Here is a 110,391-nt window from a genome sequence, read left to right on the forward strand (position 1 = left end):
GCAATCAGGGGTCCCGTGACCACCAGGACGCAACAAGTCCAACCCACGCCGACGTGTTGCCGGCAGATCGTCACCGACCCCCGATCCCAGGCCTCCCGTGACCACCAGGACGCAACAAGTCCAACCCACGCCGACGTGTTGCCGGCAGATCGTCACCGACCCCCGATCCCAGGCCTCCCGTGACCACCAGGACGCAACAAGTCGCAGCAGCGGTCAGCGGGTTGGCGCGGCGCCGGTGGAGGCGCGCACCACGAGCTCGGGCCGGAAGACGTACTCGGCTCGCGGAGAGGGCTCCCCGGCGATCTCGTCGAGCAGGGCTCCGACGGCGGCCTCGGCCATCGCCTGGACGCTCTGGCGCACGGTCGTCAGCGGCGGGTCGGTGAACGCGATGAGGGGCGAGTCGTCGTACCCCACCACCGAGAAGTCCGCCGGCACCTGCTTGCCAACCCGCCGTGCCGCCCTGATCGCGCCCAGGGCCATCAGGTCCGAGCCGCAGACGACGGCCGTGCAGCCCTTCTCGATCAGCCGCGCCCCGGCAGTGTCGCCACCTTCGACCGAGAACATGGTCCGCTCGATGAGCTCGTCGACGTCGTCGCGACCGAGCAGGTTCCTCATCGACGCGCGGAACCCGTCGATCTTGCGGATGACCGGGACGAAGCGCTCCGGCCCGACGGCCAGCCCGATCTGGGTGTGGCCGAGCTGGACGAGATGGGTCAGCGCGAGCTCCATCGAGGCGACGTCGTCGTTGGAAATGAAGGGCGCGTCGATGCCCTCGCAGTAGCCGTTGACCAGCACGATCGGCAGTTCCCGCTCGCGCAGGGTGATGTAACGCTCGGGATCGGTTGTGACGTCGGCGTGCTGGCCCGAGACGTAGATGATCCCGGCGACGCCACGGTCCAGCAGCATCTGCACGTACTCGTCCTCGTGCACCCCGCCCGGGGTCTGTGTGCACAGCACCGGCGTGAACTGGTGCCGGGCGAGCGCCGTCTCGATGATCTGGGCGAACGCGGGGAAGATCGGGTTGGTCAGCTCCGGGACGATCAGCCCGACGAGGTCGGCGGTCTTGCGCCGCAGCCGCGACGGGCGGTCGTAACCCAGGATGTCCAGCGAGGTGAGCACGGCCTCGCGGGTGGACTCGGCGACCCCGGGCTTGCCGTTGAGCACCCTGCTGACGGTCGCCTCGCTGACGTCGGCATGCGCCGCGATGTCAGCCAGTCTCGCCTTCATGGCCGCGACGGTAGCAAGAACTTGCAGGCTTGACCGCCGACACCCTGCAAGAACTTTCAGGTATGCCGCGTGCGCGCCGCGGCTCCGCGGCATACCTGCCGCTTGCGCAAACGTTTTCATGCCCCTGCCCGCCGGCCGGACCACCACTGGCGCAACGCCCCCTGCTGGGCCAGACTGAGGCCACCGCGGACACCGACGTCAGCGGCGGCAGCACCCTTTACAACGGATCGTCCGGCACGTTCCTGCCGGTGAAGGAAAGGCAACGAAGCCATGGCAACAGTCAAGTTCGACGAGGCAACCCGGCTCTACCCGGGCAACGACAAGCCCTCGGTTGACAAGCTCAACATCGACATCGAGGACGGCGAGTTCCTCGTCCTGGTCGGTCCCTCCGGATGTGGCAAGTCCACCTCCCTGCGAATGCTCGCGGGCCTCGAAGAGGTCAACGCCGGCAAGATCTGGATCGGTGACCGAGACGTCACCAACCTGTCCCCCAAGGACCGCGACGTCGCGATGGTGTTCCAGAACTACGCGCTCTACCCCCACATGACGGTGGCCGACAACATGGGCTTCGCGCTCAAGATCGCCGGCGTCGACAAGGGTCAGATCCGCAAGCGCGTCGAAGAGGCCGCCAAGATCCTCGACCTCGAGCAGTACCTCGAGCGCAAGCCGAAGGCCCTCTCCGGTGGCCAGCGCCAGCGCGTCGCGATGGGTCGCGCCATCGTGCGCTCCCCCCAGGTGTTCCTGATGGACGAGCCGCTGTCGAACCTCGACGCCAAGCTCCGCGTCCAGACGCGCACCCAGATCGCCTCGCTGCAGCGTCGACTCGGTGTCACCACCGTCTACGTCACCCACGACCAGGTCGAGGCCATGACGATGGGTGACCGCGTCGCGGTCCTCAAGGACGGCCTCCTCATGCAGTGCGACACCCCGCGCCGCATGTACGACCACCCGAACAACGTCTTCGTCGCCGGCTTCATCGGCTCGCCGGCCATGAACCTGCTCGACGTCGATGTCGCTGACGGCGGCGTCAAGGTCAGTGGCAGCGTGATGCCGGTCGACCGCGAGGTCCTGGCGAAGGCGCACGGCAAGTCGATCACGATGGGCGTGCGACCCGAGGACCTCGAGCTGACCACCGAGTCCGGCGGCGGCATTCCCGTCACCGTCGACGTGGTCGAGGAGCTCGGCGCGGACGCCTACATCTACGGGTCCGCCAAGGTGCACCAGCACATCGAGGCCGACGAGGACAGCGACGCACCGGAGAAGCCGTTCATCGCCCGTGTCGACGGCCGCAAGCCCCCCAAGAAGGGCGAGACGGTCTACCTGGCCCCCAAGCAGGGGCACCTGCACCTGTTCGACGCGGAGAACGGCCAGCGCCTCAGCTAGGCCCCACCGCGGCTCGTATGCCGGGTGGCCGGTTCCCGTGCGCGGGGGCCGGCCACCTCGGTTTCTGGCCCGACGATTCATGGCCCGACGATTCATGGCCCCAGGCGTGGATCTCACCTGTGTGGAACGATGTTGACGCTGCCCACGACACCAGAGCGAGGCTGAGGACGTGGCACTACAGATCACCGCGGCACGACCTGACCCGGCCCTGCTGGACCTCCCCTGGGAGCTCCCCCTCGAGACCTGGCCGGAGGAGCACCTCGCTGCCCTTCCCCGCGGCATCTCGCGGCACGTGGTGCGGTTCGTCAAGCTCTCGGGACGGGTCCTGGCCGTCAAGGAGATCAAGGCCGACATCGCGGCGCGCGAGTACCAGATGCTGCGGATGCTGGGGAAGCTCGACCTGCCGTGTGTCGTGCCGTTCGGCGTCGTCAGCGGACGGGAGGACACCGACGGCGAACCCCTCGACGCCTGCCTCATCACCCGGCACCTCCAGTTCTCGCTGCCCTACCGCGCCCTGTTCAGCCAGTCGCTGCGCCCAGATACCTCGACCCGACTGATCGACGCGTTGGCCGTGCTGCTGGTCCGGCTGCACCTCGTCGGCTTCTGGTGGGGCGACGTGTCGTTGTCCAACACGCTGTTCCGCCGCGATGCCGGCGCGTTCGCGGCATACCTCGTCGACGCGGAGACCGGTGAGCTGCACCAGACGCTGACCTCAGGGCAGCGCGAGCACGACCTCGACATCGCTCGCGTCAACATCGCCGGCGAGCTGATGGACCTCGAGGCCGGCGGCTTCCTCGAGGCCGGCGTCGACCCGGTCGACACGTCGAACCGCATCGTCACCCGCTACGGCGACCTGTGGGCCGAGCTCACCGGACTCGAGCGGTTCGAGAGCGGTGACCGGTGGCGCGTGGACGAGCGGATCCGTCGCCTCAACGAGCTCGGCTTCGACGTCGACGAGCTCTCGATCTCGACCGACATCGGGGGGACGACGATCCAGATCCAGCCCAAGGTCGTCGACGCCGGCCACCACTCGCGGCGCCTGCTGCGGCTCACCGGCCTCGACGTCGAGGAGAACCAGGCTCGTCGGCTGCTCAACGACCTCGACTCCTACCGCGCGGACACCGACCGCCAGAACGACGACGAGGAGATCGTCGCGCACGACTGGCTGGCCAAGATCTATGAACCCATCACGCGCACCGTCCCGCGCGACCTGGCCGGCAAGCTCGAACCCGCTGAGCTGTTCCACGAGGTCCTCGAGCACCGCTGGTACCTCTCCGAGCGGGCCGGGCGCGACATGCCGATCGAGGACGCGATCCGCGACTACGTGTCGACGGTGCTTCCGAGCAAGCCCGACGAGGCGACCGTGGTGGGCGTCGACACCGTCGAGATGCCGGTGGTGGCGATGTTCGACGACACCGTCGACGACGACCCGCGCCCTTCGCCTCGGCACCAGGCCTAGCACCGCTAGGGTGACGGCGCCCGCACGACCAACGACGTGCGCCGACCGCAGGGGGAACAGTGCCCGACCAGCCCGACCAGCCAACCGCACCGCTCCCGCCCCAGCCGGCGCAGCCATGGACTCAGGCGCCCGCCTACGGCGCACCCCACGGGTATGCCGGCCAGACGGCATACGGGGTCGGCTCGCCCTGGGGGCCGCTCGCCGGCTGGGGCACCCGGGTGGCGGCCATGCTCCTCGACAGCCTGCTCCAGCTGCTCGGCCTGGTGCCCTACGTCGTGGGGCTCATCCTGTTCGTCGTCGGCGCGCCGGACTCAGGCGGGTCCGACAGCAGGTACTCGGACTACGCGCCGACCACGGAGGGCAACCCGGGCCTGATGGTCGGCGGAGGCCTGCTCGTGCTGGCGGGCATGCTCCTGATGCTCGGCATCCAGATCTGGAACCGCGCCTTCAAGCAGGGCCGCACGGGACAGAGCGTGGGCAAGAAGGTGATGGGCATCAGGCTGGTCGACGAGGGCACGGGACAGCCGATCGGCGCCGGGATGGCGTTCGTGCGGGACCTGGCGCACACGCTGGACGGGTTCGCCTACGTCGGCTACCTCTGGCCGCTCTGGGACGACAAGCGACAGACGTTCGCGGACAAGATCCTCAGCACCGTCGTGGTCGAGACGCCCAAGGGCTGACTGACCAGGTCCACCGGCACCTATGACCAGGTGGCTCCTGGCTGAGGGTCAGGAACCGTTGCTCATGGCGGCGACCACGACGACGAAGAAGAGCCACACCAGGGCGCCCGCCACGCCAGCGATCGCCGACCACATCGCGAACTTCCTGGCCTTTTCCGAGGCGTCGGCTGCGCCGGCGACATCGCCCGCCTGCCACTTGCTGTTGACCTGGGCCGCGTAGACGATGGACGCGACCCCGAGCGGCAGGCAGCACAGGATGGTCGACAGGATCGCCCAGACCAGGTAGTTCGGCGGCGGGGCGCCAGCCACTCCAGCGGGGTTGTAGCCGGTCGCGGCAGGCGGAGGCGGCGGGTTGCCGTAGTCAGACATTGCGATTGCGTCCCTTCGGGTGTGCGGGCGCCGCTCCCCCCAATGGGCGCGACAGGGCGAAACGCTAGCGGACGCAACCCGACTCGCGCCGGGAGTCAGGTAGGGAAGGGCCAAACGGACGGATCGGCGGGCGCGCTCAGACGGGCGACAGCCAGGTCCAGCCGGGCACGTTGCGCAGCACCCAGAACGCCAGCACCAGCGTCAGCAACGCGTACAGGAGCCGGGGAGGCGCCACCCAGGTCCGCGGCAGTCCGCGCCACAGCCGCCGGGCCCAGAGGACGAAGGCCACGAGGAGGCCGCCCGCGGCGAGCACCATCAGGGGGTTGCGGGCCAAGGCGCCCGCGACGTCACCGTGGGCGAGGTCGTGCAGGGCGCGCAGCGAGCCGCACCCCGGGCAGTAGTAGCCGGTCACCGCCAGGAAGGGGCACGTCGGGTAGTGACCCGGCTCGTGGGGGTCGACCACCGCAACGAGGGTGGTCACGGCCGCGGCCGCGGCCAGGACCAGGCCGGGCACACGCAGCGCCCCGAGCCCCCGTGCGGCGACGGGTGGTGCGGGGCGCTGCGGTACCACGGCGGTCATGGCTGCCTCGGAGACCGAGACCTACTTGTTCAGGTTCGGCAGGACGAAGGCGAAGTAGAGGCCGTTGACGACGACGCCGACGACAGCCGCGATCATGGCGAAACGCTTCGCCTTCTCGGACGAGGCGCGGGCGCCGGCGGCGTCGCCCGCCTGCCACTTGCCGTTGACCTGGGCCGCGAAGACGATCGAGGCGATGCCCAGCGGGAGGCAGCAGAAGATCGTGGACAGAATCGCCCACACGAGGTAGTTCGGCGGCGGCGTGCCTCCGGCGGTCGCCTGGCTGAAGCCGGGCGCGGGCGGAGGAGGCGGCGGGGTGCCGTAGTCAGACATGCGGTTGGTCCCTTCGAGTGTTCGAGCGCCGCTCCCCCATGGGCGCGACAGGGCGAAACGCTAGCGGATTCGTCCCGTTTCGTGTGGTCAGATCGCCCGACGTCGTGCGACTTCGTACAGCGCGACTCCCGTGGCGATGCCTGCGTTGAGGGACTCGACGGCCGAGGACATGGGGATGGACACGATCTGGTCGCAGTTCTCCCTGACCAGGCGGGACAGCCCCTTGCCCTCCGACCCGGTCACGATGACGATGGGCTCGGTCGCGAGCTCGAGGTCGGGCAGCTGGACGTCGCCCTCCATGTCGAGCCCGAGGATGAAGAAGCCCGCCTTGCGGTACTCCTCCAGCGCGCGCGTCAGGTTGGCGGCCAGCGCCACGGGGACTCGGGCTGCGGCACCCGCCGACGTCTTCCAGGCGCTGGCGGTCATGCCGACCGAGCGACGCTCGGGCACGACCACGCCGTGGCCGCCGAACGCCGCCACCGAGCGGATGATGGCGCCGAGGTTGCGGGGGTCGGTGATGCCGTCGAGGGCAACCACGAGGGGTATGCCGGGTGCTTCCGGGTCGATGAAGTCGTGGGGGTGCGCGTACTCGTACGGCGGGACCTGCAGGGCCAGGCCCTGGTGGACCGCACCGTCGGTGAGCCGGTCCAGCTCGCCGCGCGGGGTCTCCAGGATCGCGATGCCCCTGGCGGTGGCGATCTTGAGGGCTTCCCGGACCCGGTCGTCGGAGTCGATCCGGCCGGCGACGTACATCGTGGTCACGGGCACCTCGGCACGCAACGCCTCGACGACCGAGTTGCGCCCGGCGACGATCTCGCTCGAGACCTTGCCCCGGCGGGATCCACCGCGGCTGGCGCTGGGTCGAGCGCCCGGCTTGGACCCGCCGGACCTGGATCCGCCGGCTCGCTTCTCGGCGGCGGTGGCCATCCGGTTGGCCTTGTGCTTGGGACGTTCCTCGGCCTTGGGCGTCGGGCCCCTGCCCTCGAGGCCGCGACGACGTTGACCGCCGGAACCGACCTGGGGCCCCTTCTTCGACGCGCCCTTGCGAACGGCGCCACGTCGCTGGGAGTTGCCAGCCATGGGTGTTCCTCTCAGCTCTCGCGGCGGGCGAGCGACCAGTTCGCTCCCGACGCCGTGTCTTCGATGACGATGCCGGCCGCGCCCAGCTGGTCGCGGATCGCGTCCGCCGTGGCGAAGTCGCGCGCCGCCCGGGCCGCCGCGCGGGCGTCCAGCTGCACGCGGACCAGTGCGTCGAGCGCATCGTGGGCGTCGCCGGCACCGGCATCGCTGCCGCCGCCCCAGTGCGGGTCGAGCGGGTTGATGCCGAGCAGGTCGGTCATGGCCACGACGGCGCCGAACGCGGTTGCCAACGCCTCGTCGTCACCGTCGTCGATGGCGGTGTTGCCCGCCCGGACGGTGTCGTGGACGACGGCGAGCGCGCCCGAGACGTTCAGGTCGTCGTCCATCGCCGCGGCATACGCCTCAGGCACGGTGGTGTGGTCCGGCGCGGTGGACGTTCCCTCGGGGAGGGCGCGCAAGGCGCGGGCGAGGAAGCCCTCGATGCGCTCGACGGCCGCCTCGGCCTCGCGCAGCGAGCCCTCGTGGTACTCGATCGTGGACCGGTAGTGGGCCGCCGTGAGGTAGTAGCGCAGCGCCAGCGGGCGGGCGACCTTGGTGACCTCGGAGACGATCAGGCTGTTGCCGAGCGACTTGCTCATCTTCTCGCCACCCACGGTGACCCAGGCGTTGTGCAGCCAGTAGGTCGCGAACCCGAGGCCGGCGGCGTGCGACTGGGCCTGCTCGTTCTCGTGGTGCGGGAAGCGGAGGTCGACGCCACCACCGTGGATGTCGAAGGAGTCGCCGAGGTACTTCCGTGCCATGGCCGAGCACTCGAGGTGCCAGCCCGGGCGACCGGTGCCGAACGGAGTGGCCCAGGACGCGGTGACCGGCTCGGACTCCTTGCGTCCCTTCCAGAGGGCGAAGTCACGGGGGTCACGCTTGCCCCGGGGGTCGGCGTCCTCCGCGGCCTCCATGTCGTCGATCTTCTGGTGCGTCAGGGAGCCGTACTCGGGGAAGCTCTTGACGTCGAAGTAGACGTCGCCGCTGTCGTCCGTCGCGGCGTAGGCGTGGCCCTTGTCCACGAGGGTCTCCATCAGGGCGACCATCTCGGGAATGTGGCCGGTGGCGCGCGGCTCGTAGGTCGGGGCCAGCACCCCGAGCGAGTCGAGCGCAGCGGCCGTCGCCACCTCGTTGCGGTAGGACAGCGCGAACCACTGCTCCCCCGCGTCGGCGGACTTGGCGAGGATCTTGTCGTCGATGTCCGTGACGTTGCGGACGAGCGTCACGTCGTAGCCGTGGCGACCCTCGAGCCACCGGCGCAGCACGTCGAACGCCACGGCGAACCGCACGTGACCGATGTGGGGTGCGCCCTGGGTCGTGAGCCCGCAGATGTAGATGCCCACCCGCCCGGGAACCAGGGGGGTGAAGTCGCGCAGCTCGCGCGCGGCGGTGTCGTACAGGCGAAGACTCACGCGCGCAAGGCTACCTGCGCGGGCACCACCCACCGAAACGCTAGGTTGAGCCCCCACATCGAGCACCAGGGGGTTTGGTCGTGCTGTTGGGACTGTTCGGCATCGAGGGGGTGAGTGTCCTGACGGAGCTCACCATCGTCGGCCTGCTCGGCGCGGCCTACGTCGTGCGCAAGCGCGGGGGCGGCGAGCGCTGGGCCCGGTGGGGCGGGCGCGGCTTCGGGCTCCTCGCCATCGAGAGGGTCTGCTCGATCGTCACCACGCAGTGGCTGCTACACAGCTCCCTCCCGATGTACTACCGAGTTCGACGGATGGAGATCTTCACCCTCGCGGAGTGGCTCATCTCGGTGGCCGGCCTGGCACTGCTCGTGGCCGCCGTCCTGGTCGGGCGAGGGGCACCCGGGCTGGCACCCGTCGTCAGTGACCGCGGTCGAGCCACTCCTGCAGGTGCGGAGCCTCCGCCCCGATGACGGTCGAGTCGCCGTGTCCGGTCAGCACCACCGTCTCGTCAGGCAGCGTGAGCAGCCGGTCGCGGATCGACTCGATGATGGTCGGGAAGTCGCTGTAGGACCGCCCTGTCGCGCCGGGTCCACCATTGAAGAGGGTGTCGCCGGTGAAGACCACGTCGAGCGCCGGCGCGTAGAGCGAGCACGACCCCGGAGTGTGGCCCGGCGTGTGGATCACGTGCAGGTCGACGTCGCCGACCGTGATCACCTGGCCGTCAGCCAGCTCGCGGTCGGGGGTGACGGGATAGACCTGGTCCCAGAGCATCCGGTCCGCAGGATGCAGGTATGCCGGGGCGCGTGTGCCGTCGCACACCTCGGCGACGGCGTTGATGTGGTCGTTGTGGGCGTGGGTGGAGATGACGGCGGTGACCCTGCGCTGGAGGTCGATCGACTTCACGATCTTCCTGCCGTCGTGGGCCGCGTCGATGATGACGCACTCCTTGTCGTCACCGACCACCCAGACGTTGTTGTCCACCTCCCAGCTGCCTCCGTCCAGCTCGAACGTCCCGGAGGTGACGATCCGATCGACGCGGACGCCACCCGCGGAGGGCGAGATGACCGGCATACCCGGGTCCTGGTCGTCAGCCGCGGCCATCAGAGGACCACCACCGAGCGGAGGACCTCGCCGCGTTCCATCTTGTCGAAGGCACCCTCTACGTCGCCGAGGGCGATGCGCTCCGACACGAACGCGTCGAGGTCGAACCGGCCCTGCCGGTAGAGGTCCACCAGCATCGGGAAGTCACGGCTGGGCAGGCAGTCGCCGTACCAGCTGGACTTGAGCGCACCACCGCGGCCGAAGATCTCGATCATGGGCAGGGTGACCTGCTTGTCGGGGGTGGGGACGCCGACGAGCACCACCGTGCCGGCCAGGTCGCGGGCATAGAAGGCCTGCTCGTAGGTCTCCGGGCGGCCGATCGCCTCGACGACCACGTCCGCGCCGAACCCGCCCGTCAGCTCACGGATCCGCTCGACGACGTCCTCGTCCTTGCCATTGACGGTGTGGGTGGCGCCGAAGGTCCTGGCAGTCGCGAGCTTTCGGTCGTCGACGTCCACGGCGATGATCGTCGTCGCACCGACAACGGAGGCCCCGGCGATGGCGGCGTTGCCGACGCCACCGCACCCGATGACGGCGATCGAGTCGCCGCGACCCACGCCACCGGTGTTGACGGCGGCACCGAATCCGGCCATCACCCCGCACCCGAGCAGGCCCACGGCCGCCGCGTCGGCCTCGGCGTCGACCTTGGTGCACTGCCCCGCGGCGACCAGGGTCTTCTCGATGAAGGCGCCGATGCCGAGCGCAGGGCTGAGCTCGGTGCCGTCCTCGAGGGTCATCTTCTGCGTGGCGTTGTGGGTGTTGAAGCAGTACCAGGGCTTGCCCTTGGCGCAGGCCCGGCACTGCCCACACACCGCGCGCCAGTTGAGGATCACGAAGTCACCGGGCGCGACCTCGGTGACGCCCTCGCCGACGGACTCCACGACGCCCGCCGCCTCGTGCCCGAGCAGGAACGGGAACTCGTCGTTGATGCCGCCCTCGCGGTAGTGCAGGTCGGTGTGGCAGACCCCGCAGGAGTGGACCTGGACCACGGCCTCGCCGGGTCCGGGGTCGGGGACGACGATGTCGACGAGCTCGACGTCGGCGCCCTTGCTGCGGGCGATGACGCCCTTGACGGTCTGCGGCATGCGGGGCTCCTCAGTTGGTGGGGCGGACGAGGGCAGTCGCGATCGCGGCGATTCCCTCGTCGCGACCGGTGAGCCCCAGGCCATCGGTGGTCGTCCCGCTCAGCGACACCGGTGCCAGTGCGCACCCTGTCATGGCTTCCTGCGCCTCCGCACGGCGCGTCCCGATCTTGGGACGGTTGCCGATCACCTGGACGGCGACGTTGCCGATCTCGAAACCCGCCTCGCGCACGAGCCGGGCCGCCTCGCCCAACAGGGTCAACCCCGAAGCCCCCGCGAGCTCAGGGCGGTCGGTGCCGAAGTGCACCCCGAGGTCACCGAGGCCGGCGGCCGAGAACAGCGCGTCGCACGCCGCGTGACAGGCGACGTCCGCGTCGGAGTGCCCCTCGAGCCCGGTGACGCCCGGCCACAGCAGGCCGCCCAGCCACAGCTCGCGACCCGAGCCCTCCGGCGCGAAGGCGTGCACGTCCACGCCCACGCCCGTGCGCGGCATACCGGTGGTCCCCATGGCGTCCATCCAACCACCCGGGACTCCCGGGACCCGGATAACGAGGTGAGCCGGGCACGCCCGAGCCGTTAGCGTTGCCGCGCATGAGCACCCCGACGCAGGCGCTGGCCGTCCCCGTCCTCGCCGGCGACCTGGTGACCCTTCGGCCGCACTCGTCGGACGACCTCGACGCGATCTACGAACGGTGCATCGACCCGCTGACCAAGCGCTTCACGACGATCCCGCTGGAGTACACCCGCGAGATGGCGCAGGACTACCTCTCGGGCCTGCTCGAACCCTCACCCGTCCTCATCTCGTGGGGCATCGAGGTCGAGGGCCGCTATGCCGGGACGATCGACCTCCGGGTGCTGCCCGTGGACGACGGTGCAGGCGATCTCGGCTACGTCACCCACCCGGCGTTCCGCGGACGGGGCGTGATGTCCGAGGCGGTCCGGCTCGTGGTCGCCCACGCCTTCGCAACCCTCGGCTGGCAGACCGTCCGCTGGGAGGCGCACGCCGGCAACTGGGGCAGCGCCAAGGCGGTCTGGCGCGCGGGGTTCCCGGTGCCGGCCTTCGTGCCCGATCTGTTGATCGAGCGCGGCCGGCTCGTCGACGGCTGGATCAGCACGCTCCACACCCCTGCCCCTGCCGGGCCGATGACCCCGTGGGACGAGTTCGTCGCGGCCCTGACGCCCTAGTCCGCGACGTGGCGTTCTGCCAGGGCCAAGTCGTCCGGCGTCGTGATCTTGAAGGCGAGCCGGTCTCCGTCGACCACGCGCACGTGGCCGCCCATCCGCTCGACCAGGGCTGCGTCGTCGGTGGCCTGCCCACCCGAGGAGTGGGCGTGCACCAGCACCTCACGCAGGAACGCCTGCGGTGTCTGGATCGCCCGCAGCTGGGTGCGGTCAGGCGTTGCGGTGACGCGACCAGCCGCGTCGACCACCTTGACGGTGTCCGTGACGGGTATGCCGGGGACGACGGCCGGGTGCCCCGACCGCACCTCGTGCACCAGGCGGGAGAACAAGCTGGCCGGCGCGAGGGCGCGGGCCGCGTCGTGGACCAGCACGATGCCGTCGTCGGGGCGCAGCGCCGCGAGACCTGCTGCCACGGAGTCCGTGCGCTCGGCGCCACCGGCGACCACGTCCACGTCGTCGGGCCGGCTGCTCCGGGACGCGATCGCGCCCGCCTCCCTCAGGTGGGAAGCGGGCGCGACCACGACTACGTGTGAAACCTCAGGCGCCGTCAGGGCGCGCTGGACGGCGTGCTCGAGCAACGGCATACCCGCCACGACCACGAAGGCCTTGGGCTGGGTGGCGCCGAGCCGGGTGCCTTGCCCTCCAGCGACGAGGACGACGGCAACGCTCAGGAGGCGAGCACCTCGTCGAGGATTGCCTCGGCCTTGTCCTCGTTGGTCTTCTCGGCGAGCGCGAGCTCGGAGACGAGGATCTGACGAGCCTTGGCGAGCATGCGCTTCTCGCCGGCCGACAGGCCACGGTCCTTGTCACGACGCCACAGGTCGCGAACGACCTCGGCCACCTTGATGACATCGCCGGAGGCGAGCTTCTCGAGGTTGGCCTTGTAGCGGCGCGACCAGTTGGTCGGCTCTTCGGTGTGGGGAGCGCGGAGGACTGCGAAGACCTTGTCGAGCCCTTCCTGTCCGACGACGTCCCGGACGCCGATGTCCTCGCAGTTGTCTGCGGGAACCTCGATCGTCAGGTCGCCCTGGGCCACCTTGAGCTTGAGGTAGATCTTCTCCTCGCCCTTGATCGTGCGGGTATTGATTTCTTCGATGAGTGCAGCCCCGTGGTGGGGGTACACGACCGTCTCGCCGACCTTGAAAACCATGTGCTGTTTTCCCCTTTCGCGACTCTCAGAATATCACGCCACGCCGACGTCGGGAAAGCCAGCCAGAATGCGTTTGCGCAGGTCAGGGGCGCGCAAAGGCCTTGCGGGGCAACGAATTCGGTCTTGACAGAATGGTCACTTCCGTGCAACGCGCACGGGTGCGCACTCGGGTGCAGAGGGTCGGCGCGCGGCCGGCACCCGGCCGGTAGGCTGTCTCCCGTGACCCGCCGAACCCCGCTGGCCCGCCGTTCCGGAGGCCGTTCCACCAGTCCGCGCCCTTTGCTGCGACGCCTGCTCCCGGTCGCGGTGGCCGGTGCCGCCCTCGCGCTCTCGGCCTGCCAGACGCAGTCGCCGATGCAGACCGACGTCCCCTACGTCGCGGCCGACGGTGTCCCCGTTGACCTCGGCGCCGTGCAGCTGCGCGACCTCGTCGTCGTCAGCGGCGGCAAGGACAAGGCCGGCGTGCTGTCGGCGTCGGTCAGCAACAACAGCAGCGAGGCGCAGCGCATCGCGTTCGCCCTGCCGCAGGGCCAGCCCGTGTATGCCGAGGCGCCGGCCCACTCCGAACGTCGCCTCTCCGACGCGACCCAGGTGCAGCTGCCGGGCGTGCCGGTCAGCCCCGGCGACGTCGTCACGCTCAGCGTGCAGTCGCCGAGCGCACCCGCCGTCGTCGTGGTGGTGCCGGTGCTGTCGGCCAGCGGGTACTACGCCTCGCTCGCCCCGACCAACCCACCCGTCGCGGCCACCCCCACGGCGACGGCGACTCCCTGACTCAGTCGGACTCGAACTTGTAGCCCAGTCCGCGCACCGTCACGATGTGCCGGGGGTCGGCCGGGTCGGGTTCGATCTTGGCGCGCAAGCGCTTCACGTGGACGTCGAGCGTCTTGGTGTCGCCGACGTAGTCACTGCCCCAGACGCGGTCGATGAGCTGCATGCGCGTGAGCACGCGGCCGGTGTTGCGCAGCAGCATCTCGAGCAGCTCGAACTCCTTCAGCGGGAGCTGGGTCGGCTCCCCCGAGACGGTGACGATGTGCCGCTCGACGTCCATGCGCACCGGACCGGCCTCGATCGTGGCGGGCAGCAGGTCCTCGGGCTCGGACAGCCTGCGCAGCACTGCCTTGATCCGGGCCAGCAGCTCGCGGGACGAGTAGGGCTTGGTCACGTAGTCGTCCGCACCGATCTCGAGACCCACGACCTTGTCGATCTCACTGTCCTTGGCGGTGAGCATGATGACGGGGACGTTCGAGCGCGACCGGATCGCGCGGCATACCTCGGTGCCGGACAGGCCCGGGAGCATCAGGTCCAGGAGCACGAGGTCGGCACCGGCCCGGTCGAAGTCGGCGAGCGCCTCGGGTCCGGTCTCGGCGACGGCGACCTCGTAGCCCTCCTTGCGGAGCAGGTAGGACAGGGGGTCCGAGAACGAGATCTCGTCCTCGACGACCAGGATGCGCGTCATGCCGGGGTGTCTCCTCGGGTCGGGTGCGGCTGCTCTGCTGAAGGGCTGGGCGATGGGCGCGAGGACCCGGTCCGGTCGACCGCGGCGGGTAGGCGGATGGTGAAGGTCGACCCGCGCCCTTCCTCGCTCCACACGTCGACGTCGCCGCCGTGGTTGGCGCAGATGTGCTTGACGATGGCCAGGCCGAGACCCGTCCCGCCGGTGGCGCGGGAGCGCGCGTCGTCGACGCGGTAGAAGCGCTCGAAGATGCGCGTCTGCTCGCTCGCCGGAATGCCCTGCCCCTGGTCGGTGACGGTGATCTCGACCATCTCGCCCGCGAGGCGACCGGCGACGGCGACCCGGGTTCCGGGCTCGGAGTAGGCGACGGCGTTGCCGATGAGGTTGCGGACAGCGGTGACGAGCAGGGCCTCGTCGCCGAAGACCTTGAGGTCGGCAGCGCAGGCCTCCGCGATGTCGATCTGCTTGGCGTCGGCGCCGACGCGCGAGTAGTCGATCGCCTCGTGCACGGCTGCCGTCACGTCGACGAGCCGGGGTTCGTGGAGGGTGTCGGCCACCTGCAGGCGCGACAGGTCGACGATCTCCTTGACGAGCTGGGCCAGCCGATGGCTCTCGACCTGCATCCGCGAGGCAAACCGCTCGACCGCCTCGGGGTCGTCCTTGGCGTCCTGGATCGCCTCGGCCAGCAGGCCCAGCCCGCCCACCGGGGTCTTGAGCTCGTGGCTCACGTTGGCCACGAAGTCGCGCCTGACCTCCTCGACGCGCTGGGCCTGGGTGTGGTCCTCGACCAGCAGCAGCACGTGGCTGCTGCCCAGCGGGGCCACCCGGGCGTGCATGATCGAGCGGGCCTGGCCGAGCGGGCCGCGGGCCAGCTCGAGCTGGGACTCACGGATGACGCCGTCGCGGCGGACCTGCCTGGCCAGGTGGCGCAGCTCGCGGTGGACCAGCTCCTTGCCCTTGACCAGGCCGTAGGCCGCGGCGGACGGTGAGTTGTTGATGACCTCGTCGGCCGAGTCGACGACGATGGCGCTGGAGCGCAGCACCGCGAGGACGTCGGCCACCCCCGACGGCAACGGCGTGACCGGAACCGTCGGCGGCACACTGGTCTGCTGTCGCTCGGAGTAGCGCACGGCGATGACGGCAAGGGCGCCGGTCAGCAGCCCGGCGAACCCGGCCAAGACGGCAGCGCTGGTCGCATCCACCCCATCAATGTACGGTGCGGAACATCCCCTTCCGAGCACGAAACGACACCCCAACGCACGGCCGTACCCAGATGTTCACCTGAGGTCACCCGATCGTTCACTGCCCCGTGGGAGCCTCGGCTCGCACACCTCACCACGCCCACCCGTGCCCAACACCCCTAGGGAAGCAATGCGCAACGCCTTTCACGAGGACCTGGACACCATCTCCGACCAGCTGGTCGAGATGACGCGTCTGGCCGGGTCCGCCATGGCCCGGGCCACGACGGCCCTGCTCGACGCCGACATCCAGCTGGCCGAATCGGTCATCAAGGCCGACAAGGAGCTGGATCGCATGCGCGAGGACCTCGACGCGCTCTCGATCGACCTCCTGGCCCGACAGCAGCCGGTCGCCACAGACCTGCGCATGGTCGTCACCAGCATGCGGATGAGCGCCGACCTCGAGCGAATGGGAGACCTCGCCCGGCACGTGGCCAAGGTCGCGCGGCTGCGCTACCCCGACTCCGCCGTGCCGGCCGACATCCGAGCGACGATCCTGCAGATGGGCCAGGTGGCCGAGCGCATCGTCGCCAAGTGCGGGCAGGTCATCGCTGCCAAGGACGTCGAGGACGCCAAGACGCTCGAGCGCGACGACGACGCGATGGACGAGCTGCACCGCACGCTGTTCAGCCACCTCATCGACGGGACGTGGAAGCACGGCACCGAGGCGGCCGTCGACATGACCCTCGTGGGTCGCTACTACGAGCGCTTCGCCGACCACGCCGTGTCGGTCGCCCACCGCGTCGTCTACCTCGTCACCGGTGAGTGGGACGTCGCCGAGGACCACGAGGAGCAGGAAGACCGCGCGACCGGTCCGCAGTAACCACCTGGCGCGGCACTCACCTCGCGCGCCACTCACCTCGCGCGGCAAAACGGCCGCGCGCTAGCGGCCCTGGTTGGCGACGGCTGCGGCGGCCTCGGCGGCGGCCTCGGGGTCGAGGTACTCCCCCGGCTTGGTCGGCATGAAGTCCTCACCCAGGGTGTAGACGAGCGGCTGGCCGGTCGGGATGTTCAGGGCGGCGATGTCCTCGTCACTGATGCCGTCGAGGTGCTTGACCAGTCCGCGCAGGCTGTTGCCGTGGGCCGTGACCAATACCGTCTCACCGGCCCGCAGGTCGTCCTGGATCGGCCCCTCCCAGTAGGGCATGAACCGCTCGATGACGTCCTTGAGGCACTCGGTCCGCGGCACGTCGATGCCGGCGTAGCGCGGGTCGCCGCTCTGGTCGAACTCGGACCCGGCCTCGATCGGCGGCGGCGGCGTGTCGAACGACCGCCGCCACAGCATGAACTGCTCGTCGCCGTACTTGTCGCGCGTGGCCGCCTTGTCGAGCCCCTGGAGCGCGCCGTAGTGGCGCTCGTTGAGCCGCCAGTCGCGCCGGACCGGGATCCAGTGCCGGTCCGCTGCGTCGAGTGCGAGGTTGGCCGTGTTGATGGCGCGCCGAAGCACCGACGTGTGCACGACGGTGGGCAGAACTCCCTTGTCCTTCAACAGGTTTCCACCGTTGACGGCCTCCTCGCGACCCTGGTCGTTCAGGTCGACGTCGACCCAGCCGGTAAAGAGGTTCTTGGCGTTCCAGTCGGAGTGCCCGTGGCGCAGCAGGATGAGGGTGTATGCCATGCGGGCCAGCCTAGCGAGGCAACGCGCCACCGCTCAGTCGTGCTCCAGCAGGTGGCGGAACGCCTCGAGGTTGCGCAGCGACTCCCCCCGTGACACCCGCCAGTCCCACTCCTTCTGCATGCTCGTCAGGAAGCCGATCGCGAGCAGCTCGTTGAAGTGCGCGTCCGCGGCTTCCAGCACGACTCCCAGGACCTGGTCGAGGTATGCCGCGTCGACCCCGCCCGCGGGGACGCGTCCGGTCACGTAGACGTCGCCGGACTTGTCGACCGAGTAGGCGAGCCCCGGAAGGCGCAGGTTCTTGCGCAACAGGTAGCGGTAGAAGGTCTCGTGGTTCTCGTCCGGGTTGCGAATGACGAAGGCCGACAAGGAGAGGGCGTCAGCCCCCACCACCAGTGAGACGACGGTCTTGAGCTTCTGCTCGCCCGGGAGGGTGAGGACGAACTCACCCTCGCGGGCACCCTGCTCCCACTCGATCTCGGCCCCAGCGAGGTATCCCTCGATCGCGGACACCAGCTGGCTCACGGGACCACCGCCGCAGGCACCCCGGCCAGTGAGCCGTTGGGCGAGGGAGTGTCGTTGGAGTAGCTCTTGGCCCGACACGCTTCGACGTAGACCTCGTAGAGCCGCTCGGTCGTGCGGTCCCAGCCGAACAGCGCCGCGTGCTGCACCGCCTTGCGGCTCAGGGCTTCTCTTCGCTGCGGGTCCAGCAGCAGGGACTCGAGGGCCAGGGACCACGTGTGGGGGTCGTGGCCGCCGACCAGGATCCCGGCATCCCCGACCGCAGTGGGCAGACCGCCGACATCGGCAGCGACGACCGGGGTCCCGCACGCCTCCGCCTCGACGGCGACCAGCCCGAAGGACTCCGAGTGCGACGGCACCGCCACGAGGTCCGCGGCGCGGTACCAGTCAGCCAGGTCGGTCCTGGGCACCGGCGGCACGAACCGCACCTGCGCGCTGATGCCGAGTCCCTCGGCCAGCTCCTGCAGCCCTCGCGGGTGCGCCAGGCCGGAACCGGACGGACCGCCGAGCACGGCGACGACCAGCTCGCCGGACCAGTGCGGGTGCCGCGCCAGGAGCTCGGCCGCCGCCTTGATGAGCACCTCGGGCGCCTTGAGGGGCTGGATCCGTCCGACGAAGAGCAGCACCTTGGCGTCCTGCGGCAGGCCCACGGCGGCGCGCGCCGCGCGAGGGTCACCCGGCGAGAACAGCGACAGGTCCACGCCCGGAGGCACCACGACCACCTTGTCGGGCTCCGCGGCATACAGGTCGATCAGCTCGTGACGCTCGCCGAGGGTGTTGGCGATGAGGCGGTCCGCCGCCTCCACGACCTGGACCTCACCGATCTCGCGACCAGGGGGCTCGGGCGTGTCACCGTCGGCGAGGTGGAGGTTCTTGACCCGCGCCATGGTGTGCATGGTGTGGACGAGCGGCACCTGCCAGCGGTCGGCGGCCAGCCACCCCACCTGGCCGGACAGCCAGTAGTGCGAGTGGACCAGGCTGTAGTGACCCTCGGCCTCGTGGGCTCCGGTGCGCATCACGCCGGCGGCGAAAGCACACAGCTGCCCGGGGAGGTCGTCCTTGCCGAGCCCCTCGTAGGGACCCGCGGTGACGTGACGGACGGTGACGCCCGGCTCCATCTCGACCGTGGGGGGCAGGTCAGCCGTCGTGGTCCTGGTGAAGATCTCGACCTCGACGCCGCGCCTGGCCAGCTGGTGCGCCACCTCGACGACGTAGACGTTCATCCCGCCCGCGTCACCGGTGCCCGGTTGCTCCAGCGGGGAGGTGTGGACGCTCAGCATCGCGACGCGGTCGATGCGTTCGCAGCAGCCCATGTTGCGAGTCTGCCACGCAGCCGCTGGGGCCCACGACGCCGGTGGTCAGCCCGGCGCCGTGCTCAGCCGCGCGATCGAGACGGCTGCGGCGCCGGACGGGCCTGGGACGACACCGACAACGAGCACGAGTCGGACCAGACATGGATGTCGGTGCGCCCGGCCGCGCGGATGTCGACGCCTCGAGCCACCCGCTGCGGGCCGACCCCGATGTCGGTCCGCAGCAGGGTCGTGAAGACCGCCCGCCCCTCGACCGCTCCCGGGTCGATCCAGGCCGCCGAGTCGCGAAGGTTCACGGCGGGGAGGCCGGGACGGATGCCGACCGTCAGGGGTTCGCGGTCGAGGTGCCAGACGACTCCGTCGGCACCGTTGACCGAGGCGCCGACCCTGATCAGCCCGCCGGCCGACTCGATCCGCAGCGTCACGGGCAGGGAGCGCGACCCGTCGCTGAGCCTGCCGAAGTACGTCGCCCGGCCCGGCAGGAAGACCAGCTCGGTGATGGTCAGGTTGTCGTAGCTGCGGGTGACCCGCTCCTTCGTCCCGGCTGCGTCGGTCGTGGCACTCCCCTCGACGGCCGACAGCATCGCCCCCCCGATCACGGTCTGGAGCAGCAGGTCGTTCTCGCGGTTGATCCGCAGTCCGTCGGAGTAGAGCGACACGGTCACGCCGCCACCCAGGGTCGCCACCCCCTTGGCCTCGGCGTCGACCGTCAGCAGGCCCGGCGCGACGTCGACGAAGCCTTCGCCGTGGCCCAGCCAGCCGGGCACGTTGGTGACGAGGCCGAGCAGCGCGAGGGCGGCGAGCGAAGCCACCAGCGCGACCATGCTGCGGCTGATGTCACGCTCCCGGCCTCGCACCTGCCCAGCCTAGGGTGCGTCGCCGCGTAGGCTGCGCGCGTGGCTGTGCAGCGACCGGTGGGCACCATCACCCGCGGCACCACCAACCCCAACCGGTTGCGTCGGGTCGACCGCTGGTTGGCCGGCCCCCAGGCCTGGCGCCTGCGGCGGGCCGTCGGTATGCCGGTCGTGGTGGACCTCGGGTACGGCGCCTCCCCGGTGACGGCTGTCGAGCTGCACGACCGCCTCCAGCGGGTGCGTCCTGATGTCCAGGTCGTGGGGATCGAGATCGAGCCTGAGCGGGTGGCGCTGGGCCGGCCCCTCGAGCGTGAGGGGCTCTCGTTCCGACACGGTGGTTTCGAGGTACCGATCGACGGGCGTCAAGCGACCATCGTCCGCGCGTTCAACGTGCTGCGGCAGTACGACGAGACAGAGGTGGCCGAGGCGTGGGCGACCGTCCAGCAACGGCTCTCCCCCGACGGCCTGCTCGTCGACGGCACGTGTGACGAGCTCGGTCGACGCAGTGCGTGGATCGCCGTCGATCGGACCGGCCCAGTGTCGTTGAGCCTGTCGTGGCGACTGCGGGGGCTCGACCGCCCCTCCGACATCGCCGAGCGGCTGCCCAAGTCGCTCATCCACCGCAACGTCGAAGGGGAGCCGGTCCACGGGTGGCTCCAGGCGCTGGACAGGGCGTGGAGCCACGCGGCCCACCACGCGAGCTTCGGCGTTCGGCAACGCTTCCTGGCGACGGTGGACGCCGTGAGCGAGGACGGCTGGCCGGTCCAGGACGGGCCGGCGAGGTGGCGCCTCGGCGAGGTCACCGTCGACTGGTCGGCCGTCGCCCCCGCGGGTCAGGCGTCGCGGGCGTAGTCGTCCTCGAGGCGGATGATGTCGGCCTCGTCGAAGTCACCGAAGGCGATCTCGAGCAGACGGCCCGGCTGGTCGCCCTTGTTGGCCATCCGGTGCACCGCGTTGCACGGCACCCAGACCGGCTCGCCGGGCGCGGCAGTCCACGTGCGGTCCCCGACGGTGACCTCGATCGGGACGTCCAGGACCTGCCAGAACTCCCCCCGGTGGTCGTGGGTCTGCAGCGACAGCCGGTGGCCCGGGTCGACCGTGATGATCTTGACGGTGACGGGCTCGTTGGCGACGAACTGCTGGAAGTTCCCCCATGGCCGCTCCACCGTGAAGATGCCGTCGCGCGGGTCGGGCAGGGCCGACATGTCTCGGGTCACCACGGTCCGTACGGCCCCATGTGCTGCCCTCCGCGGCCGCTGCCGCTGACCTGCTGCAGCGCTGGACGCACGTCGGCGAGGTAGATGCCCGCCCCGACGATGGCGATGAGCCCGACCGAGAACAGGGTGATCGAGTTCGCCACCGAGATGAACCCGAGCAGGACCGCGACACCCGTGACGATGGTCCAGAACTTCTTGGTGCGCTTGCCTGCCGCGATGAACGCGTCCGGGCGGTGGCGCAGGGCGTCGACCAACGCGAAGACTTCGGCCGCGAAGGCCGCGAGACTGAGCAGCAGGATCACGATGCCCTGTGCGGAACCGAGCGCGGAGAACATGTGCACAGCCTAAGGGTCAGACGTCCACGACCAGGGTGACTGGACCGTCATTGACGAGGGTGACCTCCATCATGGCCCCAAACCGGCCGGTGGCAACCTCCACCCCTCGAGCACGGAGGGCCGCGACGACAGCGTCCACGAGCGGCTCCGCGACCGGGCCCGGCGCCGCGTTGTTCCACGACGGCCGCCGCCCCTTTCGCATGTCGGCGTACAGCGTGAACTGGCTGACGACCAGCACCGGCGCTCCCTCGTCGAGCACCGAACGCTCGTCGCGCAGGATCCGCAGCTCGCTGATCTTGCGGGCCAGCGCCTCGACCTGGTCGGGCCCGTCGTCGTGGGTCACACCGACCAGCGCCACCAGCCCCGGCCGGTCGACTGCTCCCACGACCTCGCCCTCGACCGAGACGGAGGCGCTCGTCACCCGCTGCAGGACGGCGCGCACGTCGCCTCAGATGTTGACGGCGACGATGCCGCCGACGACCTCGCCGTGCCCGAGCACGGGAGAGTTCTCGAGCTGGGCCAGGGCGAGCGACTCGACGCCGAGCCGCCGCAGCGCGGCGGCCAGGATGACCGGCTTCGCCCGGGGGTAGCCGTCGGCGACCTTGACGGCCACGCCGCGCCCGTCAGCCAGCCCCACGGCATACACGGACTCGGCACCGTCCTTGGCGATCAGGCCGGGGGTGGCCTCGATGAGGGCGGTCACGTCACGGTCACTGCCCCCGAGGTATGCCGGGTTGGCGCGGATGGCGTCGGCGACCTCGCCCTCGTGCGTCGCCGGGTCGGCAGCGGCCATCCGGCCGAAGGCCCGGGCGAGCCCCGCAAGCGTCACGGCCATCACCGGCGCGCCACAGCCGTCGACGGCCACTGCCGTGATCTCGTCACCCGTCAGCTCGGCGAGTGTCCGCGAAATCGCTTGCTGCAGTGGGTGATTCGGGTCGCGGTATGTCTTGGTGTCCCAGCCGTTGACGACACACGTGGCCAGCATCGCCGCATGCTTGCCCGAGCAGTTCTGCATGATGGGCGTCTTGGCCCCGCCTGAACGGATCACCGCCTCGCGCGCCGCCTCGTTGACCGGGTAGTCCGGCGTGTTCTGGAGGGCGGCCTCGGTCAGTCCCGCAGCGGCGAGCATCTCGCGCACGGCCTCCACGTGGAACTCCTCGCCGGAGTGGCTGGCGGACGCGAGGGCGAGGTGCTCGGGCGGCACACGCAGACCTGCACGCACCATGGCCAGGGTCTGGATCGGCTTGTTCGACGACCTCGGGAAGATCGGGTCGTCGACGGCACCGAGTGCCAGCAGGTGGCTGCCGTCCGGGGCGGTGGCGACCACGGAGGCGCGGTGCGCGGACTCGACGAAACCTCCGCGCACGTAGTGGGCAAGGACCGGCGCGTCGTCGAGGGCGGGTGGGGTGGCTGTCTGCGGCGTGCTCACCCGGCGAGCCTAGCCACCGCCCACCCCACCTCCCCCGCCCCACCTTTATCGGGTCAAGGGACAAGGGCGTGCTTCACCCCGGAACGGTTCCGGGGTGAAGGTCACCGTTCCGGGGTGGAGCGCCTCAGCCGGGACAGGCAAACGGCCCCCTCCCGGATCACGGGAGAGGGCCGATTGGCTTGGGGTTGGTCAGTCGCCGACCTTCGTGGCGGCCGTGGTGGCAGCCTTCTTGGTGGCGGTGGCCGTCTTCTTCGCGCTGGTGGTCGCGCCCTTGGTGGCGGACGTGCTCTTGGCGGCGGCCTTCTTCGTGGTGGTCGCGGTGCGCTTGGCGGCGGTGCGCGTGCGGGTGGCGGACTGCTTCACCGCGGTGCCGGCCTCCGTGGCCTCGACGACGATCGAGTCGGCGATGGCGTCGGCGGCGACAGCGGCCTCCTTGCGACCGGTGGTCAGCGTGGCCTTGGCCGAGCGCTGGATGTCCGTGGCGGACTTGCGCACGGTCGTGACGGCACCCTTGCCCAGGGCGAAGGTTGCCTCGGCCTGCGCGAGCAGGTCCTTGGTCGACTTCTGGGTGCGGACGCGCTTGACGAGCTTCTCGCCACGGGCAGCGACGGTCTCGTAGGTCTCCTGCGCCTTGCCGGCCAGCTCGAGGCTGCGGTTGAGGGCGAGGGCCGGGAGCTCCTGGGCCTGCTCGGCAACCTCGGTCACGCGGACCTGGGCCTTGGTCTGCAGCGCGGCGGGGTCGAGGTCGACACGGACGCCGGTGGCCTTGACGGTGGCCTTGACGCGGGCGTCGCGCACCTTCTCGACGGCGAGGTCGGCCAGGCCGACCGCGGCGAAGACGGGAGTGGTGTCGGTGACGGTCTTGCGGATGTCGGCAACGAATGCCATGTCATGCTCCTTTGTTACGAGGGGTCTTGGTACGGGTGGTGCCGGGCTTGCTGCCGACGCCCACGAACGAGTCGTAGATGTCGAGCAGCGCGGCCTTCTGACGGTCGGTGAGCTGCGGGTCGGCGCCGATGACGGCCCTGGTGTCGAACTCGGCGCCGGGCGTCGCATGGGCGTCGCCGTGGCGCTCGTCGAGGATCCCGGCCCGGACGTAGAGCGACTCCGCCGACACCTCGAGGCCCTTGGCGAGCTGCTGGAGGATCTCGGCGCTGGGCTTCTTCAGGCCCCGCTCGATCTGCGAGAGGTAGGGGTTGGACACACCGGCGAGCTCGGAGAGCTGGCGCAGCGAGAGCCGGGCGGACTGACGCTGCTCGCGCAGGTAGTCACCCAGGTTGTTGCCGGGGAGCGGCAACGGGATTCGGCTCATGCCCCCAGTGTGCTTGCTCCAGTTAGCAGAATGCAAACTGGAGGCAGCGTGTTCCCCATCACAGGGTGACTTCCTGCGCGGAGATCGTCACCAACCAGTGCCTGCGGCGGCTCCGTGACGACCGGCTGGCAACAAGTCGGGGACTCGGGTGCCGGTCTCAGCGGCGGTCCTTCACGCCCAGCATGAGGCGCGCGTCCTCGGTCGACAGCGCGGGGCGCTGCATCACCTCTGCGAGGTGCGCGGCCCGCTCCACGAGCTGGGAGTTGTGCTCGACGGGTATGCCGCGGGCGAAGACCACGTTGTCCTCCATCCCCACCCGCAGGTGGCCGCCGGCCGCGAGGGCCGCTGCCGCGACGGGCAGGTGGCTGCGACCGATCCCCGTCGCGGACCAGGAGGTGACCTCGGGCGGGAGCATCGCCACGCCGGCCAACAGCGCAGCAGGTGTACCCGGCATACCTCCGGGCACACCGGTCACGAAGTCCACGTGCACCTTGCCGCCGAACGGGAGGCCGTGGGTGTCGATGAGGCGGGCCAGCGACGCGACGTGGCCCAGGTCGAACAGCTCGAACTCCGGGACCACCTCGCGCTCCTGGGCCTGCACGTAGAGGTCGGACATGAAGCCGTAGGGGTTGAGGAAGACGTCGTCGCCGAAGTTCGTGGTGCCGCAGGTGAGCGAGCAGGAGTCGGGCTCTGCGTCCAGGACCGTGAGCCGCTGGTCGAGCGGGTCGTGCACGCTGCCCCCGGTCGACAGCTGGATGACCAGCGAGGTCCGCTCCCGGAGTGCCTCCACGGCGGCCTTCAGGTGACCTGGGTCCAGCGTCGGTCGGTGCTCGCCGTCACGGATGTGCAGGTGGATCATCGAGGCACCCGCCCGCTCACACGCCACGGCCGTCTCGACGAGCTCGTCGAGCGTCGTGGGCAGCTGTGGGAAGTCGGCCTTGGCGAGTTCCGCACCGGTGGGCGCGACGGTGATCAGGGTGCCGGTCGTGGGAGCCATGGGCGCCATCATGGCAGCCACGCCCAGCGCCATCACCACGGCCGCTCCAGCAGCGGAAACCCGGCTCCTCAGGCGTTGTGTGGGAGACTGTCGGCGCTCACAGCCGAAACCAACCGGGGCCCATCGACCGCGCCCCGACAGTGAAAGCAGGACCGTGGACCTTCACGACTACTACCGGGTCGTGCGCAAGCGCTGGCGTGCCATCGCTGCCGTGACTCTCCTGATGGTGGGCCTGGCTGCGTTGCTCACCCTGTGGAGCCCCAAGACGTACCAGGCGCGCACCCAGCTGTTCGTGTCCACCTCGGGCGGTCAGGACTCCACCCAGCTGCTGCAGGGCAACACGTTCACCCAGCAGCGCGTCAAGTCCTACTCAGACCTGATCACGACGCCGACCGTGCTCGATCCGGTCATCAAGAGCCTCGGACTTTCCGGCACTGCCGACCAGCTCGGCTCCCGCATCACGGCCAGCGTCCCCCTCGACACCGTCCTGATCGACGTGCTCGTGTCGGACGGCAACCCCGAGCAGGCCGCGCGAATCGCCAGCGCCGTGGGGAAGCAGTTCTCGACCAGCATCCTTGAGCTCGAGCGCGTCAACGACGACTCCGTGAGCCCGGTCAAGGTGTCGGTCGTCCGGCCGCCGTCGGTGCCCGTGAGCCCGATCAGCCCGAACCCGGTGCGCAACATCGGCCTCGGCGTGGTCCTGGGTCTGCTCGTCGGACTCGGCGTCGCCCTGCTCCGCGACACCTTCGACACCTCCATCAAGAGCGAACGCGACGTGACTGACGCGGTCGACGAGACGATCATCGGCGGGATCACCTACGATCCGGAGGGCCCCAAGAACCCGCTCATCGTGCAGTCCGACCCGCACGGACCCCGCGCCGAGGCCTTCCGGGCCCTGCGCACGAACCTGCAGTTCGTCGACGCCGCCAACCACCCTCGCTCGATCGTGTTCACCTCCTCGCTCCCCGCCGAGGGCAAGACGACGACGACGGCCAACCTCGCCATCAGCATGGCTGCCGCAGGCGCCCGGGTCTGCATCATCGAGGCGGACCTGCGTCGACCGCGGCTGCTGAACTACATGGGTTTGGAGGGTTCCGTCGGCCTGACCAACGTCCTCATCGGCCAGGCCGACCTGGTGGACGTGCTCCAGCCGTTCGGCGACACGGGTGTCCAGGTCCTCGGCGCCGGTCAGATCCCGCCCAACCCCAGTGAGCTGCTCGGGTCGGAGACGATGTCGCGCACCATCAGCCGGCTCGAGGAGATGTTCGACTACGTCATCATCGACGCCCCGCCGGTCCTGCCCGTCACTGACGCCACCGTGCTGAGCACCCTCACCGGGGGGGTCGTGCTCGTGGTCGGCTGCGGAGTCGTCAACAGTGAGCAGCTGACCCGGGCCCTGATGTCCGTCCACGCGGTCAACGGCAACGTCCTGGGCCTCGTGGTCAACAGGATCCCGACCCGTGGCGCGAACGCCGAGAGCTACTACTACGGCGAGGGCTACGCACCACTCACCCAGGCGCGCAGTCGCAAGGAACGCACCCGCGACCGCCACGCCCACGCCGTCAAGGTCTGATCCTTCACCGTCGCCTGCTCGGGCGCCTACCGCACGACCAGCGCGCGGCCAAGCGACTAGGGCGCGACGACCACGACCTGGCTGGCGCTGACGCCGTCGATGTCGAGGACGTCGTCCACCGGGGTGTTCCGCTTCACCAGCGCCAGTCCGACCGGGCCGTCCTCGAAGTGCCTGGCCACCGAGGTCAGCTGACCCACCTGACGGTCACCGGCCATCACCGCTGCGCCGCGATCGGGCAGCGTGTGCCCCGACCCGTCGAGGTGCAGGAAGACCAGTCGCCGCGGTGGGCGACCGAGGTTGTGCACGCGAGCCACCGTCTCCTGGCCTCGGTAGCAGCCCTTGTGCAGGTGCACCGCCGTGCGGAGCCAGTCCACCTCGTGGGCGATGGTGCGGTGGTCGGTCTCGAAGCCCAGGCGCGGACGCCAGGCCGCGACGCGCAGCGCCTCGCATGCCCACGTGCCGGCGAGGTCGCGGTCGGCGACCGCCTCTGCCAGTCCCGGCCGCTCGACCAGGACCTCACGCCAGGTGCGCCCGAGTGCCGGGTGCCCCTCGACCGGTCCGTATGCCGCGGTGTCACCCACGAGGTCGGGCCAGGGGTCTCGCCAGGCCAGGCGCTCCCCGGGCTGGGACTCCAGCCCTGACGGCTCGCCGAGGACGGCCCACTCGGACGTCACGTCGGCCACCTCGACCCTGAGCATGAAGCGCATCGAGTCCAGCCAGCCGACCAGGGCCGCCGACCGACCGGGCTCGGTGGTGATCCACGTCGTCTCACCGTCGTCGACGAGGTGGAGGTTGTGCTCTACGTGGCCCTTGGGTGTCAGCACCAGCGCCTCGCGTGACTGCCGCGGCCCCAGGCCCGTCAGCTGCTGGCTGGTGATCGAGTGGAGCCAGGACAACCGGTCGGGTCCGGTCACGGTGACGACCCCCCTGTGGGACAGGTCGACGACGGCCAGCCCCTCGGACAGGAGGCGCTGCTCTCGGAGGGGATCGCCGTAGTGGGCGGCGACCCCTGCATCGGGACCGTCACCCTCCACGGCACCGCCGTGGCCGAGCAGCACGGAGGGCGTCACCGCCGGCATACCGGGCTCGGTGGTCGTCCCTAGCGCGTCGCGCATGTGCCGCACTCTCCGTGGATCGCCATGTGTGTCACGTCAGCAACAAAGCCGGAACCGGCCAGAACATTCCCCGCGAAGCCCTCGGCGTACTCCTTGGGGCACTCCTGCACGCGGCCGCAGGTGCGGCAGACGAGGTGGATGTGGTCGGCGTGGTCTGCGAGGTGGTAGCTCGGCGCCCGGTGGTCGAGGTGGGTGTGTCCCACGACCCGCAGCGACTCGAGGGCGTCCAGGGCGCGGTAGACGGTCGACGGCGCCAGGGCCGGACCCCCGTCGCGGGCCACCTGGGCGACGACGTCCTCGGGCGTGGCGTGCCCCAGCTGGGCGACGGCGTCGAGCACCCGCTGCCGCTGCGGCGTCATCCGCCGCCCCTGGGCCCGCAACCGCTCGCCGACGTCCTGCACCATCCCACTCTACGGTTCTGTGACGGGCCCCTCGGGCGAGTTCTGTCACGAGTGCGCTCGGGCGCTACCTACACTGTGCGGGTGCTCGACCAATTCGAAGAGACCCAGTCCACGCCCCCGAAGGCGCCCCAGAAGCGATCGCGCCTTCGGCGGACCCTGGCCGTCATCCTGGCGCTCGTGGTCCTGATCGTGGTCGGGGGCATCGCGGCGTACCTGCTCTTCCTCAACCACACGGTGACCGCAAACGTCCAGCACGAGTCCCTGCTCCCGACACCGGGAGTCAGCGGTGCCGCGCCCGCCCCGACGAAGAAGCCCGCGGCGAAGCAGGCGCAGAACATCCTGTTCATCGGGTCCGACGCCCGCGCAGGGCTGGCCGGCGCCCGTTCCGACGTCATCGTGCTCATGCACGTCGCGAGTGACCGCAAGACCGTCACGCTGGTGCACTTCCCGCGCGACCTCTACGTCAGCGTCCCCGGCCACGGCAAGGACAAGATCAACGCGGCCTTCGCCTACGGGGGTGCGCCGCTGCTGGTCCAGACGCTCCAGGGCCTCGTCGGGGTGCCGATCGACCACGTCACCCTGGTGGGCTTCGAGGGCTTCAAGAACATGACCGATGCCGTGGGCGGCGTCAACGTGTACGTCGAGGAGTCGAGCAGCTCGGACGGCTACACGTTCACCAAGGGCTACCAGCAGATGACTGGTGCGGAGGCGCTCGCCTTCGTCCGCGAGCGCAAGGATCTCAGCGAGGGCGACATCTCGCGCGGCCGACGCCAGCAGGCCTTCATCAAGGCCCTGATGCTCAAGTCCCTGAGCAAGAGCGTCCTGACCAACCCGGTCAGGTTGGCGCAGTTCGTGGAAGCGGGCACGGCGAACCTCACGGTCGACGACGCCTTCACGGTGAGCAAGATGCGCAGCGAGGCCTTGTCCCTGCGCAACCTGCGTGGTTCGGACATCGCGTTCGTGACGGCGCCGTTCACCGGTTTCGGCACCTCACCCGCCGGTGCGTCCATCGACATCGTCGACGAGCCGGGGATGCAGGCCCTCGGCGAGGCGCTGCAGAACGACGCGATGGGCACCTACCAGGACGTCACCCACACGCCGTAGCGGCGTCAGCGGTCGTCAGCTCTTCTTCCAGGTCGCGAGGTCGCCGCCGGCGAGGTAGACGGCGTCTCCCACGAGGAGCCAGCCGGAGCCGGACGTCACCGACAGCGCGACGGTTCCCGGCTCGACCTTGGTGAGGTCTGCCTCAGCACAGCCCAGGGCCGAGGTGGGCTTGGCGGCGTCGACGACCGCGACGCCGCTGCACGAGTCCGCACCGGGGAGCGCGACGAACGCGCGGCCCTTGGCGTTGAGCGCCAGGGCGAGCGCACCGGCAACGGTGGCCGACGTGTCCCAGCGCCCGCCGGAGGTGCTCACCCTCACCCGTCCGTCCGGGCACAGGGCTGCGGCGCCGCTGTCCACCACCGCAAGGTCGATCACGGGGCCGGAGCCACACGGTTTGCCCGTGCCGCCCGTGGGCAGACCGATCGAGGCGACCGCCCTGGGGTCTCGGAACCACGCATCCTTCACGACCACCGAGTCCCCGAAGTCCGCGTCGAGGGCACCTGCGTGGCGAATGGCCGGGGTGCAGTCGGTGGCGGAGTCGGCGCCGACGACGAAGGCCGAACCGTCGGGTCGCACGCGGACGCGGACGATGGCGTCATAGGGGACCGACCGGGGGCCCCAGGTCGCTCCGGCGTTGCGGGTCAGCTCGAGCTTGGAGCCGCCCGACTTGCAGGTGCCCGTCGTGAAGCGGAAGGCGCTGTTCTTGTCGAACGCCACGACCCCCTGCGTCAACGGGGCGACCTCGACGCTGGGCGTGCTCGGGTCCGACGTGGTCGTGCCGCCCGTGGACGTACTCGTCTTGGAGGATGACGCCGAGCCGACCACGCCGGCGTTGATGGTGGAGCCACCCTGGTCGACCGGCTGACGCGTGCTGTTGATCGCGAAGGCCACCAGCAGCACGTCCACGACCAGGAAGGCGCCCAACCCGACGATGCCGGCTCGTTCACCCAGGCGGGGCATCACGGCCTCCCGAGGGCTCGGGCCACCGCGGGCAGCGAGCCCATGATCTGGCCGGTCATGTCCTCGAAGACCTGCGGGGGGCGGCGGTACGGGTCGACGATGTCGGCCTCGGCGTCACGCAGCGGCGCCCGCATCCCCCGCTGGCCTGCTGCCAGGGCGACGACACGGACGATGTGCTCCCTGGCCGAGTCGGACGGGATCTGCACGACCGAGTCCTCCAGCCCCGAGACCAGGTCGGCGAACTCACGGAAGGCGAAGACGTAGCGCAGCGCCTTGGGGTGCAGCATGGCCACCTTGCCCCGGTGAGCGCGGGTGGCGGTGAGCACGATGTCGGCCTCCGCGACCATCGACTGCGTGAGGTCGCGAGCGAGGAAACCGTTCGCGGCATACCCCTGGCTCTCCAGGTGCGCCCGCGCCTGGTCCTCCATCGCGTGGCCGGGCAGCGCGCCGGTGCCACCGCTGGACACCTCGACGGCGCCGGGGCCCCACGATCGGTCCAGCTCCGCCTGCAGCGCGCGTTCGAGGAACGGTGACCGGCAGATGTTGCCGGTGCAGACCGTGAGGATCCGCGCTGGTGTCGACGACATCGGTGGGCCCTAGCCGACGCGCTTGAGCTCGGCGGACAGGTGGCTCTGGAGCGGCTGACCGACGGCGGCCATGTCCATCGCCCACATGAGGTTGGAGTTGACGAGGCCGTACAGCCGGGTGGCGGCGTTGTACTCCTTGGCCTGGGGGCTGCGCAGCACTCCATCGGTGCGCAGCTCGATCTTGGCCGGCTCGGCCTTGCCGTAGTAGAGCTCGACGATGCCCGTCGGGTGGGTCAGGAGGAACTCGACCTCGCCGTCGGGGAAGGGCCGCCAGAAGCCGAGCTCGGTCGCCAGCGGTCGCACCTTGTCGCCCGCCTCGTTGAGCAGCCAGGTGCGGCTGTGCCACTCCAGGAACGGGCGGCCGTCGTGCTTCACCTCGATCTCCTGCCCGAAGTTGGCCGACTCGATCGTGGGGTAGCCGACGACGCCGGCGCCCTCCCAGCGGCCGATCAGCCAGGCCAGGGGCGCGAGCTCGCGCGGGAGGTCGGGGTCGAGGGTGAACTGCATCAGCGCGGCGTCTTGACCAGGCGGTAGACGACGAATCCCGCAAACCAGGTGATCACCACGGCCGTGAGGGCGAGCAGGGAGATGTAGAACGTGTGCACGCGCCAGATCGTAGCCTGTGGACCATGACAGACCCGCGCACGCTCGTCATCAAGGTCACCTGTGGCACCGAGTCGCTCGAACGCCTCAACCAGGCATTCACCGTCGCCGCCACCGCCGTGGCCAGCGGGGTGGACGTCAGTCTGTGGCTCACGGGGGACGCGTCGTGGATGGGCGTGCCCGGTCGGGCGGAGGCGGTCGAGCTGGCCCACGCCGCCCCTCTGGCGGACCTCCGCGACGCCGTGGTGGCAGCCGGGACGGTCACCGTGTGCGGCCAGTGCGCGGCGCGGCGCGACCTCAGCGACGCCGACCTCGTGCCCGGCGTGCTCATCCGTGGGGCGGCGGCGTTCGTCGAGGAGGTCACCGCGCCCGGGGCCCAGGCCCTCGTCTACTGACCGCAGCGAGCGCCCGACGCCAGACCCACGGCCTGGGTATGCCGCGTGCCCACCTCCCAGCGCGGGAAGGGTCGCCACGCCCTGCGACTTGTTGCTCCCCGGCGGTCACCAGACCCCCGATCCGGGCCCTGGGTGACCACCAGGCGGCAACAAGTCGCGGCGCCCGCGCCCGCCGTGGGGCACCCTCGCCGGAAGTGCGGTGCTCAGGCGACGAAGTAGCGGACCACGAGGTAGGCGACCACGCCGACGAGCAGGGATGACGCGGCAGCCACGGCGAGCTGGGCCCGTGGCATGGCCGTCGCCGGCAGTGGAGCCAGCACCCGCCGCGCCGCGTGAGAGATGGCGGCCGCGAGCAGGCCGAGCAGTGCTGCCGGCCCCGGCATCGGGTCACCCGCCACGAGGGAGACGACGACCGCTGCGCCACCCCCGAGCAGCATCGCGATGAAGAGCGCCCACTGCCGCAGTCGGGCGATAGAGACGCAGGGATCGGCGAGGGCACCGACTCCCAGTCCGGCCATCGCCGCCGCGAGGGCCGGCTCTCCCGCCAGGACGTGCGGAATGGGGGCGAGCGTGGTGCCCGCCGAGATGATCGCCAGTCCCGAGATCGTGGCGGCCACCGACTCGGTCAGGCGCGGGCGGCCGTCACGGCGCATCAGCTGGTGCAGGAAGGCGACGATGACCGCGACAGCGAGCGCGGCCGGCATCCACTCGAGGTACGGGTCGTGGCGCGTCAGCAGGGCGGTCCCCGTCATGAGCAGCGTGCCGATGGCCAGGACGGCGCTGGTGCCGCGGGGACTCGGCAGGCTGAGCAGCAGCGGCCATCCCCAGGCGAGCACCAACCCGGCCAACGCCACGGCGAGCGCCACGAACTGGGGGCTCGCATAGCCGGTGAGGGCCACCAGGGCCGCAAAGGCCACCGTCGCCGCGATCGACAGCGGTCGCGGGAGCAGGGCTCGTCGCGGCAGCGCAGGCGGGGCGGTCTGGGCATGCGCTCGACGCTCGCGCCGGGTCAGCGGGACGGCAGGGTTGTTGGGCGCCTGCTCGGGGACGTCGGACACAAGGGGCATCTTCGCATCACCCCCCGGCGAAGGGAGGCAGTACCTCCAGCACCGAACCGTCCGGGAGGGGGTCGTCGCGGTGCGCCGCCCGGCCGTCGAGGAGCAGCGTGCTGACTGCCGTCACCGGCGCCAGCCCGGGGTGGAGCGCGTCGACCGCCGCCACGGCCTCGGCGATCGTTGCGCAGTCACGCACGAGGTCGGTCTCCACGCCGGCCGCAGCCCGGGCACCGGCCCAGTAGCGGACCGTGGCACTGCCGACCGTGGCACTGCGGACCGTGGCACTGCCAACCTCGGTCGAGCCGACGGTGACCGTCGGCGCATCGTCGTCACGCGGCATACCCACGCTCCTCTCAGGCGACTCCGTCGAGCTCTTCTCGTGAGCTCTTTCCGTGAGACAAGGGTCTCACCATGTGTGCACAGGCCCGCCGGGGGGCCCTCGCCCGTATCCTTTCAAGGCATGGCCCGTCTGTTGCTGCTGACGAACGCCTTGGCGCCCAGCGCCGAGGTGCTTCCGGCACTGGGTCTGCTCACCCACCACGTGCGCATCATCCCGGCCGAGCCGACCGCGCTGGTCGACGCCCCACCCTGCGATGCCGTCCTGCTGGACGCCCGCCGCGACCTGGCGGTGGCCCGCTCCCTGTGCCGCGTCCTCCGTGCCACGGGGATGTCCGTGCCCCTCATCGCCATCCTCACCGAGGGCGGCCTGGCGGGCATCACGGCCGAGTGGGGGGTCGACGAGGTCCTGCTCGAGTCCGCCGGCCCCGCCGAGGTCGAGGCGCGGCTTCGGCTGGCGGCAGGCCGACTCGTGGACACCCAGGAGCCCGAGGACGTCCAGATCACCTCGGGCGACGTCACGATCGACGAGGCGACCTACTCCGCCCGTGTCCGTGGACGGCTGCTCGACCTGACCTACAAGGAGTTCGAGCTCCTCAAGTACCTCGCCCAGCACCCGGGTCGCGTGTTCAGCCGGGCCCAGCTGCTCCAGGAGGTCTGGGGCTACGACTACTACGGGGGCACCCGCACCGTCGACGTCCACATCCGCCGGCTGCGGGCCAAGCTCGGCTCCGAGCACGAGGTGCTCATCGGCACGGTGCGCAACGTGGGCTACCGGTTCGTCCCCGCCGAGGACCTCCCCCGCGAAGACGCACACGCCGACGCCTGAACCCGTTGCGCTGCAACGCTCCGCGACCCTCAGCCCCTGAAGCCAGCTCCACACCGAAGGCGCCCCTCCCGTTCCCGGGAGGGGCGCCTTCGTCGTTGCCGTATGCCGCGTTGCCGCGTCAGTGCGTATGCCGCGTTGCCGCGTCAGTACGTCGTGCTCAGTTCTTCGTGATCCGGGCGTCCGCGACCGGGCTGTACGGCGAGTGCGCCTGCAGGTAGTTCGCGAAGGCGTCGATGTCGAGGCCGCCGAAGAACCTGCCGGTGCCGACCCGGAAGCCGGGAAGGCCGTCTCCACCGTCCGCGACGAAGTTGTTCGTCACGACGCGGTAGCTGGCCGTGTCACTGATCTCGGCACCACCCAGGGTCACCGGCCCGAGAACTCGGCCCGTGGGGGTGTCGCTGTAGCTGTAGGCGAAGCCCGCCGACACCTGCAGGATGACCGGCCTGGCAACGGTGTTGGGCGAGGTCGTCGCACCACCACCCCACTGCTCGCGCAGGATCTCCTTGATCTGTGCGCCCGTGAGCGACACCGAGACGAGGTAGTTGTTGAACGGCTGCACCTGGAAGGCCTCGTCGTAGGTCACCTCACCGGGGGCCTCGTTCCACGACTTGTTCGCGTAGGTGAGGTTGGTGCGGATGCCACCCGGGTTCATGAAGGCGATCACCGGGGTCTGGCCACCGGTGATGGTCGACGGGTCGGCCAGCTGGGCGTCGGCGATGAGGTCCCCGAGCTTGGACTCGCCCGCGGAGCTCGCCGACGTCGTGATGTCCGTGCTGATCGAACCGAGAACCTTGCTCGCGATGGGGGCGATGAGGGTCTTGTAGTCGGCGATGATCTTGGTCTCCGCCGCGTCCTTGAGGGCCGGATCGCGGGTGACGATGACGTTGCTGCCGGCCACCGAGCTGCGCACGATGTCCTGGGTGCGACGGTCGAAGGTCAGCGTCGTCTCGGTCACGAGACGGCCGAACGAGGACGCCGACGTCACCAGGCGCGGCTGCCCTGCCGGGTCGGGGATGCTGCAGACGTACGGCGTGTGGGTGTGGCCGCTGACGATCATGTCGATCTGCGGGGACAGCGCCCTCGCGATCGGGATGATCGGGCTCGCGCTGGTGTTGGGGTTCAGGCCCGTGCTGGTGCCCGTGGGGCAGGCCGAGTCGAACCGGTTCTCCAGACCGCTGGCCGGGTTGGTGTGGGGCCCACCGGGATAGGTCGCGGTCCGCAGGGGGACGCCACCCTGGTGGATGAGGACGACGATCGCCTTGACGCCCTGCGCCTCGAGCTGGGGGACCAACGCGTTAGCGGTGTCCACCTCGTCGGTGAACTCCAGTCCCTCGATGCCCGACGCGGTCACGATGTTCGGCGTGTCCTTGAGGGTCATGCCGATGAAGCCGATCTTGGCTCCCTTGAAGTTCTTGACCCACGTGGCCGGCAGGATCGTCTGGCCGGTCGCCTTGTAGCGGACGTTGGCCGCGAGGATCGGGAAGGACGCACCCGCGAAGCTCTTGCCACCGGGGCAGGAGTCCTGGTTGGCCGCGCCGGCGCCGTCGTCGAGGCAGCCACCGTTGGCCAGTCGCTGCAGCTCCTTGTACCCCTCGTCGAACTCGTGGTTGCCCACGGCGGTGACGTCGAGGCCCAGGCTGTTCATTGCCTCGATGCTCGGCTCGTCGTGGAACGCGGCCGACAGGAGCGGCGAGGCTCCGACGATGTCGCCCGCTGCGACGGTCGCGGTGTACGGGTGTCCCTGACGCATGGCCTTGAGGTGTCCCGCGAGGTACTCGACTCCACCGGCGTTCACCGTCGTGGGGGTCACCGCGTAGGTGGTCACGCCGGTGTTCGGGTTGGTGCTCGACGTCTCGGTGTAGGTGTCCGAGGTGATGGTCCGGCCGCCGGAGCCCGACGGGGGCTCGAGGTTCCCGTGGAAGTCGTTGAACGACAGCAGCTGGATGTCGATGGTCGGCCCGTTGGGGGCAGCGGACGTGCTGCCTCCCGTGAAGGCCGCACCGGTGGCCGCGAGGGCGGCCACGGCCACGACGCTGGATAGGCGTCGGGTGCGGGATGAGGTCATGTGTGCGTCCTTGTGCGGGAGGAAAACCGGCGGTAGCCGGACCTGTGCACGCTAACCGCGGATCTTTGGCGAGGGAAGATGCATGGTGCAATGTTTTACGTGCCCTTGACTCCCGTCCGCCTCGCCGACACCTTGACCCCCAGCCAAGTCGCCCAGGTTCATGACCTGCAGCGACGTGCCGCCGCTCTTGACGGCGTCGCTCCCCTGTCGGAGCAGTCGCTCCTGTCCCTCGCCACACCGAGTGGCCGGGTCCGCCACCTGCTCGGGGATGCCGGTCGGCAGCTTGCGGGGTACGCCCAGCTCGACTCCGCCGCCGGGGACGACGGCTCGGGTGAGCTCGTCGTCGACCCCGACTTCCGGCGTCAGGGCATCGGTCGCGCCCTCGTGGACGCGGTCCTCGAGACTGCACCCGGGGCCCGGCTGTGGGCCCACGGCCAGCTGCCGGCCGCTCGGGCCCTTGCTGCCAGCGCGCAGCTCACGGCGGTCCGTGAGCTGCACAAGATGGCCCGACCGCTCACGGAGGCAGACCTCGAGCCCGCGGCGAGCGCGCTGCCGCCCGGTTTCACGGCACGGTCCTTCGAGGCCGGCCGCGACGAGGAGGACTGGCTGGCCACCAACGCCGCGGCCTTCGCGCACCACCCCGAGCAGGGGCGCCTGACGCTGGCCGACCTCCGGGAACGGATGGCGCTCCCGTGGTTCGACGCGGCCGGGTTCATCCTCGTCGAGGCCGACGCCGCCACCAGGGATCCGTCCGCCGGGGCGGTCGCAGCCTTCCACTGGACCAAGGTCGACCCGGACGAGCGGTCGTCGGTCGACCCGGCCCGACCGGCAGGTGAGGTGTACGTGGTCGGCGTGCACCCGGCATACCAGGGACGAGGTCTCGGGGGGCCGGTGACGGCGCTGGGGCTGGCCCACCTCGCGGGGCTGGGACTTCCCGAGGTGGTCCTCTACGTCGACGGTGACAACCAGGCCGCGATACGCACCTACACGGGGCTCGGTTTTCGCAGCATCATGGTCGACGTGATGTATTCGCGCGCTGTTCAGCCGGCGCGTTCACCCGGCACTGTCAGGATGACGCCATGAGTGTGACGACCCGCCCCGCGGACGAGCCCGAGATCTTCGACGGCGATGAGTCCGGCCACGAGGTGTCGATCGCCAGCGCGCAGCCGCGGGCGTCCAACGGGCGCTTCATGCGGGTCGTCCACGCCGCGGGGGGCCAGGACGACAGCGGCCTGCCTGCCGACCGGTTCCTCGACCGCGAGATCTCGTGGCTTCAGTTCAACGAACGCGTCCTCCAGCTGGCCGCCGACGAGTCGGTGCCGCTGCTCGAGCGCGCGCGGTTCCTGGCGATCTTCACGTCGAACCTCGACGAGTTCTTCATGGTCCGGGTGGCCGGGCTCAAGCGTCGCATCGCCACCGGCCTGGCCGTGCGCTCAGCCTCAGGTCTCGAGCCCCGTGAGGTCCTCGAGCAGATCTCGCTCGTCGCGCACGAGCTGCAGGCTATGCAGACCCTCGTCTACAAGGAAAAGGTGCAACCCGCCCTCGAGGAGGAGGGCATCTCGATCGTCCGGTGGGACGAGCTGAGCGAGACCGAGCAGACACTCCACTCGGGCCTGTTCACGGACCGCGTCTTCCCGGTCCTCACCCCCTTGGCGGTCGACCCGGCCCACCCGTTCCCCTACATCTCGGGGCTGTCGCTCAACCTCGCGGTGGTGCTGATCAACCCCAAGACGGGCAAGGAGCACTTCGCCCGCGTGAAGGTCCCACCCCTGCTGCCCCGGCTGCTGCACATCGAGCCCGAGGCCGGCGAACCGTCGACGTCGGACCTGTTCAGCACTCGGTTCGTGCCGCTCGAGGACGTCATCGCCTCCCACCTCGACATGCTCTTCCCCGGCATGGAGGTGCGGGAGCACTTCACCTTCCGGGTGACCCGCAACGAGGACCTCGAGGTCGAGGAGGACGACGCCGAGAACCTCCTCACCGCCCTGGAGAAGGAGCTCACCCGTCGCCGGTTCGGGCCACCGGTCCGTCTGGAGGTGGACGAGACCATCGACGACCACGTGCTCGACATGCTGGTCCGTGAGCTCGGTGTCACGGACAGCGAGGTCTACCGGCTCCCGGCTCCCCTCGACCTGCGCGGGCTCAACCTCGTCGCGGACCTCGAGCGCTCGGACCTGCGCTACCCGCCGTTCCGTGGGCAGATGCACCCCGACCTCGCGCCCGCCGAGAGCTCCAAGCCGTCGGAGATCCTGCCGATCGTCCGCGACAAGGACGTGCTGCTTCAACACCCCTATGACTCCTTCTCGACCTCGGTCCAGGCCTTCATCGAGCAGGCGGCAAACGACCCCAACGTGCTCGCCATCAAGCAGACCCTCTATCGCACGAGCGGCGACTCCCCCATCATCGACGCCCTCATCGACGCCGCCGAGTCCGGCAAGCAGGTGCTGGCCATCGTCGAGATCAAGGCGCGCTTCGACGAGAAGAACAACATCTCCTGGGCCCGCAAGCTCGAGCACGCGGGCGTCCACGTCGTCTACGGCATGGTCGGGCTCAAGACCCACGCCAAGCTCTGCATGGTGGTGCGCCAGGAGCAGGACGGCAGCCTGCGCCGCTACTGCCACATCGGCACCGGCAACTACAACGGCAAGACCGCCCGCCTCTACGAGGACTTCGGCCTGCTGACCTCCGACCCGCAGGTGGGCGACGACCTGGCGCGCCTGTTCAACCAGCTGTCCGGCTTCGCCCCCCGCAGCAAGTTCAAGCGGCTGCTGGTGGCACCGAGGTCCGTCCGGTCCGGGCTGCTCGAACGCATCGACGCCGAGATCGACCACGTGGAGGCAGGGCGCGGGGGCCTGGTCCAGCTGAAGCTCAACTCGATCGTCGACGAGCAGCTCATCGACGCGCTCTACCGCGCCTCGCAGGCCGGGGTGGTCGTCGACATCTGGGTGCGCGGCATCTGCTCGCTGCGCCCGGGCGTGCCGGGGCTCTCCGAGACCATCAGGGTGCACTCCGTCCTCGGGCGCTTCCTCGAGCACTCACGGGTGTTCCTGTTCGGCGGTGGTGGGGAACCCGAGGTCTACATCGGCAGCGCCGACATGATGCACCGCAACCTCGACCGCAGGGTCGAGGCGCTGGTGCGCCTCGCGGACCCCCAGCACATCGCCGACCTCCAGTCGCTGATGGCCCGCGGCATGAGCGACACCTACGCACACTGGCGGCTGACCGGCGACGGCCGGTGGACGCGGGTGAACTTCGACGAGGACGGCGAGCCACTCGCCGACCTGCAGAGCGCCATGATCGAGATGCACGCCAAGCGTCGCCGCAAGGCCCGCCGGCGTTGACCGCCCCGATCCCTGCCGCGGGCACCGTCCCGTGGCGCCGCCGACGCGGTCAGCTCGAGGTCGCGCTGGTGCACCGACCGAAGTACGACGACTGGTCGTGGGCCAAGGGCAAGCTCGACCCGGGCGAGGAGTGGCCGGTCGCCGCCGTGCGAGAGACCCTCGAGGAGACGTCGCTGGCCGTCGGGCTGGGTCGGCCGCTGCCCGGCGCGGAGTACACCGTGCTCGACGCGACCGGCCAGCCGGCGACCAAGGAGGTCCGCTACTGGGCAGCCGAGGCCACCAGCGCCGCCGGGCCGTTGGTGAACGAGATCGACGAGGTGCGCTGGCTGGACGTGGTCGCCGCGTCTGACCGCCTCGACTACGCCCGCGACCGTGACCAGCTGCGCGCGGTGGTGCGGGCCGACAACGTCGGGACCCTGACCACCTGGCCGTTGGCCCTCGTGCGTCACGCCCATGCGGTGGGACGCGGCTCGTGGGCGCAGGACGACCAGCTGCGTCCCCTCGACGCCACCGGGCAGGAACGCGCGGCGGGCATCGCACCGCTGCTCGCGGCATACGGCGTCAAGCGGTTGGTCAGCTCGCCCTCGGTGCGCTGCGCCGACACCCTGCGCCCCTTCGCGGCGCGGCTCGGGGCGCCGATGCGCACCAAGGACGGCCTCAGCGAGGAGGGGTATGCCGCGGAGCCGGCTCGCGCCCTCCGGCACCTCGAGCGGCTGGTCGAGCGGGGTGCCCCCGCAGCGCTGTGCAGCCACGGACCGGTGCTCCCGGCGCTGCTCGGTCTGCTGCTCGCCCAGGTTGCTCCCGACGAGCCGGAGGCCGACCTGGTCCAGGCGGCGCTGAGGGCTGCGGCCCGCGACAAGATGGCCAAGGGAGAGGTGCTCGTCGCCCACCTCGTAGGAACCGGAGCGGCCGCGCGCGTGGTGGCAGTCGAGCGCCACCTTCCGCCGCACCACGCCCGCGGCTGAGCCCGTGCTGACGCACTCCTGACCTCTCGTTCACCCACTGCATCCCGGGGTGTCGGTGGGGCGACCTCGAATGTCTGACTGGTGTTCACCGTCCGTTCACCCTCCACGGGCCGCTGCGTCACTCTCCCTGCCTACCTTCGGGGCGTCGGGTACGAATGCCCGCCCCTGATTTTCCCCTGTGGAAAGGTTTGAACACCGTGAAGATTCAGCGTCTTGGCCTGGTGGCCAGCGTCGCCTTGGTCAGCTCGATCGCGCTGACCGCGTGCGGCTCCGATAACAACGCCGGCAGCTCCGGCGGTTCGTCGGACTCGAGCTCCACCACCACGTCGGCCTGCCCCAAGAGCGGCACCCTGAACGGCGAGGGCTCCTCGGCTCAGAAGAACGCCATCGAAGAGGCCATCGCGTCGTTCCAGGACGAGTGTGCCGGCACCACCGTCAACTACAACCCGACCGGTTCCGGCGCGGGCATCAAGCAGTTCATCGCGGGCCAGGTCGACTTCGCCGGCTCCGACTCCGCGCTCAAGACCGTTGAGAAGGACGGGGTCATCGAGGCCGACGCCGCGGCGAAGTTCTGCGGCTCCCCCGCCTGGAACCTGCCGATGGTCACCGGCCCCATCGCGGTCTCCTACAACGTCAAGGGCGTCGACAAGCTCGTCCTGACCCCCGAGGTCGCCGCCAACATCTTCAGCGGCAAGGTCACGACGTGGAACGACGCGTCGATCGCCAAGCTCAACGCCGGCGTGACCCTGCCGAGCGAGCCGATCAAGGTGTTCTTCCGCTCTGACGAGTCGGGCACGACCGAGAACTTCACCAAGTACCTCAAGGCCGCAGCCCCGGCTGCCTGGACCTCCGAGCCCGGCAAGAAGTGGCTGGGCAAGGGTGAGGGCAAGGAGAAGTCCGCCGGTGTCGCCGGTGCCGTCAAGGCCACCGAGGGTGGCATCACCTACGCCGAGTGGTCCTACGCCAAGGACAACAAGCTGGGCATCGCCCAGATCGACAACGGCGCCGGCCCGGTCGAGCTCAGCGGTGCCTCCGTGGGCAAGGCCGTGTCCGCCGCGAAGGCCGACGGCGAAGGCAACGACCTGCGCCTCAAGCTGGACTACGCCACCAAGGAGGCCGGGGCCTACCCGATCCTGCTGGTGACCTACGAGATCGTCTGCTCCAAGGGCAAGGACGCCGCCAAGACGGCCCTCACCAAGGCCTTCCTGACGCACTTCGCCTCTGCCGACACACAGAAGTCCCTCGAGGAGATCGGCTACGCGCCGCTCCCCGACGAGGTCCGCACCAAGGTCGACACCGCGATCGCAGCGCTGTCCTGACCCACACCGGGTATGCCGGGGGGCTGGCTGGTTGCCAGCTCCCCGGCATACCCGTTCTGATGGATGGACGAACGTCTGGTGGACTGTGCGAAGGCACGCACCACCACGACCGCACGCACCACGACCACGACCACACGCACCGAGAGGCGCAACGTGAGCTCCGTAACCGGCGTTTCGATCGCTGACGAGCTGCCCGGACCCGACGGCCGACCCACCCTGAGCGGCGATGGCGCCGGCACCGGACGGCTCGGCGACCGTCTCTTCGGGGGTGCGGCCAAGGGCGCCGGGATCCTCGTCATCGGCCTGGTGTCACTGGTCGGGGTGTTCCTGCTCTGGCAGGCCATCCCGGCGATCGCCGACGACAAGGTCAACTTCCTCACCTCGCGCGAGTGGTCGGTCGACAACGCGTCGAACCTGAAGTTCGGGATCGTCGAGCTGCTGTGGACCACCATCGCCGTCTCGACCATCGGCATGCTCATCGCGGTGCCGGTCGGGGTGGCGGTGGCGCTGTTCATCACGCAGTACGCGCCGAGGTGGCTCTCGCGGCCGGCGGCGAACCTCGTGGACCTGCTCGCCGCGGTGCCCTCGATCGTCTACGGCATCTGGGGCCTGAAGACCTTCGGCCCGGTGTTCGAGCCGGTCCAGAACTTCCTCAAGGACACGCTGGGCTGGTTCCCTCTCTTCTCCGACGCGGGCATCAGCGGCGGGAGCACGATCCTGTTCGTCGGCATCGTCCTGGCGATCATGGTGCTCCCGATCGTCACGGCGCTGTCGCGCGAGGTGTTCGCCCAGACGCCCGTGACCCACACGGAAGGCGCGCTGGCCCTCGGCGCGACCAAGTGGGAGATGATCCGCGTCGCCGTGCTGCCGTTCGGCAAGGCCGGCGTCATCTCGGCCGCCATGCTGGCCCTCGGCCGCGCCCTCGGCGAGACCATCGCCGTCACGATCATCCTCTCGACCCTGGCCGCCGGAACTGGCTGGACCTGGTCGCTGTTCAACGGCGGCGAGACCTTCGCGTCGCGCATCGCCAACAACGCCGGGGAGTTCGACTCCCCCGCCAAGACCGGCGCGTTCATCGCGGCCGGGCTGGTGCTGTTCGTGCTGACCTTCATCGTCAACGCGATCGCCCGCATCGTGATCGAGCGCAGGAAGGCGTTCATCGAATGAGCACCGTCGACACCGTGCGGCCCGACCAGGCGTCCAACGGCTCCACGATCCCGGCCCTCGGCCACCCGGCCCGCGGGCGCGAGATCCGGGACCAGCTGGCGCGGGTGGTGATGTGGGGCGCGTTCCTGCTCGCCCTCGTGCCGCTGCTGTGGATCCTGTGGACCGTCGTCAGCAAGGGCGCCCACCTGCTCCTGGACGCACAGTGGTGGACGAACTCCCAGAAGGGCATCACGGCCCGCCGCGAAGGTGGCGGCGCCATCCACGCCATCCAGGGCACCCTGATCCAGGGCCTCACGACCGCGGCCATCTCCGTGCCGATCGGCGTGATGACCGCGATCTACCTCGTCGAGTACGGCCGAGGCCGGCTGGCGAAGGCCGTGTCCTTCATGGTCGACATCCTGACCGGTGTGCCCTCGATCGTCGCCGGCCTGTTCGTCTATGCGCTCTGGGTGACGACGTTCGGATTCCAGCGGGTCGGCTTCGCGGTCTGCCTGGCTCTCGTGCTGCTGATGGTGCCGGTCGTGGTGCGCTCCACCGAGGAGATGCTCAAGCTCGTGCCGAACGAGCTGCGTGAGGCGGCGTACGCCCTGGGAGTGCCCAAGTGGAAGACGATCGTGCGGGTCGTCCTGCCCACCGCCTTCTCGGGCATCATCACCGGCGTGCTGCTGGGACTGGCCCGGGTCATGGGTGAGACCGCACCGCTGCTGATCCTCGGGCCCTACTCCAAGTCCATCGCCACGGACCTGTTCAGCGGCCTCATGCCGACGCTCCCCACGATGATCAACCAGGACCGCACCGAGAGCCTGCAGCCCGCGGTCGACCGCGTCTGGGCTGCCGCGCTCACCCTGATCCTGCTGATCCTGATCCTCAACCTGGCCGGCCGTGTCATCGCCCGGCTCGGCTCCGTCAAGAAGTAAGCCACCCGCGAAACCCCGCTCCGCGACCGTGCCGGCCACCCGGCATACTCGATCCGAAGGACGAAAGAACAGACCATGGCCAAGCGAATCGACGTCAGTGACCTGAACGTCTACTACGGCGCGTTCAAGGCCGTCGAGGGCGTCACGATGACCGTGGAGCCACGCTCGGTGACCGCGTTCATCGGGCCGTCGGGCTGCGGGAAGTCCACGTTCCTGCGCACCCTCAACCGGATGCACGAGGTGATCCCCGGCGGTCGCGTCGAGGGCAAGGTCATGCTCGACGACCAGGACCTGTACGCATCGGGCGTCGACCCCGTGGCGGTGCGCCGGACGGTCGGGATGGTGTTCCAGCGACCCAACCCGTTCCCCACGATGTCGATCTACGACAACGTCGCGGCCGGGCTCCGGCTGAACGGCGTCCGCGGGAAGGCCAAGCTCGACGAGGTCGTGGAGAAGTCGCTCAACGGGGCCAACCTGTGGAACGAGGTCAAGGACCGGCTGGCCAAGCCCGGCGCCGGACTGTCCGGTGGCCAGCAGCAGCGGCTGTGCATCGCCCGGGCCATCGCGGTCGAGCCGCAGGTGCTGCTGATGGACGAGCCCTGCTCGGCGCTCGATCCGATCTCGACCCTGGCCATCGAGGACCTGATCTCGGAGCTGAAGAGCCAGTACACGATCGTGATCGTCACCCACAACATGCAGCAGGCAGCACGGGTCTCCGACCAGACCGCCTTCTTCAACCTCGCGGCCACTGGCAAGCCCGGCAAGCTGGTCGAGGTCGCCGACACCCAGAAGATCTTCAACAACCCCGGGGTGAAGGCCACGGAGGACTACATCAGCGGTCGCTTCGGCTGACCCCTGCGCCTGCCGCGCTGCGACCTGTTGCGCGCTAATCGTCACCAACGCCGCAATCGGCCCCCTCGTGACCACCGGTCGGCAACAAGTCCCCCGGCGCTGCGACTTGTTGCGCGCAGATCGTCACCAACGCCGCAATCGGCCCCCTCGTGACCACGCCGGCAACAAGTCTCCTAGCGCTGCGACCTGTTGCGCGCTAATCGTCACCAACGCCGCAATCGGCCCCCTCGTGACCACCGGCGCGCAACAAGTCCCCCGGCGCTGCGACTTGTTGCGCGCAGATCGTCACCAGCCCCGCAATCGGCCCCCTCGTGACCACCGGTCGGCAACAAGTCCCCCGGAGTTAGGCGGCGTAGGGGCCCTCATCTCCGCCCATCCGCATGGTCTCCGCACTCCAGAGACGCAGGTCGTCCTCAGGGTCCTGCCTCCAAAGACAGCGGATCCGGCTCGGATCTGCCCGACGACGAGCAGATCGCAAGACCTCAGCCAAGCCAGAACCGCCACCCAGGACGTCGCTTGTGTCCCACCTCGCCACCGCGAAACCCACTGACTCGAGCTCGCGTTCGCGTTCCCGCTCGGCGAGCATGTGGGTCGCGGCTTCGTCGGCGTCCCAGGTGTCTGAGCCGTAGGCACCCAGGTACTTGCCGCGGCCGTCCGCCTCGCCGATCACGCCAGCCAGTGCCCACAGGAAGTCCACCCTGCCTATGAGTCGTCCATCCAGGTGGTGGATCCATACCTGGCTCATCGGCACCGAGAAGCCCAACTGGTGCGCTGTGGCGACGGAGGCTGACTCGAGCCAGCTCTCGCGACGCGCATCCGCCATGGCAATCCCGGCGTCGGCCTTCGTGACGCCCGGCCACCTCGTCTGGAAGGCCCGCATCGCCCGCAGTGCGTCAGGACTGGTCGTCCCGTTGCGCAGCGCTCCATCGGCGATCGCCAAGGCGTCGCGGAGCCGCAGCTGGCGAAGGCAGTCGATGACAGTGCGGTCGACCGTCGTCACGGGAAGGCCCGAAACCTCGGTGACGTGATCGGAAGGGAGGTCGCCATCCAGCAGGCGCCTCCAGTCATCTCGGGCGGCAGTGCGCTCGGACTCGGGCACTGTCAGGCTCACGGCACCAAGTGGGCCCAAGGGCTGTGGGAGCCCGTGCACAAGCGCAGCGCTCTGGTGGCTCAGCACCCCATCTTTGACGGACGCGCTCGCAGCACGGGACATGGCCCGATGAAGCTCTTGGGGGTCGAGTTCGAGCCACGGCTCGCGGACGGCGTACAGGCTGGGCGCGACAGGAATGATGTGACGCCGTCTGACTGCCCCGGCGATGCTGGTGCTGCTCAGGCCGGCGGCTAACGCCTCCCTGGCCAGGAAGGGTTGGGGCAGGGACTGCCACGCTGCTTCAGGGGTTGTCCTCATCCTGCGATCGTGGGTGGCGAGGCTGTCGCGGACCATGCCCGACCTTGGGCCTGTGGACACAGCCCGCGTCGACCGTGACCCTGTGGACCAGCACGACCGATGCGGGCGCGGCGTCGCGGCCACGGTGGCCGGGCGCCGGCCGAACTCGCCCCGCGCTGCCCGCCGTGGCCTCGCGCTGCCCCCGACTTGTTGCCGTCCGATGGTCACGGCACCCCCCAAACCGGACCGGGGTGACCACCAGATCGCAACACGTCGCACCTGCCCCCGACTTGTTGCCGTCCGATGGTCACGGCACCCCCAAAAACGGACCCGGGTGACCACCAGATCGCAACAAGTGCGAGCAGAGCAGGGCCGAGCAGGGCCGAGCAGAGCAGCGCCGAGTAGCGCCGAACCCGTCCTACCCCCAGCACCCGTGGCCAGGAGCGGGGGCGGTCAGACGAAGAGGTTGATCAGGAGGCAGCTGGCGGCGGCGACCAGGCCGGCGCCGGGGAAGGTCAGGATCCAGGCGCCGACGATGTTGCCGGCCACGCCCCACCGCACGGCCGACAGCCGCTTGGTCGCGCCGACGCCCATGATCGCCGAGGTGATCGTGTGGGTGGTCGAGATCGGGGCGCCGAACGCCATGCCCGCAACGTAGAGGATCGAGGCCGCCGTCGTCTCCGCTGCGAAACCCTGCGGCGGGTCGAGGTGGATGATCCGGCGGCCGAGGGTACGCATGATCCGCCACCCACCGGCATACGTGCCCAGGGAGATCACGATGGCGCTCATGAGCAGCACCCACAGCGGGATGCCCTTGCCGTTGTAGTGGCCACCAACGGTCAGCGCGAGGACGACGACACCGGCGGTCTTGGACGCGTCCTGGAGTCCGTGGCCGAAGGCCATGGCCGCGGCCGACGCGGTCTGCGCGTACCTGAATCCACGCGAGACGCGACCCGGGTGGGCTCGGCGGAACAGCCACATGATCGTGGCCATGACGATGTAGCCGAGCATGATCCCGACGAGGGGCGAGGCGATCATCGGGATGATGACCTTGTGGAAGATGCCGGTCCACTTGACGTCAGCACCCGCAGCCAGGGCGGCACCACCCAGGCCGCCGATCAGGGCGTGGGACGAGGACGACGGCAGGCCGTACCACCAGGTCAGCAGGTTCCACCCGATGGCGCCGATCAGGGCGGCCGCGCAGATCACCAGACCGGGGTTGCCTGAGGGCGCCTCGATGATGCCCTTGCCGACGGTGTCCGCGATCTTCTTGCCGAAGAACGCACCGAAGAGGTTGGCCACTGCGGCCATGAGCAGCGCGACCCGCGGCGTCAGGGCGCGGGTCGAGACCGAGGTCGCGATCGCATTGGCCGCGTCGTGAAAACCGTTGGTGTAGTTGAAGCCCATCGCCAAGGCGATGACGATTCCGATCGGAAGCCAGTCCATGGGGAGGCTCAGGACTCCTTGACCGCGATGCTCTCGACCTTGTGAGCCACCTTCTCGAACGCGTCAGCGGCGGCCTCGAGCTCCTCGACGACCTCCTTGAGCTTCATGATCGTGAGGGTGTCGCCACCGAAGTCACCGTTGAACAGTCCGGCGAGCAGCCGGCGGTAGATCTGGTCGGCCTGGTTCTCGAGGCGGTTGATCTCGATCCAGTAGCCGGAGAGGTCCTTCATCGAGCGCAACCGAGGCATGGCGTCAGCCGTGAGCTCCGACATCCGCGAGAGGACCTCGACCTGGTCGGACACGCCGGCCGGGAGGTCACCGATGCGGTAGAGCACGATCAGGTCGACCGCGGCGTCCATCATGTCCATGCAGTCGTCCAGCGTCGACGCGAGGCCGTGGATGTCCTCACGGTCGAACGGCGTGATGAACGAGCTGTTCACCTTGCGGATGATCTCGTGGGTCGCCTCGTCGGCGGCGTGCTCGATCTCCCGCATCTTCGTCGCGACGGCTTCGCGCTCGGCGTGTGGAACGCCCAACAGCGTCGTCAGCTCACGCGAGCCGAGGACGAGGTAGGAAGCGGACTTGGCGAACAGATCGTAAAAACTGTTCTCCTGGGGGGTGAGGCGAAAGCCCACGGTTCTCTCCGGTCACGCAAGGGGGATGGCCGTGGACGATGCTACGGGCAAGGACGCGAGAAAGCGCAACTGGGCGCTGATCGTCGCCGGTCGGTACCGCGCAGACGATCAGGCGTTCTGGCGCTTCCAGACCCGGTGCGGGGAGCTCGGTGCGTCGTCGGACGACGTCGGGTGCCCGCGCTCGATGCCGAGGGCCCGGTCGATCTCGTCCTCGGTGAGCGGCTCGTCGCTGGCAGTCGCGGCGACGACCAGGTCGCCCACCAGCTCGATCTCGTCCTGAAGCGCGTCGTCGGTCAGGTCAGCACCGGCCCGCGGTTCCTTGGTCATGGATGAAACGCTAACCGAGGCAACGCCGAACAGCGCATCTAGTTTGCTATCTCTTGACCCGCGATGCCCCGGAACCACCCAGATGGGCCATACCGGACACCATCACGACTAGTCCCATCCGGCTATGCCTGATGATGGTGGCCATGACCCCCGATCTCGGCGGTGCCCCCCCGGTCGAACCTCGCGATGTCGAGGACCGGGGTTCGTTCAGTCATGCCGTATGCCGCGTGTGCGGCTGGAGCGGTCCGGGTCGCCGTTCGCGACGGGTCTCGAGAGAGGACGCACAGGCTCACCAGGGGGTCTGCCCGGGTGGTCGACCGCCGGCCCAGGACAGCTGAGCGAGGGGGCGCGCACGCGGCATACCAAGGCTTGTGGATCAGTGGCCAGACATGGCCGGGAGATGAACATTTGTGCGTCGGGCCGGGAGCGCCTCACGGCGCGCGGCCGCTCGTAGCGGCTTCAGTTGGGACCCGGGGCTACCGCGGCCCGACGCACGTCCGACTGTAACCCCGGAGGCTCTGGAGTTGTTCCATCTGCGGCGTGTTTACCGCGACGCAAGGGGCCGTTCAGATGAGTTCGCCGGCCCGCCACAGGCGGGCTCCGGCCTCCAGATCCTCGGCGGTCGAGAGCATCGACGCGGCCCGGCGGGTCTGCTGGGCGGCGGCCTCGCGGTCCTGGGCGTCGGTCGTGTCGGCACGGTCGGCGCGGCCCGCGGCCACGACGCGACAGAACGCCGCCGCCCGTTGCAGCGCAACGGCGAAGTCGCCCGCGAAGACTCCCCGCAGGATCGCGTCGCTGAGCTCGCGGAGCTCGGCGGGTCCGGGCGGCTCGGCGACGCCCGCCACCGCGTGGTTGACGTCGGTGAAGCGGATCCCTGCTGCGTAGTCGGCGCTGGCCTCACCCGGGCTGCGCTGCACCCACTCTCGCAAGGCGTAGAGCCGCCAGAGGGCACCCGGCAGGCTCCGCGCGGGACGGTCGGCCCAGAGCTCTGCGACGGTGACCAACCCCAGCTCGTCGACGAGGGCTACGAGCCGCGCGGTCAGGGCGGGGTCGTCGTTGGCGCGCCCGGTGCCCACCAGGACCGCGGCCGTCTCGTGGGCGATCTCGGTGACCTGCGCGGGGTCGGGGACCGTGCCGCCCTGCGCCTCCATCGCCATGGGGCTGAAGAAGGCTGGGCGGCGCGGACCGGGTCGGCCACTGGGCTCGTTTTTCATCGCGCCCATTGTCTCAGGTGATGCTCGCTGGGCGGCCTCGCTCAGTCGAAGAGCTCGCTGAGGAACGACTTCTTGCGCCGCTGGCCGTAGCCGCCAGGTCCGCCGTACGGCGCCTTGGACATCGAGCGGTAGGGCGCCTGGTAGCTCTGAGCCGGCTGCTGTTGCCACGCCCCCTGCTGCTGTGGGGGCTGTGGCACCGGCGGCTGCTGCGGGGTCGGCGCTGCCGCTGCGGGAGGTGCTTGCGCAGGGGATTGGTGCCACGCGTTCTCCGCGGCGACCAGGGCCTCGAGCTCCCCACGGTCGAGGAACAGGCCGCCACATCCCGTGCACTGGTCGACGTGGACCCGGTTGCGCTCGTAGCTGCGCATGTCGGAACCACACTTGGGACAGGTGAGGGTGATCATGTCGGGCCAACGGCTCGGGGTGGGATGGGGTTCCGGGCGCCCCCGGACTGCCTGGGGTTGGTTCCTTGCCGGGTCCCACGATGCAACGGCTGGTTGCGACACAGTGGGAACGTGCCCCCTGAGTCCCGGAGTCCGCGGCCGGCTCGTGTGGTCCGCACCGTCGTGTCGGTGCTCGTGATCGCCACAGGGGTGGCCGGTTTCGCGTTCTTCGGGTTGATGGCGTGGCTCGGTATGTGCGGGATCTCGGGGTGCTCGGGCGGCGGCTTCGGGCGGTCTACGGACCCGGCGGGAACCCGCCAGCTGCTGCTGCTGGCCGCAGCCTGCCTGCTCGCCGCGCTGCTCGTCCGCTCTGCGCTCCTGCGCAGCCTGCGCAGCCTGCGCACCGCCGGGTATGCCGTCGTGATCAGCCTCGTGGCGGTGCCGGCACTCGCGGGGGTGATCGGGTCGGACTGGCGCGGCTGTCCGAGGTCCGTCTCCTACGAGACCTGTCTCGCCGAGAGTCGTTGAACGCCTGATCCGTTGTTCGCTGACCGCCAGGGCCCGTTGAACGGAGTGGGGACTCCTGCGCCTCGTTGGCTACGCTGACCTGCGGCTCGCCAACCGGCAGCCAGGGCCTCTAGCTCAATGGTTAGAGCTGCGGACTTTTAATCCGTAGGTTGTGGGTTCGAGTCCCACGGGGCCCACCGGTGCCCGAAAAACTTGGCTGTCTGACGCGGCGCGCGTGACTCGAGAGTGCACGACACGCTGACGCGACCGTGATGTCCTCAGCGTGTCGTGCACACTCGATGGCACGTCTGCTGCGGGTGAGCGCGTTCGGTGCAGACTGGGTTGGTGAGCAATGTCGAGACCCAGCCGCAAGAAACCGTCTGCTCGACGGCGCCGTCCGTCGACGGGGTGGAGATCCTCGAACCCCGTGACGTGCCCCTCGGCGGGCCTCGCGCGATGACAGTCCGTCGCACCCTCCCCCAGCGCCAGCGCTCCCTCATCGGCGCCTGGTGCTTCGCCGACCACTACGGCCCGGACGACGTCGCAGGCTCGGGTGGCATGGACGTCCCGCCCCACCCCCACTGCGGGCTCCAGACGGTCAGCTGGCTGTTCACGGGCGAGATCGAGCACCGCGACAGCCTCGGCTCGCACGCCATCATCCGCCCCGGTGCGGTCAACCTGATGACCGGTGGGCTCGGCATCGCCCACTCCGAGGTGTCCACTCCGGGCACGACCGTCCTCCACGGGGCCCAGCTGTGGGTGGCCCTGCCCGACGCGTACCGCAACGCCCCCAAGGCATTCCAGCACCACGAGCCGACGCCGACGCGGCTCGACGGTGCCACCCTGAGCGTGTTTCTCGGCAGCCTGGCCGGCCAGACCTCCCCGGTCGAGAGCTTCACCCCCCTGCTCGGCGCCGAGGTCACCCTCGACGCGGGGGCCACGGTCGAGCTGGGTCTCGACGCGGCATACGAGCACGGGGTGCTGGCCGACAGCGAAGGGCTCACGGTCAACGGCACCGCCACCCCGCGCAGCGCCATGGCCTATCTCCCCACGGCGACCGCGACGCTCACCCTCACCAACACCGGAAACGACAGCGCCCGGGCGCTCATCCTCGGTGGGCCGCCGTTCGACGAGGAGATCGTCATGTGGTGGAACTTCGTCGGCCGCAGCCACGAGGACATCGTGACCGCTCGCGAGGAGTGGATGGCCCACTCGGAGCGGTTCGGTGAGGTGGACGGGTACGCCGGCCAGGTCAAGCACCTGCCGGCGCCAGAGATGCCTGCCGTGCGGATCCGCCCGCGCTCCAACACATCTCGCAGCGCCCGGGACGCGTGACCCCTTCCCGGCGGGTGATGGGGCAGACTGGCGGCATGAGTCCCACCACCGGACAGCGCCCCGGGCAGCGACCTGGTGGCGTCGCCGCCTTCGCCCCCATCGTCGTCGCCGTCTGTGCGATCGTCCTCGTCCGCGAAGGTCTCGAGGCGGTCCTCCCCAGCCTCAACACGTGGGTCGTCTTCGTCATCGCCCTGGCGGCGGGCTGGCTGGCGTACGCAGGCGTCGAGCGCTGGGTCGCGCGCCGCAACGGGGGCGGACCCGCCGGCCCCGCAGGACCCGCAGGACCCGCAGGACCGGCCGGACCCGCAGGGCGCGGCGAGGAGCAGTGAGCGCCGCCCCCACCGGACCTGTCCTCGTCACCGGCTGCTCGTCCGGCATCGGCCGTGCCGCAGCCGAGGCGCTCATCGCACGCGGCCACACGGTCTATGCCACCGCCCGTCGCACCGAGACCCTCACCGACCTCGAAGCCGCGGGAGCGCGCATTCTCGCCCTCGACGTCACCTCCGAGGAGTCGATGTCCAGCGCGGTCAAAACGATCGAGGCCGAGCACGACAGCATCGGCGCCCTGGTCAACAACGCCGGGTACGGCGAGTACGGCACCATCGAGGAAACAGACCTCGACAAGGTGCGCACCATGTTCGAGACCAACGTGTTCGGACTCGCCCGGCTCACCCAGCTCGTCCTGCCGGCGATGCGCGAAGCCCACAGCGGTCGCGTCGTCAACATCGGCTCGATGGGGGGCCGCTTCACCTTCCCCGTCGGCGGCTACTACCACGCGACCAAGTACGCCGTGGAGGCGATCACCGACGCCCTGCGCAACGAGGTGCGCGGCTTCGGCATCGGCGTCAGCCTGATCGAGCCAGGCCTCATCCGGACCGGCTTCGAGGAGACCGCCCTCACCTCCGATGCCGCTGCGGCACAACAACATTCACCGTATGCCGCGTTGCTGGCCTCCAGCGCCAGCAACACCACCGGCGGCTACGGCAACCCCATGGTGGCCACCGGCCCGGAGTCCGTCGCCAAGGTCGTCGTCAGGGCAGTCGAGTCGCGCCACCCCCGGTCGCGCTACATCGTGACGCCGGCAGCCAGGGCCCTCATCGCCACGAGGACGCTGGGTGGCGACCGGGTCTGGGACTTCATGATCCGGCAGCAGTTCAAGGGGTAGCGCCGTGGTCGCGTCCGTGGAACCCCTCACCGCACCCGTCGAGCCCGACGAGGCCCTGCGACGCATCGCCTTCCTGCTCGAGCGGGAACGGGCCGGCTCCTACCGCGTCGAGGCGTTCCGCAAAGCCGTCGTCACGGTCAGGGAGACACCGGACGACGAACTCCGCAGCCGCCACAAGGCCGGCACCCTGCAGGACCTCGCCGGGATCGGGAAGTCCACCGCCGCCGTGGTGAGCGAGGCCCTGGACGGTGAGCTCCCGGCATACCTGGAGTCGTTGCAGGGAAAGGCGAAGCCGCTCGCCCAGGGCGGCACGGACCTGCTCGCCCAGATCAAGGGCGACTGCCACTCGCACTCCAACTGGTCGGACGGCGGCAGTCCCATCGAGGAGATGGTGCTCACGGCCGTGGAGCTCGGGCACGAGTGGGTGGTCCTCACCGACCACTCCCCCCAGCTGCGCGTGGCCAACGGGCTCACGGCCGAGCGGCTGACCAAGCAGCTGTCCATCGTCGACGCAGTCAATGCGTCGCTGGGTGGGCAGTTCCGGCTGCTCAAGGGGATCGAGGTCGACATCCTCGACGACGGGTCGCTGGACCAGACCGACGCGATGCTCGCCAAGCTCGACCTGGTCACCGCGAGCGTCCACTCCAAGCTCAAGATGAACAAGGCGCCGATGACCAAGCGGATGGTGGCCGCGGTGTCCAACCCCCGCGTCAACGTGCTGGGCCACTGCACCGGGCGGCTCGTCGAGGGATCGCGCGGGACGCGAGCGCAGTCGGAGTTCGACGCCCGCGCCGTGTTCGAGGCCTGTGCCGAGCACGGCACCGCCGTCGAGATCAACAGCCGTCCCGAGCGGCGCGACCCGCCGGACGAGCTGATCAGGCTGGCGATGGAGATCGGCTGCGTATTCGCGATCGACTCCGACGCGCACGCCCCGGGGCAGCTGGAGATGAAGGCCTACGGCTGCGAGCGCGCCGAGGCCCTGGGGATCGACCCCGACCGGATCGTCACCACCTGGGACGTCGACCGCCTGCTGACGTGGGCCGCCCCGCAGACGGCTGCGAGCGGCGGGTGAGCACCCCGCCGGTGTCGGTCGACCTGACTGCCCCGGAGCCACCCTTCGAGCAGGTCCGCGCCCAGCTGGCCGGGCTGATCGCCCGCGGCACCCTCGCGGAGGGCGACCGGCTCCCTACCGTGCGCGGGCTGGCCGCCGACCTGGGCCTGGCGGTCAACACCGTGGCCCGGGCCTACAAGGAGCTCGAGGCCGAGGGTCTTGTCACCACCCGAAGTCGCGCCGGGACCGTCGTGGCGGCGGCCTCTCAACCCCTCGATGTCGCCCTCAACCGCAGCGCCGCGGACTACGCCATCCTGGCCGCACGGGCCGGGCTGAGCGAGTCGGCGGCCGTCGACCGGGTGCGCGCGGCGCTGCGCGAGGCACGCCCCTGACCAGCCACGCGGCATACCGTCGGGTCGTGGGGACGTGCTGCGGCGAGCCCCGGCTGGCGTCGCCCACGGACCCGTTTTGGTTATCCGGGCGGTCTGCCCGTATGCTTTCGCGAGTCCTCGACGGATCCGCGCCTGGCGCTAACGGCGGGGGGCCGTTGAACTGGTCCCCATCGTCTAGCGGCCTAGGACCCCGCCCTTTCACGGCGGTAGCACGGGTTCGAATCCCGTTGGGGATACGCAGTAAAAGCACCATCTAGGCCCCGTAGCGCAGTTGGTTAGCGCGCCGCCCTGTCACGGCGGAGGTCGCCGGTTCGAGCCCGGTCGGGGTCGCTCGAAAGCCAAGAGGCCCGCACACACGTGCGGGCCTCTTCGCATGTCCGGGTATGCCGCGGGGCTGGGCCTCGTGCGCCGGCCCAGCCCTGCGGCATCCCTGTCAGTCCCCCTGCGTGTAGTGCGACGCGTCCCCTTCGATCACCCTGCTCTTCTCCCCCGTCAGCCCCACCGGCACGTCGCCCGCGACCGTGACCCGGTGGAGGCGGCGCGGCAGGTGGTCGTAGTTGTCGATCGCGTAGTGCTGGGTGATCCGGTTGTCGAAGATGACGAGCTGGTCCGGCTCCCAGGCGACACGCACGACGTTCTCGGGGCGCGTGATGTAGGACTGGAACAGCCGGATCAGGTCCCGGCTCTCCGCGGCGGACAGCCCGACCAGCCGCTGGGCGAAGCCGCCGAGGTAGAGCCCCTTCTCCCCCGTCTCGGGGTGCACGCGCACGACCGGGTGGGCGGTCCGATAGGCGGTGGAGGTGAACTCAGCACGGTTCTCCCTGGCCTGGTCGTCGAGGGACTCCTCCGGCTCGGCGTAGTCGTAGTCGTTGGTGTGGATCGCCCAGAGCGAGTCGGCCAGCAGCCTCAACGGCTCGGGCAGGTCGCGGTAGCCCGCACCGGTGTTGGCGATCAGCGTCTCGCCGCCGTGGGGTGGGACCACCTTGCTCGACAGGGTGGTCGCCTTCGGTGGCGCCTGGACGAAGGTGACGTCCGTGTGCCAGTGGTTGGCCGCCCCCTTCTCGCTGTCGACGGGAAGGATCCGCGGGGCGCCCGGCGCCGACGCGACCGTGGGGTGCGCCGTCGTGAGCGGGCCGAAGTGCGCGGCGAACCGTTCCTGCTGATCGTCGGTGAGCGGGGCACGGCGGAAGACGAGCGCCTTGTGCTCCAGCAGAGCCTGGTTGAGGAACTGGATGGTTTCGGCGTCGAGGTCGGAGGTGAGGTCGACGCCGACGATCTCGGCGCCGATCCGTCCGGTGATCTTGCGGACGTCCCGGTCGGTCGCGATGGCGGTCATGCTGCGTGCTCCTTCGTGGTGAGGGCGTGCTCGGTGTTGGGGTTGGCCGGCCGGGGCAGGCCGTAGTGGTCGCGCAGCGTCCTGCCCGTGTACTCGGTGCGGAACAGGCCCCGACGCTGCAGCTCGGGGACCACGAGGTCGACGAAGTCGTCCAGACCGCCCGGCAGCGTCGGCGGCATGACGTTGAACCCGTCGGCTGCCCCCTGCTCGAACCACTCCTGGATCTGGTCGGCGACCTGCACGGCCGTCCCGGCGAACACCCGGTGGCCGCGCCCGCCGGCCAGCCTCTCGATGAGCTGGCGGACCGTGAGGCCCTCGCGCTCGGACAGGTCGAGGATCAGCTGCTTGCGGCTCTGGTTGCCTTCCGTGCCCACCGCCACGGGCGGCAGTGGTCCGTCGAGGTCGCCCTCGGTCAGCTCGTGGTCGAGCATGGTCGAGAGCTGCGCCAGCCCGTATGCCGGGTTGATCAGGGCGTTGAGCTCGGCCTCCTTCTCCTTGGCCTCCTCCTCGGTGCGCCCGATGACGGGGCTGATGCCAGGGAGGATGAGCAGGGCTTCCGGGCGCCGACCGTGGGCGGCGAGCCGGCCCTTGAGGTCGGCGTAGAACGCCTGCGCCTCCTCGAGCGTCTGCTGCGCGGTGAAGACGGCCTCGGCGAAGCGGGCCGCGTACTCCTTGCCCGACTCGCTCGACCCCGCCTGCACCAGGAGGGGGTAGCCCTGCACGGGCCGGCGGATGTTGAGTGGGCCGCGCACCTCGAAGTGCGGGCCCTTGTGGTCGATCGGAGCGATGCGGTCGGTGTCGGCGTAGATGCCCGACACCTTGTCGGCGATGACGGCCTCGTCGTCGAAGGAGTCCCAGAGCGCCTGGGCGAGCTGGACGAACTCGGTGGCCCGCGCATACCTCGCCTCGTGGTCGGGGCGACCCTCGAGCCCGAAGTTCCGCGCCTCGTCCTGCCCGGCGCTCGTGACGATGTTCCACCCGGCCCGCCCACCGCTGAGGTGGTCGAGCGAGGCGAACGCGCGAGCCAGTGTGTAGGGATGGTTGTAGGTCGTCGACGCGGTCGCGATGAGCCCGACGTGGGTCGTCGAGGCGGCCAGGGCCGAGAGCAGGGTGAGCGGTTCGAAGGCGCTGTGCGTGTTGTGCTTCACGTTGCCGTGCAGCGCCACTCCGTCGGCGAAGAAGACCGAGTCGAGCAGGCCGCGCTCGGCCGTCCTGGCGATGTCGACGTAGTGCTGCAGCGTGAGCGCGCGGGCGGGTTCGACCTCAGGGTGTCGCCAGGCGGCCTCGTGGTGGCCGGTCGACATGATGAAGGCGTTGAGATGGAGCTCTCGGGGTTCAGTGGACATGGTTCAGCTTTCCTTTCAACGGATCTGGGGTGCTGGTCAGCGGGCCGCGGCAGCGACGCGCCAGCGCGAGAAGTGCCGCTCCAGCCGGACGAGGACGGTGTTCACGAGGAGCCCGAACAGCGAGACGGTGAGGATGCCGGCATACATGTCCGGGATCTGGAAGCTGCTCTGGGCGTTGACGATCAGGTAGCCCAGCCCCGCCTTCGCGCCCACCATCTCGGCGGCGATGAGGACCAGGATCGAGGCCGTGCCCGCCATCCGGACGCCCGTGAAGATGGTGGGCACCGCGGAGGGCAGGACCACCTTCTGGAACAGCCTCAGGCTGCCCAGCCCCAGCGACCGGGCGGCCCTGACGAGGAGCGGGTCGACCGTGCGCACCCCGGCGATCGTGTTGAGCAGCACCGGGAAGAAGCTCGCGTACGCGACGATCGAGATCTTGCTCGTCTCCCCGATCCCGAGCAGTAGGACGAAGACCGGCAGGAGCGCGAGGGCGGCCGTGTTGCGGAAGGCTTCCAGCAGCGGCGTGAGGAACTCGCGCAGGCCGTCGTACCACGCCACCACGAGTCCCAGCCCGATGCCCGCGACGACCGCGACGCTGAACCCGATCACCGACCGGGTCAGGCTGGCCGCGACGTGCTGCTGGAGCTGGCCGCTCTGGACCAGTCCCCACCACGCCTGGAGCACCTCGTGCAGAGGCGGGAGGAACACCTTGCGCGCGGGGTCGAGCAGGTACTGCGTGCCGAACTCCCACAACAGCAGGAAGAGCACGACGGCCGCAGACCTGCGCGTCCCCCGCCCGAGGCGGCGCGCGACGGCACCCCACCAGGTATGCCGCGTGGCAGCCCGCCGAGCCACGCTCGCCTCGGGTGCCGGGCCGGGCTGCGTCGGCGCTGTCAGATCACGACCTGGGTCCAGGGTTGCGGTGCTCATCAGGCTGCCTTCTCTGTGCCGTCGGGCTGGATCTTGAGGTGACCGGCGTCCTGGGCGCGGCGCACCTCGTCGTGCAGGAGCGTCCAGACCTCGTGCCGGTAGTGCACGAAGCGGGGGTCCGACCGCAGGTCCGTGGTGGACTCGCGGTCGCCGAGGTCGACGTCGACGAGGGCCTTGAGACGCCCGGGGCGGGCGCTCAGGACGGCCACGCGCTGGCCGAGGTAGACCGCCTCCTCGATGCCGTGGGTGATGAACACGACCGTCGTGTCGGTGGCTCGCCAGATCCGCAGCAGCTCGTCCTGCAGCTGTTCACGGGTCTGCGCGTCAAGGGCCGCGAACGGCTCGTCCATGAGGAGGATCCCGGGTTGGTAGGCCAGGCTCCGGGCGATCGCGACCCGCTGCTTCATCCCACCGGAGAGCTCGTGGGGGTAGCGGTCCTCGAACCCCTCGAGCCCCACGAGGGCCAGGTTCTCGCGGGCCCGTTCGGTGCGCTCGCGGCGACTCAGTCCCCGCTGCTCGAGGCCGAACGTCACGTTGGCGAGGGTGGTCCGCCAGGGAAACAGGGCGTACTGCTGGAAGACGATGCCCCGGTCGAGACCGGGACCGGTCACCTCGGCGCCGTCCACGAGGACGCTGCCGCTCGTGGGGCGGCTCAGCCCGCCGAGCAGGTCGAGCAAGGTGGTCTTGCCCGACCCGCTCGGTCCGACCAGCGTGAGGAACTCACCGCGTGGCACCTCCAGCGACACGTCCTCCAGCGCGACCAGCGTGCGCGCCTGCGGCTGGTCCCTGGTCGGGCGGAGCGCGAACTCCTTGGTCACGCCACGCAGCTCGATGTGGGCACTCATGAGGACGCCTTCGACGCGAGCCCGTTGTAGTCGTTGGTGTAGAGGTCGCGGGGCTTGAGCGCGCCCTGCTTGAGGACCCCGCTGTCGACGAGCCACGGCTCCCAGCGGGTGAAGTCCTGGTCGCTGATCACGCCGCCCTTGCTGGCGACTCCCACGCTCTTCCAGAACTTGAGGTTGTCGGTCTTCTCGTTGCGACCACGCTTCTCGATGATGGTGCTGAACCGCGCGATGACGGTCTCGCGAGGGCTCGTGCGCTCCCACTCGATCGCCTTGGCGACCCCGGTGACGAACTCCTTGGCTGCCGCAGGATGCTTGGCGATGAAGTCGTCCCGCAGGACGTACTGACCACCGTTGAAGGCGCCGAACAGCTCGTAGTCGCTGAACAGCGACCGCAGCCCACCCGTGGCGATGGCGTGGTCCTGCAGGACCCCCGAGAGGGTGCCGACGTCGACCTGCCCACGCCGAACGGCCAGCTCGGTGTCGTTCGGGGGCAGCGGGACCAGCTGCACCTGCTTGATCTGCGCCGGCGTGAGGCCGTTCTTCTTCAGGTAGGTGTCGATGACCGCCTCGGCGTGCGCCCCCAGGGTGTTGACAGCGACCTTCTTGCCGATCAGGTCGTGCGGGGTCCGGATCGGACTGTCGTCCTTGACGTAGAAGCCGTTGAACGTCCTGACGTCCTCGCCGTAGTAGTTGATGACGGCCTTGACCGGGGCGCCGGCGCTGATGAGCTTGACCACGGCGCCGGAGAACGCACCGCCGAAGTCGGTCTGCCCCGTGGCCGCGGACTGGATGTCCTGGGGACCGCTCGTGGTGTTGCCGACCCAGTTGAGCTTGAGGGTGGGGAAGTAGCCCAGGTCGGAGGCGAGCTCAGGTAGGGACACCGAGTTGGCCCACCCCTGGTAGCGAATGGTCACCGGCCCCTTGTCCTTCGCGGACGTGCTGGCCTCGCTCGACGGGAGCGAGCAGCCGGACACCAGGACGAGTGGGAGGGCCGCCGCCAGCGAGGCGACCAGCGCCCGGCTCGCGGTGAAGGAACCACGGATCGTGCGCATCAGGCCACCGCCTCGCGGAGCACGGCACCCGCGGTGACCAGCGAGCGTCCTGCCACGGTGTCGAGGAAGACGGTCGTGACCTCGCGCAGCGGGCGCAGGGCAGCCTCGTCGAGGAAGGCCTCACCCCCGTCGACGAGCCTCACGTGGTCGGCCAGGACGAACCAGCCCGGGGTGATGCTGCTCGGCGACAGGCTCGCCAGGACGGGGCGGAGGGCATAGTCGACGACCAGCACGTGGGCGGGCGTGCCGCCGGTGGCCACCGGCAGGACGACCTTGCCCCGCAGCGCGAACTGCGGCAGCAGGTCGAGGAAGGTCTTGAGCAGGCCGCCGTAGGCCGCCTTGTAGACCGGGGTGGACACGACGACCGCGTCTGCCGCCTCGAGCGCAGCCACGGCGCGGGCCACGTCGGGGTCATGGGCGTCCCCGCGCAGGAGTGGGCCGGCCGGCAGGTCCCGCAACACGATCGGGACGACGACGTGGCCGGCGCGTTGGAGCTGTCTCGCGATGTCGGAGAGGACGGCGTCGGTCTTGGAGGAGAGGGAGGGACTGCTGGAGATCGTGGCAATGACAGCCATGGGTGGATCCTTTCGGGCAAGGGGAATCGCCGGTCCCGCGCCGAGGCGCAGAACCGTTGGAGGAGAATGGGTTTCGAGGCAGCAGGTGCCGAACAGACCTACGAGCGCAGGTCAGAGACCGGCTGAAGCCGACGAACGACGAGGGCGCGCGTCAGGGGCGACAGAGCGCGCTGGAAACCCTGAGCAGGTCGATGTGCCTGCGCAGGACGGGTCGGCAGGAGCGATCGGCTGCCTGCCTGGATCCGTTGTCCTTCATGGGTTTCCGTCCTCGGATGAGGCTCGAGCCTCGCGCTTGCGGCGGTCGTTCGACTGCCACCTGGTCTTCACCCGGAGCACCCCACCGCGAGTGGGAGGGTTGCCGTCCAGCGAGCCGGGGCTTGTCACTGGAGCTCATGACCTACGTCGAAGGTAGCGGTTCCTTCATTGCCTATCAAATAAGTAGGATATGCCTCTCGCATGGTGGGACGACAAAGAGCGCCCACGCACGGAATCCGTTGCGCGGGCGCCCTTTTGGACAGGCGTCATATGCGTGGCGGGGGCCCGCCAGGGTCCGTCAGACGCTGACCTCGATGGCGATCTTGCCGCGGACGTGCCCGGTCTGGCTCAGCTCGAACGCCTCAGCCGCATCCGCGAGCGCGAACACGTCGGCCACCGGCACGGTCAGCCGACCCGCGTCGGCGAGGTCGCCCAGCGCAGTCAGGTCCTCGGCGTTGGGCCGCACCCATGCGGCGATGCCACCGGCCTCGGCGACGGTGCCGTCGGCGATCGACCCGTGCCGTCCACCGTCGGCGAGAACGGCCTGCGTGACGTCCAGGACCCCGCCGACGAAGTCGGCCACGACGTCCACGCCGTCGGGCGACAGCTCACGTACGCGCTCGGCCAGCCCCGCGCCATACGTCACCGGCTCTGCACCCAGCCCGCGCAGGAACTCGTGGTTGCCCTCGGAGGCGGTGCCGATCACGCGCGCGCCGAGAGCTCGGGCGATCTGCACGGCGAAGAGACCGACTCCACCGGCGGCGGCGTGCACGAGGACCGTCTCGCCATCCTTGAGTCCCAGCCGAGCGATCAGCTGGTATGCCGTGAGGCCGGCAAGCGGGAGGCCCGCCGCCTGGTGCCAGTCGAGGGACTTCGGCTTGCGGGCGACCGTGCGGACGGGCGCGGTGACAAGCTCGGCGAAGGTGCCGCCCTGCACCCAGTCCTTGCGGGCGTAGGCGATCACCTCGTCGCCGGGGGCCCACTCGGGGGTGTCGGGGCCGACCGCCTCGACGACTCCCGAGACGTCCCAGCCCGGGATCGCGGGGAACTCCACGACCATGAGGCCGTCGAGATAGCCCTTCATGACCTTCCAGTCGACAGGGTTCACGGCTGCGCTGCGCACGCGGATGAGCACCTCGCCGGGGCCGACCTTGGGGTCGGGGAGGTCGGTGAGCTGGAGGATGTCGGGGTCGCCGTACTCGGCGAAGGTGATTGCCTTCATGGTGGGGGCAACGTCGCCACCCACGGGGTATTCCGCGATGACCGTCGGTTGTGAGGGGGCAGCACGGATCGGCTATGATCCTGCAGTCGCGACGGTCCCCCGGGCTTCGGCACGAGGCCGCCGCGATCGCATGTTCTGGATTGCATGGTCACCATCACGCACATGCACCCACGGCCAGGTAGCTCAGTTGGTACGAGCGTCCGACTGAAAATCGGAAGGTCGGCGGTTCGACCCCGCCCCTGGCCACCACCCGAGACCGCCGGTCATCACCTCGATGACCGGCGGTCTCGACTTCACGTGAAGCCGATCGCCAGGGCCGGCCCCCCAGCTGGCGGCGACCGACGCCCACGATGTGCACGTCCCTCAGGGCAGTTCGGGAATCTGCCCGTCCCGGATCCGCCGGCGCCGCTCGACATAGGCAGGCAGGATCTCCACGTCGTCGTCTGAGAACCAGGCGAACGGGTCGGTGCTGGCGACCAGCGAGAAGTTGGCCCAGGGCTCGAACGAGCCCGACCTGATCACGAACTTGGCCCGAGGGGCGTAGTCGCTGCACAGCTGCTCGTGGCTGGCCTGGCTGAACGTGGCCCCCGAACCCGTGAAGATCGTCTGCACCTCGCGGTACAGGGTCGGATGGTGGGACTTGAGCTCTGGCGCGAACACTGCCTCTTCGACGAAGACCTGGTCGAGGACCACCCGCAGCACGTCGCGCACGTCGACCAGCCCCGGACGCAGGCCGAGGTCGATCCGGTGGGCGTCTGCCGGGATCGGGAACCCGGCGTCGGTGACCAGGATGGTGTCGGTGTGGCCGAGCGTCGCGAACGCCTTCGCCAGCTCCGGGTGGAGGAGCGCGCCGCCCTTCATCGCCGGACTCCGGCGGCGGCGAGGAACTCGTCGACCGCGGACCGGTCACGGTAGGACGGCACGGTCTCCCAGCCCTCGCAGCACAGTGCCGCGACGGCGTTGGCGAAGCGGACCGCCTCGACGAGGTCGCGGCCCTCGGCCAGCGCGACTGCGAGTCCCGCGTTGAAGCTGTCGCCTGCCCCGTTGGAGTCGACCACGTCCACCTTGTGGGGTTCGAGGTGGACCTCGTCGTCGGACGTGAAGAGGTCGACGCCGTGCTCGCCCCTCGTGATCACCACGGCGCCCGCTCCCATCGCCAGCAGGCGGTCCGCGATGAGCCGGTTGTCCTCGGTGCTGTCGGGACCGAGGCCGACAAGCACGCGCGCCTCGGTCTCGTTGGGGGTGATGACATCCACACCCGTGAGTCCTTCGGCAGGCAGCACGGCGGCCAGCGGCACCGCAGGAGCGGGGTTCAGGACGGTCTGGCGACCCGCCCGCTTGGCCGCTGCGAGACCGGCTAGGGCAGTGGCGAGCGGGATCTCGAGCTGGGCTACGGCAACGAGCGCCTCCTCCAGCGAAGCGCCAGCGGCAGCCACGTCGTCGGTCGAGAAGACCGCGTTGGCGCCGGGGTCCACGACGATGATGTTGTGTCCGGCCTCGTCCTTGATGATCAAGCCGACACCAGTGGGCTGCTCACCTGTCACCCTGACATGGGTGGTCGTGACGCCCTCGTCGGCGAGCAGGTCCAGGAACTCGCGACCAAAGGGGTCGTCGCCGACGACGCCGATGAAGTCGACGGCCGCACCGAGTCGCGCGGCCTGCACGGCCATGTCAGATCCCTTGCCACCAAAGGTCTGTCGGTAGTCCCTGCCTACGAGGGTCTCACCGGTGGTGGGGATCCGGTCGGCCGTGATGACGATCGCCTTGGCGTAGCTCCCGATGACGGCCACCCGCGGGGCGGTGGAAGCCTCAGTAGGCATCGGCGTCACCGACCAGCCCGTCCACGATCTGCGGCGCCGAGCTGGTGCCGACGAGCTCGGCCCCCGCCTCGAACATCGCCTGCATCTTCTCCAGCGAGTTGACCTTGCCGGAAACCTTGACGCGGCAAGGCGGTTCGATGTTTGCCTTGAGCAGGGCCACGTCCTCCACGGTGGCGGCACAGCCGCCCACACCCCATCCGCTGGACTGCTTGACCCAGTCGATGCCGGCCTCGTAGGCAATCCGCGTGGCCAGCACCTTCTGCGCCTCGTCGAGGTAGCCGAACTCGAGCATCGCCTTGACCTTCATGCCCTCGTCGTGCGCGGCCTTGACGATCTCGTTCATGTCGCGCGTGTACTCCGCGACCTGGCCGCCCAGCAGGTAGCCCGGGTGGGGCGGGAAGTCGAACTCGTCCGCGCCCTCCTTGGCCAGCTCCCGCAAGGCGGCGAGCCGCATACCCAGGGTGTCGTTGGCCATCGGGAAGTTGAGGGTGGAAGCCACCTTCACCTCGGAGCCGGCCAGCACCTCCTTGCCGAGGGAGACCCACACCGGCGCGATCATGGCGGCGTCGAAGCCGTACTCCAGTGCCGTCCGCAGGTGCTCCAGGACTCCGTCGCGCGTGAGGTCTGGGTTCACGTTGGTGTACTGGATGGCCTTGGCGACGGCCTTGGAGTCGGCGAAGTCGATCATGAGTGGTCCTTCTTCTCTGGTGGATGGGGTCACAGGGTCTGTGGTGGATCGAGTCACGCGGTCCGCGCTGGTGAACCGCGTCACGTGGGCTGGGTCAAGCGAAGTCCCGCCCGGCTGGAGCGGACGTGGGGACCACTGGCCGACGACCACGCGGCGCCCGACAGTCCCCCGATGGCGGACTCGTCGACCACGACCCCGCTGCCCGGCTTGTCACCCAGGACCAGGCCGCCGTCGGCGACCGTGTGGTCGACGGTGATGCCGAGCGGCTCCTCGAGGTTCTGCACCTCGATCGCGATGACGTTGGGCAGCGATGTCGCAGCGGCCGCCAGCGGATTCGTGTGGTAGCCCACCGGACTGACCGGGAGGTCGTAGGCATGGGCGAGCGCGGCCACGCGCAGGAAGTGGGTGATGCCCCAGACGCTCCCGGCCTGCACGACGTCGACCCCTTGGGCGCTGAGCAGGGGTCGGTACTGCTCGAGTCCGGTGAGGTTCTCGCCCGTCGCGACCGCGGCCTTGATGCCGCGACGGACGAGGTGGTGACCCGCGGCGTCCCAGCGCCGCACGGGCTCCTCGACCCAGGTGAGGTCGACGTGCTCCTCGAGCATGCCCACGTGACGGATCGCCTCCTTCGGCTGCCAGACCTCGTTGGCGTCGAGCATGAGCGCGGGCGAGACGTTGCCCCGCGACAAGATCTCACGCACCAGTCGCAGGCGGACGAGGTCGCGGGCCGGGTCGAGTCCACCCTTGACCTTCGCCGCCGTGAAGCCTCGGGCGGCGAACGACTCGTACACCTCGACGAGCTCGTCCTCGGTCAGGCCCGCGTCAAGCCCGGAGGCGTATCCGGGAACGAACCGGTCCCGGCCTCCGAGCAGGCGCCACAACGGCTCCCCGGCGAACTTGGCCTTGAGGTCCCACAACGCCATGTCGAGCGCACCGACAGCTCCGAAGGTCGCGCCCTGGTGCCCTGCCTTGAACACCTGCCGGAGCATCCGGTCATAGAGGGCGACGACCGCGCGCGGGTCCTCGCCCTCGACGGCCGCGAACACACGGTCGACGTCGCGGTGCGACCCGAGCCCGACGCCCTCGACCCCCTCGTCTGTCTCAATGATCAGGATGGGCACCTCGGTCACCGCGTCGGGGATGAACCCGTTGGCGTCGCCGACCGAGCGTCCCCACCGGTGGTGCGTCGTGAGGCTGCGGTATCCGGTGATCTTCATCGACGTCAGCCCTTCGTCGCGCCGGCGGTCAGGCCGGTGACGAGGAACCGCTGCGCGATCAGGAAGACCACGAGCACAGGCGCGACCGACACGAGGGTGGCCAGGACGAGCTCCGGCGGGCTCACGGCGGCGTTGGCACCCACCACAGGGTTGAAGTTGGGCGTCGACGCGAGCATCTGCGTCAGGCCCACCTGCATGGGGTAGGCCTCACTGCCGGGCAGCATCACATAGGGCAGGAAGAAGTTGTTCCAGTTCTGGACGAAGCTGAAGAAGCCCACGAGGGCCACCACGGGGGTGGAGAGGGGAAGCACGATCGAGGTGAAGGTCCGCAGCTCACCGCAGCCGTCGATCTTGGCCGCCTCCAGCAGCTCGCTGGGCATGGCCGTCGAGAAGTAGATGTAAGCCAGGTAGACACCGAACGGAAAGAACGAGTACGGCAGCACGACCGACAGGGGGGTGTTCACGAGGCTGAGGTAGTTGATCTCCAGGAAGATGGGCAGCACGAGCGAGGTCGCGGGCATGAGCATCACGACGAGGGTCGCGACCAGCAGGAGCCGCCGACCGCGAAAGCGCATCTTGGCCAGGGCGTACCCCGCGGGGAGGCTCACGACCAGGGTGAGGACCAACGCCAGCCCGGCATAGAGCACCGAGTTGGTCATCCAGGTGCTGATGGCTCCGTCCTGGAACGACATCAAGGCGTTCCAGTTGTCGCGCAACGCGGTCAGGCTCCCCAGGCTGAAGGGTGCGTCGTTCACCAGCTCGCGCGAGTCCTTGGTGGCCGCGAGGAAGAGCCAGATGACGGGTACGAGGAAGAACAGGGCGAACACGCCGAGCACGATGGCCATCAGCGTCCGCCCGGCGAACGTGCCAGAGGTGGGTGAGCCGCTTCCCCGCTGGTATGCCGGCCTGCTGGCTCGTTGCCGCGTGTCGGGTCTCGTGGTGGTTGTCATGACGTCTCTCTCAGTCCGTCTCGAAGAGTCGGCCGCGGGCGACGAACAGGCCCGCTGCGAGTGCCGCGACGACGAGCAACATGATCGATATGGCCGCTGATCCGTTGAAGTCGTTCTGACCGAAGGCATAGATGTAGGCGAGCTGGTTGACGCTGTAGTCGTTGGGAACCACGCCGAAGCTGGCCTGGGAGACGAGCTGGGGTTCCACGAACAGCTGCGTGCCTGCTGCCAGGGACAGGATCAGCATGTAGACGACCGACTTGCGGATCATCGGCAGCTCGATCTGCAACGCGCTGCGGACAGGACCGCACCCGTCGACCTTGGCGGCCTCGATGACCTCGGTGGGGATGGTGTTCAACGCGCCGTAGAGCACCAGGATCCAGCCGCCGGCGCCCGTCCAGAAGGCGATGAGGGCGAAGATCACCGGCAGGTGTCCCGGAGCGACGACCTGCTGGAACGTATCGGAACCCGTCGCCTTGAGGACCCAGGCCACCGGACTCACCGTGGGGTCCAGCAGGAAGAGCCACAGGAGCACGCTCGAGGCGCCGGCCAGGGCGCCGGGGATGTAGTAGGCGAACCGGACGAAGGTCTTGGTCCGACGCCGTGCCACCCGGTTCATGACCAGGGTCAGGGTGACGACGAGGACGGAGAGGAGCAGGAGCCAGATCGCGACGAAGGCTGCCACGTGGCCCACGGCCGGCAGGAACCTGAAGTCCGTGGCGGCCTTCGTGAAGTTGGACAGACCCGCGAAACCCCCCGATCCGGAGGTGAATGCGAGGTAGAGCGAGTACAGCACCGGGATGACCCCGAAGAACAGGAAGAGGATGGCGAACGGCGCCACGAAGACGTACCCGGCCTTGCCGTGCCCCCGGGAGCCGGCGGCGGGCCGACTCCCGGGGATCGTTGCAGTGGGGATTGCCATGACGTCAGCTGGTCTTGACCTGGTAGCCGAGGATCTTGGCTTCGTTCTCGATCTGCTTCTGCCATGCGGGGAGCAGCGACTCGATGGTCTCGCCCTTGGTCATGCCCGCTTGGACGACCTTGGCCCAGATCGCTTCCTGGCTGAAGGACGGCGAGCCCCAGCCCGACCAGACCTGCCCGGCTGCCTGCTGCAGCGCGGGAGCGATGTCACCGGCGTAGTAGCCGCTCTTCTGCGTCTCGGCGAGCCACGCCGCTGCCGCCTGGCTGTATGCCGGGTAGGTCGGCAGGAGTGTGCCTCCCACGGCGGACTGGCTCGTGACCCAGGATGCGAAGTCGGCGGCCGCCTTGAGGTTCTTGCTGTGCGCCGAGACCCACCATGCACCACCGCCGACGTTGCCCGTCGACGCCGTGCCGGCATCCCATGCCAGTGGAGGAGCAACTGCGAGCTCGCCCTTCGGGGTCTTGAGCGTGCCTTGGAAGACAGCGCCGCCGTACCACGACGGCCCAGGCAGCAGGAGCACCTTGTCAGCCTTGGTCTTGGCGAACTCGGGACCGAACAACGACAGGGTCGACATCGACTTGTTGGCGATCAGGCCGTCGAGGAGCTTGGCCGCCTTGACGCAGTTGGCGTCGCTCGTGTTGACCGTGAGCTTGGTGGGCCCGTCGACCTTGTTGGCCGGGCACTGCGCGGCCCACATGTAGATCTCCGGGGTCCAGGCGTCGCCGGCGGTGCCGACGAGGTATCCCGGGTGCTCAGCGGCCACCTTGTTCCCGAGCTGCTCATACTCCGCCCACGTCTTCGGGACGGTGTACCCCCACTTGTCCATCAGCTTCTTGTTGTACCAGAGCACATTCTGGGCGAGGTCGTTGCGGAGGCAGTAGGCCACACCGTCGAGCGTGCACACGTCGAGAGCGCCTTTGGAGAACCCATCGAGCGTCGCCGCGGGCACGAGTCCCTTGTTGACGGGGGCGAGGTCGCCGGTGCCAGTCAGTGAACCCCAGGCAGCCGAGCTGTTGTCCGTCGTGAAGGCGACGTCCGGCCAGCCGGAGCCGGCACGGTCGAACAGCTGCGTCTTGGTCTTGAAGGAGTTCGACCCGTTCGCGTTGCCGTCGTAGGCGACGACCTTGACCTTCACGTCCGGGTGGGCAGCAACGTACGCGTCGGCGACCGGCTGTCGGGTGGAGTCCACCCACACCGTGATCTCGGCCTTCGCGTCCTGGGCTGCGGTCTTGAAGCCGAAGGGGCTCCCGGTGTCCGCGTTGTTCTTGGTGGCGCCAATGCTCTGTCCACCGGCGCAGGCGGCCAGGGCAAGCGCGCAGGCAAGCGCAGTTGCCGCGACCACGGCCCGCGGCGCACGAGCGGCCGCCGCGCCTCCGGCGGAGGTGTTCCGCATTCCGATACCCATGAGATGACTCCTTTGTCGATCAAGGTCCTGAGCGGCCAGGTGCCGCGGTGCTGACTCCTAAGATATAATACATATGATGATCAGGCAATAGGAGGATCGCCGCTACGATCCGCCCAAGGACATGTGCACCGAAGAAGGAGTCAGCATGACGACCGAGGACGGCAGATGGACCGCTCCGGCTCCGGCCCAGCGCTCCAGCCTGGGGACGGCGGTCATCGCGACCCTGGTGGACCAGATCGTGAGCGGTGCCCTGCCCGTCGGCACGATCCTGCCCTCCGAGGCCGAGCTCGGGGAACAGCTCGGCGTCTCCCGGACCGTGATCCGCGAGTCCGTGAAGACCTTGCAGTCCAAGGGGCTGCTGTCGAGCCGTCAGGGGGTGGGCACCGTCGTGCGCGCCATGGACGCCTGGGACCTCATCGACGAGGTCGTCCTGAGCGCGATGGTCAAGCACGACGAGTCGCTGGGCATCCTCGACGACCTCGTGTCGGTCCGTGCCGCGTTGGAGATGGCGATGGCGGAGGAGGCCTGCCGCGGTCAGCAGGCCGCAGACCTGGACCCGCTCAGGCTGGCCTATTCCGAGATGACGGACAGCTCCGAGGATGCCGCGGCCTTCGCTCGCGCCGACGTGGACTTCCACGATGCCGTGATGGTCCTGTCCGGAAACCGGTTGGGGCGCGCCATCGTGACCAGCATCCACGACCAAGCCCGAACCACCGGTCGCTACCACGGCTCGGCGACACGGTCCAACATCGACATCACGCTCGCGGAGCACCGGGCAATCCTCGACGCCGTGGAGCACCGCGACGGCGCCCGCGCGGGACAGGCGATGCGCGCGCACATCCTCGGGTCCTGGGAGCGACGCCGTCCCACTGCGGCGGACGCACGGGGCACGACCTCGGCCGGCTGACGCCGTCAGAGAAGGCCTTCGACGACCGAGTCGGCGTCCTCCCAGAACGCCTCCGGCACCGGCTCCAGCAGCCACCGGGCCGCAGAGTCGACGTGCTCGCGCTTGCCGAGCCCGGCAACGACGCTCGCGACGGCGGCGTGCCTGAGCGGGAACTGCAGGGCGACCTGGGGCAGCGTGCAGCCGTATTCCCCCGCGAGGGCGGCGAGGTCACGGGCTGCCCTGAGCAGCCGTGCGTCAGGGGTGTCGTAGTTGAAGTGCGAGTCCGCCTGCGGATCGGCCAGCGCCAAGAGGCCTGAGTTGAAGGGAGCGGCCGCCACGACGCTGACCCCTCGCGAGAGGCACGCGTCGAGCAGCGGCGCACCGCTGCGGTCGAGCAGGGTCCACCGACCCGCGAGCATCACGACGTCGAGGTCGCACTCCTGCACGAACCGCAGCGGTTCCTGCCACTGGTTCATGCCCACGCCGATCGCCTTCACGATGCCCTCGTCGCGCATCCGCGCCAGCTCCGGCAGCGCTCCGTCGATCACCTGCTGGACGAAGTCGTCCGGGTCGTGCACGAACGCGACATCGACCTGGTCGATGCCCAGTCGCTCCAGGCTCTCCTCGAGACTTCGGCGCACGCCGGGACCTGAGTAGTCCAGTTCGCGACGCAGGTCGTCCCTGACGTCGAACTGCTGGGCCAGGTCAGAGCCGGTGGCGTCCTCGTTCGGGACCAACAGGCGTCCGACCTTCGTGGACACGACGTACTCGGCCCGCGGCCGACCGGCCAAGGCCCCTCCCAGCCGGCGCTCGGACAGCCCGAGGCCGTAGTGGGGCGCCGTGTCGAAGTACCGAATCCCTTGGTCCCACGCGTGATCCACCGCTGCGCGGGCCTGGTCGTCCGAGACTGCGCGGTAGAGGTTCCCGAGGTTGGCTCCTCCGAAGCCGAGCGCGCTCACCCCGACCTCGGTCGAACCCAGCCGGCGTCTCACGAGGTCGGTCACGAGAGGCCGTACCAGGTCGTCGCGGTGCCCCCGAGGACAGCGCGCTGCTCGGCAGGCGAGAGCTGGGCCACGAGCTGTTCGTTCACCCTCCACACCGTCGCATAGTCGTCGCGAACGAGGCAGACCGGCCAGTCCGAACCCGCCATCATGCGGTCCGGCCCGAAGACGGAGAGGGCGTGGGCGGCATACGGGCTGAGGTCTCCGACCGACCAGGTCGGGGACGCCTCCGTGACCATCCCGGAGAGCTTGCAGGCGACGTTCTCCGAGGCTGCGAGGTCGGCGAGGTGGGTGGCCCACGGCTCGAGGTCACCCGCTGCGATCGAGGGCTTGCCGAGGTGGCTCAGGACGAACCTGACGTCCGGCGACCGGCGGGCAGCCCCGATCGCCGAGGGGAGCTGGCGTTCCCTGACGAGGAGGTCGAAGGCGAGCCCCGCTCGGCCCACGGCCGCGAGCCCACGCCGGACGTCGATGCGGTCCAACCACTGCGGGTCGGGCTCCCCCTGGAGCTGGTGTCGTAGGCCCACCAGCCGGTCACCACCCGGCAGGGACCGCAGCTCGGCGATCCGGTCGGACGCATCGGGCGACGTCAGGTCGACCCACCCCACCACTCCGCGGACGGTGGGGCTTCCGACCGCCCGGGCCAGCAGCTCGGGAGTCTCCGCCGCGACGTTGATCGTCTCGACGAGGACGGCCCCGCCGACGCCGACAGCAGCCAGCTGCGGCTCGAGGTCAGCGATCGTGAACGTCCGGTCGATCGCAGGAAAGGCCGTCGTCCATCCCTGGGGCCTGACCGCCAGGTCCCAGAGGTGCACGTGCGCGTCGATGCGGTCGTCGACCACTGACCCGTGCCGAGAGGTCACGACCTGGGTCGCAGTCGAAGCCGGTCCATCCCGCCGTCGACAGCCAAGGTGGTGCCAGTCGTCGAGCCGGCGAGGGGAGAGACGAAGTAGGCGACGGCGTGGGCGATCTCCATCGGGGTGACCAGGCGGCCGTGCGGCTGCCTGGCCTCGAGCGCTGCCCGCTCGGCCGCGGGGTCGTCGGCGGCGCTGAGCAGGCGCTCCACCCAAGGGGTGTCGGCCGTGCCGGGGTTCACCGCATTGACCCGGATGCCCTCGGGCAGCAGGTCCGCCGCCATGGCGAGGGTCAGCGACAGGACGGCGCCCTTGCTGGCCGAGTATGCCGCGCGGTTGGGGATGCCTGCGGTCGCGGCGATGGAGCAGATGTTGACGATCGCGGCCTGGTCTGACGCGCGCAGACTCGGCAGGGCAGCGCGAGTCACCCGCACGATGCCGAGGACGTTGATGTCCAGCACCCTGAGCCACTCCGCGTCGTCGTTGGCGTCGACGCCGCCCTGGGCGCCGATGCCGGCGTTGTTGGCGACGATGTCGAGGCCTCCGAGGGTGGCGACCGCCTCCGCCACGGCAGCCCTGACCGCGGAGTCGTCACTGACGTCTGCCGCCACGGCGAGGTGTCGGCCCCCGGCCACCGGGCTGACGTCACGGTCCAGCACGGCGACCGCCGCGCCGCGGTCGGCCAGCAGGTCGGCGATGGCCAGCCCGATCCCCGAGGCGCCACCGGTGACGAGGGCCTTGAGTCCGGCGAGCTCTCCCACTGCGGTAACGGCGGTCATCACGCGGCTCCGAAGGTCTGGCGCTGGCGACCGAGGCCATCGATCTCCAGCTCGACGACGTCCCCAGCCTTGAGATAGGGCGTGCCGGGCACCCCGAGGGCGACCCCGGCAGGGGTGCCGGTGTTGATCACGTCACCGGGGTACAGCCTCATGAACTGGCTGATGTAGTGGACGAGGAAGTGGACCCCGTAGACCATGTCAGAGGTCTTGCCGTCCTGCTTCAGCTCGCCATTGACCCAGAGCCGGAGGCTGAGCGCCTGCGGGTCGGTCACCTCGTCGGGTGTCACCAGCCAGGGGCCGAACGGGTTGAACGTCGCGCAGTTCTTGCCCTTGTCCCACTGGCCACCGCGTTCGATCTGGAACTCTCGCTCGGAGACGTCGTTGCTGATGGCGTAGCCGGCGATGTGCGCGGCCGCGGCGGAGGGGCTCTCGAGGTAGGCGGCCTCGCGGCCGATCACGACGGCGAGCTCCACCTCCCAGTCGGTCTTCGCCGAGGCGCGTGGCACCAGGACCTCGTCGTCGGGTCCCACCACCGTGTCGGGAGCCTTCATGAAGAGCACGGGCTCGCTCGGCACCGTGGCACCCGTCTCCGCGGCGTGGTCGCGGTAGTTGAGGCCGACGCAGACGATCTTGCCGATCCTGGCCAGCGGTGGACCGAACCTCGAAAGGTTCTCGACCACTGGGAGGTCACCGGCAGCCAACGCGCGCTCCACGGTCCCGGCGAAGTCGCCGGACAGGATTCCGCCGTCCAGATCGCCGACGACCCGGCTGAGGTCGCGCCAGGTGCCCAGCTCGTCCTGCACGGCAGGGCGCTCTGCGCCGACGGCTCCGATGCGTGCCAGCTTCATTGCGGGTGCTGCCTCTCGTCGTCACAGTTCTCGTCAGGCAATGATTATTCGTCATACGTATTCTGTCAAGCGGGTCTTCTCGCTATGCTGGCGTCATGAGCGCAAGCCTGTCCTCGCCGTGGCCTCGACGACCCCGCCGCCTTGCCACCGCGGTGGTCGAGGAGCTGGTCGACTGGCTGGTGAGCGACGGACTGAGTACCGGCGACAGCCTGCCCACCGAACCGGCGCTGTGCGAGACGTTCGGCGTCAGCCGCACGGTCGTCCGTGAGGCGGTGAAGGCGCTGGAGGCCATGCGCATGGTCACGGTGCAGCAGGGCCAGGGCACACGGGTCCGGCCACTGGCCGACTGGGACCTGCTCAACCCGACCGTCCTCTCGGCGGTGGTACGCCACGACGCGGGAAACGTGATCCTGGGCGACCTGGTCGATGTCCGGCGGGCACTGGAGGGCCAGATGGCCGGGCAGGCGGCCACGAACTCGACACCGGCCGAGCGAGCGGCCATCTCCGAGCGGATGGCCACCCTCGACGCGAGCATCGGCGACGCCACGGCATACCTCGCGGCCGACGTGGCCTTTCACGACGAGATCATGGCCGCCTCACGCAATCGCCTCGGCCGCGCCATCATCCACACGTTGACCGACGAGGCCTACCGCAGCCTGCGCTACGTCGGTGACCCTTCCGCGCAGCACATCCGGTTGACCAACGAGGCCCACCAACGGGTGCACGACGCCGTCGTGGCTGGTGACGCGGTGGCGGCACAGCGGGCAATGGACGAACACATCCTCGAGTCGTGGCAGCGCAGGCGCCCGGAGAACGCCCCAGATCAGGGCTGAGCCGTCGAGGGATCTGGGGCGAATTGAGTGTTTCAGTGGGCTTCCGTCGGGCTGATGAAGGAAGATCACTGCGTGCAGCATCCGCAGCCCCTCGACCCAGGCGCCCGTGGACGTACCGCAGGTGCGAGCAACCTCGGGACCCTGGGCGGCAAGGCCGACCTCGGCGACCTGAGCCGCTGGCTGGTCGAGGCGTCGCCCGACGGCCTGTGGGTCTTCGACGCCGAGGGCAGGACCGTGCTCGCGAACCCACGACTTGCGGAGATGCTGGGCAGGACGGTCGACGAGATGGACGGGCTGTCCGTCTTCGAGACCCTGGACGCGACCGGCCAGGCCCAGTTCGCCGAACACCTGAGCGGACTGCAGGGCAGCAGCGCCCCCGGCAGCAACCTCGAGTGCAGCCTGCTGCGCAAGAACGGCGAGCGGTTCTGGGCACTGGTCAGCCACACCCCGATCAGGGACGACGACGGCAACCACGTCGGATGGTTGCACCGGGTGACCGAGTACAGCGATCAGCGACGGCTGATCGAGACACTGCAACGGCGCGAGGCGCAGCTCGCCGAGGCGCAGCACATCGCCAAGATCGGCAGCTGGGAATGGGACGTCGGCAGCGACGTCGTGGCGTGGTCCGACGAGCTCTACCGCATCTACGGCGTGGAGCCCGACTCCGGCTTCGTCCCCAACTACCAGGGCTTCCTCGACCGGATGCACCCCGACGACCGGGACGCCGTGGCCGAGGTGGTCCGGCGCGCCCTGGAGGAGACGGGCGAGTTCGAGTTCGACGCGCGCATCTTCCACAGCGACGGCTCCCTGCGCTGGATCCGTGGCCGTGGCCGCCTCACCCGCGACGAGGTCACCGGAGCCCCCCTGCGCATGGGCGGCACCTCCCAGGACATCACCGAGAGCAAGGACGCGGAACAGGCCCTGGCCCTGCTCACGTCCATGGCAACCGCGGCCAACGACGCGACGACGTTGGCCGAGGTCATCCCCACGATCCTCAAGGACGTGGCACGGCACACGGGATGGCAGCCGGTGGCAGCGTGGGTGGTGACCAGGGACGGCGAGCTCGAACCCGTCCCGGGCGAGACCCGCGACGTGCCGGAACAGGACGTCGCCGAGGCCACCCGGATCGCGATGGCCGCCGTCGAGTCGCGCAGCCCCCAAGCCTCCCTAACGACGGAGGGCACCGCCCTCGTGGCCGCGCCCGTGGTGGCCGAGGACCGCGCCGCGTGCGTCGTCGTCATGGACACGCGGGCGACCACCCCGCCCACCGACAGCGACGGGCTGACGGTGGCCAGGGCGGCGGCGATCTTCTCCCGGGTCGCGGAGCGTCAGCTGGCCGCCGAGCGACTCGAGCAGGCGCGCGACAACGCGATGAGCGCGTCGATGGCCAAGTCCGAGTTCCTCGCGACGATGAGCCACGAGATCCGCACCCCGCTCAACGGCGTGATCGGGCTGTCCGAGCTGCTCGGACGCACCGACCTCACGCCGCACCAGCGACGGCTCGCCGACGGCATCGACGGCGCCGGCCGGAGCCTGCTCTCCCTCGTCAACGACATCCTCGACCTGTCCAAGATCGAGGCCGGGCGGCTCGACCTCGAGGCGGTCGACTTCGACCCGCGAGCCATCGTCGAGCAGAGCACCACCATGATGGCAGAGCGCGCGCGCGCCAAGGACCTCGAGCTTGCGGTGACCTGCCACCCGGACGTCCCTGCCGTGGTGAGCGGCGACCCCGTGCGATTCGGGCAGGTCATCTCCAACCTGACCGCAAACGCCGTGAAGTTCACCAACAGTGGCGAGGTCGTCGTCCGGGCCACCGTCGAGACGACGGACGAGACCAGCGACGCGACCAGCGACGCGACGAGCGACGTGACGCGCGTCGAGACCAGCGACGGGACGAGCGCGGAGGCCACCGACGCAGGCATCGTGCTGCGGGTCGAGGTCAGTGACACCGGGTCGGGCATGACGCCCGAGGTCAAGGAGCGGCTGTTCACCGCGTTCTCCCAGGGCGACAGCTCCACCACGCGCGAGTACGGCGGCACGGGGCTCGGCCTGGCCATCAGTCGCCAGATCGTCGAGGCCATGGGCGGTGAGATCGGCGTGAACAGCGAGTCCGGGTACGGCAGCACGTTCTGGTTCACCGTGCGCTTCGCGCCGGCCAGCGTCAGCGCCGCCGTCGCCGCGCCCGTGCCCTCGGTGGCCGGGCTGCGCGTGCTGGTCGTCGACGACAACGAGACCAACCGCTTCATCCTCGAGGAGCAGCTGGCCGGCTGGTCGATCGAGGCGGCGATCGCCTCGTCGGGGGTCGAAGGTCTCGGGCTCCTCGACGACGCCCACCGGCGCGGGCAGCCCTTCGACGTGGTGCTGCTGGACTACCTCATGCCCGGCGTCAACGGCGAGCAGTTCGCCCGGATGATGCGTGGTGACGGCCGCTTCGGCGACACCCGGATCGTCCTGCTCACCTCGGCCATGGACCTCGATCCAGAGGTCCTGACGGCGGCCGGCATCGACGTGTCGCTGACCAAGCCCGTGCTGCCCTCCAGCCTGCTGGACACCCTCGCCGACCTGGCCGGCGCCCGCGCCGAGACCGCCCCGCCGAACGGTGCGCCGAACGGTGCGCCGAACGGTGCACCGATCGCCCCTGGAACCGCCTCCTCGACTCCCGGCCGCGCCGACCGGCGCCTCCCGATGGGTTCCCGGGGCCGCGTCCTCGTCGTGGAGGACAACGAGGTCAACCAGCTGGTGGCCGTCGGCATCCTCGAGAGCCTCGGGTATGCCGTGGACGTCGCCGAGAACGGGCTGGCCGGCTACTACTCGTTCCAGTCGGCCGACGGCGCGTACGACGCGGTGCTGATGGACTGCCAGATGCCCCAGATGGACGGCTACGACGCCACGCGCATGATTCGCTCCTTCGAGGACGACCAGTACCGGACGCCCATCATCGCGATGACGGCGGCGGCCATCGCCGGCGAGCGCGAGCGCTGCCTCGAGTCGGGCATGGACGACTTCCTCACCAAACCCGTCGACGTGGCGCTCTTGCGCGACACCCTGGAGCGCTGGGTCCCGGTCAACGGCGACCACAGCGCAGAGACCGACGCCACGGACAGCCGACGGCTCGCGTCTCGGGCGGACACCACCGTGCTGGACCCCTCGCGCCTCGAGGAGCTGCTCGACCTCGACCCGGGCGACCCGACGATGCTGCTGCGGTTCATCGACAGGTTCGGGCCCAATTCCCGGGCCGCGCTGGCCACCATGCGCGAGCACCGCGAGGCGGGCGCGGCCCACGAGCTGAGTCGCGCGGCACACGGTCTCAAGGGCAGCGCGGCCAACCTCGGGGCCGAACGGCTCGCACTGCTCTGCGCGGACGTCGAGCACCTCGGCGAGGACGGCGTGGTCGTCGACCAGCCTGCCCTGGTGGCCGTGGAACGTGAGCTCGACGCGGCCGTCCGGGCGCTCGAGTCCTTCGCTGTCACGCTGCGCCGGCTGTCCTGACCCCCACGCCTCCATCACGAAAGCCACCGGTCATCTGTGGGATGACCGGTGGCTTCCGTTGAAGGGACTTGCTCTCTTGCCGTTCCAGCGCCCGTCTGGCTGAGGGACGGGGGCTGGGTGTGTCGGACGGCGCGGCACCGCAGGGGGAGGTGCCGGCCACCCTTACGCCGACTGGATGCCGGTGTCGACACCCCAGTGCTGGGGTGCGCTGGTGATGTACTGCCCTGTGCGTGCACCGAGGGCCAGCCGACGGCGCACTTCGCGCATCAGCTCGTCGTTGGTGGCCAGCAGTACAGCTTCGGGGTGCTCGATGCCGCCGAGCACGGACAGGCCGCACCCCTCGGCGGATCGCAGCACGATCTCGCGGACGGAGAGGCACAGTGCACGGGACAGCGCCAGCATCTCGTCGGGCTGGGGCCATTCCGGCAGGACCGGGGTGTCGAGGATCCCTTCGAGCGTCCACTCGTCCAGACCACTGCGCGTCGCGAGGGTCGCGCGGCTCCAGCCGAGCACGCGAAGCTGCTCCTGCAGGAAGGTGCCGAGGCTGTTGGTCACGGGGGCTCCAAGGGTGTGAAGAGGTGTGCCCCCTGATGGAAGCGCGGATTTCGGCTCCGGAGAACGAACTTTGCCAAGCCTTGACCATTGGGTCGGCTGTTCGGTGGACCGTCAATCCGCCTAACGTTCGGCTAGCCCACGCACGACCTCGTCGGTATGCCGTCCCGGCGCCCCCGCGGGCTGCCCCGCGGTCGTGGGGGTCACCGAGAACCGCGGGGCCGGGGCCGGCTGGACCGTCCCGGGGGCACCGGGGACGGCGGCATACGCCTGCCTGGCGTCGAGGTGGGCATCGGAGCGCGCTTCCTGGGCGGTCAGGACCGGCGCCACACAGGCGTCGAGGTCACCGAAGACCGCCACCCATTCCGCAAGGGACCGTGCGGCGAAGCGGTCGGCAACCATCTCCGAGACCATCGGCCAGGAGGCGAGCTCCATCTGGTCGGCACCCACCGCGGCGCGGTCCAGCCCGAGCCCGGCCAGGAGCCGCTCGTAGAAGATCGGCTCGATCGCGCCCACCGCGACCCAGCGGTCGTCGCTCGTGCGGTAGCAGCGGTAGAACGGCGCTCCCCCGTCGAACAGGTTCGACCCTCTGGCCGCCGGCCACATCCCCGAGCCGAGCATCGACTGGTGCATCGCGGTCATCGCCCCGACGCCGTCGACGATCGCCGCATCGACGACCTGGCCCTGCCCGGACTCGCGCGCGTGCCACAGCGCCGAGACGACCCCGAGTGCCAGCAGCATCCCCCCGCCGCCGAAGTCCCCGAGCAGGTTCAGTGGCGGCACCGGCCGCCCGTCGGGGCCGGCGAAGGCGTCGAGAACGCCCGCCACCGCCAGGTAGGTGATGTCGTGACCGGCCAGGGCGGCATACGGTCCGTCCTGCCCCCACCCCGTCATGCGGCCGTATACGATGCGCGGATTACGTTGCAGCGCAACGTCTGGACCGAAGCCGAGCCGCTCGGCGACACCCGGACGAAATCCCTCGATGAGGATGTCGGACGCAGCGATCAGCCCGAGCACGACAGCCAGACCCTCGTCGGACTTGAGGTCCACGACCACGGACCGCCGCCCCCGCAGCAGCACTCCATGGGTGGCCCTCAGGTCCTCACCTGGCCGGTCGACGCGTACGACGTCCGCACCGAGGTCGGACAGCATCATCGCGGCGAAAGGGCCGGGACCGATCCCGCCGACCTCGACGACCCGGACGCCCGCGAGAGGGCCAGAACGGCGCGCCGAGTCCATGGGACCGAACGTACCGCCAGCACCGCTGTCAGGTGCGCGCCAGGCCCTGCCCCTCGACGCGCGAGTCCGTCAGCGGACGTCAGTGAACTGTCAGAGGACGTCAGTGAGAAGCGCGCGAACTTCGACTTCTCGGTAGCGGCGATGGCCACCGAGCGTGCGGATGGAGTTGAGCTTCCCCGCCTTGGCCCAACGCGTCACTGTCTTGGGGTCGACCCGGAACAGTGAGGCCACCTCCGCAGGCGTGAGCAACTTCTCGACCTCGGTGGTGCGAGTAACCATGTCTAACTCCTTGTGCAGGGGACGTGGTTCCATAATCGGACAAGCGGGACCCTTTGGGAACATTCCCAACGGGTCATCCGATATGGCCCGTTGGGACTAGTCACCGGACCAACCCGTGAGCGGGATTACGCTGGGTCCAGGCGCGCGATCCGCGCCGACCTCCCCGCCCTGCGCCTCACCGAGCTCAAGGAGTCACCACCGTGACCGCGTCCTCGTCGCCCAGCATCTCGACGCCTGCCACCTCCACGTCCCAGCACGAACAAGTGGTCTTCTGCCACGACCGGGCGACCGGCCTGCGGGCCATCATCGGGATCTACAGCACGGCTCTCGGGCCGGCCCTGGGCGGCACGCGGTTCTACCCCTACGCCAGCGAGGACGCGGCACTGGCCGACGTGCTGCGCCTGTCCAAGGGCATGGCCTACAAGAACGCGGTGGCCGGCCTGGACCTCGGCGGCGGCAAGGCGGTCATCATCGGCGACCCGGCGACGGACAAGACCCCCGACCTGCTGCGCGCCTACGGCCGCTTCGTGGAGTCCCTCGGCGGCCGCTACGTCACGGCGTGCGACGTGGGCACCTACGTCGCCGACATGGACATCGTCAGCGAGACCACCCGCTTCGCGACCGGTCGTTCCGAGGCCAACGGCGGCGCCGGCGACTCCTCCGTGCTCACGGCCTTCGGCGTCTTCCAGGGCCAGCGCGCTGCCGCCCAGCACCTGTGGGGCCAGCCGACGCTCAAGGGCCGGACCGTCGGCATCGCCGGGGTCGGCAAGGTCGGCCGCATCCTCGCCGGACACCTCCTGGAGGACGGCGCCACGGTGGTGGTGACCGATGTCAACGAGCAGGCGCTGGCGGCCCTGACGGCGCAGCACCCCGAGATCGAGGTCGTCCCCGACACCGCGACCCTCGTGACCTCCGACATCGACGTCTACGCGCCGTGCGCCCTCGGCGGCGCACTCGACGACACCACGGTCGAGAACCTGAAGGCCACCGTCGTCTGTGGCGGCGCGAACAACCAGCTCGTGCTGGAGGGTGAGGGCGGCACGGCCGACCGGCTCCGCGAGCGCGGCATCACCTACGCCCCGGACTTCCTCGTCAACGCCGGCGGCGTCATCCAGGTCAGCGACGAGCTGCACGGTTTCGACTTCGAGCGCGCCAAGAAGGGCGCCACGGCGATCTTCGACCACACCCTCGAGGTGCTCGAGACGGCGGATGCGCGCAACATCACCCCTGCCGCGGCCGCCGACCACATCGCCGAGGAGCGGATGGCGGCCAGGCAGGCCGCCGGGATCTGGCTCCCTGCCCGCTGAGCACGCGATCGCCCGGTGAGACGCGGGTCTCGCCACAGAACTTGCATCGCTCATGTAGCGTTGTCCTCACGACAAATACACGATTCCCGGGACCGCTCCGTCGAGCCGAGGCGCCGACATGGTGACTCGACAAGGCGATGCCGTCCCGGCAGACGCATGAGGGGGTCACGCCATGGGGCGCGGCCGGGCCAAAGCCAAGCAGACCAAGGTCGCTCGGGAGCTGAAGTACTTCTCTCCCAACACCGACCTGACGGCGCTTGAGCGAGAACTGCACGGGTCTTCCTACGCGGAGCCGGAACCTGTTTCCGACAGCTCTGTGGGCGAGGACGAGTACGACGAATACGGAAAGTGGGCCTCGGGTCAGCAATGACCCGACGTCCTGACTGACCTCCACCTCATGCGCGGGCCCTCGGGCTCGTGTGTCACCTCCGCCGCGCCGCGGCGTGCGGCCATGTCCGTGTGCCGTGGCGCAGCGGTTTGTGCTCGGGTGAGCACTACGCTCGCGTCATGAGCACTGACACGCGCGCTGAGACCCAGCGCCTTGGGGTGGAGACCACCGGGATCGAGATCATCGACGAGGCCGCTCGCACGGCCCGTCCGAAGGACCTCTTCTGGCCGTGGTTCGCGGCCAACGTCTCGGTCTTCGGGATCAGCTACGCCGGCTTCGTGCTGGGCTTCAAGATCTCGTTCTGGCAGGCCGTGCTGGTCACCGTCGTCGGCGTCGTCGTGTCGTTCCTGCTGTGCGGACTGATCGCGATCGCCGGCAAGCGTGGCTCGGCGCCGACCATGATCCTGTCGCGCTCGGCCTTCGGCGTGACCGGGCAGAAGGTGCCCGGGGTCATCTCCTGGCTGACCTCGATCGGGTGGGAGACCTTCCTCGCGATCCTGGCGACGCTGGCCACGGCGACGATCTTCAAGCAGCTCGGCTGGGGCGGCGGCACCGGCACCAAGATCGTGGCGTGCGTCGTCGTCGCCGCCCTCATCGTGGCGGCGTCGGTGGCCGGCTACCACATCATCATGAAGATGCAGTCGTACCTCACGTGGATCACCGGCATCGCGACGGTCGTCTACATCGCCCTCACCGTTGACGACGTGGACATGTCAGCGGTCAACGCGCTGCCGAGCGGCTCCACCGGCGCCGTGGTCGGGGCCCTGGTCCTGGTCATGACCGGCTTCGGGCTCGGCTGGATCAACATCGCCGCCGACTGGTCGCGCTACCAGCGGCGGGACGCCTCGGGCGCCTCGATCGTGGCCTGGAACACCTTCGGCGGCGCTCTCGCCCCGACCGTGCTGGTCATCTACGGGCTGCTGCTGGCGGGCTCCGACGAGAAGCTGCGAGACGGCATCCAGGCAGACCCCATCGGCACCCTCGCCACGATCCTTCCGACGTGGTTCCTGCTGCCCTTCCTCGTGGCCGCGATCCTCGCCCTGGTGAGCGGGGCGGTGCTGGGCATCTACTCGTCCGGCCTGACCCTGCTCTCGCTCGGCGTCCGGATCCCCCGGCCCCGCGCAGCGTTCATCGACGGCATCATCCTCACGATCGGCACCATCTGGGTGGTCTTCTTCGCCGAGAGCTTCATCAACCCCTTCCAGTCGTTCCTCATCACGCTCGGTGTCCCGCTCGCGGCGTGGGCCGGGATCATGATCTCCGACCTCGTCCTGCGCAAGCGCGACTACGACGACGACGCGCTCTTCGACCCGCGCGGCCGCTACGGCACCTGGGACTGGACCTCGATCGGCACCATGGTCGTCGCGACCGTGCTCGGCTGGGGCCTGGTCGTCAACAGCTTCGCCGGTGACGCGTCGTGGAACAACTGGCAGGGCTACCTGCTCGAGCCCCTCGGGCTGGGGAAGTTCGTCGACGACCCGGCCGGCCCCTACTGGGAAGGCAACTGGCCCTACGCCAACCTCGGGGTCCTGCTGGCGCTGGTGCTCTCCTTCGTGGTCACGCTGGTCCTGCGTCGCGGCACCGTCCGCCGCCAGGAGGCCGGCACGTGAGTGATCGCCCCTGGTTCGTGGCGATCGACCTGCAACGTGTCTTCGGTGACCCGGCCAGCGCCTGGCGTGCTCCCCGGTATGCCGCGGCCGCGGCCAACGTCGTACGCCTCGCCACGGCCTTCGGTGACCGCGCGGTCTTCACCCGGTTCGTCGCGCCGGCCGAGCCCGCCGGTGCCTGGGTGCGCTACTACGAGGAGTTCCCGTGGGCACTTCAGCCCGCGGACGACCCGTTGTACGAGCTGACCGACGACGTGGCCGCCCACGCGACCACGACCGTCGTCGCCACGACGTTCGGCAAGTGGACCCCCGACCTGCGAGCCGTGGTGGGCGAACAGCCGTCCCTGTTCGTGGCCGGCGTGGCGACGGACTGCTGCGTGGTGTCGACGGTGCTGGCCGCAGCCGATGCCGGAGCGACCGTCACGGTGGTGACCGACGCCTGCGCTGGGTCGACCGATGACAACCACCAGAAGGCCCTCGACGTGATGTCGCTCTACGCGCCGTTGGTGTCACTCGCGACGACGGCCGAGGTGTTGGCCCAGGCCTAGAAGCCTCCCCCACCAACCCAGGGCGACACGATCATGGCGTGCCCGTAGGCCAGCGCCTGGGCCTCGGCCACCGCCGCATCGGTGCTGGTCGACTGCGAGTCGCCACCGTGGTCCACGCCCACATCGGTGGGCGCGGGATCGACGCCGTCCCACGCGGCATACCCGGCGAAGAGGCCGAAGGCGGCCTCGGCGTGGATGACCGCCTGGGCGAGCACCCGCAGCACCGACGGGTCGCAGGCGTCGAGGAAGCCCCGCGGGTTGCGGCGCTCGCCGATGCTGATCAGCCGGGCGATCGCAGCCGTGTCGCCGGGACCGAGCCGCTGGCCGGCCACCAACCCGTCCTGGACTGCCGTCAGGACGCGGCCCTTAACGTCCTGGCCGAGGTCGTCGAGCGCTTCGTGGTGAGCGGCCTGGAGTGCGTCCAGCGGCCCGGTGCGGAGCAGGAAACGGTACTGCCGGACGATCTGGTCCTCCGGCGCGCGGTCAGCGATGGTCCCCATGCCTCATGCCAGGCCGCAGTCAGGCGCCTTGGTGGGCACCTTCGGGAGCCAGCCCGGGCGCCGTTCTCCGCGCTGCTCGCGACGCTGCCTTCAGCGACGACCGGGTGAGCGCCTCGCGGACGTCGCCGTCCTGGCCGTCCCAGTCCTCGTGGCCCTCCAGCAGCGGGACCGCCGCCGACCTGGTGATGACCAGGTGGGCGAGCCGCGCGAGCGCCGCCTCGTTCAGGGCGGACACGATGATCCCGGGTGTCCGCAGCTCGCCGACCGTGACGAGGTGGGCGATCCCGGCGATGTCGTCCACCGTGAGCTCCCGCCCGCTGAGCAGGCGATCCTGCGCGGTGCGCAGGACGTGGGCACGGTTCAGGACGTCGAGGGCGGCGATCGACTCGCGATGGAGGGCTTCCAGTTGCTCGAGGTGGGCCGTGCGGAGCACGTAGCGGTACTGACGGACCTCCGGACGCTCGACGGGGGCCGGAGGCTCGACCTGCCGCCGCTTGAACAGGGTCATGCTCACTCCACCGACGGTAGGCAGCCGGCATGCAAAGGGGCTCACCCAGAATGCGTTTTCGGACTCCACCAGATGGGGGATCCCATGACCTCCGTTGGATCTCAGTGGCCGCCGAACGCGGTGTCCGGAGAGCTGGGCCCGCCCGCGAAGTTGCGGTAGAGCACATGCCCCATCAAGGCGTCGTGCCACTGCTCGCCGAAGCCGCCGTCGACCCACTCACCCTCTTCGGTGAGCTCGGGCTCGGCCCCGTCCCACGCGGCATACCCGCCGAAGCGGCCGAACATGGCCTCTGCCACGATGACGCCCTCGGCCACCTCCAGCAGCACGCTGGGCAGACAGGAACGCAGGAACTCACCCGGGCGCCGGCGCTCGCCCAGGGTCACCAGGTGGGCGATGGGGCGGACGTCATCCGGCCGCAGGCGCAGCCCGGCCACCAGCCCGTCCTGCACGGCCCACAGGACCATCGCCCGGCGAGCCCGGGCCATGGCCGCCAGCACCTCCACGTGGGCCTCTTCGAGCGCGTCGAGCGGGGCGGTGCGCAGGAGGAAGCGGTACTGGCGTACCGCCTGGTCCTCGTGCTGTGGCGCCCACACAGCCCGACGGTAACCCCGCCGCCGTCACGGGCGGAAGCCGCTGAGTGACTGCTTCGGTGGGCCCGTGCGTGCTCAGACCGGTGCGAACCCGACCACGATCGCGAAGAGGGCCGCACCCGCCGCCACGCCCACCAGTCCCGCCGCCAGTCCGGCCAGCCAGCGGGGGGTCAGGCCGTCAGGCGCCCCCGCAAGGGTCCAGCCCCCACCGCCGGCCACGGCCAGGCACAACGCCATCGATGCGCCGGTCACCACCCAGAGGTCGGTGCCCGACGTCGGATCCGACGGAGCGTGGCCGAGGACGTCGAGTGCTGCGGACACGGCGCCCAGCATGACCGTCAGCACCAGTCCGGCCCCCCCGATGGCGAGCGCGCCGACCCACCCGACCGCGAGGGACCAGGCCAAGGTGCTTCTCGAGCGGGTGCTCATGCCGCTCAGTGTTGTCGGCGAAGGGCGCCCACCGCATGGGGTCGGGTACTCAGCCCGCGGGATGGTCCCCGACGAGCTGGACTGCGCCGCCCTCGACGCCCTTGGCGCCGCGCACCACCTCATGGCCGTCGTCCGTGGGTGCGTCCTCGGCACCCGTCACCTCACCGATCGCCCAGGCCCGTATGCCGCGTGCCTCGAGGAACCGGGTTGCGGCGTCGACCTGGTCGGCCGGGAGCATCGCCACGAAGCCGACGCCCATGTTGAGGGTGCGCTCGAGGTCGGCTCGGGGGACCTGGCCGAGGCTGCCGACCGTCGAGAACACCGCCGGCGGGGTCCAGGTGGAGCGGTCGAGTCGGGCAAAGACGGTGGGCGGCAGGACGCGGGCGAGGTTGGCCACGAGCCCACCACCGGTCACGTGCGACAGCGCATGCAGGTCGATGCCGTCCGTGCGGATCAGGTCGAGCAGGTCGGCGGAGTACACGCGGGTCGGGGTGAGCAGCTCCTCGCCCAGGGTCTGGCCGAACTCCTCGACCTGGCGGTTGAGCTGCCAGCCCGCGGCGCCAATCACCTTGCGCACCAACGAGTATCCGTTCGAGTGCAGACCACTCGACCCGAGCGCCAGGACCACATCGCCAGGCACGACGCGGTCGGGACCCAGCACCTCGGCATACTCCACGACGCCTGTCGCGGCACCTGCCACGTCGTACTCGTCGGGCCGCAGCAGCCCGGGGTGCTCGGCGGTCTCGCCGCCCACGAGCGCGACCCTGGCCTGCTCGCACGCAGCGGCGATGCCGGACACGATGGCCGCGATCCGCTCGGGGACCACCTTGCCCGTGGCGATGTAGTCGGTCATGAACAACGGCTCTGCGCCGCACACGACGATGTCGTCGACGACCATGCCCACGAGGTCGAACCCGATGGTGTCGTGCTTGTCGAGCGCCTGGGCAATGGCGACCTTCGTGCCGACCCCGTCGGTGCTGGTCGCCAGGACCGGGTGGCTCATCCGCGCGATCGCCGTGGCGTCGAACAGGCCGGCGAAACCGCCCAGACCCCCCAGGACCTCGGGACGGGTCGCCCGGCGGACCGAAGCCTTCATGAGCTCGACGGCCTTGTCACCGGCCTCGACGTCGACACCGGCGGAGGCATAGGTGATCGGCTCGCTCACGTGCCCACCCTAGACCGGTACGAATGACTGAGCCGAGGCGGTCCGGGCGGCGGGATCCTGCTCGGGCAGGGACCGTTTCGTCAGGGAGGGGAATCTGCCATGTCCACGAGCTACCAGTTCGACCTGTTGCGCACCTACCGGTTCCTACGGCTGGCCATGGTGCTGCTGGTCCTGGTCATCTTCATCTCGGTCGTGGGCCACATCTGGTCCACCGACACCATGCTCCAGTCCATCAGCGCGTCCTACTACACCCCGGTGCGGGCGGTCTTCGTCGCCGGGCTGTGCGCCATCGGGACCTGCCTCATCGTCTACCAGGGGAGCAGCGAGCTCGAGGACGTGCTGCTCAACGGGTCGGGCTTCTTCGCCTTCATCGTGGCGTTCGTGCCCACCCGCCCGGAGGAGAAGTGCGTGTCCTCGGCGATTGCTCCCGACGTGCGCGAGGCGATCTCCAACAACGTCGGGTCGCTGTTCATCGTCGCGGTGCTGGCGTTCGCCGTCGTCATGGGGATCCAGCTCTTCGCCACGCCTGAGGACGAGCGCGAGCTGTCCAAGGGCGTCGGGGTGGCGATCGGCCTGTCGGTGCTGGCCTTCGTCGGGCTGGTCGCCTTCTACCTGTTCAACCGGGGAGCGTTCATGTGCCACGGCCACGACACGGCGGCCATCCTGCTCTTCCTCGGCATCGTCGCCGTGGTCTTCGTGAATGCGCGTGGGCTGGCCCGCGAGCAGGCTCGCGAGGACCACCGTCCGGTGCGCGACCATTTCTGGAACCGCTACTTCTGGGGCTTCGTGCTGATGGTGGCCTCGATCATCGTGATCGCCGTGACCGGTCCCTGGCTGGGGTGGCTGGACCACTGGGTGTTCTGGCTCGAGGCGGCCCTGATCGGCCAGTTCGCGACGTTCTGGTTGACCCAGACGATCGACCTGTGGCGCGAGCCCCGGCGCCAGGACACCCCCGTCGCCGGCGCCTGACCCTCTTCCCTTGGCCGACGTGTTGCGACCTGGTCGTCACCCAGCCGCGTTTTCGCGGTCCCGTGACGATCTGCGCGCAACAAGTCGCAGCACAGGCGGACGTGTTGCGACCTGGTGGTCACCCAGCCGCGTTTTCGCGGTCCCGTGACGACCTGCGCGCAACACGTCGCGGCAGATCGACCCGGGAAGAGGGGGCGGGTCAGGGTCGGGTGAGGGCGTCTGCTGCGCCGCCGGGCACTCCGAGCGAGACGCCGTCCACGTCGACCCCGCCCACGCCCTCGACGTCGATCGGCAGCGTCTCGAAGAGGTTCTTGCCGAGCCGGCTCGCGTCGGGGAGCTCCAGCGGGTAGGTCCCGGTGAAGCAGGCGGTGCAGAGCTGGTTGCCGGGCTGCTCGGTGGCGGCGATCATGCCTTCCTCCGAGATGTAGCCCAGGGAGTCGGCACCGATGGAGGTGCAGACCTCCTCGACCCCGATGCCGGTGGCGATCAGCTCGGCCCGGGTCGCGAAGTCGATGCCATAGAAGCAGGGCCAGCGCACCGGCGGCGACGAGATGCGCACGTGAACCTCGGCGGCTCCCGCCTCGCGGAGCATCCGCACCAGCGCCCGCTGGGTGTTGCCGCGCACGATCGAGTCGTCGACCACGACGAGTCGCTTGCCCTTGATGACCTCGCGGAGCGGGTTCAGCTTGAGCCGGATGCCGAGCTGGCGGATCGTCTGCGACGGGGCGATGAAGGTGCGGCCGACGTAGGAGTTCTTCACCAGCCCCTGGCCGTAGGGGATGCCGGACTCCTGGGCATAGCCGATCGCGGCGGGCGTGCCCGACTCGGGCGTCGGCATCACGAGGTCGGCCTCGACCGGGTGCTCGCGCGCCAGGGTGCGCCCCATCTCGACCCGCGACTCGTGGACCCCCCGGCCGTTGATGGTGGTGTCGGGGCGAGCGAGGTAGACGTACTCGAAGACGCAGCCCTTGCGGTCGGTCTCGGCGAACCGCTGGGAACGCAGGCCGTCCTCGTCGATGATGAGCAGCTCGCCGGGCTCGACCTCACGGATCAGCGAGGCACCGACGATGTCCAGCGCCGCGGTCTCCGACGCCACCACCCAGCCGCGCTCCAGGCGACCGAGCACCAGCGGGCGGATCCCCTGGGGGTCGCGCGCGGCATACAAGGTGTGCTCGTCCATGAAGACGAAGCAGAAGGCGCCGCGCAGCTTGGGCAGCAGGTCCAGCGCCGCAGCCTCGAGCGAGCGGTCGGGGTCGTCAGCCAGCAACGCCGTGACGAGCGCCGTGTCGGTGGTGTTGCCGCGCACCAGCTCGCCACCACCGGTGCCGTAGCCCTCCGCGCGGCGGTCCGCCACCAGCTCGCGCAGCTCGGCGGAGTTGATGAGGTTGCCGTTGTGGGCCAGGGCCACCGTGGACTCGGCGTGCCCGCCGAGGGTCGGCTGGGCGTTCTCCCACGTCGAGCCGCCGGTCGTGGAGTAGCGGCAGTGACCCACGGCCAGGTGCCCGCGCAGCGACGCGAGCGACCGTTCGTCGAAGACCTGGGAGACCAGGCCCATGTCCTTGTAGACCAGGATCGAGCGCCCGTCGGAGGTGGCGATGCCTGCCGACTCCTGCCCACGGTGCTGCAGGGCGTAGAGCCCGTAGTAGGTCAGCTTGGCGACGTCCTCGCCGGGAGCCCAGACGCCGAAGACCCCGCAGGCGTCCTGCGGGCCCTTCTCGCCGGGAAGCAGATCGTGCGAGAGCTGTCCGTCGCCGCGTGCCACGTGGCTCAGTCTCCCACAGGGACGAGCGGCATTGCCCCAGCCGTCATCCGCGCCGGTCCAGCAGCACGGCAATGACTGCGGCGAGGAGCCCGAAGACGCACGCGCCCACGATGCCGAGGAACAGCACCGCGCTCGTCACGCTGTAGTCGTGGCCGTAGGTCGCGGTGTCCTCGCTGAGGTAGGCCACGGCCGAGCCCGCGACGAAGCCGAGGATGACGCCCGTCGAGATGAACGCGACGAAGTTCGGGTATCGGCGGGTCGGTGGCACGTGCTCACGCTACCCGCGACGCACCCGCGCGCCTCGCCCAGGGACCCATCCGCAGGAGAGGCGAGTACGAATAGCACTTATGGAACACATCGCAAGGTCACCCGGCACCCGGAGCCAAAGCCTCAGGTATGCCGTCAGCGGCGTCCTCGCGGCCGCCGCCGGGATGGCGGTGGGTCACCTTGTGGCGGCATTCGTCAATCCCTCGGCCTCACCCGTGCTTGCCGTCGGTTCGACGGTCATCGACGCCACCCCGACACCGGTCAAGGAGTGGGCGGTCCGGAACTTCGGCACGGCCGACAAGCCGGTGCTGCTCGGCAGCGTCACCCTCGTCGTCGTCATCGCCGCCGCGCTGATCGGCCTGGTGTCGCGCACCAAGCCGAGCCTGGCCAACGTCCTCGTGGTCGCTCTCGCCATGCTCGCCGGTCTGGCCGCCTGGTTCCGTCCGGCCTCCGCACCGTTCGACATCGTGCCCGCCCTCGTGACGGCCGCCGTCGGAGTGGCGACCCTCACCGGACTGCGCGCGCTGATCCCCAACCTGCCCACTCCCGGCGCGGTCACGACCGCCAAGGCGAAGCCCGACAAGGCGACGGCCGACAGGGTGACGCCCGAGTCGCCGCTGGACCACACGGCATACGCGAAGGGGGCGGAGGGCACCCCTGCCCGCCGCAACTTCCTCATCGGTGCCGCCGGGGTCACGGTCGGCGCCGCGGCGCTCGGCGCCCTGGGCCAGAAGCTGGCGGCCCCCGCGACCCTGCCGTCCTCGGTCACCCTCCCCAAGCCGCAGAACTCGCTGCCGGCGCTGCCCACCGGCCTCGAGGGCAAGGTCAAGGGCGTCAGCGCCTTCAGCACCCCGATCGACCAGTTCTACCGCGTCGACACCGCGCTGGTCATCCCGCGCATCGACATCGACAACTGGGTGCTGGAGATCGACGGCAAGGTCGACAACAAGCTCTCGATCACGTTCGCCGAGCTGCTCAAGATGCCGATGGTCGAGAAGGACATCACCCTCAACTGCGTCAGCAACGAGGTGGGCGGCCCCTACATCTCCTCCACCCGCTGGCTGGGTGTGCGCGTCCGTGACCTGCTCGAACGGGCCGGCGTGCAGGACGGCGTCGACCAGATCCTCAGCGAGTCCACCGACGGCATGACGATCTCGACGCCGATCGAGGCGCTGACCGACGACCGCGACGCCCTGATCGCCGTCGCGATGAACGGTCAGCCGCTGCCTGCCCGCCACGGGTTCCCCGCGCGGATGGTCACCCCCGGCCTCTACGGGTTCGTGGGCGCCACCAAGTGGCTCACCAAGCTCACTGCGACGACGTATGCCGCGGAGCAGGCCTACTGGACCAAGCGCGACTGGGCGATCGACGGCACCGTGAAGACCCAGGCGCGGATCGACACCCCCGCAGGGCTCGCCACCTACAAGCCCGGCAAGGTCGCCATCGGTGGTGTCGCCTGGGCGCAGCTCCGTGGCATCAAGGAGGTCGAGGTACGCGTCGACAAGGGTCCGTGGCAGAAGGCCACCCTCGGCCCGGACGGCGGCACCGACTACTGGCGTCAGTGGTTCTGGGTGTGGGACGCCACGACGGGCCGGCACGACCTCACGGTGCGCGCGACCGACGGGACCGGCCAGGTGCAGACCGAGAAGCGGGCCGACCCGTTCCCGGGTGGCGCGTCCGGCTGGCACTCGATCGTCGTCCTCATCTCCTGACCCTGCGGACCCTTCCTGCACGTCTGGCCACTGGTGCCCGATGGTCGCGCTCTGAGCGCCCACCATCCGGGAACCAGTGGCCAGATGTCGTTGCGCTCGGGCCACGGAAACCCTTGTGCCAGAAAGGTTTCAATGCGACCAATCCACCTGTTGGGCAGGTCCGAATACCGGGTGTCAGACAGTCCACAACAAGGAGCCACCATCATGCGACTCGCACGCCGCAGCACCATTGCTGCCCTCAGCCTCGCCCTTCCGCTCAGCCTCGCTGCCTGTGGGAACTCCGGTTCCGACACCGCGGCCTCCAGCACCTCGTCCATGCCGAGCTCCAGCTCCTCGTCCAGCTCCTCGAGCACGTCCGAGGACATGACGGCCAAGCCGTTCGGTGCTGGTTGCTCCGCCGTTCCCGCGGACGGCAAGGGCTCGTTCTCCGGCATGGCCACCGACCCGGTCGCCACCGCCGCGAGCAACAACCCCGTCCTGTCCACCCTCGTCACCGCGGTGACCGAGGCCGGCCTCGGCGAGACCCTGAACTCGGCCAAGGACATCACCGTCTTCGCTCCGAGCAACGACGCCTTCGCCGCTGTGCCGAAGGCCACGATGGACGCCGCGATGAAGGACCCGAAGGGTCTGCTCACCAAGGTGCTCACCAACCACGTCGTGCCCGGCAAGCTCACCCCGGAGATGCTCGCCGGCGAGCACAAGACCCTCGGCGGCGGCACCATCAAGGTGACCGGCTCCGGTGAGTCGTTCAAGGTCGGCGAGGCGAACGTGATCTGCGGCAACGTGCAGACCGCCAACGCCACCGTCTACATCATCGACGGCGTTCTCCTCCCCGGCTGAGCTGAATCAGCGATGATGGTGTCCATGGCAGCAACCACCCCGGGTCCCGAACCGACCTGGGGAGGTGCTGCCGTGGGCACCGACCTCGCCGGGCTGTTGCGGGCCAGCGCCCTCGGTGACGAGGCAGCATTCGCCCGCCTGTACGACGCAGTGTCCGCCCGGATCTACGGGTTGGTCCTCCGCGTGGTGCGGGACCCGGCGCAGTCGCAGGAAGTCGCCCAGGAAGCCTTGCTGGACATCTGGCGCACCAGCGCCCGGTTCGACCCCGCGCGGGGCAGCGCGGTGAGCTGGATGCTCACCATCGCGCACCGCAAGGCGGTCGACCGGGTGCGGTCCGCGCAGGCGTCCACCGACCGTGAGGACACCTACGGCTCACGGAACCAGGAACGCAGCTTCGACGAGACCGCCGAGACGGTCGACCGTCGCCTGGACGCCCAACGAGTGCGCAACGCCCTGGACTCGCTCACCGAGACCCAGCGCAGCGCGGTCGAGCTCGCCTACCTCGGTGGCTACACGCACACCGAGGTGGCCTCCCTCCTGGGGGTGCCCCTCGGCACCGCCAAGACCCGAATACGTGACGGACTTATCCGCCTGAGAGACACCATGGGGGTGCAGTCATGAGTGCCGACATCCACGGACTGGTCGGCGCCTATGCAGTCGACGCCATCGACGAGCAGGAGCGCAGCGCTTTCGAGCTGCACCTCGCCGAGTGCCCAGAGTGCCAGGCGGAGGTGGCCTCCCTGCAGGAGGCTGCGACCCAGCTTTCCCTGATGACCGAGACCGCCCCTCCTTCCTCGATGCGTGACTCCGTCCTGGCGGGCATCAAGATGGTCCGCCCGCTCCCCCCTCTCGAGGCGCAGTCCGGTGGCCCAGTCGCCTCTGGGCCCGGTGGCGGATCCTCGCCCCCTGACGCGCCGACCCCGACTGACTCCAACGTGATCCAGTTCCGCCCGCGGCGCCGGGTGACCGCCTGGCTCGCCAGTGCGGCCGCAGCTGCCGTGCTCCTCGTTGGCGGAATCGCGTGGAGCCCGTGGGACGACAACTCCAACGGACGCGGCAACGTCAGCGCCACCGAGCAGGTGCTCGAGGCCAAGGACGCCCAGCGCTACGAGAAGGTCATCGGTGGCGCGAAGGCGACCATCGTCCGCAGCGCCTCCCTCGGCAAGGCCGTCATCATCGCCGACCACATGCCGGCTGCGCCCGACGGAAAGGACTTCCAGGTCTGGCTGGACCAGCCCAACCGGGGCATGGTCAGTGCCGGCGTCATGCCCCACGGATCGGCCGACACCGTCACGGTGCTCCTGAGCGGCGATGCCGCAACGGCCACCGGCGCCGGCATCACGATGGAGCCGGCCGGCGGCTCGACCGCACCGACGACCGAACCACTCGCACTGTTCGCATTCTCCTAACCAGGCCTACCTCAGACCGGGCAGCAGGCCGGCGACCTCCGCCAGCACCGACTCGGTGCCGGCGTAGACGCCGTTCGGCCGTGGCCAGTGCGTCACGACGTCGCTGAACCCGAGCTCACCTGCCCGTCCCACCTGGTCGGTGAAGAGCTCGACGCTCTCGAGCGAGAAGCGCGGTGCACCGTCGAGGGAGAGGTACCGGTCGAGCGGGACCTGGCGTGCGGCAGCACCTTCGACGTCGTCGAGCTTCGCGCTGAGCTCGCCGATCCCGGCCCACCACTCGTCCAGGGTCTCGCCACCCTTGCCGTAGGTCACCCACCCCTGGCCGTGGGCGGCGGCGAGCCGCAGCGACCGCGGGCCGTTGGCGGCGATGACGAAGGGCACTCGAGGCTGCTGGACCGAACCGGGCAGCGTGCGCGCGTCGACGGTCCGATAGCTGGTGCCGTCGTGCGACACGTGGTCCTCACGGAACAGTCGGTCCAGCACCTCGACGAACTCGTGGAACCGGTCGACCCGCTCCTTCAGGGGCCGCTCCTCGCCGAGGATCGCGGCATCGAGGTCACCACCCGTTCCCAGGCCACAGATCAGCCGACCGCGCGAAATGTCTTCCAGCGCAAGCAGATCGCGGAGGAATACATAGGGGTGACGGTAGTTGGGAGAGCTCACGAAGGTCCCCAGCCGGATCGTCGACGTCGCCATCGCAGCGGCCGTCAGCGTCGGCAGGGCGCCGAACCACGGCGAGTCCTGGAGCCCCGCCCAGACCAGGTGGTCGTAGGTCCACGCGTGGTCGAAGCCGTACTCCTCGGCGCGCCGCCAGAGGGGCTCGGCCTCGGACCAGCGGTGCTCCGGGAGGATGGTGATGCCAAAGCGCATGCAGCGAGGGTATGCCGCGTGGTCACCACGCGGCATACCGACGCCTTGACCGTGGCAGGCTGGCAACCATGAAGGCCACCATCCTGAACGCGCCCCGCGACATCCGTGTCGAAGACGTCCCCGACCCCGGCATCGCCAAGCCCACCGATGCGCTGGTGCGGGTCACCGCGGCGTGCGTGTGCGGCAGCGACCTGTGGCCGTACCGCGGGATCAACGCGGTCACCGAGCCGACCCGCATCGGCCACGAGTTCGTCGGCATCGTCGAGGAGGTCGGCAGCGACGTCCGCAGCGTGCGGGCGGGAGACTTCGTCATCGCGCCCTTCATGTACTCCGACAACACGTGTCCGCACTGCCGGGTCGGGATCCAGTCACGCTGCGACCACGGCGGCTTCTGGGGTGGTCCCGACCGCGACGGAGTCATGGCCGACGGCGGCCAGGGCGAGTACGTCCGCGTCCCGCTCGCCGACGGCACCCTCGTCGCCACGCGAGAGGTACCCGGCGACGACCTGGTGCCGAGCCTGCTCGCCCTGTCGGACGTGATGGGCACTGGCTGGCACGCCGCCGTCGCGGCCCAGGTGCAGGAGGGTGACACCGTCGTGGTCGTCGGTGACGGCGCGGTCGGCCTGAGCGGCGTCCTCGCCGCCGCACGGATGGGCGCCGAGCGCATCATCGCGATGTCCCGCCACGAGTCCCGCCAGCGGATGGCACGCGAGTTCGGCGCCACCGACGTGGTCGAGGTCCGCGGCGACGAGGCCGTCGCTGCGGTCAAGGAGCTGACCGACGGGGTGGGCGCGGACGCCGTGCTGGAGTGCGTCGGCACCAACGAGTCGATGTCGACGGCGATCGCTGCCGCGCGGCCCGGGGCGACGGTGGGCTACGTGGGCGTGCCGCACGGGATCGAGTACCCCGTGCGGGACATGTTCGCGCGCAACGTCGGGATCGCCGGCGGGATCGCGCCGGCTCGCCAGTACCTCCCGCAGCTGCGGGACGACGTGCTCTCCGGGGCCATCAACCCCGGGCTGGTCTTCGACCTCGAGGTCCCGCTCTCCGAGGTCGGCGAGGCCTACGCCGCGATGGACGAGCGTCGTGCCGTCAAGTCGCTGATCCGTCCCTGACCAGACCCGACCTGATGCAGGAGTTCCGCTTCGAGGTCGACGAGCACGGCGGGAGCACCGTCCTCGTCGACGGCTACCCGCAGTCCTACGTCAGCCTGACCGATCCGGAGCTCCTCGTCTTCGGCTACGTCCAGCACCTGGCCGCGGTGATCGACTCCCTGCCCGACGGTCCGGTGGCGGTGACGCACGTCGGGGGCGCCGCGATGACCTTGCCGCGCTACGTCCACCACACTCGGCCGGGGTCGCCGCAGATCGTCCTGGAACCCGATGCGGCGCTCACCGAGGAGGTGCGTCGCGAGCTGCCGCTGCCGCGCGGGCACCGCATCCGCGTGCGTCCGCAGCGCGGTCGAGAGGGAGTGGCCGCCCTGAAGGACTCGAGTGCCGACGCGATCGTCGTCGACGCGTATGCCGACAGCCAGGTGCCGGCCGACCTCACCAGCGCGGAGTGGTTCGCCGACGTGGCGAGGGTGCTGCGGCCTGGTGGTGTGCTGGTGATGAACACCGCCGACGAGCCGGACCACCGGCACGTGGCGCGCGTCCACGCCGGCCTCGCGCGCCACCTCCCGCACACGGCCGCCATCGCTCAGGTCGACATCTGGAAACGGCGCCGCTTCGGCAACCTCGTGCTGGTCGGCTCCCGTCAGCCACTGGCGATGGGCTCGATCGTCCGCAGCGTCGCCAAGGGCGCGTTCCCCAGCACCGTGCGCGACGGAGCCGCGCTCACCCGGGCCCTGGGTTCGGGTCGACCGTTCACCGACGCCGATGCGGTGCCGACTCCTTCACCACCGACCCCTCCCGATGCCTGGCGGATCCGCTGAGCCCGTCGCGTTCGTCGCGAGCCCGCGTGACACCTGATGGATGCCGAGTGCGCGGTCACCGGACAGGACCGATGATGGGTCGGTGCCCTCCCTGACGCTGCCTCCTCCCCGCACCCCGGACCCGCGTGACGCGCCGACGCTCCGCTGGGGGATCCTCGCGCCTGGCGGCATCGCGCGTTCGTTCGCCAGCGCGCTGCAGGCCCGCACCGGACAACACCTCCAGGCTGTCGCGTCACGGAGCCTGCCGCGCGCGCAGGACTTCGCGGCCGACTTCGGCATCGACACGGCGCACGGGTCCTATGCAGACCTGGTCTCCGACCCGGACGTGGACGTCGTCTACGTCGCCTCACCGCACTCGGAGCACCGCACCCAGGCCTTGCTCGCCACCGGTGCCGGCAAGCCCGTGCTCGTCGAGAAGGCCTTCGCCCGCAATGCCACCGAGGCCCGTGACATCGTCGAGTCCGCCGGCGCCGCAGGCGTTTTCGCCATGGAGGCGATGTGGACCCGGTTCCTCCCCCACATCGACGTCGTGCGTCGCTGTCTCGAGGACGGGCTGCTCGGTGAGATCCACACCGTGCACGCAGACCACGGACAGGCGCTGTATCCCGACGGTCCGCAACGACTGGCCGACCCTGCCCTCGCCGGCGGAGCCCTGCTCGACCTGGGGATCTATCCGGTGTCGTTCGCCCACTTCGTGCTGGGGGACTTCGTCGACGTGACCGCGACAGGGGTGCTGACGGACAGCGGCGTCGACGCGCAGGCCGCCATCGGCGTCACGAGCGGCAGCGGGGCGATGGGTGTCCTCGGCACGACGATGGCGACCAGGACCCCGACGGTGGCAGCCGTCTGCGGCACCGAGGCGCGCCTCGAGATCAGTGGCCCGTTCTACGCGCCCAGCGCGGTCGTTCGGCTCGTGGCCAACGACGGCACCGAGCTCGACCGCTACGTCAACGAGGACACCGAGCACGGGCTGCACTTCGAGGCTGTCGAGGTGGCGCGCCGGGTCACGGCGGGCGAGGTGGAGTCACCTCTCATGCCGCACGCCGAGACGCTGCGGATCATGGACGCCCTGGACGACATACGGGCCCAGGTCGGGGTGCGCTACCCGGGCGAGTGAAGCCCGCGTCCACGAAGGCGACGTGTTGCCGCCTCGTGGTCACCGGAGCTGCGATTCGGGGTCCGGTGACGATCTGCGCGCAACAGGTCGCCACACCATCGGACTTGTTGCCGCCTCGTGGTCACTGGACCCCCAATTCGGGGTTCGGTGACGATCCGCGCGCAACAAGTCGCGGAGCTCCGGCGGGAAACTGCGTTCGGCGGCGGTGCGGTGGGTCGCCCTGACACCATGCATCAGTGGGGACTGGACCAGGGGCGAGAATGGGCCGAAAGACGGGTTGGGGCGGGTGCGCCCAGGTCGTGGGCGTCGTCATGGCCACGACTCTCGCGTCAGGGTGCACTCCGGAGGGAATGACGATCGAGAACGACACCGATCAGCGTCTTCAGATCCTGCTGACGGCCGACAGCAATGTGCTGGTCGCGGATCTCCTGCCCCACGACAGGCGCAACGTCCGCATCGAGCACGGGGACGCCGGCTGCACTCCTGATGCCGGGTTCTCGGCCTATCCAGCCAAGGGCCCGGACGAAATCACCCGGAGTCCTGCCATCGCCACCCTGGGGCGCGCGTGCCTAGGCGACACCTGGACGATCCGATAGCTCTGGCAGGACGGACTCTGCCAGGGAGACCAACTCGCTAGAAGGTCTCGCCCCGGCGCCACTGCATCTCCTGCAGCTCGAAGGAGTTGCCGTCGGGGTCGGCGAACTCCGCCCCCTTCACCCCACCGCCGAAGTCGTGGACCTCGCTGACCTCGACACCGCGGCGGACGAGGTCGGCCCGCGCCTCATCGATGTCCTGGACGACCAGGTGCAGTCCCCTGATGCTGCCCGGCTCTCCGCGATAGACGTCCAGCCCCGTCCCGAAGCCGATCGAGCAACCAGAGCCCGCTGCGGTCACCTGCACGATCCGGACACCCTCGGCGGGCTGCACGTCGACGTCCTTGATGAAGCCGAGCTTGCCGACGTAGAACTCGATGGCCCGCTCCACGTCCGCCACTGGCACGGGGACGAGCTCCAGCTTCATCTGCATGGGATCAGATCTCCTTCGGCTGTTCGGGTGCGCCAGACCATTCCACCAGGGGCAGGTATGCCGCGAGGTCGGCGCGGTGGCCGCTCACCCGGAGGGTGCCCGCCTCCCAGGCGCCGTCCCAGCTGAGCGCGCCGGTCGCGACCGCCAGCCAGGTCTGCGCGTCCGTCTCGACGACGTTGGGCGGGGTGCCGCGGGTGTGGGTGGTCCCCGCAATGCACTGCACCGCCCCGAAGGGTGGCACCCGCACCTCCACGCTTCGACCGGGCGCCACGACCGACAGCTCCTCCAGCGTGTAGCGCACCGCCGTCGCGAGGTCCGCCCGGGACGTCGACTCCGCCCCCGCCTGCCACGCGGCCACGGCGGCGCGGCCGTCGATGACGGGAACTCGGCGGCGCGGCGGCATACCGGCATCGTCGCACGAGGCGCCCGGGCGTCCGCGGTTGCGTGGAAGTAGCCGTTCGGCGGGCGAAGATGAGTACTTCTACCCATCGACGCTGTCAGACCACGGACGTACTGTTCCTTGCGGGGACACCCAGGGGAACGAACGGCCCGGACGCGTTGGGGGACGCGACCGGGCCGCTCGCGCGCCCCGAAGGGTCAGCCGCCGAAGACCGCTCGCAACGTGCCGGTGTGGGCCTCCCGCAGGTCGGCCAGGCTCACCTCGAAATTGCCCTGCACGTCGAGGCCGTCGGTCTCGTCGTCGACGACCCCGATCCGGGCGTGCACCTGTCCACGGGCGGTGCACATGTCCGTGAAGCGCACCTCCTCCGAGCGCGGCACCGAGACGATCACCCGGGCGGTGGACTCGCTGAAGAGCGCGGTGAAGGGGTCGATTCCGTCGCGCTCGCACACCGCGTCGAGCCAGATCCTGGCCCCGACGCCGTAGCGCATGGTCGCCTCGGCGAGCGCGATCGCCAGGCCACCGTCGGACAGGTCGTGGGCGGCGTCGACCAGGCCGTCGCGGCTGGCGTTGACCAAGATCTCGCCCAGCAGCTGCTCGGCCCCGAGGTCCACCGCGGGCGGGAGGCCACCCAGGTGGCCGTGCACGACGTGGGCCCACTCGCCGCCGGCCAGCTCGTTGCGGGTGCTGCCGAGCAGGTAGATGACCTGGCCGGGCGTCTTCCAACCCGACGGGGTGCGCCGCGACACGTCGTCCATGACGCCAAGGACGCCGATCACCGGCGTCGGGTGGATCGCCACGTCACCGGTCTGGTTGTAGAAGGAGACGTTGCCGCCGGTGACGGGGATGCCGAGGGTCTTGCAGCCCTCGGCGATGCCCTTGACGGCTTCGCGGAACTGCCACATCACGCCCGGGTCCTCCGGCGAGCCGAAGTTCAGGCAGTCGGTCACCGCCAGCGGGGTGGCGCCCGCCGTCGCGACGTTGCGGTAGGACTCAGCCAGCGCCAGCTGGGCTCCGACGTAGGGGTCGAGCTTGGCGAACCTGCCGTTGCAGTCGGTCGAGACGGCGACCCCGCGACCGGTCTCCTCGTCGACGCGGACGACACCCGCGTCGTCGGGCATCGCGAGCGCCGTGTTGCCGAGCACGTAGCGGTCGTACTGTTCGGTGACCCACGACTTGTCGCAGAGGTTCGGGGAGGCAAGCAGCGTGAGCAGGTCGGACTTGAGCCCGAGGCCGTCGACGGGGCGACCCAGGGTGTCGGTGCCGTTGGCCTGGAGGTCATCCAGGTATGCCGGCCGCTCCAGCGGGCGGTGGTAGGTCGGCCCTTCGTGGGCGACCGACCGCGGCGGCACGTCGACGATGACCTCGCCGTGCCAGGTGATGACGAGGTGCTCGCCGTCGGTGACCTCGCCGAGGACCGTGGCCTCGACGTCCCAGCGGTCCGTGATCGCCATGAACTCGTCGAGGTGCTCGGGTGCCACGACCGCCATCATGCGTTCCTGGCTCTCCGACATGAGGATCTCCTCAGGCCGGAGCGACGCGTCGCGCAGCGGCACGCGGTCGAGCTCGATCTGCATGCCGCCGTCACCGTTGGACGCGAGCTCACTGGTGGCACAGGAGAGGCCGGCGCCACCCAGGTCCTGGATGCCGTCGACGACGTGCGCGGCATAGAGGTCGAGGCAGCACTCGATGAGCACCTTCTCGGCGAACGGGTCGCCGACCTGGACCGCGGGGCGCTTGGTGGGGCCACCCTCGTCGAACGTCTCCGAGGCGAGGACCGAGACCCCGCCGATGCCGTCGCCGCCGGTCTTGGCGCCGAAGAGGATCACCTTGTTGCCGACACCGGAGGCCTTGGCAAGGTGGATGTCCTCGATGCGCATCGCGCCAACGCAGAGCGCGTTGACGAGCGGGTTGCCCTGGTAGCAGTCGTCGAACACGACCTCGCCGCCGATGTTGGGCAGGCCGATGCAGTTGCCGTAGCCACCGACTCCGGCGACGACCCCGGGCAGCACCCGCTGGGTGTCGGGGTGGTTGAGGTTGCCGAACCGCAGCGGGTCCATGATCGCGATCGGGCGGGCACCCATCGACATGATGTCGCGGATGATGCCGCCGACCCCGGTGGCCGCACCCTGGTAGGGCTCGACGTAGGACGGGTGGTTGTGCGACTCGACCTTGAAGGTCACCGCCCAGCCGTCGCCGATGTCGACGACGCCGGCGTTCTCGCCGATGCCGACGAGGAGCTTCTCGCGCATCTCGTCGGTGGTGTTCTCACCCCAGAGGGAGAAGTGCACCTTGGACGACTTGTAGGAGCAGTGCTCGCTCCACATCACCGAGTACATCGCGAGCTCGGCGCTGGTGGGACGACGGCCGACGATCTCGCGGATGCTGGCGTACTCGTCCTCCTTGAGACCGAGCTCTGCCCACGGCTGCTCGACCCCGGGGGTGTCGGCTGCGTGCGAGACGGTGTCGAGCGTGGGCTTGTGGGTCTGGACGGTCATGCGCTGGCCATTGCCTTCAGGACGGAGGTGAAGAACGGGAGCCCGTCGGTCGAGGGGCCGTAGCCCTCCTCGACCGCGTGCTCGGGGTGGGGCATGAGGCCCACGATGTTGCCGCGGTCGTTGGTGATGCCCGCGATCTTGCGGTACGAGCCGTTGGGGTTGTCACCGGCATACCGGAAGACGACGCGGCCCTCGCCCTCGAGCCGGTCGAGGGTGGCCTCGTCGGCGACGAAACCGCCCTCACCGTTCTTGAGGACGATCGTGATCTCCTGGCCGGCCTCGAAATCCGAGGTCCAGGCTGTCTGGTTGTTCTCGACGACGAGCCGCTGGTCGACGCAGTTGAACTTGCGGTGGTCGTTGCGGATCAGCGCGCCGGGCAGTAGGTGCGACTCGCACAGGACCTGGAACCCGTTGCAGATCCCGATCACCGGCAGCCCGCCCTGCGCGGCCGGGATGAGCGCGTCCATGACGGGCGCGAAGCGGGCGATCGCCCCGCACCGCAGGTAGTCGCCGTAGGAGAACCCGCCGGGCAGCACGACCGCGTCGACACCCTTGAGGTCGGCGTCGCCGTGCCAGAGGGTGATCGCCTCGGCACCGACGGCGCGCACGGCGCGGGCTGCGTCGCGGTCGTCGAGCGACCCCGGGAACGTGACGACCCCGACCTTCACTGGTCGGGGTCCTCGGCACGGACGCTGACGACGTCCTCGATCACGGGGTTGGACAGCAGCTTCTCAGCTGCCTCCGCGGCGGCCGCGAGGTGCTCGTCGGTGACCTCGCCGTCCACGGTGAGGACGAACCGCTTGCCCTGCCTCACGTCCGTGAACTGTTCGAAGCCGAGCCGGGGAAGAGCCCCGTTCACGGCTTGACCCTGGGGGTCGAGGATCTCTGGCTTCAGCATGACGTCAATGACGACGTGGCCCATTCGGGGGTCTCCTGGGTTGAGCACGGTGGCGCGGGGAAGGAAGCGACCGCAGTCTATCCGCGCCACGGCAGTGGGTATGCCGCACGGTCACCTCCCGGACGACAGGTCGGCGGTCCGCCCGGCACCCTTTTCATGCGCCCGGGCGAGCGGGACACTCGGATCATGTCGATGGCTCGTTGGTCGACCCTCATCGGCGCGTGGATGTACCGCCGGCTGAACGGTCGCGCCATGGGCGGGACCAAGGATGCCCCGGTGGTCATGCTGACCACGCCGGGCCGCCGCACCGGAGAGCCGCATTCGACCTGCGTGAGGGCGATTCCGAGGCCCGAGGGCTACTTGGTGTGGGGCGCCGCTTCCGGTAGCCCGAGGGACCCCGACTGGTTCCGGAACCTGCGGGTGGCGGGCGAGACGGATCTGCAGGTCCTTGGCGAACGCATGCGCGCATCGGCTCGCGAGCTGCGCGGCGAGGAGCGCGATCAGGCCTGGAACGGCGTCATCGTGGCCAGGCTCCCAGGAGTCGCGAAGTACGCGCGGAAGGCGGGGCGGACCATCCCCGTGGCCGTGCTCACGCCCGCCGGCTGAACTCCGCACAATGGAGGATGTCGTCCCGACGGCATCTCCGACACACTTCGAGGCGTGGAGCTGCTCGAACGAGCCACTTTCCTGGAGACCTTGGGCGAGTATGCCGATGAGGCGGCTCGCGGGCACGGCCGCCTCGTCCTGGTCGCCGGCGAGGCCGGCATCGGCAAGACCGCGCTGCTCGACACCTTCGCGGCGCAGCGGCCCGACCTGAGATGGCTGCGTGGGGCGTGCGACGGTGGTTTCACCCCTCGTCCGCTGGGCCCCTTGTTCGAGATCGCGACGGCGGACGGCGACGGCCTGCTCGACCAGTTCCGCACGGGAGCCGACCGGAACACCCTCTTCGCCACGTCGCTGGAGCGGCTCGGAGCGGCAGGCCGACCGACCGCGGTGGTGGTCGAGGACGTGCACTGGGCCGACGAAGCGACTCTCGACTGGCTGACCTACCTGGCGCGACGGCTCACGAGCATGTCGACGATGGTGCTGTTGACCTATCGCGACGAGGAGGTCGGCGCCGAGAGTCCGCCGCGCAGTGCGCTGGCATCCCTGGCCACGCAGCGCCCGACAAGGCGGATGACCCTCCCGCCGCTGACACCCGCAGCGGTTGCCGAGCTCGCGCGGTCGCAGGGGCGTGCGGACGCGGCTGCCATCTACCGGCTGAGCAGTGGCAACCCGTTCTACGTCGAGGAGCTCCTCAGCAACCCCAGCGACCACGTCCCGTCCTCCGTGAGCGACGTGGTCGCCGCCCGGACGGCACAGCTCACCGACGACGCGCGGCAGCTCGTGTGGGCGGCCGCCATCATCGGGCAGCCGGCCTCGGCCGCGACGATCGCCGGAGTGTCCGGACGCGAGCCCGCCCACCTCGACGAGTGCCTCGCCTCCGGTGGACTGGTACCGGCGGGCGGGCCGGGCGACCCCGTCCGCCTGTTCGCCTTCAGGCACGAGCTGGCTCGGCTCGCCGTCGAGGCCAACGTCCCCGCCTACCGCGCCACCCAGCTACACGCCGCGGCATACCGATGGTTTGGGGACCCCACGAAGAACAGGGACCCGGACCACGCGCGCCTCGCCCACCACGCGGATGCCGCCGGCCTGGTCGACGAGGCCTTCGCCGAGTCGACCGCGGCTGCTCGGGAGGCAGCCGCCCTGTCGTCCACCACCGAGGCGGTCGCGCAGTTCACTCGGGCCCTTCGGTATGCCGGGTCGGCCACTGACACCGAACGTGCGGAGCTGCACGAAGGCCTGGCTCACGCCCTCTCGCTCATGGACCGGTGGGAGGAGTCGCTGCCGCCACGCGAGCTGGCCGTCGCGTTCGCCCGCGCCAGCGGCGACCTGGAGCCGCTGTGCCGCAACCTGCGCGCCCTCGCCATCACGCGGTGGCGGCTCTGCGACGGCCAGGGCCATGCCGAGCTCGTCGAGCAGATCTTCTCGATGATGCGCGACGCCCCACTGTCGACGGAGAAGGTGATGGCTTACGGCTACAAGGCCGGCCTGCTGTCGGACACGGGTCGCGCCGACGAGGGGATGGCCATGGCCGAGCAGTGCCTTGCCATGGCACAGGAGCTCGGGTCGGACGAGATGTATGCCTCGACCCTCCAGAACCTCGGGTGGGACCGGATCAACCACGGCCTCGACGGCTGGGGCCAGATGGAGAAGGCGCTGGTCCTCGCCCGTGACGGTGGCTTCCAGCGGGACGCGGCCCGGGGTTACGCCAACCTCTACCAGGCGGCCGTCGACCACCTCCGTGTCGCCGAGTACGAGTGGGTCTACGAGGAGGGGGCGGCCTACAACCAGGACTGCGAGATGCCGACCTTCTGGTGGTGCCTGCTCGGGTCGAGGGTCACGGCCCTGGTGCGGATGGGCCGCCTGACGGAGGCCCTCGCCCTGTGCACCAGCATGCTGGCCGAACAGATCTCCCCGGTGAACCGGTTGCACGTCCTGATCGGCATGGGGCCCGCCCTCGCCCGGCTCGGCGACCCCCGGGCCACGCCCCGACTCGCCGAGTGCAGAGAGCTGGCCGACGCGAACGGCGAGCCCTACTGGCGGGCCTTCGCCGCCGTCGCCGTGCTCCAGCAAGCGTGGCTGTCCGGAGGCCCGGTCGGCGACGAGGCCTGGGTGCTCGACGTGTGGAAGGGAAGCGAGCACGAGGGGCCCTGGCCCCGGGCAGAGCTCGCCCTCTGGCTGGGGCGCACCGGGTTGCTCGAGGCAGCGCCCGCCGACGCGCCCGACCCCTATGCGGCCGAGTTCGCGGGAGACCCCCGACGCTCGGCCGCAACCTGGCAGGAGCTCGGGTGCCCCTTCGAGGCGGCGGCAGCGCTGATGGCCTCCGATGACGAGGACGACCTGCGCCGGGGGCTCGACCTGTTCACCTCGATCGGGTCGACGCCGGGCGCCACCCTGGCACGGCGACGGCTGAAGGAGGCCGGGGTGCGCGGCATACCCCGAGGGCCGCGGGCCGCGGCGACGGCGCACCCCAACGGGCTCACCGGCCGCGAGCAACAGGTGCTCGCCCTCGTGGGCGAGGGGCTCTCGAACCGCGAGGTGAGTGCCCGCCTGTTCATCTCCGAACGCACCGTCGACCACCACGTGGCGTCCGTCCTCGCCAAGCTCGGCGCAGCGTCGCGCACCGAGGCCGTGGCCAGGGCACGTGCGAACGGGGCCGGCGCCGCGGCATCACCCACGACGGAAATGGGCACCGTCGCCCCCGCAATCTAGGCACCGGTCACCGATGAGGAGCGGCCCCGCCGACTCCTACCTTTCGGGGAGAGGGACCACCGGGGTCCCGGACGAAAGGCGAGAACGATGCCACTGTTCATGGACGTGCACACGATCGACGGCGGGGTTGCCATCGGCGACGTCGCCCAGGCCCACATGGCCGACCTGCAGGAGCAGTCGAGCCACGACGTGCAGTACCTGCGCTACTGGGTCGACGAGTCGCAGGGCAAGATCTTCTGCCTCGTCGACGCACCCGACGCCGAGGCTGCCAACACCGTCCACCGCGAAGCGCACGGCCTGGTCGCCGACGAGATCTACGCGGTGCAGGAAGGCTCCTGAGGACCTGGCGCTGGCCTGAGGGCGGCCGGTAGGCCGCTCAGCCAGCCGTGAAGGTGCGTCCGGTGAGGCGTTCGTAGGCCTCGACGTACTTGGCACGCGTGCGCTCCACGACGTCGTCGGGCAGCCGGGGCGGGGCCTCGCCGGAGGCCGTGTCCCAGCCGCTGGCCGGGGAGATCAGCCACTCGCGGACGAACTCCTTGTCGAACGACGGCTGCGTGTGGCCAGGCTCCCACTGGTCGGCCGGCCAGAACCTCGACGAGTCCGGCGTCAGCACCTCGTCGGCCAGCACCAGGGAGTCACCCTCGAGACCGAACTCGACCTTGGTGTCAGCGATGAGGATGCCGCGATCGGCCGCGATCTCGTTGCCCCGCTTGAGGATCGCCACCGTCAGGTCCCTGGCCCGCGCCGCCAGGTCGGCTCCCAGCTCGCGCTCCACGGCGGCATACGGCATGGGTTGGTCGTGCTCGCCGACAGGCGCCTTGGTCGAGGGGGTGAAGACCGGTTCGGGGAGCCGCGACCCGTCGACCAGACCGTCCGGGAGCGCCACGCCGCTCACGTGGCCGTCGGTGACGTACTCGCGGAGGCCACCGCCGGTGAGGTAGGCCCGCGCGACGCACTCGACCGGGAGCATGTTCAGCCGCCTGACCAGGACCGCGCGACCGGCCACCTCGGCCGGGACGTCGGTCGAGACGACGTGGTTGGGCACCACGTCGGCGAGCTGCTCGAACCACCACAGCGACAGCTGGGTCAGCACCGCGCCCTTGTCGGGGATGGGGCTGTCGAGGATGAAGTCGAACGCCGAGAGCCGGTCGCTGGCCACGAGCAGGAGCAGGTCGTCACGCGGCTCGCCCGAGTCGTCCAGCGGGGCGTAGAGGTCGCGGACCTTGCCGGAGTAGACGTGGGCGTAGCCGGGGAGGGCGAGGGGCGCGGGCGCCGAGTCGGGCTGGGAGGACGTCATGGCCGACATCCTCCCAGCCGTAGCCCCGACGTGCTGCCGTCAGGTCGGCACGTGGACCCCAGTTCGACGTCACGTGACAACGGCAGCGCAACACGTGCCGGATTCCTCGCTTGACTTGAAGTCCACTTCAACTTCCAGACTCTTCGCCATGCCCACTGCGACCCACGACGCCACCACCAGGACCGCCACGCTGCGCGATCGCGCACACCTCCCGTTCGCCATCGGGGCGGTGGCGCTGGTGACGCTGGGCGCCTTCGAGAACCGCGCCACGATGACCGTGCTGCCCACGGTCGCTCGCGAGCTCGACGGGCTGTGGTTGTTCGGCGCGGCGAGTGCGGCACCCCTGGTGTCGTTCGTCGTCGCCACTGTCATCGCCGGGGCGTGGGCCGACCACCGTGGTCCGGTCCGTCCACTGCAGGCAGGCATGGCGGTGTTCGCCGCCTCGCAGGTCGCGATGGCGCTCGCGCCGGGAATGGTGGTCTTCGCGGTGGGTCGGTTCGGTTCCGGGATCGCCGAAGCGCTGATGGACGTCTCGTTGACCGTCCTGATGGCGCGAGCGCTGCCGGAGGAGCTGCGTGCCAAGGTCTTCGCGGCGTTCGCCGCAGCCTGGGTGCTGCCTTCGCTGCTGGGTCCACCGGTCGCCGGACTGCTGACGGAGGCCGTGTCGTGGCGCGCGGTCTTTGCCGTGGGGGTGGCGCTCCTCCCGCCGGCGTGGTTCCTCCTACGACCGTCCATGACGGCCGCCACCCCCCACGAGCGCGCCACCACCTGGACGACGCGGGAGCACCGCGCCGTGCGGGCCGCGGCGTTGGCGGCGGCAGGTCTGGCAGCCCTCACGGCAGGCGGGTCGCTGCTCGGCAGATCCGGACCCGTCCAGGTTCTCGGAGCCGGCCTCGTCCTCATCGGGGTCGCCTCCGCTGCCCCGGCCGTGCGCGCCGTCCTGCCGGCCGGGACGCTCAGGTTCGCCCACGGCATACCGGCGCTCGTCGCCCTCCGCGGGCTCGTGGCGGCTGCGTTCGGCACGGTCGGCGGCCTCCTGCCCCTCATGCTCACGACGATCCACGGCCTCGGCCCCGCGGCGGCGGGCGTCAGCCTCACCGTGACCGGGCTGTGCTGGGCGGCGGGCTCGCAGGTCCACGGGCTCGGCGCGGTCCAGCGTGTGGTCAGCCCGGTCAGACGCCTCCAGATCGGTTTCGGGCTCATCGCCGTCGGTGTCCTGGGCCCGGCCCTCACGAGCCTGGACGCGCTGCCCGTCGTCGCCGGCCTGGCGCTCTGGGGGGTGGCCGGGCTGGGCATGGGCGTGGTCTCACCGACGCTGTCCACGCAGCTGCTGCGCTTCGCTCCGATGCAGGACCAGGGCCGGATCACGGCGGCGTCCAGCCTCACCGCATCCGTGGCCCAGGCGGTCGGACTGGCCGTCGCCGGCGCCCTCATCGCGTGGCAGGCGCCCCACCTGCCCGGCTGGCTCTTCGCGTCGACGATGGCGGCCTGTGCGATGGTCGGCCTCGTCGGCTTCGTGGCGGCGCGCCGGCCCGGGTGATGCGTGAGGTTCAGCCGACGTGCAGCTCGTTGCGCTGGGCCGCGAGCGCGATGTCGGTGCGGTGGTGCGAACCCTCGAGCTCGATGTGGTCCACGGCTTCGTAGACGCGTTCGCGCGCCTGGGTGAGGCTCTCGCCCAGGGCGACCACGGACAGCACCCGTCCCCCCGCCGACACGAGCACCCCGTCCTCGTCGCGGGCCGTGCCCGCATGGAGCACGTATGCCGCGGGCACGTCAGCCGCGTCCTCGACGCCGCTCACGGGGTCGCCGGTCCGCGGGGTGTCCGGGTAGTTCTGGGACGCGACGACGACCGTGACGGCATGCTGCCGCGACCATGTGAGCGGGGCGATGTCGTCGAGCTGACCGGTGGCTGCAGCCTTCAGCAGTCCACCCAACGGGGTCTGCAGCCGAGCCAGCACGACCTGGGTCTCGGGGTCACCGAACCTGGCGTTGAACTCGATGACCCGTGGACCACGGGAGGTGATCGCCACCCCGATGTAGAGGACCCCGACGAACGGAGTGCCCCGGCGAGCCATCTCGTCGACGGTCGGCTGGGCCACGCGGCTGACCAGCTCGTCGACCATCGTGGCCGGCGCCCAGTCGAGCGGCGAGTAGGCGCCCATCCCACCGGTGTTGGGGCCCTGGTCGTCGTCACCGACCCGCTTGAAGTCCTGGGCGGGGGCCAGTGGGACGACGGTGCTGCCGTCGCAGAGGCAGAACAACGAGACCTCGGGACCGTCGAGGAACTCCTCGATGACCACGGTGCCGCCCTCCTTGGCCAGGCAGAGCTGCGCATGGGCCAACGCCTGGTCGCGGTCGTCGGTGACGACGACGCCCTTGCCGGCGGCCAGCCCGTCGTCCTTGACGACGTGCGGTGCGCCGAGTGCGTCGAGGGCGTCGGCGACCTCGTCGAGGGTGCCGCAGACCCGGGCCAGGGCCGTGGGCACGTCCGCTGCCGCCATGACCTCCTTGGCGAAGGACTTGCTGCCCTCCAGGCGTGCTGCCTCAGCGGAGGGTCCGAACACTGCGAAACCCTCATCGCGCACGGCATCGGCGACCCCGGCCACCAGGGGCGCTTCCGGGCCGATCACCACGAGGTCGACGCCGTGCCTGCGGGCGAGCGCCGCGATGCCCGGCCCGTCCAGCACGCCGCCCGGGAGGGCCTCACACAGGGCGATCGCGTCCATCCCCGGGTTTCCGGGGGCGACGATCACCGCTTCCACCTCCGGGTCGGCGCCCAGGGACTTGACGAGGGCGTGCTCGCGAGCACCGGAGCCGATGACGAGTACCTTCACGGCCCCCAGCGTAGAGAGTCGTCGCGAAAGTCGTCGTCAGCGGCCCGCCGGAGATGAGTGCGCGGCGTCCCGGGGAGGCAGGGGGGACATCTCCCGGGGA

Annotated in this window: 119 protein-coding genes, 4 tRNA genes and 1 riboswitch; of the genes, 49 read left to right on the forward strand and 74 right to left on the reverse strand. The window is 70.0% G+C overall.

Translation table 11 applies throughout. The features are described 5' to 3' along the window. Positions 1-213 precede the first annotated feature (213 nt). Positions 214-1,227, reverse strand: a complete 1,014-nt coding sequence (locus AC1DWR_RS11230) for a LacI family DNA-binding transcriptional regulator (protein ID WP_477624421.1) — start codon at positions 1,225-1,227, stop codon at positions 214-216. Positions 1,228-1,497: 270 nt separating this feature from the next. Between AC1DWR_RS11230 and AC1DWR_RS11235 the strand changes: the two genes are divergently transcribed. The 3 genes from AC1DWR_RS11235 (at position 1,498) to AC1DWR_RS11245 (ending at position 4,749) form a co-directional block, all read left to right on the forward strand. Beyond that, a complete protein-coding gene (locus AC1DWR_RS11235) occupies positions 1,498-2,610 on the forward strand; it encodes an ABC transporter ATP-binding protein (RefSeq protein ID WP_477613951.1) in 1,113 nt (370 codons plus the stop codon). Between the two features lie 169 nt (positions 2,611-2,779). Beyond that, positions 2,780-4,069: a DUF4032 domain-containing protein gene (locus AC1DWR_RS11240; protein ID WP_477613952.1), complete on the forward strand. Its 1,290-nt coding sequence runs from the start codon at positions 2,780-2,782 to the stop codon at positions 4,067-4,069. A gap of 59 nt (positions 4,070-4,128) precedes the next feature. Beyond that, positions 4,129-4,749: an RDD family protein gene (locus tag AC1DWR_RS11245; protein WP_477624422.1), complete on the forward strand. Its 621-nt coding sequence runs from the start codon at positions 4,129-4,131 to the stop codon at positions 4,747-4,749. A gap of 48 nt (positions 4,750-4,797) precedes the next feature. Here AC1DWR_RS11245 and AC1DWR_RS11250 read toward each other — a convergent pair whose 3' ends face one another. From AC1DWR_RS11250 to cysS, 5 genes are all read right to left on the reverse strand, one after another. Continuing rightward, on the reverse strand, positions 4,798-5,118 hold the full coding sequence (locus AC1DWR_RS11250) for a CD225/dispanin family protein (RefSeq protein WP_477613954.1): 321 nt from the start codon (positions 5,116-5,118) through the stop codon (positions 4,798-4,800). Positions 5,119-5,254: 136 nt separating this feature from the next. After that, positions 5,255-5,698 (reverse strand): DUF2752 domain-containing protein, encoded by a 444-nt coding sequence (locus tag AC1DWR_RS11255; protein WP_477624423.1) that lies wholly within the window; start codon positions 5,696-5,698, stop codon positions 5,255-5,257. Positions 5,699-5,719: 21 nt separating this feature from the next. Further along, on the reverse strand, positions 5,720-6,028 hold the full coding sequence (locus tag AC1DWR_RS11260) for a CD225/dispanin family protein (RefSeq protein WP_477624424.1): 309 nt from the start codon (positions 6,026-6,028) through the stop codon (positions 5,720-5,722). Positions 6,029-6,115: 87 nt separating this feature from the next. After that, positions 6,116-7,108 carry a 23S rRNA (guanosine(2251)-2'-O)-methyltransferase RlmB gene (gene rlmB / locus AC1DWR_RS11265; protein WP_477624425.1) on the reverse strand — a complete coding sequence of 331 codons (993 nt, stop codon included), beginning with the start codon at positions 7,106-7,108 and terminating at the stop codon, positions 6,116-6,118. An 11-nt stretch (positions 7,109-7,119) separates the two neighbouring features. Further along, the gene (gene cysS / locus AC1DWR_RS11270; protein ID WP_477624426.1) at positions 7,120-8,559 is read right to left on the reverse strand and encodes a cysteine--tRNA ligase; all 1,440 of its coding nucleotides are present in this window, start codon (positions 8,557-8,559) and stop codon (positions 7,120-7,122) included. An 80-nt stretch (positions 8,560-8,639) separates the two neighbouring features. Here cysS and AC1DWR_RS11275 point away from each other — a divergent pair, with 80 nt between their 5' ends. Continuing rightward, a complete protein-coding gene (locus AC1DWR_RS11275) occupies positions 8,640-9,026 on the forward strand; it encodes a hypothetical protein (RefSeq protein WP_477624427.1) in 387 nt (128 codons plus the stop codon). Here the strand turns inward: AC1DWR_RS11275 and AC1DWR_RS11280 are convergent. Genes AC1DWR_RS11280 through ispF form a run of 3 tightly spaced genes read right to left on the reverse strand, consistent with a single transcriptional unit; the run spans position 8,974 to position 11,247 of the window. Further along, a complete protein-coding gene (locus tag AC1DWR_RS11280; RefSeq protein ID WP_477624428.1) occupies positions 8,974-9,657 on the reverse strand; it encodes an MBL fold metallo-hydrolase in 684 nt (227 codons plus the stop codon). The two genes, AC1DWR_RS11275 and AC1DWR_RS11280, sit on opposite strands and share 53 nt — an antisense overlap. Then, the gene (locus tag AC1DWR_RS11285) at positions 9,657-10,742 is read right to left on the reverse strand and encodes an S-(hydroxymethyl)mycothiol dehydrogenase (protein ID WP_477624429.1); all 1,086 of its coding nucleotides are present in this window, start codon (positions 10,740-10,742) and stop codon (positions 9,657-9,659) included. The genes AC1DWR_RS11280 and AC1DWR_RS11285 overlap by 1 nt, the downstream gene beginning before the upstream one ends. A 10-nt stretch (positions 10,743-10,752) precedes the next feature. After that, positions 10,753-11,247, reverse strand: coding sequence for a 2-C-methyl-D-erythritol 2,4-cyclodiphosphate synthase (gene ispF / locus AC1DWR_RS11290; RefSeq protein WP_477624430.1), 495 nt, complete (start codon positions 11,245-11,247; stop codon positions 10,753-10,755). Positions 11,248-11,330: 83 nt separating this feature from the next. On the opposite strand from ispF, the gene AC1DWR_RS11295 reads away from it, so the two are divergent. Beyond that, a complete protein-coding gene (locus AC1DWR_RS11295; protein WP_477624431.1) occupies positions 11,331-11,924 on the forward strand; it encodes a GNAT family N-acetyltransferase in 594 nt (197 codons plus the stop codon). Here the strand turns inward: AC1DWR_RS11295 and ispD are convergent. Both ispD and AC1DWR_RS11305 read right to left on the reverse strand, forming a co-directional pair. Next, the gene (gene ispD, locus AC1DWR_RS11300; protein ID WP_477614605.1) at positions 11,921-12,592 is read right to left on the reverse strand and encodes a 2-C-methyl-D-erythritol 4-phosphate cytidylyltransferase; all 672 of its coding nucleotides are present in this window, start codon (positions 12,590-12,592) and stop codon (positions 11,921-11,923) included. The genes AC1DWR_RS11295 and ispD overlap by 4 nt on opposite strands. After that, positions 12,589-13,071 (reverse strand): CarD family transcriptional regulator, encoded by a 483-nt coding sequence (locus AC1DWR_RS11305; RefSeq protein WP_056922091.1) that lies wholly within the window; start codon positions 13,069-13,071, stop codon positions 12,589-12,591. The genes ispD and AC1DWR_RS11305 overlap by 4 nt, the downstream gene beginning before the upstream one ends. Before the next feature lie 219 nt (positions 13,072-13,290). Here AC1DWR_RS11305 and AC1DWR_RS11310 point away from each other — a divergent pair, with 219 nt between their 5' ends. Then, on the forward strand, positions 13,291-13,842 hold the full coding sequence (locus AC1DWR_RS11310; protein ID WP_477624432.1) for a hypothetical protein: 552 nt from the start codon (positions 13,291-13,293) through the stop codon (positions 13,840-13,842). Position 13,843: 1 nt separating this feature from the next. Here AC1DWR_RS11310 and AC1DWR_RS11315 read toward each other — a convergent pair whose 3' ends face one another. Continuing rightward, positions 13,844-14,527 (reverse strand): winged helix-turn-helix domain-containing protein, encoded by a 684-nt coding sequence (locus tag AC1DWR_RS11315; RefSeq protein WP_477613965.1) that lies wholly within the window; start codon positions 14,525-14,527, stop codon positions 13,844-13,846. After that, positions 14,524-15,726 carry a sensor histidine kinase gene (locus AC1DWR_RS11320; RefSeq protein ID WP_477613966.1) on the reverse strand — a complete coding sequence of 401 codons (1,203 nt, stop codon included), beginning with the start codon at positions 15,724-15,726 and terminating at the stop codon, positions 14,524-14,526. Before AC1DWR_RS11320 ends, AC1DWR_RS11315 begins: the two co-directional genes overlap by 4 nt. A 169-nt stretch (positions 15,727-15,895) precedes the next feature. Between AC1DWR_RS11320 and phoU the strand changes: the two genes are divergently transcribed. After that, a complete protein-coding gene (gene phoU, locus AC1DWR_RS11325) occupies positions 15,896-16,585 on the forward strand; it encodes a phosphate signaling complex protein PhoU (RefSeq protein ID WP_477618378.1) in 690 nt (229 codons plus the stop codon). Between the two features lie 60 nt (positions 16,586-16,645). Here the strand turns inward: phoU and AC1DWR_RS11330 are convergent, their stop codons facing one another. The 4 genes from AC1DWR_RS11330 to AC1DWR_RS11345 all read right to left on the reverse strand — a co-directional run bounded on the left by AC1DWR_RS11330 (position 16,646) and on the right by AC1DWR_RS11345 (position 20,066). Further along, positions 16,646-17,380 (reverse strand): phosphoglyceromutase, encoded by a 735-nt coding sequence (locus tag AC1DWR_RS11330; RefSeq protein ID WP_477624433.1) that lies wholly within the window; start codon positions 17,378-17,380, stop codon positions 16,646-16,648. A gap of 33 nt (positions 17,381-17,413) precedes the next feature. Continuing rightward, entirely contained in the window at positions 17,414-17,902 is a 489-nt protein-coding gene (locus AC1DWR_RS11335; RefSeq protein WP_477613969.1) for a YbjN domain-containing protein, read from the reverse strand. Beyond that, positions 17,899-19,212 carry a D-inositol-3-phosphate glycosyltransferase gene (gene mshA / locus AC1DWR_RS11340; RefSeq protein WP_477624434.1) on the reverse strand — a complete coding sequence of 438 codons (1,314 nt, stop codon included), beginning with the start codon at positions 19,210-19,212 and terminating at the stop codon, positions 17,899-17,901. The genes AC1DWR_RS11335 and mshA overlap by 4 nt, the downstream gene beginning before the upstream one ends. A gap of 62 nt (positions 19,213-19,274) precedes the next feature. Then, positions 19,275-20,066, reverse strand: a complete 792-nt coding sequence (locus tag AC1DWR_RS11345) for a hypothetical protein (protein WP_477624435.1) — start codon at positions 20,064-20,066, stop codon at positions 19,275-19,277. A 45-nt stretch (positions 20,067-20,111) separates the two neighbouring features. Between AC1DWR_RS11345 and AC1DWR_RS11350 the strand changes: the two genes are divergently transcribed. After that, the gene (locus AC1DWR_RS11350; RefSeq protein WP_477624620.1) at positions 20,112-20,915 is read left to right on the forward strand and encodes a class I SAM-dependent methyltransferase; all 804 of its coding nucleotides are present in this window, start codon (positions 20,112-20,114) and stop codon (positions 20,913-20,915) included. On the opposite strand, the gene AC1DWR_RS11355 is transcribed toward AC1DWR_RS11350, so the two are convergent. The 7 genes from AC1DWR_RS11355 to AC1DWR_RS11385 all read right to left on the reverse strand — a co-directional run bounded on the left by AC1DWR_RS11355 (position 20,897) and on the right by AC1DWR_RS11385 (position 25,353). Next, a complete protein-coding gene (locus tag AC1DWR_RS11355) occupies positions 20,897-21,280 on the reverse strand; it encodes a phosphomannose isomerase type II C-terminal cupin domain (RefSeq protein ID WP_477624436.1) in 384 nt (127 codons plus the stop codon). The genes AC1DWR_RS11350 and AC1DWR_RS11355 overlap by 19 nt on opposite strands. Beyond that, a complete protein-coding gene (locus AC1DWR_RS11360) occupies positions 21,277-21,615 on the reverse strand; it encodes a DUF2516 family protein (RefSeq protein ID WP_477624437.1) in 339 nt (112 codons plus the stop codon). The genes AC1DWR_RS11355 and AC1DWR_RS11360 overlap by 4 nt, the downstream gene beginning before the upstream one ends. A 16-nt stretch (positions 21,616-21,631) precedes the next feature. Beyond that, complete coding sequence (gene dtd / locus AC1DWR_RS11365; protein ID WP_477624438.1) at positions 21,632-22,057, reverse strand: D-aminoacyl-tRNA deacylase; 426 nt, start codon at positions 22,055-22,057, stop codon at positions 21,632-21,634. 6 nt (positions 22,058-22,063) lie between these two features. Beyond that, positions 22,064-23,044 (reverse strand): asparaginase, encoded by a 981-nt coding sequence (locus tag AC1DWR_RS11370; RefSeq protein ID WP_477624439.1) that lies wholly within the window; start codon positions 23,042-23,044, stop codon positions 22,064-22,066. Positions 23,045-23,233: 189 nt separating this feature from the next. Next, complete coding sequence (locus AC1DWR_RS11375; protein WP_477613976.1) at positions 23,234-23,932, reverse strand: hypothetical protein; 699 nt, start codon at positions 23,930-23,932, stop codon at positions 23,234-23,236. Between the two features lies 1 nt (position 23,933). Next, positions 23,934-24,356 (reverse strand): helix-turn-helix domain-containing protein, encoded by a 423-nt coding sequence (locus AC1DWR_RS11380; protein WP_477624440.1) that lies wholly within the window; start codon positions 24,354-24,356, stop codon positions 23,934-23,936. 157 nt (positions 24,357-24,513) lie between these two features. After that, a complete protein-coding gene (locus AC1DWR_RS11385; RefSeq protein WP_477613978.1) occupies positions 24,514-25,353 on the reverse strand; it encodes a beta-keto acid cleavage family enzyme in 840 nt (279 codons plus the stop codon). Positions 25,354-25,507: 154 nt separating this feature from the next. Here AC1DWR_RS11385 and AC1DWR_RS11390 point away from each other — a divergent pair, with 154 nt between their 5' ends. Further along, positions 25,508-26,926: a tyrosine-protein kinase domain-containing protein gene (locus AC1DWR_RS11390; protein ID WP_477624441.1), complete on the forward strand. Its 1,419-nt coding sequence runs from the start codon at positions 25,508-25,510 to the stop codon at positions 26,924-26,926. Positions 26,927-26,982: 56 nt separating this feature from the next. Here the strand turns inward: AC1DWR_RS11390 and ygfZ are convergent, their stop codons facing one another. After that, a complete protein-coding gene (ygfZ, locus tag AC1DWR_RS11395; protein WP_477613980.1) occupies positions 26,983-28,041 on the reverse strand; it encodes a CAF17-like 4Fe-4S cluster assembly/insertion protein YgfZ in 1,059 nt (352 codons plus the stop codon). Continuing rightward, a complete protein-coding gene (locus AC1DWR_RS11400) occupies positions 28,026-28,442 on the reverse strand; it encodes a Fur family transcriptional regulator (RefSeq protein WP_477624442.1) in 417 nt (138 codons plus the stop codon). Before AC1DWR_RS11400 ends, ygfZ begins: the two co-directional genes overlap by 16 nt. A gap of 81 nt (positions 28,443-28,523) precedes the next feature. On the opposite strand from AC1DWR_RS11400, the gene AC1DWR_RS11405 reads away from it, so the two are divergent. After that, positions 28,524-29,546: an LCP family protein gene (locus AC1DWR_RS11405; RefSeq protein WP_477624443.1), complete on the forward strand. Its 1,023-nt coding sequence runs from the start codon at positions 28,524-28,526 to the stop codon at positions 29,544-29,546. 15 nt (positions 29,547-29,561) lie between these two features. Here AC1DWR_RS11405 and AC1DWR_RS11410 read toward each other — a convergent pair whose 3' ends face one another. From AC1DWR_RS11410 to AC1DWR_RS11420, 3 genes are read right to left on the reverse strand one after another with little or no spacing between them, the layout of a single operon-like run. After that, positions 29,562-30,506, reverse strand: a complete 945-nt coding sequence (locus tag AC1DWR_RS11410; protein ID WP_477624444.1) for a hypothetical protein — start codon at positions 30,504-30,506, stop codon at positions 29,562-29,564. Next, entirely contained in the window at positions 30,506-31,093 is a 588-nt protein-coding gene (locus AC1DWR_RS11415; RefSeq protein ID WP_477624445.1) for an arsenate reductase/protein-tyrosine-phosphatase family protein, read from the reverse strand. The genes AC1DWR_RS11410 and AC1DWR_RS11415 overlap by 1 nt, the downstream gene beginning before the upstream one ends. Positions 31,094-31,102: 9 nt before the next feature. Beyond that, complete coding sequence (locus AC1DWR_RS11420) at positions 31,103-31,600, reverse strand: heme-binding beta-barrel domain-containing protein (protein WP_477624446.1); 498 nt, start codon at positions 31,598-31,600, stop codon at positions 31,103-31,105. Positions 31,601-31,722: 122 nt separating this feature from the next. Between AC1DWR_RS11420 and AC1DWR_RS11425 the strand changes: the two genes are divergently transcribed. Next, positions 31,723-32,091, forward strand: coding sequence for a DsrE family protein (locus AC1DWR_RS11425; protein ID WP_477613986.1), 369 nt, complete (start codon positions 31,723-31,725; stop codon positions 32,089-32,091). A 203-nt stretch (positions 32,092-32,294) separates the two neighbouring features. Here the strand turns inward: AC1DWR_RS11425 and AC1DWR_RS11430 are convergent, their stop codons facing one another. Together AC1DWR_RS11430 and AC1DWR_RS11435 are read right to left on the reverse strand one after the other, a co-directional pair. Then, positions 32,295-33,158, reverse strand: coding sequence for a hypothetical protein (locus AC1DWR_RS11430; protein WP_477624447.1), 864 nt, complete (start codon positions 33,156-33,158; stop codon positions 32,295-32,297). Between the two features lie 7 nt (positions 33,159-33,165). Beyond that, positions 33,166-33,486, reverse strand: a complete 321-nt coding sequence (locus tag AC1DWR_RS11435; protein ID WP_477624448.1) for a MoaD/ThiS family protein — start codon at positions 33,484-33,486, stop codon at positions 33,166-33,168. 120 nt (positions 33,487-33,606) lie between these two features. Between AC1DWR_RS11435 and AC1DWR_RS11440 the strand changes: the two genes are divergently transcribed. Further along, the gene (locus tag AC1DWR_RS11440) at positions 33,607-34,311 is read left to right on the forward strand and encodes a winged helix-turn-helix transcriptional regulator (RefSeq protein ID WP_477613989.1); all 705 of its coding nucleotides are present in this window, start codon (positions 33,607-33,609) and stop codon (positions 34,309-34,311) included. 157 nt (positions 34,312-34,468) lie between these two features. On the opposite strand, the gene AC1DWR_RS11445 is transcribed toward AC1DWR_RS11440, so the two are convergent. Next, on the reverse strand, positions 34,469-36,376 hold the full coding sequence (locus tag AC1DWR_RS11445) for a bifunctional metallophosphatase/5'-nucleotidase (RefSeq protein WP_477624449.1): 1,908 nt from the start codon (positions 36,374-36,376) through the stop codon (positions 34,469-34,471). A gap of 99 nt (positions 36,377-36,475) precedes the next feature. Between AC1DWR_RS11445 and mshD the strand changes: the two genes are divergently transcribed. The 7 genes from mshD to pstB all read left to right on the forward strand — a co-directional run bounded on the left by mshD (position 36,476) and on the right by pstB (position 44,937). Then, entirely contained in the window at positions 36,476-37,459 is a 984-nt protein-coding gene (mshD, locus tag AC1DWR_RS11450) for a mycothiol synthase (protein WP_477624450.1), read from the forward strand. Beyond that, positions 37,456-39,717: an RNA degradosome polyphosphate kinase gene (locus AC1DWR_RS11455; protein ID WP_477613992.1), complete on the forward strand. Its 2,262-nt coding sequence runs from the start codon at positions 37,456-37,458 to the stop codon at positions 39,715-39,717. Before mshD ends, AC1DWR_RS11455 begins: the two co-directional genes overlap by 4 nt. Continuing rightward, positions 39,714-40,682: an NUDIX hydrolase gene (locus AC1DWR_RS11460; RefSeq protein ID WP_477624451.1), complete on the forward strand. Its 969-nt coding sequence runs from the start codon at positions 39,714-39,716 to the stop codon at positions 40,680-40,682. The genes AC1DWR_RS11455 and AC1DWR_RS11460 overlap by 4 nt, the downstream gene beginning before the upstream one ends. 197 nt (positions 40,683-40,879) lie before the next feature. Then, on the forward strand, positions 40,880-42,001 hold the full coding sequence (pstS, locus tag AC1DWR_RS11465; RefSeq protein ID WP_477613994.1) for a phosphate ABC transporter substrate-binding protein PstS: 1,122 nt from the start codon (positions 40,880-40,882) through the stop codon (positions 41,999-42,001). Between the two features lie 153 nt (positions 42,002-42,154). Beyond that, positions 42,155-43,168, forward strand: a complete 1,014-nt coding sequence (gene pstC / locus AC1DWR_RS11470; protein WP_477613995.1) for a phosphate ABC transporter permease subunit PstC — start codon at positions 42,155-42,157, stop codon at positions 43,166-43,168. Next, positions 43,165-44,085, forward strand: a complete 921-nt coding sequence (pstA, locus tag AC1DWR_RS11475) for a phosphate ABC transporter permease PstA (protein ID WP_477613996.1) — start codon at positions 43,165-43,167, stop codon at positions 44,083-44,085. The genes pstC and pstA overlap by 4 nt, the downstream gene beginning before the upstream one ends. A 75-nt stretch (positions 44,086-44,160) precedes the next feature. Beyond that, positions 44,161-44,937: a phosphate ABC transporter ATP-binding protein PstB gene (pstB, locus tag AC1DWR_RS11480; RefSeq protein WP_477613997.1), complete on the forward strand. Its 777-nt coding sequence runs from the start codon at positions 44,161-44,163 to the stop codon at positions 44,935-44,937. 343 nt (positions 44,938-45,280) lie between these two features. On the opposite strand, the gene AC1DWR_RS11485 is transcribed toward pstB, so the two are convergent. The 6 genes from AC1DWR_RS11485 to AC1DWR_RS11510 form a co-directional block, all read right to left on the reverse strand. Then, positions 45,281-46,048: a hypothetical protein gene (locus AC1DWR_RS11485; RefSeq protein WP_477624452.1), complete on the reverse strand. Its 768-nt coding sequence runs from the start codon at positions 46,046-46,048 to the stop codon at positions 45,281-45,283. A gap of 729 nt (positions 46,049-46,777) precedes the next feature. Further along, complete coding sequence (locus tag AC1DWR_RS11490) at positions 46,778-47,770, reverse strand: inorganic phosphate transporter (RefSeq protein WP_477613999.1); 993 nt, start codon at positions 47,768-47,770, stop codon at positions 46,778-46,780. 8 nt (positions 47,771-47,778) lie between these two features. Beyond that, positions 47,779-48,405, reverse strand: a complete 627-nt coding sequence (locus AC1DWR_RS11495; protein WP_477614000.1) for a DUF47 domain-containing protein — start codon at positions 48,403-48,405, stop codon at positions 47,779-47,781. Between the two features lie 108 nt (positions 48,406-48,513). Beyond that, on the reverse strand, positions 48,514-48,732 hold the full coding sequence (locus tag AC1DWR_RS11500) for a hypothetical protein (protein ID WP_477614001.1): 219 nt from the start codon (positions 48,730-48,732) through the stop codon (positions 48,514-48,516). Between the two features lie 566 nt (positions 48,733-49,298). Continuing rightward, positions 49,299-49,946 carry a hypothetical protein gene (locus AC1DWR_RS11505; protein WP_477614002.1) on the reverse strand — a complete coding sequence of 216 codons (648 nt, stop codon included), beginning with the start codon at positions 49,944-49,946 and terminating at the stop codon, positions 49,299-49,301. A 41-nt stretch (positions 49,947-49,987) separates the two neighbouring features. Further along, positions 49,988-50,350, reverse strand: a complete 363-nt coding sequence (locus AC1DWR_RS11510) for a TFIIB-type zinc ribbon-containing protein (protein ID WP_477624453.1) — start codon at positions 50,348-50,350, stop codon at positions 49,988-49,990. Positions 50,351-50,461: 111 nt separating this feature from the next. Here AC1DWR_RS11510 and AC1DWR_RS11515 point away from each other — a divergent pair, with 111 nt between their 5' ends. The 9 genes from AC1DWR_RS11515 (at position 50,462) to AC1DWR_RS11555 (ending at position 55,109) form a co-directional block, all read left to right on the forward strand. Next, positions 50,462-50,857, forward strand: coding sequence for a hypothetical protein (locus tag AC1DWR_RS11515; RefSeq protein ID WP_477624454.1), 396 nt, complete (start codon positions 50,462-50,464; stop codon positions 50,855-50,857). A 103-nt stretch (positions 50,858-50,960) separates the two neighbouring features. Beyond that, positions 50,961-51,033 (forward strand) — tRNA-Lys (locus AC1DWR_RS11520). Between the two features lie 148 nt (positions 51,034-51,181). Continuing rightward, positions 51,182-52,171 carry a pirin family protein gene (locus AC1DWR_RS11525; protein WP_477624455.1) on the forward strand — a complete coding sequence of 330 codons (990 nt, stop codon included), beginning with the start codon at positions 51,182-51,184 and terminating at the stop codon, positions 52,169-52,171. A gap of 35 nt (positions 52,172-52,206) precedes the next feature. Then, positions 52,207-52,500, forward strand: a complete 294-nt coding sequence (locus AC1DWR_RS11530; RefSeq protein WP_477614006.1) for a hypothetical protein — start codon at positions 52,207-52,209, stop codon at positions 52,498-52,500. Next, positions 52,497-53,336 carry an oxidoreductase gene (locus AC1DWR_RS11535; RefSeq protein ID WP_477624456.1) on the forward strand — a complete coding sequence of 280 codons (840 nt, stop codon included), beginning with the start codon at positions 52,497-52,499 and terminating at the stop codon, positions 53,334-53,336. Before AC1DWR_RS11530 ends, AC1DWR_RS11535 begins: the two co-directional genes overlap by 4 nt. Before the next feature lie 4 nt (positions 53,337-53,340). After that, complete coding sequence (locus tag AC1DWR_RS11540) at positions 53,341-54,408, forward strand: PHP domain-containing protein (protein ID WP_477624457.1); 1,068 nt, start codon at positions 53,341-53,343, stop codon at positions 54,406-54,408. Further along, positions 54,405-54,779 carry a GntR family transcriptional regulator gene (locus AC1DWR_RS11545; RefSeq protein WP_477624458.1) on the forward strand — a complete coding sequence of 125 codons (375 nt, stop codon included), beginning with the start codon at positions 54,405-54,407 and terminating at the stop codon, positions 54,777-54,779. Before AC1DWR_RS11540 ends, AC1DWR_RS11545 begins: the two co-directional genes overlap by 4 nt. Positions 54,780-54,942: 163 nt before the next feature. Continuing rightward, positions 54,943-55,015 (forward strand) — tRNA-Glu (locus tag AC1DWR_RS11550). Between the two features lie 20 nt (positions 55,016-55,035). Continuing rightward, positions 55,036-55,109: transfer RNA gene (locus AC1DWR_RS11555), tRNA-Asp, on the forward strand. A gap of 103 nt (positions 55,110-55,212) precedes the next feature. Here the strand turns inward: AC1DWR_RS11555 and AC1DWR_RS11560 are convergent. The 7 genes from AC1DWR_RS11560 to AC1DWR_RS11590 all read right to left on the reverse strand — a co-directional run bounded on the left by AC1DWR_RS11560 (position 55,213) and on the right by AC1DWR_RS11590 (position 62,340). Then, positions 55,213-56,115 (reverse strand): TauD/TfdA dioxygenase family protein, encoded by a 903-nt coding sequence (locus tag AC1DWR_RS11560; protein ID WP_477614010.1) that lies wholly within the window; start codon positions 56,113-56,115, stop codon positions 55,213-55,215. Next, positions 56,112-57,461 carry an LLM class flavin-dependent oxidoreductase gene (locus AC1DWR_RS11565; protein WP_477614011.1) on the reverse strand — a complete coding sequence of 450 codons (1,350 nt, stop codon included), beginning with the start codon at positions 57,459-57,461 and terminating at the stop codon, positions 56,112-56,114. Before AC1DWR_RS11565 ends, AC1DWR_RS11560 begins: the two co-directional genes overlap by 4 nt. Positions 57,462-57,497: 36 nt before the next feature. Continuing rightward, on the reverse strand, positions 57,498-58,391 hold the full coding sequence (locus AC1DWR_RS11570) for an ABC transporter permease (RefSeq protein ID WP_477614012.1): 894 nt from the start codon (positions 58,389-58,391) through the stop codon (positions 57,498-57,500). Beyond that, complete coding sequence (locus tag AC1DWR_RS11575; RefSeq protein WP_477614013.1) at positions 58,391-59,236, reverse strand: ABC transporter ATP-binding protein; 846 nt, start codon at positions 59,234-59,236, stop codon at positions 58,391-58,393. The genes AC1DWR_RS11570 and AC1DWR_RS11575 overlap by 1 nt, the downstream gene beginning before the upstream one ends. Beyond that, complete coding sequence (locus tag AC1DWR_RS11580) at positions 59,233-60,288, reverse strand: ABC transporter substrate-binding protein (RefSeq protein WP_477614014.1); 1,056 nt, start codon at positions 60,286-60,288, stop codon at positions 59,233-59,235. Before AC1DWR_RS11580 ends, AC1DWR_RS11575 begins: the two co-directional genes overlap by 4 nt. Then, positions 60,288-60,863, reverse strand: coding sequence for an NADPH-dependent FMN reductase (gene ssuE, locus AC1DWR_RS11585; protein ID WP_477614015.1), 576 nt, complete (start codon positions 60,861-60,863; stop codon positions 60,288-60,290). Before ssuE ends, AC1DWR_RS11580 begins: the two co-directional genes overlap by 1 nt. Positions 60,864-61,146: 283 nt before the next feature. Beyond that, positions 61,147-61,261: riboswitch (SAM riboswitch) on the reverse strand. A 155-nt stretch (positions 61,262-61,416) separates the two neighbouring features. Continuing rightward, entirely contained in the window at positions 61,417-62,340 is a 924-nt protein-coding gene (locus AC1DWR_RS11590; RefSeq protein WP_477614016.1) for an NADP-dependent oxidoreductase, read from the reverse strand. A gap of 172 nt (positions 62,341-62,512) precedes the next feature. Between AC1DWR_RS11590 and AC1DWR_RS11595 the strand changes: the two genes are divergently transcribed. Continuing rightward, positions 62,513-62,589: transfer RNA gene (locus AC1DWR_RS11595), tRNA-Phe, on the forward strand. A gap of 114 nt (positions 62,590-62,703) precedes the next feature. Here the strand turns inward: AC1DWR_RS11595 and rbsD are convergent. From rbsD to AC1DWR_RS11630, 7 genes are all read right to left on the reverse strand, one after another. Further along, on the reverse strand, positions 62,704-63,201 hold the full coding sequence (gene rbsD / locus AC1DWR_RS11600; protein WP_477624459.1) for a D-ribose pyranase: 498 nt from the start codon (positions 63,199-63,201) through the stop codon (positions 62,704-62,706). Then, a complete protein-coding gene (locus tag AC1DWR_RS11605; protein WP_477624460.1) occupies positions 63,198-64,160 on the reverse strand; it encodes a ribokinase in 963 nt (320 codons plus the stop codon). The genes rbsD and AC1DWR_RS11605 overlap by 4 nt, the downstream gene beginning before the upstream one ends. Continuing rightward, entirely contained in the window at positions 64,150-64,848 is a 699-nt protein-coding gene (deoC, locus tag AC1DWR_RS11610; protein ID WP_477624461.1) for a deoxyribose-phosphate aldolase, read from the reverse strand. The genes AC1DWR_RS11605 and deoC overlap by 11 nt, the downstream gene beginning before the upstream one ends. 80 nt (positions 64,849-64,928) lie before the next feature. Then, complete coding sequence (locus AC1DWR_RS11615; protein ID WP_477624462.1) at positions 64,929-66,065, reverse strand: mandelate racemase/muconate lactonizing enzyme family protein; 1,137 nt, start codon at positions 66,063-66,065, stop codon at positions 64,929-64,931. A gap of 5 nt (positions 66,066-66,070) precedes the next feature. Beyond that, a complete protein-coding gene (locus AC1DWR_RS11620) occupies positions 66,071-67,015 on the reverse strand; it encodes a carbohydrate ABC transporter permease (RefSeq protein ID WP_477624463.1) in 945 nt (314 codons plus the stop codon). A 10-nt stretch (positions 67,016-67,025) separates the two neighbouring features. Continuing rightward, positions 67,026-67,937 (reverse strand): carbohydrate ABC transporter permease, encoded by a 912-nt coding sequence (locus AC1DWR_RS11625; protein WP_477624464.1) that lies wholly within the window; start codon positions 67,935-67,937, stop codon positions 67,026-67,028. 4 nt (positions 67,938-67,941) lie between these two features. Continuing rightward, complete coding sequence (locus tag AC1DWR_RS11630; protein ID WP_477624465.1) at positions 67,942-69,342, reverse strand: ABC transporter substrate-binding protein; 1,401 nt, start codon at positions 69,340-69,342, stop codon at positions 67,942-67,944. 145 nt (positions 69,343-69,487) lie between these two features. On the opposite strand from AC1DWR_RS11630, the gene AC1DWR_RS11635 reads away from it, so the two are divergent. Beyond that, positions 69,488-70,249 carry a FadR/GntR family transcriptional regulator gene (locus AC1DWR_RS11635; RefSeq protein ID WP_477614021.1) on the forward strand — a complete coding sequence of 254 codons (762 nt, stop codon included), beginning with the start codon at positions 69,488-69,490 and terminating at the stop codon, positions 70,247-70,249. A 5-nt stretch (positions 70,250-70,254) separates the two neighbouring features. Here the strand turns inward: AC1DWR_RS11635 and AC1DWR_RS11640 are convergent, their stop codons facing one another. The 4 genes from AC1DWR_RS11640 to AC1DWR_RS11655 are packed head-to-tail and all read right to left on the reverse strand — an operon-like array spanning position 70,255 to position 73,710. Continuing rightward, positions 70,255-71,232, reverse strand: coding sequence for an aldo/keto reductase (locus AC1DWR_RS11640; protein WP_477624466.1), 978 nt, complete (start codon positions 71,230-71,232; stop codon positions 70,255-70,257). Continuing rightward, complete coding sequence (locus AC1DWR_RS11645; RefSeq protein ID WP_477624467.1) at positions 71,229-72,092, reverse strand: amidohydrolase family protein; 864 nt, start codon at positions 72,090-72,092, stop codon at positions 71,229-71,231. Before AC1DWR_RS11645 ends, AC1DWR_RS11640 begins: the two co-directional genes overlap by 4 nt. Continuing rightward, the gene (locus AC1DWR_RS11650) at positions 72,089-72,862 is read right to left on the reverse strand and encodes an SDR family NAD(P)-dependent oxidoreductase (RefSeq protein WP_477614024.1); all 774 of its coding nucleotides are present in this window, start codon (positions 72,860-72,862) and stop codon (positions 72,089-72,091) included. Before AC1DWR_RS11650 ends, AC1DWR_RS11645 begins: the two co-directional genes overlap by 4 nt. Next, complete coding sequence (locus AC1DWR_RS11655; RefSeq protein ID WP_477614025.1) at positions 72,862-73,710, reverse strand: fumarylacetoacetate hydrolase family protein; 849 nt, start codon at positions 73,708-73,710, stop codon at positions 72,862-72,864. The genes AC1DWR_RS11650 and AC1DWR_RS11655 overlap by 1 nt, the downstream gene beginning before the upstream one ends. 95 nt (positions 73,711-73,805) lie before the next feature. Between AC1DWR_RS11655 and AC1DWR_RS11660 the strand changes: the two genes are divergently transcribed. Together AC1DWR_RS11660 and AC1DWR_RS11665 are read left to right on the forward strand one after the other, a co-directional pair. After that, a complete protein-coding gene (locus tag AC1DWR_RS11660) occupies positions 73,806-74,543 on the forward strand; it encodes a FadR/GntR family transcriptional regulator (RefSeq protein WP_477614026.1) in 738 nt (245 codons plus the stop codon). A gap of 72 nt (positions 74,544-74,615) precedes the next feature. After that, the gene (locus AC1DWR_RS11665) at positions 74,616-78,032 is read left to right on the forward strand and encodes a response regulator (RefSeq protein WP_477624468.1); all 3,417 of its coding nucleotides are present in this window, start codon (positions 74,616-74,618) and stop codon (positions 78,030-78,032) included. Positions 78,033-78,194: 162 nt separating this feature from the next. On the opposite strand, the gene AC1DWR_RS11670 is transcribed toward AC1DWR_RS11665, so the two are convergent. From AC1DWR_RS11670 to AC1DWR_RS11680, 3 genes are all read right to left on the reverse strand, one after another. Then, positions 78,195-78,587: a hypothetical protein gene (locus AC1DWR_RS11670; protein WP_477614028.1), complete on the reverse strand. Its 393-nt coding sequence runs from the start codon at positions 78,585-78,587 to the stop codon at positions 78,195-78,197. Between the two features lie 120 nt (positions 78,588-78,707). Next, complete coding sequence (locus AC1DWR_RS11675) at positions 78,708-79,823, reverse strand: CaiB/BaiF CoA transferase family protein (protein ID WP_477624469.1); 1,116 nt, start codon at positions 79,821-79,823, stop codon at positions 78,708-78,710. 90 nt (positions 79,824-79,913) lie between these two features. Further along, on the reverse strand, positions 79,914-80,102 hold the full coding sequence (locus AC1DWR_RS11680) for a BldC family transcriptional regulator (protein ID WP_179421480.1): 189 nt from the start codon (positions 80,100-80,102) through the stop codon (positions 79,914-79,916). A gap of 200 nt (positions 80,103-80,302) precedes the next feature. Between AC1DWR_RS11680 and AC1DWR_RS11685 the strand changes: the two genes are divergently transcribed. The 4 genes from AC1DWR_RS11685 to AC1DWR_RS11700 all read left to right on the forward strand — a co-directional run bounded on the left by AC1DWR_RS11685 (position 80,303) and on the right by AC1DWR_RS11700 (position 83,952). After that, on the forward strand, positions 80,303-81,409 hold the full coding sequence (locus AC1DWR_RS11685) for a Glu/Leu/Phe/Val dehydrogenase dimerization domain-containing protein (RefSeq protein ID WP_477624470.1): 1,107 nt from the start codon (positions 80,303-80,305) through the stop codon (positions 81,407-81,409). A 172-nt stretch (positions 81,410-81,581) separates the two neighbouring features. Then, positions 81,582-81,779, forward strand: a complete 198-nt coding sequence (locus AC1DWR_RS11690) for a DUF3073 domain-containing protein (protein ID WP_140739237.1) — start codon at positions 81,582-81,584, stop codon at positions 81,777-81,779. A gap of 137 nt (positions 81,780-81,916) precedes the next feature. Next, a complete protein-coding gene (locus AC1DWR_RS11695) occupies positions 81,917-83,407 on the forward strand; it encodes a purine-cytosine permease family protein (RefSeq protein WP_477624471.1) in 1,491 nt (496 codons plus the stop codon). Continuing rightward, positions 83,404-83,952, forward strand: coding sequence for a cysteine hydrolase family protein (locus AC1DWR_RS11700; RefSeq protein ID WP_477624472.1), 549 nt, complete (start codon positions 83,404-83,406; stop codon positions 83,950-83,952). Before AC1DWR_RS11695 ends, AC1DWR_RS11700 begins: the two co-directional genes overlap by 4 nt. On the opposite strand, the gene AC1DWR_RS11705 is transcribed toward AC1DWR_RS11700, so the two are convergent. The 5 genes from AC1DWR_RS11705 to purM form a co-directional block, all read right to left on the reverse strand. Further along, positions 83,949-84,452 (reverse strand): hypothetical protein, encoded by a 504-nt coding sequence (locus AC1DWR_RS11705; protein ID WP_477624473.1) that lies wholly within the window; start codon positions 84,450-84,452, stop codon positions 83,949-83,951. The two genes, AC1DWR_RS11700 and AC1DWR_RS11705, sit on opposite strands and share 4 nt — an antisense overlap. Positions 84,453-84,471: 19 nt before the next feature. Continuing rightward, the gene (locus AC1DWR_RS11710; RefSeq protein ID WP_477624474.1) at positions 84,472-84,966 is read right to left on the reverse strand and encodes a hypothetical protein; all 495 of its coding nucleotides are present in this window, start codon (positions 84,964-84,966) and stop codon (positions 84,472-84,474) included. 95 nt (positions 84,967-85,061) lie between these two features. Next, entirely contained in the window at positions 85,062-85,553 is a 492-nt protein-coding gene (locus tag AC1DWR_RS11715; protein ID WP_477624475.1) for a hypothetical protein, read from the reverse strand. 72 nt (positions 85,554-85,625) lie between these two features. Then, entirely contained in the window at positions 85,626-85,979 is a 354-nt protein-coding gene (locus tag AC1DWR_RS11720; RefSeq protein ID WP_477624476.1) for a hypothetical protein, read from the reverse strand. Between the two features lie 49 nt (positions 85,980-86,028). Beyond that, positions 86,029-87,144 (reverse strand): phosphoribosylformylglycinamidine cyclo-ligase, encoded by a 1,116-nt coding sequence (purM, locus tag AC1DWR_RS11725; protein ID WP_477624477.1) that lies wholly within the window; start codon positions 87,142-87,144, stop codon positions 86,029-86,031. 99 nt (positions 87,145-87,243) lie between these two features. On the opposite strand from purM, the gene AC1DWR_RS11730 reads away from it, so the two are divergent. After that, entirely contained in the window at positions 87,244-88,113 is an 870-nt protein-coding gene (locus AC1DWR_RS11730; protein ID WP_477624478.1) for a hypothetical protein, read from the forward strand. A 199-nt stretch (positions 88,114-88,312) separates the two neighbouring features. On the opposite strand, the gene purF is transcribed toward AC1DWR_RS11730, so the two are convergent. Together purF and AC1DWR_RS11740 are read right to left on the reverse strand one after the other, a co-directional pair. Beyond that, positions 88,313-89,875 carry an amidophosphoribosyltransferase gene (purF, locus tag AC1DWR_RS11735; RefSeq protein WP_477614039.1) on the reverse strand — a complete coding sequence of 521 codons (1,563 nt, stop codon included), beginning with the start codon at positions 89,873-89,875 and terminating at the stop codon, positions 88,313-88,315. Between the two features lie 43 nt (positions 89,876-89,918). After that, positions 89,919-90,143 carry a hypothetical protein gene (locus AC1DWR_RS11740; RefSeq protein WP_477624479.1) on the reverse strand — a complete coding sequence of 75 codons (225 nt, stop codon included), beginning with the start codon at positions 90,141-90,143 and terminating at the stop codon, positions 89,919-89,921. A gap of 79 nt (positions 90,144-90,222) precedes the next feature. Between AC1DWR_RS11740 and AC1DWR_RS11745 the strand changes: the two genes are divergently transcribed. The 4 genes from AC1DWR_RS11745 (at position 90,223) to AC1DWR_RS11760 (ending at position 94,103) form a co-directional block, all read left to right on the forward strand. After that, positions 90,223-91,854: a molybdopterin-dependent oxidoreductase gene (locus AC1DWR_RS11745; protein WP_477624480.1), complete on the forward strand. Its 1,632-nt coding sequence runs from the start codon at positions 90,223-90,225 to the stop codon at positions 91,852-91,854. A gap of 204 nt (positions 91,855-92,058) precedes the next feature. Then, a complete protein-coding gene (locus AC1DWR_RS11750; protein WP_477614042.1) occupies positions 92,059-92,694 on the forward strand; it encodes a fasciclin domain-containing protein in 636 nt (211 codons plus the stop codon). 24 nt (positions 92,695-92,718) lie between these two features. Next, on the forward strand, positions 92,719-93,315 hold the full coding sequence (gene sigK / locus AC1DWR_RS11755; protein WP_477614043.1) for an ECF RNA polymerase sigma factor SigK: 597 nt from the start codon (positions 92,719-92,721) through the stop codon (positions 93,313-93,315). Beyond that, entirely contained in the window at positions 93,312-94,103 is a 792-nt protein-coding gene (locus AC1DWR_RS11760) for an anti-sigma factor (protein ID WP_477624481.1), read from the forward strand. The genes sigK and AC1DWR_RS11760 overlap by 4 nt, the downstream gene beginning before the upstream one ends. Before the next feature lie 6 nt (positions 94,104-94,109). On the opposite strand, the gene AC1DWR_RS11765 is transcribed toward AC1DWR_RS11760, so the two are convergent. After that, on the reverse strand, positions 94,110-94,973 hold the full coding sequence (locus AC1DWR_RS11765) for an LLM class flavin-dependent oxidoreductase (protein ID WP_477624482.1): 864 nt from the start codon (positions 94,971-94,973) through the stop codon (positions 94,110-94,112). Between the two features lie 68 nt (positions 94,974-95,041). Between AC1DWR_RS11765 and AC1DWR_RS11770 the strand changes: the two genes are divergently transcribed. From AC1DWR_RS11770 to AC1DWR_RS11785, 4 genes are all read left to right on the forward strand, one after another. After that, a complete protein-coding gene (locus tag AC1DWR_RS11770; RefSeq protein ID WP_477624483.1) occupies positions 95,042-96,088 on the forward strand; it encodes a zinc-dependent alcohol dehydrogenase family protein in 1,047 nt (348 codons plus the stop codon). A 14-nt stretch (positions 96,089-96,102) separates the two neighbouring features. Beyond that, positions 96,103-96,906 carry a spermidine synthase gene (locus tag AC1DWR_RS11775; protein ID WP_477624484.1) on the forward strand — a complete coding sequence of 268 codons (804 nt, stop codon included), beginning with the start codon at positions 96,103-96,105 and terminating at the stop codon, positions 96,904-96,906. Positions 96,907-96,988: 82 nt separating this feature from the next. Continuing rightward, the gene (locus AC1DWR_RS11780) at positions 96,989-98,023 is read left to right on the forward strand and encodes a Gfo/Idh/MocA family protein (RefSeq protein ID WP_477624485.1); all 1,035 of its coding nucleotides are present in this window, start codon (positions 96,989-96,991) and stop codon (positions 98,021-98,023) included. Between the two features lie 350 nt (positions 98,024-98,373). Beyond that, the gene (locus AC1DWR_RS11785; protein WP_477614049.1) at positions 98,374-98,619 is read left to right on the forward strand and encodes a hypothetical protein; all 246 of its coding nucleotides are present in this window, start codon (positions 98,374-98,376) and stop codon (positions 98,617-98,619) included. A gap of 37 nt (positions 98,620-98,656) precedes the next feature. Here the strand turns inward: AC1DWR_RS11785 and AC1DWR_RS11790 are convergent, their stop codons facing one another. The 5 genes from AC1DWR_RS11790 to purS all read right to left on the reverse strand — a co-directional run bounded on the left by AC1DWR_RS11790 (position 98,657) and on the right by purS (position 102,869). Beyond that, on the reverse strand, positions 98,657-99,049 hold the full coding sequence (locus tag AC1DWR_RS11790; RefSeq protein WP_477614050.1) for a VOC family protein: 393 nt from the start codon (positions 99,047-99,049) through the stop codon (positions 98,657-98,659). A gap of 4 nt (positions 99,050-99,053) precedes the next feature. Continuing rightward, complete coding sequence (locus AC1DWR_RS11795; RefSeq protein WP_477614051.1) at positions 99,054-99,452, reverse strand: sterol carrier family protein; 399 nt, start codon at positions 99,450-99,452, stop codon at positions 99,054-99,056. 194 nt (positions 99,453-99,646) lie between these two features. After that, on the reverse strand, positions 99,647-101,947 hold the full coding sequence (gene purL / locus AC1DWR_RS11800; RefSeq protein WP_477624486.1) for a phosphoribosylformylglycinamidine synthase subunit PurL: 2,301 nt from the start codon (positions 101,945-101,947) through the stop codon (positions 99,647-99,649). Beyond that, a complete protein-coding gene (purQ, locus tag AC1DWR_RS11805; RefSeq protein WP_477614053.1) occupies positions 101,944-102,615 on the reverse strand; it encodes a phosphoribosylformylglycinamidine synthase subunit PurQ in 672 nt (223 codons plus the stop codon). Before purQ ends, purL begins: the two co-directional genes overlap by 4 nt. After that, positions 102,612-102,869, reverse strand: coding sequence for a phosphoribosylformylglycinamidine synthase subunit PurS (gene purS, locus AC1DWR_RS11810; RefSeq protein WP_477614054.1), 258 nt, complete (start codon positions 102,867-102,869; stop codon positions 102,612-102,614). Before purS ends, purQ begins: the two co-directional genes overlap by 4 nt. Positions 102,870-103,031: 162 nt before the next feature. Here purS and AC1DWR_RS11815 point away from each other — a divergent pair, with 162 nt between their 5' ends. The 3 genes from AC1DWR_RS11815 (at position 103,032) to AC1DWR_RS11825 (ending at position 106,499) form a co-directional block, all read left to right on the forward strand. Beyond that, the gene (locus AC1DWR_RS11815; protein ID WP_477624487.1) at positions 103,032-103,451 is read left to right on the forward strand and encodes a nitroreductase/quinone reductase family protein; all 420 of its coding nucleotides are present in this window, start codon (positions 103,032-103,034) and stop codon (positions 103,449-103,451) included. Between the two features lie 54 nt (positions 103,452-103,505). Next, positions 103,506-106,160 (forward strand): ATP-binding protein, encoded by a 2,655-nt coding sequence (locus AC1DWR_RS11820; RefSeq protein WP_477624488.1) that lies wholly within the window; start codon positions 103,506-103,508, stop codon positions 106,158-106,160. Positions 106,161-106,247: 87 nt separating this feature from the next. After that, positions 106,248-106,499, forward strand: coding sequence for a DUF4242 domain-containing protein (locus AC1DWR_RS11825; protein WP_477614057.1), 252 nt, complete (start codon positions 106,248-106,250; stop codon positions 106,497-106,499). 37 nt (positions 106,500-106,536) lie between these two features. Here AC1DWR_RS11825 and AC1DWR_RS11830 read toward each other — a convergent pair whose 3' ends face one another. Beyond that, positions 106,537-107,457: a phosphoribosylaminoimidazolesuccinocarboxamide synthase gene (locus tag AC1DWR_RS11830; RefSeq protein ID WP_477624489.1), complete on the reverse strand. Its 921-nt coding sequence runs from the start codon at positions 107,455-107,457 to the stop codon at positions 106,537-106,539. A gap of 148 nt (positions 107,458-107,605) precedes the next feature. Between AC1DWR_RS11830 and AC1DWR_RS11835 the strand changes: the two genes are divergently transcribed. Continuing rightward, on the forward strand, positions 107,606-108,997 hold the full coding sequence (locus AC1DWR_RS11835; protein ID WP_477624490.1) for an MFS transporter: 1,392 nt from the start codon (positions 107,606-107,608) through the stop codon (positions 108,995-108,997). Between the two features lie 10 nt (positions 108,998-109,007). Here AC1DWR_RS11835 and purD read toward each other — a convergent pair whose 3' ends face one another. After that, a complete protein-coding gene (purD, locus tag AC1DWR_RS11840) occupies positions 109,008-110,291 on the reverse strand; it encodes a phosphoribosylamine--glycine ligase (RefSeq protein WP_477614060.1) in 1,284 nt (427 codons plus the stop codon). Positions 110,292-110,391 lie beyond the last annotated feature (100 nt).

Source organism: Pedococcus sp. P2_E2, from assembly GCF_056403955.1.

Coding starts and splice junctions, on each gene's coding strand:
- ispF (WP_477624430.1), bottom strand. CDS start 11,247: ATGGGGACCACCGGTATGCCGCGCACGGGCGTGGGCGTGGACGTGCAC.
- AC1DWR_RS11815 (WP_477624487.1), top strand. CDS start 103,032: ATGTCGATGGCTCGTTGGTCGACCCTCATCGGCGCGTGGATGTACCGC.
- AC1DWR_RS11625 (WP_477624464.1), bottom strand. CDS start 67,937: ATGGCAATCCCCACTGCAACGATCCCCGGGAGTCGGCCCGCCGCCGGC.
- rbsD (WP_477624459.1), bottom strand. CDS start 63,201: ATGAAGGGCGGCGCGCTCCTCCACCCGGAGCTGGCGAAGGCGTTCGCG.
- AC1DWR_RS11690 (WP_140739237.1), top strand. CDS start 81,582: ATGGGGCGCGGCCGGGCCAAAGCCAAGCAGACCAAGGTCGCTCGGGAG.
- AC1DWR_RS11295 (WP_477624431.1), top strand. CDS start 11,331: ATGAGCACCCCGACGCAGGCGCTGGCCGTCCCCGTCCTCGCCGGCGAC.
- AC1DWR_RS11765 (WP_477624482.1), bottom strand. CDS start 94,973: ATGCGCTTTGGCATCACCATCCTCCCGGAGCACCGCTGGTCCGAGGCC.
- AC1DWR_RS11705 (WP_477624473.1), bottom strand. CDS start 84,452: ATGGGGACCATCGCTGACCGCGCGCCGGAGGACCAGATCGTCCGGCAG.
- AC1DWR_RS11375 (WP_477613976.1), bottom strand. CDS start 23,932: ATGGCATTCGTTGCCGACATCCGCAAGACCGTCACCGACACCACTCCC.
- AC1DWR_RS11305 (WP_056922091.1), bottom strand. CDS start 13,071: ATGGTTTTCAAGGTCGGCGAGACGGTCGTGTACCCCCACCACGGGGCT.
- AC1DWR_RS11255 (WP_477624423.1), bottom strand. CDS start 5,698: ATGACCGCCGTGGTACCGCAGCGCCCCGCACCACCCGTCGCCGCACGG.
- AC1DWR_RS11830 (WP_477624489.1), bottom strand. CDS start 107,457: ATGACGTCCTCCCAGCCCGACTCGGCGCCCGCGCCCCTCGCCCTCCCC.
- AC1DWR_RS11420 (WP_477624446.1), bottom strand. CDS start 31,600: ATGCAGTTCACCCTCGACCCCGACCTCCCGCGCGAGCTCGCGCCCCTG.
- AC1DWR_RS11455 (WP_477613992.1), top strand. CDS start 37,456: ATGAGTGTGACGACCCGCCCCGCGGACGAGCCCGAGATCTTCGACGGC.
- AC1DWR_RS11315 (WP_477613965.1), bottom strand. CDS start 14,527: ATGACGCGCATCCTGGTCGTCGAGGACGAGATCTCGTTCTCGGACCCC.
- pstA (WP_477613996.1), top strand. CDS start 43,165: ATGAGCACCGTCGACACCGTGCGGCCCGACCAGGCGTCCAACGGCTCC.
- AC1DWR_RS11330 (WP_477624433.1), bottom strand. CDS start 17,380: ATGGCATACACCCTCATCCTGCTGCGCCACGGGCACTCCGACTGGAAC.
- AC1DWR_RS11680 (WP_179421480.1), bottom strand. CDS start 80,102: ATGGTTACTCGCACCACCGAGGTCGAGAAGTTGCTCACGCCTGCGGAG.
- AC1DWR_RS11720 (WP_477624476.1), bottom strand. CDS start 85,979: ATGAGCACCCGCTCGAGAAGCACCTTGGCCTGGTCCCTCGCGGTCGGG.
- AC1DWR_RS11410 (WP_477624444.1), bottom strand. CDS start 30,506: ATGCCCCGCCTGGGTGAACGAGCCGGCATCGTCGGGTTGGGCGCCTTC.
- rlmB (WP_477624425.1), bottom strand. CDS start 7,108: ATGGCTGGCAACTCCCAGCGACGTGGCGCCGTTCGCAAGGGCGCGTCG.
- AC1DWR_RS11250 (WP_477613954.1), bottom strand. CDS start 5,118: ATGTCTGACTACGGCAACCCGCCGCCTCCGCCTGCCGCGACCGGCTAC.
- deoC (WP_477624461.1), bottom strand. CDS start 64,848: ATGATCGACTTCGCCGACTCCAAGGCCGTCGCCAAGGCCATCCAGTAC.
- ssuE (WP_477614015.1), bottom strand. CDS start 60,863: ATGGCTGTCATTGCCACGATCTCCAGCAGTCCCTCCCTCTCCTCCAAG.
- AC1DWR_RS11425 (WP_477613986.1), top strand. CDS start 31,723: ATGACAGACCCGCGCACGCTCGTCATCAAGGTCACCTGTGGCACCGAG.
- purS (WP_477614054.1), bottom strand. CDS start 102,869: ATGGGCCACGTCGTCATTGACGTCATGCTGAAGCCAGAGATCCTCGAC.
- AC1DWR_RS11570 (WP_477614012.1), bottom strand. CDS start 58,391: ATGAGCACCGCAACCCTGGACCCAGGTCGTGATCTGACAGCGCCGACG.
- AC1DWR_RS11590 (WP_477614016.1), bottom strand. CDS start 62,340: ATGAAGGCAATCACCTTCGCCGAGTACGGCGACCCCGACATCCTCCAG.
- AC1DWR_RS11770 (WP_477624483.1), top strand. CDS start 95,042: ATGAAGGCCACCATCCTGAACGCGCCCCGCGACATCCGTGTCGAAGAC.
- AC1DWR_RS11505 (WP_477614002.1), bottom strand. CDS start 49,946: ATGAAAAACGAGCCCAGTGGCCGACCCGGTCCGCGCCGCCCAGCCTTC.
- AC1DWR_RS11655 (WP_477614025.1), bottom strand. CDS start 73,710: ATGAAGCTGGCACGCATCGGAGCCGTCGGCGCAGAGCGCCCTGCCGTG.
- AC1DWR_RS11385 (WP_477613978.1), bottom strand. CDS start 25,353: ATGGCTCCCACGACCGGCACCCTGATCACCGTCGCGCCCACCGGTGCG.
- AC1DWR_RS11285 (WP_477624429.1), bottom strand. CDS start 10,742: ATGCCGCAGACCGTCAAGGGCGTCATCGCCCGCAGCAAGGGCGCCGAC.
- AC1DWR_RS11490 (WP_477613999.1), bottom strand. CDS start 47,770: ATGGACTGGCTTCCGATCGGAATCGTCATCGCCTTGGCGATGGGCTTC.
- phoU (WP_477618378.1), top strand. CDS start 15,896: ATGCGCAACGCCTTTCACGAGGACCTGGACACCATCTCCGACCAGCTG.
- AC1DWR_RS11605 (WP_477624460.1), bottom strand. CDS start 64,160: ATGCCTACTGAGGCTTCCACCGCCCCGCGGGTGGCCGTCATCGGGAGC.
- AC1DWR_RS11695 (WP_477624471.1), top strand. CDS start 81,917: ATGAGCACTGACACGCGCGCTGAGACCCAGCGCCTTGGGGTGGAGACC.
- AC1DWR_RS11435 (WP_477624448.1), bottom strand. CDS start 33,486: ATGCCGCGTGACGACGATGCGCCGACGGTCACCGTCGGCTCGACCGAG.
- AC1DWR_RS11235 (WP_477613951.1), top strand. CDS start 1,498: ATGGCAACAGTCAAGTTCGACGAGGCAACCCGGCTCTACCCGGGCAAC.
- AC1DWR_RS11530 (WP_477614006.1), top strand. CDS start 52,207: ATGAGTCCCACCACCGGACAGCGCCCCGGGCAGCGACCTGGTGGCGTC.
- AC1DWR_RS11730 (WP_477624478.1), top strand. CDS start 87,244: ATGTCCACGAGCTACCAGTTCGACCTGTTGCGCACCTACCGGTTCCTA.
- sigK (WP_477614043.1), top strand. CDS start 92,719: ATGGCAGCAACCACCCCGGGTCCCGAACCGACCTGGGGAGGTGCTGCC.
- AC1DWR_RS11635 (WP_477614021.1), top strand. CDS start 69,488: ATGACGACCGAGGACGGCAGATGGACCGCTCCGGCTCCGGCCCAGCGC.
- purL (WP_477624486.1), bottom strand. CDS start 101,947: ATGACCGTCCAGACCCACAAGCCCACGCTCGACACCGTCTCGCACGCA.
- AC1DWR_RS11440 (WP_477613989.1), top strand. CDS start 33,607: ATGGCCCGTCTGTTGCTGCTGACGAACGCCTTGGCGCCCAGCGCCGAG.
- AC1DWR_RS11445 (WP_477624449.1), bottom strand. CDS start 36,376: ATGACCTCATCCCGCACCCGACGCCTATCCAGCGTCGTGGCCGTGGCC.
- ygfZ (WP_477613980.1), bottom strand. CDS start 28,041: ATGCGCGACGCGCTAGGGACGACCACCGAGCCCGGTATGCCGGCGGTG.
- AC1DWR_RS11360 (WP_477624437.1), bottom strand. CDS start 21,615: ATGTTCTCCGCGCTCGGTTCCGCACAGGGCATCGTGATCCTGCTGCTC.
- AC1DWR_RS11575 (WP_477614013.1), bottom strand. CDS start 59,236: ATGAGTGCCCACATCGAGCTGCGTGGCGTGACCAAGGAGTTCGCGCTC.
- AC1DWR_RS11565 (WP_477614011.1), bottom strand. CDS start 57,461: ATGTCCACTGAACCCCGAGAGCTCCATCTCAACGCCTTCATCATGTCG.
- AC1DWR_RS11560 (WP_477614010.1), bottom strand. CDS start 56,115: ATGACCGCCATCGCGACCGACCGGGACGTCCGCAAGATCACCGGACGG.
- AC1DWR_RS11280 (WP_477624428.1), bottom strand. CDS start 9,657: ATGGCCGCGGCTGACGACCAGGACCCGGGTATGCCGGTCATCTCGCCC.
- AC1DWR_RS11630 (WP_477624465.1), bottom strand. CDS start 69,342: ATGGGTATCGGAATGCGGAACACCTCCGCCGGAGGCGCGGCGGCCGCT.
- AC1DWR_RS11775 (WP_477624484.1), top strand. CDS start 96,103: ATGCAGGAGTTCCGCTTCGAGGTCGACGAGCACGGCGGGAGCACCGTC.
- AC1DWR_RS11500 (WP_477614001.1), bottom strand. CDS start 48,732: ATGACCAAGGAACCGCGGGCCGGTGCTGACCTGACCGACGACGCGCTT.
- AC1DWR_RS11760 (WP_477624481.1), top strand. CDS start 93,312: ATGAGTGCCGACATCCACGGACTGGTCGGCGCCTATGCAGTCGACGCC.
- AC1DWR_RS11825 (WP_477614057.1), top strand. CDS start 106,248: ATGCCACTGTTCATGGACGTGCACACGATCGACGGCGGGGTTGCCATC.
- AC1DWR_RS11260 (WP_477624424.1), bottom strand. CDS start 6,028: ATGTCTGACTACGGCACCCCGCCGCCTCCTCCGCCCGCGCCCGGCTTC.
- pstB (WP_477613997.1), top strand. CDS start 44,161: ATGGCCAAGCGAATCGACGTCAGTGACCTGAACGTCTACTACGGCGCG.
- AC1DWR_RS11785 (WP_477614049.1), top strand. CDS start 98,374: ATGACGATCGAGAACGACACCGATCAGCGTCTTCAGATCCTGCTGACG.
- AC1DWR_RS11615 (WP_477624462.1), bottom strand. CDS start 66,065: ATGAAGATCACCGGATACCGCAGCCTCACGACGCACCACCGGTGGGGA.
- AC1DWR_RS11650 (WP_477614024.1), bottom strand. CDS start 72,862: ATGACCGCCGTTACCGCAGTGGGAGAGCTCGCCGGACTCAAGGCCCTC.
- AC1DWR_RS11430 (WP_477624447.1), bottom strand. CDS start 33,158: ATGCCCCTTGTGTCCGACGTCCCCGAGCAGGCGCCCAACAACCCTGCC.
- AC1DWR_RS11675 (WP_477624469.1), bottom strand. CDS start 79,823: ATGGACTCGGCGCGCCGTTCTGGCCCTCTCGCGGGCGTCCGGGTCGTC.
- AC1DWR_RS11230 (WP_477624421.1), bottom strand. CDS start 1,227: ATGAAGGCGAGACTGGCTGACATCGCGGCGCATGCCGACGTCAGCGAG.
- mshA (WP_477624434.1), bottom strand. CDS start 19,212: ATGGGCTGCTGCGAACGCATCGACCGCGTCGCGATGCTGAGCGTCCAC.
- AC1DWR_RS11745 (WP_477624480.1), top strand. CDS start 90,223: ATGGAACACATCGCAAGGTCACCCGGCACCCGGAGCCAAAGCCTCAGG.
- AC1DWR_RS11415 (WP_477624445.1), bottom strand. CDS start 31,093: ATGTCGTCGACACCAGCGCGGATCCTCACGGTCTGCACCGGCAACATC.
- AC1DWR_RS11795 (WP_477614051.1), bottom strand. CDS start 99,452: ATGCCGCCGCGCCGCCGAGTTCCCGTCATCGACGGCCGCGCCGCCGTG.
- AC1DWR_RS11510 (WP_477624453.1), bottom strand. CDS start 50,350: ATGATCACCCTCACCTGTCCCAAGTGTGGTTCCGACATGCGCAGCTAC.
- AC1DWR_RS11580 (WP_477614014.1), bottom strand. CDS start 60,288: ATGCGCACGATCCGTGGTTCCTTCACCGCGAGCCGGGCGCTGGTCGCC.
- AC1DWR_RS11790 (WP_477614050.1), bottom strand. CDS start 99,049: ATGCAGATGAAGCTGGAGCTCGTCCCCGTGCCAGTGGCGGACGTGGAG.
- AC1DWR_RS11660 (WP_477614026.1), top strand. CDS start 73,806: ATGAGCGCAAGCCTGTCCTCGCCGTGGCCTCGACGACCCCGCCGCCTT.
- AC1DWR_RS11835 (WP_477624490.1), top strand. CDS start 107,606: ATGCCCACTGCGACCCACGACGCCACCACCAGGACCGCCACGCTGCGC.
- AC1DWR_RS11620 (WP_477624463.1), bottom strand. CDS start 67,015: ATGACAACCACCACGAGACCCGACACGCGGCAACGAGCCAGCAGGCCG.
- AC1DWR_RS11380 (WP_477624440.1), bottom strand. CDS start 24,356: ATGAGCCGAATCCCGTTGCCGCTCCCCGGCAACAACCTGGGTGACTAC.
- AC1DWR_RS11750 (WP_477614042.1), top strand. CDS start 92,059: ATGCGACTCGCACGCCGCAGCACCATTGCTGCCCTCAGCCTCGCCCTT.